Origin of the sequence: Faecalicatena orotica (assembly GCF_003149245.1) — a bacterium.
GTDB classification, from domain to species: domain Bacteria; phylum Bacillota; class Clostridia; order Lachnospirales; family Lachnospiraceae; genus Faecalicatena_A; species Faecalicatena_A orotica.
In genome coordinates this window covers 1-115,343 of sequence record NZ_QGDL01000014.1, presented here as the reverse complement: position 1 = coordinate 115,343, position 115,343 = coordinate 1, and the positions used below count along the sequence as shown (strand labels likewise).

The 115,343-nt window shown below is 43.9% G+C and carries 102 protein-coding genes, 2 tRNA genes, 1 rRNA gene and 1 CRISPR repeat array (1 of these 106 running past the window's edge); of the genes, 17 read left to right on the top strand and 88 right to left on the bottom strand.

Annotated features, from left to right (window positions below; translation table 11 throughout):
• The 15 genes from A8806_RS20315 to A8806_RS20245 all read right to left on the bottom strand — a co-directional run.
• Positions 1–956 carry the 5' portion of an ATP-binding cassette domain-containing protein gene (locus A8806_RS20315; protein WP_330405419.1) on the bottom strand. The gene continues 10 nt to the left of window position 1, outside the view, so 956 of the gene's 966 nt are visible here — the first part of the coding sequence; its start codon is at positions 954–956; its stop codon lies beyond the left edge, outside the window.
• Between the two features lie 63 nt (positions 957–1,019).
• Complete coding sequence (locus tag A8806_RS20310; RefSeq protein ID WP_109732996.1) at positions 1,020–1,682, bottom strand: response regulator transcription factor; 663 nt, start codon at positions 1,680–1,682, stop codon at positions 1,020–1,022.
• 124 nt (positions 1,683–1,806) lie between these two features.
• The gene (locus tag A8806_RS20305; protein ID WP_109732995.1) at positions 1,807–2,676 is read right to left on the bottom strand and encodes a helicase associated domain-containing protein; all 870 of its coding nucleotides are present in this window, start codon (positions 2,674–2,676) and stop codon (positions 1,807–1,809) included.
• Between the two features lie 306 nt (positions 2,677–2,982).
• Complete coding sequence (locus tag A8806_RS20300; protein ID WP_109732994.1) at positions 2,983–3,816, bottom strand: tyrosine-type recombinase/integrase; 834 nt, start codon at positions 3,814–3,816, stop codon at positions 2,983–2,985.
• A gap of 170 nt (positions 3,817–3,986) precedes the next feature.
• Positions 3,987–4,784 (bottom strand): ABC transporter permease subunit, encoded by a 798-nt coding sequence (locus tag A8806_RS20295; RefSeq protein WP_109732993.1) that lies wholly within the window; start codon positions 4,782–4,784, stop codon positions 3,987–3,989.
• Positions 4,784–5,680 carry an ABC transporter ATP-binding protein gene (locus A8806_RS20290; RefSeq protein ID WP_109732992.1) on the bottom strand — a complete coding sequence of 299 codons (897 nt, stop codon included), beginning with the start codon at positions 5,678–5,680 and terminating at the stop codon, positions 4,784–4,786. The genes A8806_RS20295 and A8806_RS20290 overlap by 1 nt, the downstream gene beginning before the upstream one ends.
• Positions 5,677–6,300 carry a TetR/AcrR family transcriptional regulator gene (locus A8806_RS20285; RefSeq protein ID WP_109732991.1) on the bottom strand — a complete coding sequence of 208 codons (624 nt, stop codon included), beginning with the start codon at positions 6,298–6,300 and terminating at the stop codon, positions 5,677–5,679. The genes A8806_RS20290 and A8806_RS20285 overlap by 4 nt, the downstream gene beginning before the upstream one ends.
• A gap of 212 nt (positions 6,301–6,512) precedes the next feature.
• The gene (locus A8806_RS20280) at positions 6,513–7,706 is read right to left on the bottom strand and encodes a MalY/PatB family protein (protein ID WP_109732990.1); all 1,194 of its coding nucleotides are present in this window, start codon (positions 7,704–7,706) and stop codon (positions 6,513–6,515) included.
• A 1-nt stretch (position 7,707) separates the two neighbouring features.
• Positions 7,708–9,501, bottom strand: coding sequence for an aminopeptidase P family protein (locus A8806_RS20275; RefSeq protein WP_109732989.1), 1,794 nt, complete (start codon positions 9,499–9,501; stop codon positions 7,708–7,710).
• A 39-nt stretch (positions 9,502–9,540) separates the two neighbouring features.
• Positions 9,541–10,749 (bottom strand): amidohydrolase family protein, encoded by a 1,209-nt coding sequence (locus tag A8806_RS20270; protein WP_242996206.1) that lies wholly within the window; start codon positions 10,747–10,749, stop codon positions 9,541–9,543.
• A gap of 218 nt (positions 10,750–10,967) precedes the next feature.
• A complete protein-coding gene (locus A8806_RS20265; RefSeq protein ID WP_109732988.1) occupies positions 10,968–12,065 on the bottom strand; it encodes a hypothetical protein in 1,098 nt (365 codons plus the stop codon).
• 45 nt (positions 12,066–12,110) lie between these two features.
• Positions 12,111–12,752: an ATP-binding cassette domain-containing protein gene (locus tag A8806_RS20260; protein ID WP_109733054.1), complete on the bottom strand. Its 642-nt coding sequence runs from the start codon at positions 12,750–12,752 to the stop codon at positions 12,111–12,113.
• Entirely contained in the window at positions 12,745–13,620 is an 876-nt protein-coding gene (locus A8806_RS20255) for a hypothetical protein (RefSeq protein ID WP_109732987.1), read from the bottom strand. Before A8806_RS20255 ends, A8806_RS20260 begins: the two co-directional genes overlap by 8 nt.
• On the bottom strand, positions 13,604–14,416 hold the full coding sequence (locus A8806_RS20250) for a hypothetical protein (protein ID WP_109732986.1): 813 nt from the start codon (positions 14,414–14,416) through the stop codon (positions 13,604–13,606). Before A8806_RS20250 ends, A8806_RS20255 begins: the two co-directional genes overlap by 17 nt.
• Positions 14,417–14,779: 363 nt before the next feature.
• The gene (locus tag A8806_RS20245) at positions 14,780–15,961 is read right to left on the bottom strand and encodes a DUF4317 domain-containing protein (protein WP_109732985.1); all 1,182 of its coding nucleotides are present in this window, start codon (positions 15,959–15,961) and stop codon (positions 14,780–14,782) included.
• Positions 15,962–16,313: 352 nt separating this feature from the next.
• Here A8806_RS20245 and A8806_RS20240 point away from each other — a divergent pair, with 352 nt between their 5' ends.
• Positions 16,314–17,618, top strand: a complete 1,305-nt coding sequence (locus A8806_RS20240) for an MATE family efflux transporter (RefSeq protein ID WP_109732984.1) — start codon at positions 16,314–16,316, stop codon at positions 17,616–17,618.
• Positions 17,619–17,667: 49 nt separating this feature from the next.
• Here A8806_RS20240 and A8806_RS20235 read toward each other — a convergent pair whose 3' ends face one another.
• The 13 genes from A8806_RS20235 to A8806_RS20175 all read right to left on the bottom strand — a co-directional run bounded on the left by A8806_RS20235 (position 17,668) and on the right by A8806_RS20175 (position 32,322).
• The gene (locus A8806_RS20235; protein ID WP_109732983.1) at positions 17,668–18,945 is read right to left on the bottom strand and encodes an HD domain-containing phosphohydrolase; all 1,278 of its coding nucleotides are present in this window, start codon (positions 18,943–18,945) and stop codon (positions 17,668–17,670) included.
• Positions 18,946–19,008: 63 nt separating this feature from the next.
• A complete protein-coding gene (locus A8806_RS20230; RefSeq protein ID WP_109732982.1) occupies positions 19,009–19,386 on the bottom strand; it encodes a MerR family transcriptional regulator in 378 nt (125 codons plus the stop codon).
• Positions 19,386–20,219 carry an ATP-dependent sacrificial sulfur transferase LarE gene (gene larE / locus A8806_RS20225; RefSeq protein WP_109732981.1) on the bottom strand — a complete coding sequence of 278 codons (834 nt, stop codon included), beginning with the start codon at positions 20,217–20,219 and terminating at the stop codon, positions 19,386–19,388. Before larE ends, A8806_RS20230 begins: the two co-directional genes overlap by 1 nt.
• Complete coding sequence (gene larC / locus A8806_RS20220; RefSeq protein WP_109732980.1) at positions 20,203–21,525, bottom strand: nickel pincer cofactor biosynthesis protein LarC; 1,323 nt, start codon at positions 21,523–21,525, stop codon at positions 20,203–20,205. Before larC ends, larE begins: the two co-directional genes overlap by 17 nt.
• Positions 21,522–22,268: a nickel pincer cofactor biosynthesis protein LarB gene (larB, locus tag A8806_RS20215; protein WP_109732979.1), complete on the bottom strand. Its 747-nt coding sequence runs from the start codon at positions 22,266–22,268 to the stop codon at positions 21,522–21,524. Before larB ends, larC begins: the two co-directional genes overlap by 4 nt.
• A 105-nt stretch (positions 22,269–22,373) precedes the next feature.
• Complete coding sequence (locus A8806_RS20210) at positions 22,374–23,543, bottom strand: iron-containing alcohol dehydrogenase (protein WP_109732978.1); 1,170 nt, start codon at positions 23,541–23,543, stop codon at positions 22,374–22,376.
• A gap of 285 nt (positions 23,544–23,828) precedes the next feature.
• Positions 23,829–25,736, bottom strand: a complete 1,908-nt coding sequence (locus A8806_RS20205; RefSeq protein ID WP_109732977.1) for an FtsX-like permease family protein — start codon at positions 25,734–25,736, stop codon at positions 23,829–23,831.
• Positions 25,733–26,488 (bottom strand): ABC transporter ATP-binding protein, encoded by a 756-nt coding sequence (locus tag A8806_RS20200; protein ID WP_109732976.1) that lies wholly within the window; start codon positions 26,486–26,488, stop codon positions 25,733–25,735. Before A8806_RS20200 ends, A8806_RS20205 begins: the two co-directional genes overlap by 4 nt.
• A 105-nt stretch (positions 26,489–26,593) precedes the next feature.
• Positions 26,594–27,589 (bottom strand): sensor histidine kinase, encoded by a 996-nt coding sequence (locus tag A8806_RS20195; protein ID WP_109732975.1) that lies wholly within the window; start codon positions 27,587–27,589, stop codon positions 26,594–26,596.
• Entirely contained in the window at positions 27,586–28,251 is a 666-nt protein-coding gene (locus A8806_RS20190) for a response regulator transcription factor (RefSeq protein WP_109732974.1), read from the bottom strand. The genes A8806_RS20195 and A8806_RS20190 overlap by 4 nt, the downstream gene beginning before the upstream one ends.
• A gap of 504 nt (positions 28,252–28,755) precedes the next feature.
• On the bottom strand, positions 28,756–29,565 hold the full coding sequence (locus A8806_RS20185; RefSeq protein ID WP_109732973.1) for an Rpn family recombination-promoting nuclease/putative transposase: 810 nt from the start codon (positions 29,563–29,565) through the stop codon (positions 28,756–28,758).
• Positions 29,566–29,955: 390 nt separating this feature from the next.
• On the bottom strand, positions 29,956–30,861 hold the full coding sequence (locus tag A8806_RS20180) for a tocopherol cyclase family protein (RefSeq protein ID WP_109732972.1): 906 nt from the start codon (positions 30,859–30,861) through the stop codon (positions 29,956–29,958).
• Entirely contained in the window at positions 30,862–32,322 is a 1,461-nt protein-coding gene (locus A8806_RS20175) for an FAD-dependent oxidoreductase (RefSeq protein ID WP_109732971.1), read from the bottom strand.
• A gap of 261 nt (positions 32,323–32,583) precedes the next feature.
• Between A8806_RS20175 and A8806_RS20170 the strand changes: the two genes are divergently transcribed.
• Positions 32,584–33,201, top strand: a complete 618-nt coding sequence (locus tag A8806_RS20170) for an MBL fold metallo-hydrolase (RefSeq protein WP_109732970.1) — start codon at positions 32,584–32,586, stop codon at positions 33,199–33,201.
• 95 nt (positions 33,202–33,296) lie between these two features.
• On the opposite strand, the gene pflA is transcribed toward A8806_RS20170, so the two are convergent.
• From pflA to A8806_RS20155, 3 genes are all read right to left on the bottom strand, one after another.
• Entirely contained in the window at positions 33,297–34,043 is a 747-nt protein-coding gene (gene pflA, locus A8806_RS20165) for a pyruvate formate-lyase-activating protein (protein ID WP_109732969.1), read from the bottom strand.
• A 36-nt stretch (positions 34,044–34,079) separates the two neighbouring features.
• Positions 34,080–36,332, bottom strand: coding sequence for a formate C-acetyltransferase (gene pflB / locus A8806_RS20160; RefSeq protein ID WP_109732968.1), 2,253 nt, complete (start codon positions 36,330–36,332; stop codon positions 34,080–34,082).
• A 199-nt stretch (positions 36,333–36,531) separates the two neighbouring features.
• The gene (locus A8806_RS20155) at positions 36,532–37,929 is read right to left on the bottom strand and encodes a L,D-transpeptidase family protein (RefSeq protein ID WP_109732967.1); all 1,398 of its coding nucleotides are present in this window, start codon (positions 37,927–37,929) and stop codon (positions 36,532–36,534) included.
• Positions 37,930–38,262: 333 nt separating this feature from the next.
• Between A8806_RS20155 and A8806_RS20150 the strand changes: the two genes are divergently transcribed.
• Positions 38,263–38,751 carry a GNAT family N-acetyltransferase gene (locus A8806_RS20150; protein WP_109732966.1) on the top strand — a complete coding sequence of 163 codons (489 nt, stop codon included), beginning with the start codon at positions 38,263–38,265 and terminating at the stop codon, positions 38,749–38,751.
• Positions 38,752–38,846: 95 nt separating this feature from the next.
• Here the strand turns inward: A8806_RS20150 and A8806_RS20145 are convergent, their stop codons facing one another.
• From A8806_RS20145 to A8806_RS20030, 25 genes are all read right to left on the bottom strand, one after another.
• The gene (locus tag A8806_RS20145; protein ID WP_109732965.1) at positions 38,847–41,129 is read right to left on the bottom strand and encodes a xanthine dehydrogenase family protein molybdopterin-binding subunit; all 2,283 of its coding nucleotides are present in this window, start codon (positions 41,127–41,129) and stop codon (positions 38,847–38,849) included.
• Complete coding sequence (locus A8806_RS20140; protein WP_109732964.1) at positions 41,126–41,590, bottom strand: (2Fe-2S)-binding protein; 465 nt, start codon at positions 41,588–41,590, stop codon at positions 41,126–41,128. Before A8806_RS20140 ends, A8806_RS20145 begins: the two co-directional genes overlap by 4 nt.
• Positions 41,591–42,394, bottom strand: coding sequence for an FAD binding domain-containing protein (locus tag A8806_RS20135; protein WP_109732963.1), 804 nt, complete (start codon positions 42,392–42,394; stop codon positions 41,591–41,593).
• A 107-nt stretch (positions 42,395–42,501) separates the two neighbouring features.
• Positions 42,502–42,819, bottom strand: coding sequence for a hypothetical protein (locus A8806_RS20130; RefSeq protein WP_109732962.1), 318 nt, complete (start codon positions 42,817–42,819; stop codon positions 42,502–42,504).
• Positions 42,820–42,847: 28 nt separating this feature from the next.
• Positions 42,848–43,183 (bottom strand): PD-(D/E)XK nuclease family transposase, encoded by a 336-nt coding sequence (locus A8806_RS20125; protein ID WP_109732961.1) that lies wholly within the window; start codon positions 43,181–43,183, stop codon positions 42,848–42,850.
• A gap of 380 nt (positions 43,184–43,563) precedes the next feature.
• Positions 43,564–44,298 (bottom strand): Crp/Fnr family transcriptional regulator, encoded by a 735-nt coding sequence (locus A8806_RS20120; protein ID WP_109732960.1) that lies wholly within the window; start codon positions 44,296–44,298, stop codon positions 43,564–43,566.
• Positions 44,261–45,568: a M20 metallopeptidase family protein gene (locus tag A8806_RS20115; RefSeq protein ID WP_109732959.1), complete on the bottom strand. Its 1,308-nt coding sequence runs from the start codon at positions 45,566–45,568 to the stop codon at positions 44,261–44,263. Before A8806_RS20115 ends, A8806_RS20120 begins: the two co-directional genes overlap by 38 nt.
• Before the next feature lie 42 nt (positions 45,569–45,610).
• Complete coding sequence (locus A8806_RS20110) at positions 45,611–46,792, bottom strand: hypothetical protein (RefSeq protein ID WP_109732958.1); 1,182 nt, start codon at positions 46,790–46,792, stop codon at positions 45,611–45,613.
• A gap of 269 nt (positions 46,793–47,061) precedes the next feature.
• Positions 47,062–48,468 carry an MFS transporter gene (locus A8806_RS20105; RefSeq protein WP_278321134.1) on the bottom strand — a complete coding sequence of 469 codons (1,407 nt, stop codon included), beginning with the start codon at positions 48,466–48,468 and terminating at the stop codon, positions 47,062–47,064.
• Positions 48,469–48,578: 110 nt separating this feature from the next.
• Positions 48,579–49,604, bottom strand: coding sequence for a zinc-dependent alcohol dehydrogenase (locus A8806_RS20100; RefSeq protein ID WP_109732957.1), 1,026 nt, complete (start codon positions 49,602–49,604; stop codon positions 48,579–48,581).
• A gap of 365 nt (positions 49,605–49,969) precedes the next feature.
• On the bottom strand, positions 49,970–52,669 hold the full coding sequence (locus A8806_RS20095; protein ID WP_109732956.1) for a translation factor GTPase family protein: 2,700 nt from the start codon (positions 52,667–52,669) through the stop codon (positions 49,970–49,972).
• 175 nt (positions 52,670–52,844) lie between these two features.
• On the bottom strand, positions 52,845–54,080 hold the full coding sequence (locus A8806_RS20090) for an ABC transporter permease (protein ID WP_181368806.1): 1,236 nt from the start codon (positions 54,078–54,080) through the stop codon (positions 52,845–52,847).
• A 1-nt stretch (position 54,081) separates the two neighbouring features.
• Positions 54,082–54,954: an ATP-binding cassette domain-containing protein gene (locus A8806_RS20085; RefSeq protein WP_109732954.1), complete on the bottom strand. Its 873-nt coding sequence runs from the start codon at positions 54,952–54,954 to the stop codon at positions 54,082–54,084.
• Positions 54,926–55,687, bottom strand: coding sequence for a hypothetical protein (locus A8806_RS20080; protein ID WP_109732953.1), 762 nt, complete (start codon positions 55,685–55,687; stop codon positions 54,926–54,928). The genes A8806_RS20085 and A8806_RS20080 overlap by 29 nt, the downstream gene beginning before the upstream one ends.
• A complete protein-coding gene (locus A8806_RS20075) occupies positions 55,684–56,199 on the bottom strand; it encodes an RNA polymerase sigma factor (RefSeq protein WP_109732952.1) in 516 nt (171 codons plus the stop codon). The genes A8806_RS20080 and A8806_RS20075 overlap by 4 nt, the downstream gene beginning before the upstream one ends.
• Before the next feature lie 276 nt (positions 56,200–56,475).
• Positions 56,476–57,594: an ROK family transcriptional regulator gene (locus A8806_RS20070; RefSeq protein ID WP_109733052.1), complete on the bottom strand. Its 1,119-nt coding sequence runs from the start codon at positions 57,592–57,594 to the stop codon at positions 56,476–56,478.
• Positions 57,595–57,647: 53 nt separating this feature from the next.
• Positions 57,648–59,147 (bottom strand): response regulator transcription factor, encoded by a 1,500-nt coding sequence (locus tag A8806_RS20065; protein ID WP_181368805.1) that lies wholly within the window; start codon positions 59,145–59,147, stop codon positions 57,648–57,650.
• Positions 59,148–59,216: 69 nt separating this feature from the next.
• The gene (locus A8806_RS20060) at positions 59,217–60,962 is read right to left on the bottom strand and encodes a sensor histidine kinase (protein WP_109732950.1); all 1,746 of its coding nucleotides are present in this window, start codon (positions 60,960–60,962) and stop codon (positions 59,217–59,219) included.
• Between the two features lie 99 nt (positions 60,963–61,061).
• Positions 61,062–61,892: a carbohydrate ABC transporter permease gene (locus tag A8806_RS20055; RefSeq protein ID WP_109732949.1), complete on the bottom strand. Its 831-nt coding sequence runs from the start codon at positions 61,890–61,892 to the stop codon at positions 61,062–61,064.
• Positions 61,893–61,894: 2 nt separating this feature from the next.
• Positions 61,895–62,752 carry a carbohydrate ABC transporter permease gene (locus A8806_RS20050; RefSeq protein ID WP_109732948.1) on the bottom strand — a complete coding sequence of 286 codons (858 nt, stop codon included), beginning with the start codon at positions 62,750–62,752 and terminating at the stop codon, positions 61,895–61,897.
• Positions 62,753–62,817: 65 nt separating this feature from the next.
• Positions 62,818–63,126, bottom strand: coding sequence for a hypothetical protein (locus tag A8806_RS26675; RefSeq protein WP_242996205.1), 309 nt, complete (start codon positions 63,124–63,126; stop codon positions 62,818–62,820).
• A gap of 60 nt (positions 63,127–63,186) precedes the next feature.
• The gene (locus A8806_RS20045) at positions 63,187–64,119 is read right to left on the bottom strand and encodes an ABC transporter substrate-binding protein (protein ID WP_242996203.1); all 933 of its coding nucleotides are present in this window, start codon (positions 64,117–64,119) and stop codon (positions 63,187–63,189) included.
• A 105-nt stretch (positions 64,120–64,224) separates the two neighbouring features.
• Complete coding sequence (locus tag A8806_RS20040) at positions 64,225–66,894, bottom strand: alpha-L-rhamnosidase (RefSeq protein ID WP_109732947.1); 2,670 nt, start codon at positions 66,892–66,894, stop codon at positions 64,225–64,227.
• A 184-nt stretch (positions 66,895–67,078) separates the two neighbouring features.
• Positions 67,079–68,083 carry an HAAS signaling domain-containing protein gene (locus A8806_RS20035; RefSeq protein ID WP_109732946.1) on the bottom strand — a complete coding sequence of 335 codons (1,005 nt, stop codon included), beginning with the start codon at positions 68,081–68,083 and terminating at the stop codon, positions 67,079–67,081.
• Entirely contained in the window at positions 68,080–68,424 is a 345-nt protein-coding gene (locus A8806_RS20030; protein ID WP_109732945.1) for a PadR family transcriptional regulator, read from the bottom strand. The genes A8806_RS20035 and A8806_RS20030 overlap by 4 nt, the downstream gene beginning before the upstream one ends.
• Positions 68,425–68,678: 254 nt before the next feature.
• Here A8806_RS20030 and A8806_RS20025 point away from each other — a divergent pair, with 254 nt between their 5' ends.
• The 3 genes from A8806_RS20025 (at position 68,679) to A8806_RS20015 (ending at position 71,042) form a co-directional block, all read left to right on the top strand.
• A complete protein-coding gene (locus tag A8806_RS20025) occupies positions 68,679–69,335 on the top strand; it encodes a DUF305 domain-containing protein (RefSeq protein WP_109732944.1) in 657 nt (218 codons plus the stop codon).
• A gap of 171 nt (positions 69,336–69,506) precedes the next feature.
• On the top strand, positions 69,507–70,874 hold the full coding sequence (locus tag A8806_RS20020; protein ID WP_109732943.1) for an MATE family efflux transporter: 1,368 nt from the start codon (positions 69,507–69,509) through the stop codon (positions 70,872–70,874).
• Between the two features lie 82 nt (positions 70,875–70,956).
• A tRNA-Ser gene (locus tag A8806_RS20015) sits at positions 70,957–71,042 on the top strand.
• A 45-nt stretch (positions 71,043–71,087) separates the two neighbouring features.
• Here A8806_RS20015 and A8806_RS20010 read toward each other — a convergent pair.
• The 8 genes from A8806_RS20010 to A8806_RS19975 all read right to left on the bottom strand — a co-directional run bounded on the left by A8806_RS20010 (position 71,088) and on the right by A8806_RS19975 (position 79,901).
• Positions 71,088–72,374 (bottom strand): metallophosphoesterase family protein, encoded by a 1,287-nt coding sequence (locus tag A8806_RS20010; protein WP_181368804.1) that lies wholly within the window; start codon positions 72,372–72,374, stop codon positions 71,088–71,090.
• Positions 72,375–72,481: 107 nt separating this feature from the next.
• Positions 72,482–73,024 (bottom strand): beta-class carbonic anhydrase, encoded by a 543-nt coding sequence (locus tag A8806_RS20005; RefSeq protein WP_109733051.1) that lies wholly within the window; start codon positions 73,022–73,024, stop codon positions 72,482–72,484.
• A gap of 82 nt (positions 73,025–73,106) precedes the next feature.
• Positions 73,107–75,203 carry an ABC transporter permease gene (locus A8806_RS20000; RefSeq protein WP_181368803.1) on the bottom strand — a complete coding sequence of 699 codons (2,097 nt, stop codon included), beginning with the start codon at positions 75,201–75,203 and terminating at the stop codon, positions 73,107–73,109.
• A complete protein-coding gene (locus tag A8806_RS19995; RefSeq protein WP_109733050.1) occupies positions 75,193–75,960 on the bottom strand; it encodes an ABC transporter ATP-binding protein in 768 nt (255 codons plus the stop codon). The genes A8806_RS20000 and A8806_RS19995 overlap by 11 nt, the downstream gene beginning before the upstream one ends.
• An 81-nt stretch (positions 75,961–76,041) precedes the next feature.
• The gene (locus tag A8806_RS19990; protein WP_109732940.1) at positions 76,042–77,073 is read right to left on the bottom strand and encodes a sensor histidine kinase; all 1,032 of its coding nucleotides are present in this window, start codon (positions 77,071–77,073) and stop codon (positions 76,042–76,044) included.
• Complete coding sequence (locus A8806_RS19985) at positions 77,070–77,735, bottom strand: response regulator transcription factor (protein WP_109732939.1); 666 nt, start codon at positions 77,733–77,735, stop codon at positions 77,070–77,072. The genes A8806_RS19990 and A8806_RS19985 overlap by 4 nt, the downstream gene beginning before the upstream one ends.
• 151 nt (positions 77,736–77,886) lie before the next feature.
• Entirely contained in the window at positions 77,887–78,681 is a 795-nt protein-coding gene (locus A8806_RS19980) for an SseB family protein (protein ID WP_109732938.1), read from the bottom strand.
• Positions 78,682–78,821: 140 nt separating this feature from the next.
• Positions 78,822–79,901 carry a hypothetical protein gene (locus tag A8806_RS19975; protein ID WP_109732937.1) on the bottom strand — a complete coding sequence of 360 codons (1,080 nt, stop codon included), beginning with the start codon at positions 79,899–79,901 and terminating at the stop codon, positions 78,822–78,824.
• Positions 79,902–80,168: 267 nt separating this feature from the next.
• On the opposite strand from A8806_RS19975, the gene A8806_RS19970 reads away from it, so the two are divergent.
• Positions 80,169–81,113 (top strand): cation diffusion facilitator family transporter, encoded by a 945-nt coding sequence (locus A8806_RS19970; RefSeq protein WP_109732936.1) that lies wholly within the window; start codon positions 80,169–80,171, stop codon positions 81,111–81,113.
• 25 nt (positions 81,114–81,138) lie between these two features.
• Positions 81,139–81,828: a tRNA (N6-threonylcarbamoyladenosine(37)-N6)-methyltransferase TrmO gene (tsaA, locus tag A8806_RS19965; protein ID WP_109732935.1), complete on the top strand. Its 690-nt coding sequence runs from the start codon at positions 81,139–81,141 to the stop codon at positions 81,826–81,828.
• A gap of 54 nt (positions 81,829–81,882) precedes the next feature.
• Here tsaA and A8806_RS19960 read toward each other — a convergent pair whose 3' ends face one another.
• From A8806_RS19960 to A8806_RS19935, 6 genes are all read right to left on the bottom strand, one after another.
• On the bottom strand, positions 81,883–82,725 hold the full coding sequence (locus tag A8806_RS19960) for a MurR/RpiR family transcriptional regulator (RefSeq protein ID WP_109732934.1): 843 nt from the start codon (positions 82,723–82,725) through the stop codon (positions 81,883–81,885).
• 13 nt (positions 82,726–82,738) lie between these two features.
• Positions 82,739–83,653 carry an ROK family protein gene (locus A8806_RS19955; protein WP_109733049.1) on the bottom strand — a complete coding sequence of 305 codons (915 nt, stop codon included), beginning with the start codon at positions 83,651–83,653 and terminating at the stop codon, positions 82,739–82,741.
• Positions 83,654–83,762: 109 nt separating this feature from the next.
• A complete protein-coding gene (locus A8806_RS19950) occupies positions 83,763–84,215 on the bottom strand; it encodes a NanQ anomerase/TabA/YiaL family protein (RefSeq protein WP_109732933.1) in 453 nt (150 codons plus the stop codon).
• Between the two features lie 33 nt (positions 84,216–84,248).
• A complete protein-coding gene (locus A8806_RS19945) occupies positions 84,249–85,754 on the bottom strand; it encodes a sodium:solute symporter family protein (RefSeq protein WP_109732932.1) in 1,506 nt (501 codons plus the stop codon).
• Between the two features lie 12 nt (positions 85,755–85,766).
• Positions 85,767–86,681: a dihydrodipicolinate synthase family protein gene (locus A8806_RS19940; RefSeq protein ID WP_109732931.1), complete on the bottom strand. Its 915-nt coding sequence runs from the start codon at positions 86,679–86,681 to the stop codon at positions 85,767–85,769.
• 128 nt (positions 86,682–86,809) lie between these two features.
• Complete coding sequence (locus A8806_RS19935) at positions 86,810–87,496, bottom strand: N-acetylmannosamine-6-phosphate 2-epimerase (protein ID WP_109732930.1); 687 nt, start codon at positions 87,494–87,496, stop codon at positions 86,810–86,812.
• Positions 87,497–87,855: 359 nt separating this feature from the next.
• On the opposite strand from A8806_RS19935, the gene A8806_RS19930 reads away from it, so the two are divergent.
• Complete coding sequence (locus A8806_RS19930) at positions 87,856–88,515, top strand: hypothetical protein (protein ID WP_109732929.1); 660 nt, start codon at positions 87,856–87,858, stop codon at positions 88,513–88,515.
• A gap of 64 nt (positions 88,516–88,579) precedes the next feature.
• Here A8806_RS19930 and A8806_RS19925 read toward each other — a convergent pair whose 3' ends face one another.
• A complete protein-coding gene (locus tag A8806_RS19925; RefSeq protein ID WP_109732928.1) occupies positions 88,580–89,401 on the bottom strand; it encodes a MerR family transcriptional regulator in 822 nt (273 codons plus the stop codon).
• A 109-nt stretch (positions 89,402–89,510) separates the two neighbouring features.
• Here A8806_RS19925 and A8806_RS19920 point away from each other — a divergent pair, with 109 nt between their 5' ends.
• Both A8806_RS19920 and A8806_RS19915 read left to right on the top strand, forming a co-directional pair.
• Positions 89,511–90,887: an MATE family efflux transporter gene (locus A8806_RS19920; protein ID WP_109732927.1), complete on the top strand. Its 1,377-nt coding sequence runs from the start codon at positions 89,511–89,513 to the stop codon at positions 90,885–90,887.
• Between the two features lie 155 nt (positions 90,888–91,042).
• Positions 91,043–91,113 (top strand) — tRNA-Trp (locus A8806_RS19915).
• Between the two features lie 137 nt (positions 91,114–91,250).
• On the opposite strand, the gene A8806_RS19910 is transcribed toward A8806_RS19915, so the two are convergent.
• The 6 genes from A8806_RS19910 to A8806_RS19885 all read right to left on the bottom strand — a co-directional run bounded on the left by A8806_RS19910 (position 91,251) and on the right by A8806_RS19885 (position 95,846).
• Positions 91,251–91,451: a hypothetical protein gene (locus A8806_RS19910; RefSeq protein WP_109732926.1), complete on the bottom strand. Its 201-nt coding sequence runs from the start codon at positions 91,449–91,451 to the stop codon at positions 91,251–91,253.
• A gap of 474 nt (positions 91,452–91,925) precedes the next feature.
• Positions 91,926–92,321, bottom strand: a complete 396-nt coding sequence (locus A8806_RS19905; protein ID WP_109732925.1) for a HEPN domain-containing protein — start codon at positions 92,319–92,321, stop codon at positions 91,926–91,928.
• On the bottom strand, positions 92,314–92,649 hold the full coding sequence (locus A8806_RS19900; RefSeq protein ID WP_109732924.1) for a nucleotidyltransferase domain-containing protein: 336 nt from the start codon (positions 92,647–92,649) through the stop codon (positions 92,314–92,316). Before A8806_RS19900 ends, A8806_RS19905 begins: the two co-directional genes overlap by 8 nt.
• 209 nt (positions 92,650–92,858) lie before the next feature.
• The gene (locus A8806_RS19895) at positions 92,859–93,521 is read right to left on the bottom strand and encodes a hypothetical protein (protein ID WP_109732923.1); all 663 of its coding nucleotides are present in this window, start codon (positions 93,519–93,521) and stop codon (positions 92,859–92,861) included.
• Between the two features lie 178 nt (positions 93,522–93,699).
• Positions 93,700–94,566: a DNA-binding domain-containing protein gene (locus tag A8806_RS19890; protein WP_109732922.1), complete on the bottom strand. Its 867-nt coding sequence runs from the start codon at positions 94,564–94,566 to the stop codon at positions 93,700–93,702.
• 35 nt (positions 94,567–94,601) lie between these two features.
• Positions 94,602–95,846, bottom strand: coding sequence for a sensor histidine kinase (locus tag A8806_RS19885; protein ID WP_181368802.1), 1,245 nt, complete (start codon positions 95,844–95,846; stop codon positions 94,602–94,604).
• Positions 95,847–96,041: 195 nt separating this feature from the next.
• Here A8806_RS19885 and A8806_RS19880 point away from each other — a divergent pair, with 195 nt between their 5' ends.
• Positions 96,042–97,340, top strand: coding sequence for a dicarboxylate/amino acid:cation symporter (locus A8806_RS19880; RefSeq protein WP_278321133.1), 1,299 nt, complete (start codon positions 96,042–96,044; stop codon positions 97,338–97,340).
• 86 nt (positions 97,341–97,426) lie between these two features.
• Here A8806_RS19880 and A8806_RS19875 read toward each other — a convergent pair whose 3' ends face one another.
• The gene (locus tag A8806_RS19875; protein WP_109732920.1) at positions 97,427–97,939 is read right to left on the bottom strand and encodes a P-loop NTPase family protein; all 513 of its coding nucleotides are present in this window, start codon (positions 97,937–97,939) and stop codon (positions 97,427–97,429) included.
• Positions 97,940–97,959: 20 nt separating this feature from the next.
• Positions 97,960–98,787: an undecaprenyl-diphosphate phosphatase gene (locus A8806_RS19870; RefSeq protein WP_109732919.1), complete on the bottom strand. Its 828-nt coding sequence runs from the start codon at positions 98,785–98,787 to the stop codon at positions 97,960–97,962.
• A 222-nt stretch (positions 98,788–99,009) separates the two neighbouring features.
• Here A8806_RS19870 and A8806_RS19865 point away from each other — a divergent pair, with 222 nt between their 5' ends.
• Entirely contained in the window at positions 99,010–99,294 is a 285-nt protein-coding gene (locus tag A8806_RS19865) for a helix-turn-helix domain-containing protein (protein ID WP_109732918.1), read from the top strand.
• 65 nt (positions 99,295–99,359) lie between these two features.
• Here the strand turns inward: A8806_RS19865 and A8806_RS19860 are convergent, their stop codons facing one another.
• The 3 genes from A8806_RS19860 to A8806_RS19850 form a co-directional block, all read right to left on the bottom strand.
• Entirely contained in the window at positions 99,360–100,526 is a 1,167-nt protein-coding gene (locus tag A8806_RS19860; protein ID WP_109732917.1) for an SAM-dependent methyltransferase, read from the bottom strand.
• A 348-nt stretch (positions 100,527–100,874) separates the two neighbouring features.
• Entirely contained in the window at positions 100,875–101,351 is a 477-nt protein-coding gene (locus tag A8806_RS19855; RefSeq protein WP_109732916.1) for a GNAT family N-acetyltransferase, read from the bottom strand.
• A gap of 393 nt (positions 101,352–101,744) precedes the next feature.
• Positions 101,745–102,305: a CRISPR direct-repeat array (repeat unit 32 nt; unit sequence ATTTCAATCCACGTCCCCACAAGGGGAACGAC).
• Positions 102,306–102,795: 490 nt separating this feature from the next.
• Positions 102,796–104,811 (bottom strand): beta-galactosidase, encoded by a 2,016-nt coding sequence (locus A8806_RS19850; protein WP_109732915.1) that lies wholly within the window; start codon positions 104,809–104,811, stop codon positions 102,796–102,798.
• 114 nt (positions 104,812–104,925) lie between these two features.
• Here A8806_RS19850 and A8806_RS19845 point away from each other — a divergent pair, with 114 nt between their 5' ends.
• Positions 104,926–105,732 carry an AraC family transcriptional regulator gene (locus tag A8806_RS19845; protein ID WP_109732914.1) on the top strand — a complete coding sequence of 269 codons (807 nt, stop codon included), beginning with the start codon at positions 104,926–104,928 and terminating at the stop codon, positions 105,730–105,732.
• 16 nt (positions 105,733–105,748) lie between these two features.
• Here A8806_RS19845 and A8806_RS19840 read toward each other — a convergent pair whose 3' ends face one another.
• Both A8806_RS19840 and A8806_RS19835 read right to left on the bottom strand, forming a co-directional pair.
• Positions 105,749–106,744 carry an SPL family radical SAM protein gene (locus tag A8806_RS19840; protein ID WP_109733048.1) on the bottom strand — a complete coding sequence of 332 codons (996 nt, stop codon included), beginning with the start codon at positions 106,742–106,744 and terminating at the stop codon, positions 105,749–105,751.
• 96 nt (positions 106,745–106,840) lie between these two features.
• On the bottom strand, positions 106,841–107,722 hold the full coding sequence (locus tag A8806_RS19835; protein WP_109732913.1) for an aldose 1-epimerase family protein: 882 nt from the start codon (positions 107,720–107,722) through the stop codon (positions 106,841–106,843).
• Between the two features lie 263 nt (positions 107,723–107,985).
• On the opposite strand from A8806_RS19835, the gene A8806_RS19830 reads away from it, so the two are divergent.
• The 3 genes from A8806_RS19830 to A8806_RS19820 all read left to right on the top strand — a co-directional run bounded on the left by A8806_RS19830 (position 107,986) and on the right by A8806_RS19820 (position 110,659).
• Entirely contained in the window at positions 107,986–108,798 is an 813-nt protein-coding gene (locus A8806_RS19830; RefSeq protein WP_109732912.1) for a LytR/AlgR family response regulator transcription factor, read from the top strand.
• 111 nt (positions 108,799–108,909) lie between these two features.
• Positions 108,910–109,356, top strand: a complete 447-nt coding sequence (locus tag A8806_RS19825) for a MarR family winged helix-turn-helix transcriptional regulator (RefSeq protein ID WP_109732911.1) — start codon at positions 108,910–108,912, stop codon at positions 109,354–109,356.
• The gene (locus A8806_RS19820; RefSeq protein ID WP_109732910.1) at positions 109,343–110,659 is read left to right on the top strand and encodes an MATE family efflux transporter; all 1,317 of its coding nucleotides are present in this window, start codon (positions 109,343–109,345) and stop codon (positions 110,657–110,659) included. Before A8806_RS19825 ends, A8806_RS19820 begins: the two co-directional genes overlap by 14 nt.
• 140 nt (positions 110,660–110,799) lie before the next feature.
• On the opposite strand, the gene A8806_RS19815 is transcribed toward A8806_RS19820, so the two are convergent.
• From A8806_RS19815 to A8806_RS19800, 4 genes are all read right to left on the bottom strand, one after another.
• Positions 110,800–112,926 carry an InlB B-repeat-containing protein gene (locus tag A8806_RS19815; protein WP_109732909.1) on the bottom strand — a complete coding sequence of 709 codons (2,127 nt, stop codon included), beginning with the start codon at positions 112,924–112,926 and terminating at the stop codon, positions 110,800–110,802.
• 243 nt (positions 112,927–113,169) lie between these two features.
• Positions 113,170–113,484, bottom strand: coding sequence for a PadR family transcriptional regulator (locus A8806_RS19810; RefSeq protein WP_109732908.1), 315 nt, complete (start codon positions 113,482–113,484; stop codon positions 113,170–113,172).
• A 32-nt stretch (positions 113,485–113,516) separates the two neighbouring features.
• A complete protein-coding gene (locus A8806_RS19805; RefSeq protein WP_109732907.1) occupies positions 113,517–114,812 on the bottom strand; it encodes a DUF2812 domain-containing protein in 1,296 nt (431 codons plus the stop codon).
• 268 nt (positions 114,813–115,080) lie between these two features.
• Positions 115,081–115,343, bottom strand: a 23S ribosomal RNA gene (locus A8806_RS19800); the annotation flags it as partial.

Below are 115,343 nucleotides of genomic sequence, written 5' to 3'. Positions count from 1 at the left end.
TGCGCACCCCCTTCCATCAGTTCCAGAAAATACTGTTCCAAATCCATCCTGTGAAGGCTGCACGAATGAACAAGAATCCCGTTCTGTACAAGCATTGCCGTAAGCAGGCCCGATTCGGTGAAATCAAAAACCTGAAGCTGGTTTCTGCCGGATACTTCATAATGTATCTTTGGATAATGCTCTGACAAAAGCGCCGCGGTTCTATCCGCATTGTCCACTTGAAGCTCCAGATAATCTTTACACTTCTCTTCTAATTTCTCTCTGGAAATCTGCTGGATCAGCTCCCCCTCCTTGATAATCCCGTAACAGGTTGCAAGTTTACTGAGTTCTCCCAGGATATGCGAACTAATCAGGATCGTCTTCCCCGCTTCTTCATTCAGCCTGATGAGACTTTCCCTGACTTCCCTGATCCCCTCCGGGTCCAGACCGTTGATCGGCTCGTCAAGAATCAGAAGGTCTGGATTACCGAGAAGGGCCATCGCGATTCCCTGCCTCTGTTTCATTCCCATTGAAAACTGCCGGATCTTCTTTTTTCCTGTATGAGACAGATTCATAAGCTCCAGAATCTTATCTACACTCTTTTCATCCGTGAGCCCCAGGCACTTTGCCTTCAGGATCATGTTATCTCTGGCCGTCATATGGGGATACAGGCCCGCATCCTCTATAAGCATTCCGACTCTGCGCCGTGCTGTCTGGTTCTTTACAGGCAAACCATAAAGAGAGATTTCCCCCTCCGTGGGATGGACGAGCCCGCAGCACATTTTCAGTGTGGTAGACTTGCCGGAACCATTACGTCCGATAAACCCGTAGATATCTCCCGCTCTTACCTCCATATTGAGATGGCTCACGGCTGCTTTCGCGCCGTATATCTTACTTAAATTTTTCGTTCTGACTGCATATTCTGTATTCATGGCAGCTCCTTTCTTTGCTTCAGAGCGCATTCCTTCTCGAAACACACTCTCATCCTTTGATGTAATTATAGTGTAGCCCCACAAAATTCAAAAAGCGCAAAGAAAAGTTTAAGAAAGTTTAAAGCCCATCCCCCATACAGTCTGGATATAAGTTTCCGTCCCAGTTGGTTTCAGTTTTGAACGGATATTACTGATGTGTACATTGATCGTCTTATCTTCTATAAAATACTCGTCACCCCATGCATATTCATAGATTACCTGTTTGGTAAATACTTTTTTCGGATGCTTGCATAATAATTCCAGTATTTTAAATTCATGTTTTGTAAAATCTATATTCTTTCCTGCAACGGTCATCTCCTGAGTATCCGGGCTGAGCGTCCATTCCTTATAATGAAGGATACTCCCTGAATCAAACGACTGCGAACTGCGAAGCTGTACCTGAATGCGCACAAGAAGTTCACGAAGATCAAAGGGTTTACAGATATAGTCATTAGCTCCCGACGAGAGCAGTTCTACTTTACTGTCCAGCTCATTTTTTGCAGAAAGCACAATGACCGGAACTTTACCAGCAAACGTATGAATCAGCTCTTCCCCCGTCTGCCCTGGGAGCATCAGGTCCAGCAGAATCAGGTCATAAGTCTCCATCGAAAAACGCAGTGCACCTTCACTGCCTGAAAACGCCTGGGTACACGTGTAATTGTTCTCCTGTAGATATTCAGCAACCATGTTATTGATATTGGGATCATCTTCTATAATTAATATTGACTGCATAGCCTTTTCCTCTTTATAATTCTAACCTAATAATCAAATCGTCATTATGGGTATGATACCACAAACAGGCTCCGGGATACAACTTATAAATCACCGGATACACTTTCATCAGGACGCTGATTGCTCAGATTTCCAGAGTCTCCAGCTGCTTTGCTTTAGCCACAGACATCTTCCCCTGCTTCAGAGCCTTTCTTTGCACAGATATCCAGTTTCCCATACTTCGCCCGTCCGGAGCCTTCAATTCTCTTCCCAGAGGCAGACGGCCATATTCTCTTTTATATTCACTTACCCACTGATACATGGCCGTCCACTTTTCCTCCCGCACATTATCAAGTTCCCAGACCATCAAAATCCTCTCTAGTGCCTGAATCTGTTCCTTGTTAAGAGGCTTGCGCCCTCCTTTCTGGCTGTACCTTTCCCGCTGGACAAAAATCCATATTCCCAGCCGTTCCCCTCCCTTAGTCCTATAATTCAACGGAATCAGCAGATTCCCGTTTTCCAGAAAATATTCTTCTGCCATAGAATACCAGTTATTCCAGCTCCTTCTTTCATAGCAGCTCCAGATCATTTTGTACCGGTCCAAATCTCTAATCTGCTTTTCCGTCAATTTCCCGGATTTCCGCTTTTTCCTCTGTTCCCTAAGCCAATATCCGAGCCGGTACCCATCTGCTACATATTCGGTATTAACTTCCAGATTTCCATATTGCCGATAATACCCTTCTGCCAGAGAAATCCATTTGTCCCATTCAAGTCTGTCCTCCAGCTTCCAGACCATCCCGATACTTTCCAGGGCAATTTGTTCATCATGATAGATTGGGCTGGCAAGAAGCCCGTTAAACCGCGCCCGCTGCCGCTCAATCCAACGTCCCAGACGGTAGCCGTCCGCTGTTATATAATTGGAGGGCACAAGCAGATCCCCATGTTCTTCAAAATAATCTTTCGCACACAGATACCATTCATCCCAGGTTTGTTTCCTGTATATTCTTGACTCCATTTTATCCTCCCGCACCGGAAGACATAATGTCAATTATGTCTTCATATCAGTATGGTCAGATTACTAAAGATTGAATGCCGCCAATAAAATTGCAAAAAGAGGCGCAAAAATGAAGCCACCGCTTTTCAAGGTCCGCTTGATGGCTTCATTTTTGCGCCCATTTCAGTGAAACGAAATATTACACATATGTAAATCTTATTATTTTCTTTCATTTTCTCTGTCCAAAGTTGAGCTGACAGTCCGTCAATGCTATAATAATCAAAGATATTTACTATATAAATGACATACTGGATGACATAATTGACATTATGTCATCAGACACATTTGTACACGATCCAAACAATCCATATGCTGTTCACCTGTTTCTATCGTATACACCCGGGTCGTGTTAATGCTGCTGTGTCCCAGCAGATCAGCCAGCCTCACGATATCTTTCTCAACAGAGTAAAATGTTCTCGCAAATAAATGGCGGAGATTATGTGGAAAAACCTTATTCTCAGCCACTTTCGCTTTTAAACACAATGCTTTCATATCCCTCCAGATATTTTTCCGGCCGAGAGGTTTCCCACTTCTACTCACAAATACAGGTCCGGTTTTGTGACCGGTTTTTTTTATGAACTTAAATAATATTTTTTGTACCATTGCCGGTATGAAGATGACCCTTGTTTTGCTTTTACACCGGACAGTGGCCTTACCGGCCCTGACAGCTTCTGCCGTGATATATTCCAGTTCACTTACCCTGATCCCCGTACCGCAGATAGTCCTGATAATATATGACATCCGTGTATCCCCGGCCGCTTTTACAAGACGCTGGTACTCCTGCCTGTTCAGTTCTTTATCTTCCGTGGCAAAGATCTGCCTCTGGACCTTCAATAATTTCACACAGAATTCCTGTTTACCGGCATAACGCAGAAAACAATTAAGTGATACCAGCATGGAATTCACACTAGAGGGAGCATATCTTTCTAACAGGTACTTTTTATATGCAATCGTCTGCTCTTTGCTGATGTCCCCATCCTGTAGGAAACGTCTAAAGCAACGGATATCCCTCAAATATTTTTCAGTGGTTGCCTTACTTTTTTCTTCTTCAGTCAAATGTTTTTCAAATGAAAGAAGATCTTCCGGACTCAATCTGTACATACTTTTCCTCCTGAGAATTATATTTGTTCATATCATTCCCATTATACGGAATCGTAAACGGTCCTATCTTTTTTACAATCTTAAAAAGCACGACCGAAGTGCTCCCGGTCATGCCTTTCTTCATACTTTCTGTATTCTTTTACTGTGTCCTTATTTCCTGTCCCCCCGGGTCAAAGCGGCAGGTCCCTCTTACTAAACCGCACGATCCCAATTCCAATGAGAATGATCCCGGCCGCATACAATATGCAGCATACTGCCCACGCCTGACTGTCTCCTGCCCCTAGTCCATCAACATCAAACAAAGTCAGAGGCGTGGCATACTTCAGATTTTCAAATTTATCCCCAACTCTCGAAATCATCTGCGCCAGAAGAGAATACACTAAAACTGTCGTGCTGACTGCCGATGAGTATTTCGTTTCGTTGCAAAAACAGGATGCACAGAACCCTATGCCGCCTAAAAACACCAACAGCCCCAACAGACCGATATTCACCCGCAGAAAAGCCTTGACTTCCATTTCCCCCGGAAACATACCTTCACAAAACGCAAGTATCAGTGCTGTCACAAATCCAACCATAATCACAAGGCATAATAACATGAAAACTGCCTGTGTCAGCATAATCTTCCAGCGCTTTACCGGCGCGGCCAGCAGATATGCCATTGATCCATTGTCCACATATTTTGATGCCAGCCTGTTTGTCAGAATGATGATAAACACCCCGGGGAAACCAATAAAAAGCCAGCCGTACAAATAACTTGAAACAAACTGCAGCAATGTTGTTCCGGGATTATTCATGCCAAAGGCCGCGAACATCTGCGGCATACTTTCTGCCATCAGCTTTAAGCTGTCCCCCATTTTCGGGTCAAACATAATTGTAATCATGCTCCCGTACACACTAAGCACCGCCAGAAAAATAACAAGCAGCAGCCAGTTCGATTTGATTTCTTTTTTAAACAGTGTTGTATTCATTACTTGTCTGCCCCCTCTCCGTAAAAATGCATAAAGAACTCTTCCAGGCTCTGGGTCCGCACATTAAAGTCCGTCACCGTATATTCTCCGGCCTTTTTGATAAATGCATCCAGATTCTTTCCAACCTTGACTGTCACAATTTTGCCCCCCGGCTGATAAACAGCTCTCGGGAAGGCCGCCGCGAATTCTTCCGCCATCGGGGATTCTTTAAACGTAACTTCAATCACCTTCTGACGGCCTTCTTTCAGCTTCTCAATCTCTTCCACAGCAGCCAGCCGTCCACTCCTGATAATCGCAGCGCGGTCACATGTGCGTTCAATCTCCTCAAACATGTGTGAAGACATCAATATCGTTTTCCCCTGTTTCTTTTCTGAAAGGATCAGCTCTACGAAACGGTTCTGCATGAGAGGATCCAAACCAGATGTTGGCTCGTCCAGAATCATGATATCAGCCTCCGGGTCCATAAATGCACAGACAATTCCTATCTTCTGTTTCATTCCTTTTGACATTTTTTTGAGTCTCCCGGACGCATTGAGTTCGAACATCTCCATGAGTTCTTCAGCCCGCCCCAGCCCTTTCATCTTCTTCATCTTAGCCACGAAACGTATAAACTCCATTCCATTCATAGAATCTATAAAGGCAATTTCGCCCGGCAGATACCCAACAGATTTCTGTATTTTCTCTGTATTTTTAAAGCAGTCCATCCCCATAATGGACAGCTTTCCGCTGTCCGGTTTCATAAATCCCATCAACTGGCGGATGGTTGTTGTCTTCCCCGCACCGTTGGGCCCCAGAAACCCCAGCACTTCACCCTGATTTACTGAAAAGCTCACATCAAAAACGCCCCGGCCTTTCCCATAGTCTTTCGTAATATGGCTGATCTCAATTACACTCATATCTGATACTCCTCCTTATACACAAGCCTTTTCATCATGTCCATCCACTCATTGAATTCTTTCAGCAGCTCATTGATATTGAATCCCCTCCCTGACATCTGTATATCGTGGATATAGCCGTCGCCCATCCAGCGCAGCATCTTAAACACCTTAAATGGATCGATCCCATCTTTAAACTTATAAGTTTCTATATGTCCAAAGTATGTCTGGTACATGATCTCTTCCTGCTTCGTATTTACAGATTTTAAATCATCCGAAACACATTCTTTTTCAGAATAGAACGCCCTCATTGTAAAGTCCATAATATATGGATTCTTGTCGAGAATCCATACCTTCCCCGTCGCAGCATATTCTAAAAGTTCAAAGAAATCAGTTAACTCCAGAAACTTCTTATCTGCAACCTGTTCCTTCATAATTTCAATCAGGTAATTATAAATAAACATATATAATTCTTTCTTATTATGAAAATAATAAAATAATAACCCTTTTGAAATTCCGGCCTTTGCCGCAATCAAATCGGTGGAAGCTTTCTTGTATTCATTTTTTCCGAATACTTCCATAGCTGCATTTATAATCTTCAGCTGTTTTTCTTCCTCAAGCAAATAAAATTTGTCGTTCATGTGGCCCCTCCCTGCCTGTCCGCCCTGCTTAAAGCTGCGGTACTTAGAACTGACTTTATTGGTCAATCCTTATAAACAGAATAAACCATTGACTATTTTTTGCAACCCCCTGCTATATAAAAATAAAAAAAGAATGAAATACTTTATCTACAGGCAAAAAAAGAGAGAAGGGAACTCCCCTCCTCTCAAATTATAAATACCGATATTAAATATTAGAACACATACTTGTCAAGCCGGTCGAAGGCCTCCTTCACCAATACATGTGGCAGGGCCAGATTCACCCGTATACTGTATTTTCCGTGGAACGCTCTGCCGTCCTGCCAGATTACGCCGACTTCAACGCCCGCCCTCAGCAGTTCATCCAGAGACTTCTGATGTTCCTTCAGCCATTCTTCACAATCCAGAAACAACATGTAAGTGCCCTGTGGTTTTGCCAGTCTGACGCCTTTGAAATGGCTGTTGATGAACCCATAAGCATACTCAACATTGTCTGCAAGCACCTGCCGCAGTTCATCCACCCATTCCATTCCTTCCCGGCTGTATGCCCCTGTCAGGGCATGCATTGACAGCACGTTGCAGGAATTGTAATGTGAGGCCGCGGAAACCTTTCCGATGCGGTCTCTCAGGTAAGAATTGTATATGACATGGTAGGAACCGATCAGACCTGCCAGATTAAAGGTCTTTGACGGGGCATAAACACTGATTGTCCGGTTCTTTGCATCCTCGGAAATTGTCTGCAGCGGGATATGCGTATGTCCGGGGAGTGTCAGGTCCGCCCATATTTCATCAGAAATAACAACACAGTCATATTTCTGATACAGCTCCATTGCCCGCTCAAGTTCCTCCCGCTCCCAGACTCTTCCTGTAGGATTATGCGGGGAACAGAACACAGCACAGTGGATCTTGTTTTCCTTGAGCTTTTTCTCCATGTCTTCATAGTCCATCCGCCAGACATTGTTTTCATCCAGCTTCAGGTCACTCAGTATAATATTTCTCCCGATATTTTCAATCGTTTTCGTGAAACCGATGTAGGTGGGGGAATGCAAAAGTACTGCATCCCCCGGCGCTGTAAATGCCTGAATCGAGGCTGATACACAGCCCAGTACACCGTTTTCATAGCCGATATCTTCCCGGGTCATGCCTGTCACGCCGAATCTCTCTTTATGCCAGTTCATAATCCCGTTAAAATAAGCATCCGATAAATTGAAATAGCCGAAATGATGGTGCTTAAGTCTCTCCTCCATTGCATCCAGAATGGATGGCAGCGTTGGGAAATTCATGTCTGCAACCCACATCGGGAGTCTCGAGAAACCATCCTTTACCCTCGCACCCGGAATCGGAATATCATCCACTGCGATGGCGTCATGACCTGCCCTGTCCATAATTGTTGTAAAATCATACTTCATATTAAACTTCCCTTGTATACTCTTTCAGCCAGTCACGTTCTTCCTCTGTCAGGTGCGGTCCGATCACATCATAAACCTGTTTGTGATAAGCATTCAGATAATCTCTCTCACGTTTTGTCAGAAGTTCCGGATTAATTCCATCCAGATCGATCGGTGACATTGTGATATTTTCGAATTCCATGAACTGTCCATTTTCATTTTTCTCTGCTTTCTTTACGATCAGCTGGTTTTCCGTTCTGATACCGTGGGAACCTTCGATATAGATTCCCGGCTCATTCGTGATAATCATTCCTTCTTCAAACGGGTGGGTCTCATGCTTCTCAGGCACGATATACCAGCGAAATCCGGTAGGTCCTTCATGAACGCTTAATATATAGCCTACGCCATGTCCTGTTCCGCATTTAAAATCAAGGCCCAGATCCCATACAGGCTGTCTTGCCAGAATGTCCAGATTGTATCCGCGGCATCCGTAAAGGAATTTTGCCAGAGACAAATCGATCATGGAACGTAAGACTGTTGTATAATGTGTCTTTAATTCGTCGCTGAGTTCTCCTAAAACATAGGTTCTCGTAATATCTGTTGTTCCTTCATAATAGTGTCCGCCTGAATCTACCAGAAGCATGCCCTCCGGTTTCAGTTCATATTCCGTCTCAGGTGTAGCCGCATAGTGCATCATAGCTGCATGTTCCTTGTATCCGGCAATCGTTTCGAAGCTTAAGTCAATAAAGCCTTCCTGCTCTCTTCTTAACCGCTCCAGCTCGTCGGCCGCGCTGATCTCAGTGATCTTCATCTTGCCGATGTTCGTTTTCAGCCAGTACATGAACTTCGTGCAGGCGATACCGTCTTTGATATAAGCATTTCTTGTATTGGCAATCTCTACTTCATTCTTCATGCCCTTCATCAGAACTGCCGGATTCTCTGCTTCAACCTTTGACACCTCTGCCGGTATGCTCTTATAAAGCTTGTAGTTCATCCTTTCCGGATCGATCATTACGATTTCCTCCGGAGACAGATTCTTCACATAATCATAGACATCATTATACGGGCGGATCTCTACTGTTACTTTTCCAAAGGACTCTTTGATCTCATCATTGAGTTTTCTTTCATCCATAAACAAGTATACTTTATCTAGTGTAACAGCTGCATATCCAAGAATAACCGGAGTGTATACAACATCATTCCCACGGATGTTAAACAGCCATGCCACTTCATCCAAAGTAGCGATTACATGGACATTTGCGCCATTTTCACGCATTGTTTTGCGGATTCTTTCCAGTTTGGATTCAAAAGACTCTCCTGCATATTTCACATCAAGAAGGAATGCTTTCTCCTCAGACATGGCCGGGCGGTCTTCCCAGATTAAATCAATCAGGTCTTCGCCGTCATGCATCTTAATATTCTTCTTTGCAAACGCTTCCTCAAGAGCTTTTCCCTCCACAACCGGGATGACACGTCCGTCAAATCCGACTGTACCGCCTTCCGGAACAACATCCGCAAGATATTCCTCTACGGTAGGATATCCTGGTTCATTTATTTTAAACAAACGGATTGGGCTTCCCTTTAGCTGTGTCTCCGCCTGAATAAAATATCTTCCGTCTGTCCACAGTCCGCCGTCGTCCTGTGTTATGACTACAGTTCCTGCGGAACCTGTAAATCCGGATATGTATCTTCTTGCTTTAAAATATTCCCCAACATATTCACTCTGATGAAAATCAGCAGATGGAACCATGTAAGCATCGATCCCTTTTTCCGCCATTACTTTTCTAAGTGCAGCTACACGTTCTGTTACATTCATGATTAAGTCCTCTCTTTCTTTACCAGAATAAAATGAACCTTATTTACTTTCGTATACCAGTTCCCCGCTCATGTATACATCTACAAGATTATTCACAGCTTTGATGTCCTCAGCAACATTTCCCTTTACAACAATCATGTCCGCCTCAAGGCCCGGTTTCAGCTGTCCCATAACATCCTCCAGATCCAGTACTTTTGCCGGGTTGGAAGTTGCGGTCTCGATTGCCTGGATCGGTGTAATTCCATATTCTACCATCAGTTCAAGTTCACGATTAATCGGGAGCGGAGGAGCCTCATAAAGTACCATATCACTTCCCGTACAAACCGTAACGCCAGTGTCATAGAATTTTTTGAAGTTATCTTTATATGCATTGTAAGCCGGTTCAAAGAATGCCATATCTTTAATTGCTTTTGCAGCGATTCTGTCGCCTGAGTCAAATCCTGCCTCAATTTTTTCTTTGCAGAACTCATAAAGTACGGTATAGGCTGTCATCGTAGGTACCCATGCCTGTCCGTTTGCAGCCATCTGTTTTACCTGATCGTATGTAAGGAAGGTTCCATGCTCTATCGTATCGAACCCGGCATCGATTGACATCTGCAGTGCCGGCTGGAGTCCAGCATGTACTGCGCACTTTTTGCCTACACGGTGTGATTCATCCACTGCCGCATCCAGTTCAGCCTGTGTAAATTCCGGAATACTTGTACGGTTGCTTGTCAGGATCTTTACCCAGTCAGCGCCGTCACGGATCTGCTTTCTGATCTCTTTGCGGATTTCCCATTCTCCGTCTACTTCCTCGATCCCGTCATCATGTCCGTGTCCGCCTGTCATGCACATGCCTGCATCTGAGTGGATAATCCTTGGGACCCTGCAGTATCCCTTTTCCCCTGCCAGTCTGAGCTGCTTGCACAAATTGTGAGGTGAAGAAAGGTCACGCACAGTCGTGATGCCAAGGCTTAATGCGGTCTTTGCCTGCTCCTGCGCATAATAAGCGATCATGTAATCGTCATAGTTATACTGATCCGGCTGGCTGTAGTAATAGCCAAAATGAACATGCATATCGCACAGTCCCGGCAGAAGTGTCACATCACCGTAATCTTTCACTTCTTCATCAGGATATTTCTGTACCATATCTGCTTTTGTCCCTACGTCCTGAATCTTACCTGCTTCATTTACAACCACCGCTGCGTCTGTCAGATGTGTCTTGCCGTCTCCTGTTAGTAAATGCTTACCACAATAAATCATACCCATATACCTTCCTTTCCCGGACAACACTGCTTTTTGACATTCCCCATGCCACAAGGCTATATCCTCATACATTTTTGCCTCTCATTGTCCATATTTTAACAATACCACATTTTATATAAGATTTCAATCATAGTTAGGGTCTTAGTCTATACTTTTTTCACAACTAACATTTAACTAATCGTGCATTTTTTACTATTATTCACCAAATATTGTTTTCAATACTAATATATCCGCTCTCCCGTTACAGCATTATATAAAACATTCCCTTCCATAACTCCTGTTTCATCTGTAAACCTTACACTAAACTCCCATATAGGTGCACAAATATATTCCCACGACCTGATGCCTTCTCCTTGTGTAGAATTCATTTTAGTGCATGCATATATCATATTCAAGTCATAAATTTCTACTTTCTTGGTCAATATGATATTTTCATACATTGTTATAATATTATCAAGTACATACTGGGGATCCTTAATTTGCTTTTTTTCTTGTTCCTTAACTTTTAATTTTGAAGGTATGAAGGCTGAGATAATCTTGTTGTCACATACTAGAAACTGCGCATAATCCACAAAAATACTGTTCCCACAAATTTTGTCCCCATTTACTTCTGTGGGAAAACAAAACACATAGAAACCATCTGACTTAAGCCAGTCTCCTGTTTTATCCAACTCTGCATTAAATATATCGGGATTCGCTTCTCTGTACTTCCTCATAGCCTCAGACGTAATTGTAAAACCTTCTATTCCCGGCTCAAAATATGAAAAACCGGAATCAGATAAAACACTCGTACAAAGTTCCTGAGCTTCCTGATAACTCATTTTCGTCAAGTCACTCTGATCATAATACTTGGCAGCATCCTCTTTAAAGTAAGGGTACAGACCAAAAGCATCTTCAAAATAGACCCGGGCTTCATTATCAAAGTTTTTATCTGTATAGAAAGTAATAGAATCTAATTTCGCTAAAAAATAATATTCATCTCCTGATATATCAAAACATAAATCTCCAAAACTTTCCTCATATTCTTTATTTCTATTCAGTTTAACGCTGCCGTCTATATGAAAATATTTATCTGCCAATCCCTGTGCCCATTTCTCAGTTAATGGATAAGGCTCAACTGATAGTACTGCCTGATTTTTCACTTCCTTTTCTGAAAACGCTTTACTAATTTTAACCTTCAAATTCTCATTAATCTTTTCATCAACTTGAATGTCAAACTCTTCTGAATTTTTTTGCATTTCTTCTTTCTTTGTACAATTTACTGTAAAAATCATCATAATAAGGATTACAAAAATAACCTTTAAATATTTTCCCACCATTATAATCCTCCCCCTGAAGAGTTTCCTTTAGTCTTCATGTCCTCATTATTTTTTAATCAATCTTCCAGCATTCATCTCGAATACCTCATCACATAGTGATTCTATATCCTCTCTATTGTGAGACGCTAACAATATTAAATTTCCTTCTTCACGCAGTTTCATAAATAATTTTCTCATGTCATCCACGCCTTGATTATCTAATCCATTCATTGGTTCATCTAATATTAAAATATTAGAATATTCCATTATCGCCTGCGCAATTCCAAGACGCTGTTTCATGCCCATTGAGTATTTCGAAACTTTTTTTCTGGATGAAGGATCAAGTCCAACTAATTTTATACAGTCTATGATATGATTAAGGTCACATCTTCCCCTGATTGAGGATAACAATTGCAAGTTTTTAACAGCGGAATAATTAGGCAAAAAACCCGGTGCTTCTATAATTATACCGAAATCATTAAGTAGATGAGCATTCTCTGACATTTTTTGACCATCTATTAGTATTTCTCCTGATGATGGCAATAGGAATCCACAAATACATTTCATTAAAACAGTTTTCCCCGATCCGTTTCTGCCAATAAGTCCATATATCTTTCCCTTTTCCAACTCCATAGAAACACGGTCTAACACTACATTATTATCAAAGTTCTTACTCAGGTTTTTCACTTTAACTCTAACATCAGCCATGATAATCACCCTTAATCTCCATTCGTGCGGTATGTTTATTAAGTATTATTAAGATTACTGTCAGCATAAGCATAAACATTCCCGCCGCATAAAACACCGACGGATAATCTGAATCCAAAACAGGAGTTAAACAGCCGATACTAACCCATGTCATTGGTGATACCCAATACAATGCAGATATCCTATAATAAATCACAATTGGACTAATCAATATTAAAATACACGCAATAGCTATTCCAAGCGCTTTATTATTAGAGATAACATTGACAACATAGACAAGCATCCCCAACATCCAACACCCTAAAACCAGTAATGTGAACGATAGTAAAGTAGCTTCAACCGGATTATAGATATCAATTATTCTGCTATTTATCACAAAAACTGAAGCATATTGCACAGAGGCATCAGTATAAGCCAAAGTGCTAATGATTTTTCCCCAGCCCAACTGAAATTCCAAATTCGGTAAAAAACATATGATACTAAACAAATAAATTATTGCTGCATAAATAACAGAAACTGCTCCTATAAATAATGCATCGCCAAATACACCTGCTTTGTACCCTGTACGTATAATAAAATAATATTTTTCCTGATACATCTTAGAAACGTTGCAAATAACAGCCACAAAACCAAGTAATATTAAAATTTTCATTACCCCTGAAGCAACCACATAGTCGCTCAAAAAAAATGTGAAAAAATAGGGTGTAATAGGAACCCCTGTCATTTTTATCATAATACGTATGTCCTTGGTATACTCAAAAATAACAATAAAAATAATAACAATTATAATCCAGAAATGTTGGTTATATAATATATTGTTCATTTTTATTTTAAAATAGTTCCAGGATTTTTTAAAGCACTCCTTCATAGCCTTTTCTCCTCAATTTCAAATAAGAGAGAGCCGTAAACAATACAATCCCAGCAATATTTACCAGTATCTTATAAAAATAATTTACCCACATATCTCCATTTAGTAATAACACATTATTTCCATAGGCTGGTATATATAATATTTCCGGGAACAGGAATGTCACACTCGCTAAAGCAAAATATAAAATAGTTGGCATACATATAGCTGCCAGTGAATCGGTTAAAAAGATAGAAATATAGAATCCGGCCACGCAAAATATCAGAACAGATAAAATAAACAAGACTGATGTCAGCGTAAGCCACAGCCATGCGTGTTCATGCGGTGGCAGCTCTTCAAATGAAGCAAATGCTTCTTGTGGGAAAATAGGGTTTTCTAGTTCTGTCAGCGGCATTTTAGATGCCAAAATTATGAAATAAACTGTAACTCCTCCAATATAAGCAATGATCCCTGAAATACAAATAGCAATGATTCTGGATATAATATATATTTTCAAACCACTTCGGACAATAATATATTTTAAATAGTGACAATTAAAATCAACACAAAAACTGTCTGTATAAATTGAAGCAATAATGACAAGTAAAACAATTTTAAACCGATCGAAATGTATAATGAAATTATATACTCCAATAATGTCATACCCCTCAAGCGATCTTCCATAATATAGATCTCTTAATACATCCACCTGACTCATCAGGCATACAGCGGCAATGAGAATAATCTTAACCACATATGATTTTCTATACATGCTTCGATACAAATCATATCTAATATTTTCTAATATTTTTTTCAATCAAACTCTCCCCCACAATGGCTAATTATATCTCATTTAATTATTCTGTATTCTATAAATTTATTATAACAATTATCTAATTTTTTTCAATTAAATATCCCTTAACAGTATCATTCCTGTCCCCCAATTAATAATTCTGAATACTTTCAAGCATCACTAAGTCTGTCGGAAAAGAAATGCAATGGACCTGTAAATAAAGTTTACTAAATATTTATGAATTCAAAAAAGACGGGCAGGGAGTTGTCCCAGGCCCGTCTACGGCTCATAACTGCTAAATTTTATTTTCTAGCAACGCTAAATTTTCATTCATAATTTTATTGGGTAGTGACCCCAGGGGATTAACCGCAGCCACTTTCACTTATTTTACTGCTCTATATCTTCAGTTTCCTCATTCCCGGCAACAGTAATACTCCCCGGAGCTTTCACGGTGCGGACATTGACCCCGTTCACCTCAATATGGTCGTCCACCGCAATCACAAGGCACTGCCTTCCGTCAATAATCCTCGTCTCTACGAGGTCCATGCGCTCCGGATTTACCTTGATCACAACGTCCGGCGTCTCGATATTGAACTTACGTGTCTCCGCGATATTGGCTGCCAGAAGGGAAGCCTTTTCTCCTGCTGTCTCCTCAAAATTCTCTTCAAACGTTTCCATCTTCTCATTCGGTACACCGCTCTTTTCAAAGATTTTTTTAACATCCGTCTTGTCAAGAGCAAGCGGCTCGGGCTCTTCCTTATGCTCCTCAATCAGTTCGTTCAGGGTCTCATGGATATTACGGACAGTCTCGTAATCCCCGTCCTCTCCAAGTGTATCCTCGATCAGCATCTGGAATGTCTCTTTCTGTGTATCTGCGGACATCGGCATCTTGGCACCTAACACATGGTCGATAAATTCTTCCTGCAGATCCTCAGACTTTTTCGTATAGTATAAAACACCGTGGATATCCATATTACGGTCTGTAAATGCAGGAAACAAAAATCCTTTATCCGGCACATCTACGATCCAGTCACGAATTCTGTCCTGTATCCTATTATCCTCCGCATTGTAGCAGAGCCCCGGCTTGGAAAGGCTGACCGGGCAGATACTGCAGAGCAGGTACTCATATACATTATCAGACGCATCGAACATCTCGATATTATCCGAGGATTTACCGGGGATATCGTACATTGCATGTATAAGGACGATATAATAGTTTTCTTCATATATGTAGCTTTCGATTACTTTATCATAAAATTCTTCCAGAAGCATATCGTCTTCCAGCTTACTGTTCCGAAGCTTCATTAGGAATTCCTGTGTTCCGCCCGGCATCTCCGCGTCCAGCGGGAACTCCATGTTCAGCATATTGCGCCCCATTGTGCCTGACATTGTCTTTTTGAAAATATCAAAGTACTTAAATGCCTCTTCTTCCGGAAGGGAAAGGAATGCATCTCTCGATTCCATTTTCTTATTCTTTTCATGGTCTACATAGCATCCACAGATGCGGGTGATGGCACAGTTGGCTGGTGTAAATTGTTTTCTTATCTCCAGTACTTCTTTCTTATTCATTTATCTTCCCTCTTTCTTCTATGACTTAATATCTGCACAAAACCTGCTTTACTGTTTACAGGGCTGCCTGTGAACAACAGCGTAATGCTATTTTACACCGAAAACCGATTTCAGAAAAGCATTGATTTCTTATTTAATCTATGATAGTATAAATTTCACAAATACAACATTGAAATGCATTCGGAAGCGAAAAGTATTTTCCCTCCGATGAAAGATGCTTGTCCCTGCCGCCGGGTAGGGAAACTAAAAGCATTCGTGCCCCATACCGGCAGGCCTTAGAAGGTATGGGGGAGCGAATGCTTTTATTTTGTCCGAAAGAATCCATATCATATGAAAACAGGAGAATAATAAAATGAACCAGACGAACTCTATTTTACGAACCTTTATCAAATACGTCTCCGCAAATATACTGGGAATGGTCGGCCTTTCCTGCTATATTCTGGCGGATACCTTTTTTATTGCAAGAGGCGTCGGAGCCGACGGGCTGACCGCGCTCAACCTTGCAATCCCGGCCTACAGCTTTGTGAATGGACTGGGGCTGATGATCGGGATCGGCGGCGCAACCCGTTACTCCATCGCCGGAGGAAGAGGCGATAAAACTGTAAGGAAGACCATCTTTACCCAGGCTTTTTGTTTTATGCTTTGTCTTGCAGCAGTATTTTTTCTGATCGGCCTGTTTCTGCCCTATCAGCTGGCCGGCCTTTTGGGCGCTGATTCCACGATCCTTTCACTGACCGGTGTTTATCTGCGCATCCTGCTCTTATTCGCACCGATGTTCATGATGAATAATCTGCTAATTGCTTTTGTCCGCAACGACGGCAGGCCGCAGCTCTCTATGACAGCCATGCTGCTTGGAAGCTTTGCCAATATTGTGCTGGATTACATTCTCATATTTCCGCTTCAGCTGGGAATGGCAGGTGCCGCCCTGGCAACTGGAATCGCCCCTGTTATCAGTATGCTTGTCCTTTCGCGGCATTTTATCAGGAAAGAAAACAACTTTTCTTTCTGCCGTACCGGAATACATTTCAAAAGTATCAGGGATATTTGTTCTCTCGGAGTTTCCTCTCTGATTGTAGAGGTTTCCTCCGGGGTAGTTATGATCATTTTCAATATGCTGATCCTGAAAGACAGCGGTAATCTGGGCGTTGCCGCGTATGGCATTCTCGCGAATATCGCACTTGTACTGATTTCTATTTTCACCGGTATCTCACAGGGCATCCAGCCGGTCTTAAGCAGCTGCTTCGGGAAAAAGGAACATGGAAATATCAAAAAGGTGCTTCGCTATGCCCTGGTTACATCTGGTCTGTTTGCGCTGTTTTCTTATGGATGCATGTTTTTCTTTTCCGATCCAATCGTGGAGCTTTTTAATAAAGATAAAGATGTGGCTCTCCATGCAATTGCAGTGCAGGGAATGCATATTTACTTTACGGCCTTCCTGTTCATCGGAATTAATATCATTACTGCCGCCTATTTCAGTTCCATCGACAGGCCGGGAAATGCATTCCTTATTTCATGCCTAAGGGGATTTTTACTGGTTATTCCACTTGCTTTTATCCTGTCAGCCCTCTTCGGGCTCACCGGAATCTGGCTGACAGTGCCTGCCGCTGAAGCATTGGTAACTATGGTAGTTTTGTTCCTGCTTTGCCGTTCAAGATAAAACAACAGCCGGAGCACAAATGCCCCGGCTGCTTTAGACTTCTTTACTTTTAAGAAAGATATTTGACCAGCAGTCTACGGTATTCCGACTGGATCCCATAATAATTCTGAAGTGCGGTTGCACAGTTTTCTGCCACTTCGTCTATGATCGCATTGAAATTTTTCTTCATCGTACCGACAACTTCGGGATTTAACTTTCCTTCATCAGACATCTCCTGAATAATAGACAATGTACGGTCCTTGGAAAAAGCAGATTTGTAACTCCGCGTTCCTATCAGCGCACTGACAATATCTGAAACCGCCACGATCTCCTCGTCCAGAGTCATATCCTCCCCCGTAAGCCCGCGGGGATAACCGCTCCCGTCAATTTTCTCATGGTGTCTCAGGGCGATCCTCGTGACATCTTCCGCCGCTGCTTTATTCAGTATCCGCTCTGTGATGTCCACGTGTGTCCTCATGATATTCATCGCCTGTGCACTAAGCTTTCCCGGATATTCCAGTATCTCCACCGGGATTCCGATTTTACCGAGGTCGTGCAGCATCGCCCCATACCTTATCCGTTCGATCCGATCCGCTGAAATCCCCATATAGCGGGCACAGCTGCTGCTGATGCTGGTTGTCGTAATTGTATGCGTTACTGTATGCTGACTGCGGAAATCTATGGCATATGTCATCATCCTGAGATACTTCATACATTCGTCCTCAGTTAGAGTCACACCCGGGTAAACCTCATAGAAATCAATGCTCTCCTCTTTTAACTTGTCATAAATGGAAAATTCATTCTGAGCCTGTAAAAAAGACGCTGTAACTTCATCCGAAAACTGGCCCGGACGCCTCTTGTCCAGATATTCTACTGCTGCCTCCCACATCTTGGCGTTTGTTCCTTCCTGCCTGGCATTTCTGCTGAAAATCTCCATCCGGTCGGCTAGGCTTATCATCTGCGCTACCTTCTTTATTTCCTGCCTTGTATGGGGAATCCTTTCATAGGGCACATGGTGGTACAGGACCGCCTCGGCCCATTCATCCAGTGGAGAAAGATAACGCAGGAACAGATAACCATATATGGAGTGCTCCCATACGTCTCCCGTTTCGAACTGCACCAGACGGTCTATCTCTTCCGTCTTGTAGGCCCCTATATCATGCAGTACAGAAAGGATGCAGATATCCTGCATCTCTTTATCCGTAAATCCGCCATCCACTTTCAACATTCCAGATACCAGATATGCCACCCGCACACCATGCTCTACAAGCCGGGTATCGACCTCATTCAAGGTTCGCTGGATTACCCCGATAATATCCTCACTTTTAATTATGGAACCTGTTATCATCTCTTTTCCTCCACTGCGAGTCTTCCTGCCTTTCAGCTCTAGCGCGCAGAAATCCATATCATTTTATTTATTAAGCAATTTTTCAGTTTTCATAAGTCCATTTTCATATCTTTCAATCTTATCATCGAGTCTCTCCAGAGATGCCCTCATATCTTCCATCCTGTCCACAAGCTGGCTGCGTTGTTCAACCAGAATTGCTTTTCTTGCATCAAGCGTAGAATCACCCTGCTTATATAATGCCACATATTCGATCAGTGCCTCAATCTGTACACCCGCTTTACGCAGGCATTTCATCATTTCGATCCAGCGGCAGGAATCTTCATCGTAATTCCTCACGCCCCCCTTTGTTCTGGGAACCGGCGGGATCAGGCCTATTCTTTCATAATAGCGGAGTGTATCGGCGGTGATATCATACTTTTTACTAACTTCTGTTATCGTCATCATATGCCCCCTTTTCCTCCGAGTTCCAGATCCATGCTGCCTGACCTGAATCCGTCCAGATCAAGCGTCACATATCTGTATCCTAGCCTCTTTAAGTAGTCTGTGATTTCTTTTTTATATTTCAGCACCTGCTCCAGCCGGTCCCGGTCAACTTCTATGCGTACGAGTTCATCCTGGACCCGCAGCCTCACATTATAAAAGCCAAGCGTCTTAATGTATGCTTCCCCCGTAGCTGCCGCCAACATCTTTTCTTTAGTCAGCCTTGTCCCGTATGGGAATCTGGTTGCCATACACGGGGCCGCCGGGCGTTCCGCTACTGAAATTCCATATTCGGCTGCCATCTGCCGTACTTCCTGTTTCGTAAATCCCGCATCCTTAAGAGGGCTTACGATCCCCAGTTCCTCAACTGCCTTGATTCCCGGGCGGTACGCCTTCAAATCATCTGCATTGGTCCCCTCCAAAATCATGTCGATTCCAAGCTGGCAAACCCTCTCACGCAGTCTGGAAAACAAAAGTCTTTTACAGAGATAACAGCGATTAACCGGATTCATCTCAATTCCCGCTTCCTCCAGTTCATTTATACGGAGAACGATATGATATGCCCCCGTTTCCTCCGCTACTTTTTCAGCCGTTTTTAAATCCTCCATCGTATGAAGTTCGGTCTGCATCGTAACTGCATATACCCTGCTTCCATATGCTTCTGCCTCCTCACAGGCAGCTTTCAGAATCAGGCTACTGTCTGCCCCTCCTGAAAATGCCACTGCAACATCGTGTTTCGTATATTCCCCCATGGCATTCAGGAAGGCCTTTCGCTTCTTACTGTACTCTGTCATGGGCTTCCCTCCCAACTAATTCATATACTTCCTGCCAGGACAGCCCTGTTTTTCTGCTTAACTGCGCTACACTCTCATATTCCGGATAAATGCGTGTTCCTGATGGAAGTCCGCATATCTTTATGACAGCTTTTCCAAGAGAAGTCTCAATTTCCTTAGTTTCTCTCTTTAAAACACTCCGCTCCATCTTCTGTCTGCGTATACCGATCGTTGTAGTCTCCATGAAAATGATTTCTTCCATCTTTTCAACATCTTTTTCACTACAGATAACATTCAGCTGATATGCGGGACGGTTTTTCTTCATAAAGACGGGCATATAATGGACATCCCTCGCACCGGCTTCAAGCAGTCTTTGCATCACATAACCGAGGGCCTCGCCTGTACAGTCATCAATATTCGTTTCCAGTTTATAAATACAATCTTCTTCAATCTCTCTGGATTCAATCAGCATCGCACGGAGCAGGCTTGGCCTTTCATAGCTTCTCTTTCCGGCTCCGGTCCCAGTTCTTTGAATGGTAAACTTATCCGGCAGCTTTTCCGACGTCCGGACCGCTGCTGCAATGGCAGCCCCAGTCGGTGTTACAAGTTCTCCCTCTATCCCCGTCATATGAAGTGTCAGGGCGTATGCCTGTACTATGGCAGACACCGCGGGTACCGGGACAGGAATCATCCCGTGCTGGCATCGGATATATCCTGACCCCTCATTCAAAACGGGGATAATCACCTCTTCGATTCCCAGATTATCCAGACAGACTGCTGCCGCCGCAATATCGATGATAGAGTCAACAGCCCCCACCTCATGGAAATGTACTTCTTCCACAGGCACACCATGTGCTTTTGCTTCCGCCTGTGCCAGAATTTCAAAAATATGTACCGCACACTTCTTTGCAGCCTCTGTCATGGCCGAATCCTTTATAATAGAAAGAATATCCGCCAAATTCCGGTGTTCGTGAGTATGGCTGTGAGCTGCTGTTTCCCCGTGGTTATGCTCATTGTCATGTCCATGAGTGTGTTCATGGCTATGGTTATGACCGTGCACCGGCTCATGTATGCCGTCCCCGTGTCCGTGAAGATACGCCATGTCGTGGTCATGATTTTCATGCTCCTCATCCAGAATCACGCGAAAATCGCAGGCGTCCAGTCCATTTTTTGAGACCCTGCTGATCTCGATCCGGTGGCCGGAAACATGCAGGCTGTCCAGTGTGTCCCGTAAAACCTTCTCATCCGCACCAAGGTCCAGAAGCGCCGCGACTACCATGTCTCCACTGATTCCCGAGCCACACTCCATGTATAATGTTCTGCTCATTGTCTCTCCCCCAGTCTGTTAATCTGTGTCGCAATATACCCTGCCCCGTAGCCATTGTCAATATTAACTACCGCGATCCCGTTGGCACAGGAATTAATCATCGTAAGCAGTGCTGAAAGGCCGTGGAAATTGGCTCCATAACCGACTGATGTGGGCACCGCAATAACAGGCTTATCTACAAGCCCCCCAAGCACACTGGCCAGAGCCCCCTCCATACCTGCCGCCGCAACTACACAGTTGGCGCTCTGGATAACATCCAGACGGGACATCAGGCGATGTATGCCGCTGACACCAACATCATATATCCGCTCCACATAGCTCCCAAAATATTCTGCCGTCTGGGCCGCTTCCTCCGCAACCGGAATATCCGCTGTCCCTGCCGTGCAGACAGCAATTTTCCCGATATGCTCTTTTTCTTTCTTTTCGATCTTAAGTATTTTGGAAAGAGGGTCGTATTCTGCCTCCGGCAGTTCCTTCTTCAGGAAATCATACTGTTCTTTTGATGCCCTTGTCCCGAATACCTCGCCTTCCTCCTCATACAGCTTTTTATAAATATCAAGTAAATGCTCATCCGTCTTCCCGCTGCAAAAGACCACCTCCGGAAAACCGGACCTTAACTTTCTATGGGTATCCAGCTTTGCATACCCCATCTCCTCAAAAGGCTCCCTCCGGAAATACTGTTCCGCTTCCTCAACGGACATCTCGCCTTTTCTGACTTTTTCCAGCACCTCATGTGTTTCCATCTATTGTCACCTCATTCTTCGTGGTCATCTTCTTATTATATCTGTTCTTCACTCCGTTGTCACGCAGCCTGCTGCATTTTTTTAAGTTGATAGACAGAGTCGGTTCTATTTCAGACACATCTTAAATATTTCTTCAATATCCTTTTGCTTAAGAGACTTGAATCCCTCCAGTGTCTCTCCCATACATGCCTTTTTTGCCATGATTTCAAAATTACTGTCATCAATCCCTACTTCTTCAAAGCTGCTTTTCAGTCCCAGTATACCATATAAAAATTCCTTCAGCATCTCAATACTCTTCTTAGCGGCCTCCATTTCAGGAAGGGAAGCATCAATCCCAAATACATTTACCCCAAATTGATAGTATTTAGAAGCAGTTGTCTCATCCAGACAGTATTCCATCCATCTCGGTGTCAGAATTGCCAGGCCCAGGCCATGTGTGATGTCATAGATTGCCGAAACCTCATGCTCCATCGGATGGCAGCTCCATTCCTGCTGCTTTCCTCCATTCACAAATCCATTGATTGCCCAGCTCGATGCCCACATCAGATTGGCGCGTGCCTCATAATTATCTGGCTCCTTCATGGCTGCAGGCGCAAACTTTATGATTGTCTTCATCAAACCTTCCATAAAGCAATCAAGCATATATAAATCCTGCTCCATGTTAAAATAAACTTCCATAATATGTGACATCATATCGGCTGCCCCGCATGCCGTCTGGTACTCACTGACAGAATACGTCAGTGTCGGGTCAAGGAAAGAAACCTTTGGAAGGAGCTGCGGTGCCAGCCTTCCGATCTTATCTTTTGTCTCAGGATTACTGATCACTCCGCCCGGGTCCATCTCAGACCCCGTCGCAGAGAGCGTCAGTACGGTAACAATGGGAAGTGCTTTTTCTATCGGTGCCCACTTACTGAAAAACTCCCACGGATCATGGTCCACGCAGGCTCCTGCTGCCATATACTTAGTCGCATCAATCGTAGATCCTCCACCGACAGCCAAAAGAACATCGATCTTCTCATCCTTACAAATCTGAGCCCCTTTTCGCACAGAATCGATACGCGGATTTGGCTCAATCCCTGACAGTTCAAACAATTCGAGTCCTGCCTTCCTGATTTCATCAGTAACACTGTCATACAGGCCTGATTTTTTGATAGAGCCCCCGCCGTAAGTAAGCAGTACCCTGTTTCCGAATTTCTTTAACTCCGCCCCGAGATTTCCAAGCTGGTTCTCGCCAAAATATACCTTTACAGGGATATCATATACAAAACCGTTCATAAAAAATGCCTCCTTCTTTTTATACAATCGTATAAAATCTAAGTTAACCTTGTTCCGGCATTTCTGCCTGATAGTAGCATACGCCTTGAAGTTAACTCCAAGTCAAGACTTTTTTCTATATTGAAGCCGTTACTATTCATCCGTATAAAAATATCGGAAACGAATCTGTAATGCTGCACATGATTCTTTTCAATCCCTGATAAAAATAAAATATGCCCTAAGTGCTTCACTAACCATGAAAAGACCATGATTAAGAAGTCACTTAGAGCATATAACACCTTTAACTTAATCCAACACCTTTCTTCTGAACACCCTCACCGAAACCAGATAAATCCCCGTAAATACCGCCAGTATAGAAACCGCACTGTAGATATTTACCTTGAACAAATCTTCCTTCATGACGTTTCCCAGTGCCTTTATGGCAAACCATGAGGTTACCGTCATCAACAGGAACGGGCAGTAATAAGTAAAACGGATTTCCTGCCTGATAGATTTTCCTAATGTTTCCCTGTCGATTCCCAGTTTCATAAGCACACCGTAGCGCTCTCTGTCCTCACAGGCATCATTGTTCAGTTTAATAAAGATAATACTGCCGCCCGCGAGGATCAGTGTCACGAACATAAAGATGCACAGGGAATACATGACACGGATCCATGCTTCGTCCTTCCCTTCCGGACTGTTAAAATTTACACCAACATTCCAAAGACCGTCCTCCCCCTGTTCTGCGAGTGACTTTAGGTAAGGTCTGGATGCATCCAGATTTGCAGGATCTTCAAGCTTATAATTATACATATGGGCTACAATTCCCAATGGTTCCAGCTTTTTATAAACCTCGTCATTCACCACATAAATGCTCATCGCCCCCTGCATTTCCCCGAGATACGGTGTATCGTCTTCCGCCAGAATACGGAACTTATCATCCCCGATCTGAACCTCCTTTGGACCGTTATACCCTACAAAACTCATTAATATAACATGCGACAGTTCAATCACTTCATCCTGCTTTAATTCGGAATACCCGAACTTAAGATGTGCCTGCCCGGCTGCATTTTTGACCTGGGAATATGGGATAATCCCATAATTAGAGTTTGTATACTCTGTATGGAAATAACTTGGATCCAGCATCAGGTAAGATACTTCGGCACTGTATTCCACCTTGTTTTCCTGTTCAATCCCTTTTTCTATTTCATCTTTATCCATTTCTTCCTGTGCGACTACCTGAATCGTAAACGTATCTCTGAAATGCGTCATTTTATCATAGCGCTGCTTCATAGCAATGGACGTACCAAGTACAGAAACTGAACAGATCATCAGAATCGTCACCATAGCGTAAGTGCGGTAATTCCGCTGGATTCTATAGGACAGATTATTGATCCACAGCGTTCTTTGTTTCTGATATAAAAAATCCTTCCTTCCGGTCAGTTTTCTGATAAAGAACGGGATTGCCCCGCCAAACAGAAGGTATGTTCCGGCAATCACCAGCACGACAGCTGCAAAAGCGTATGTCAGAGTATCTATTTCCCCAGTCCTTACTGCACATATATAGCCTGCCGCCAGTATTAGGATGCCTGTGATTACCTTTATGAGAGTTAACCATGTTTTTTCCGGTTTCATTTCCTCCTGTTTTGCTCCGGAAAGCATACTCAGTACACTGCTCCTTGTAATCGAAACATAGCCTTTCAGAATCATGAGCCCATATATGATAAAAAATACAGCTGCAGTGACCAGAACTGGTTTTAAAGTAAAAGAAAAACGGATATCCACACTGATCTCAGAAAGTTTCAACAGCAGCATTTGAAACAGCTTCGAAAATCCCGCCCCCGTGGCCAGGCCGATAACCAGCGAGAACAAACCGATAAAAAATGCCTCCAGCGCATACATCTTTCCAATCCTTATATTATCCAGCCCCATAAACGTATAGATTCCGATTTCTTTTTTCCTCTGTTTCAAAAATACATTTGTCGCATACCAGATGAAGAAAAACAGAAATACACCAAATACTACAGAGGCCGCATTTACGACCACATCAATATACTCTTTCTTCATACTGTTCAGGACATCCATCGAATCCGAGTACACAATATTCTGAAAGTTAAAAAAGATAAAAATAGAGAATGACAGCGATATGATCAGCGCCGCATATTCTCGTAAGCTTCTCTTGAAATTAGAAAATGCCAGCTGTATCAGACTCATTCCCTGTCACCTCCCATTGAAGCAAGCAGGTCCAGAATCTCCTCGTAAAACTCTTTCCGGCTGCCTTTATTATAAACCCTGCACTGTATCTGCCCGTCAGCAAGCATATAGACCTGTTTTGCATAGCTTGCCGTATATGCATCATGGGTCACCATCAGGATTGTTGCCCTCCCGGAATCATTTGCAGCCTTTAAGCTCATCAGCAGATCCCTGCTGGACTTTGAATCCAGCGCCCCGGTCGGCTCATCTGCAAATATAATCTCAGGTTCCGTAATGAGCGCCCTTGCACTGGCCCCTCTCTGCTTCTGGCCTCCTGAAAGCTGGTACGGATGCTTTGCAAGGTGTTCCTCCAGCCCAAAAAGCTTCGCCATGTTCTTCACACGTTCTCGGACTTCTTTACTCTTCACGCCATTTAAAGAGAGCGGCAGTGCAATGTTATCCTCAAGGCTCATATTGTCCAGCAGATTATACTCCTGAAAGATGAACCCGATCTTATCCCTGCGGATAACTGACAGACGCTTGTTGTCAGCCTTTGTCACATCCTCGCCGTCCAGAAAAATCTGCCCTCTGGTTGGTTTATCCAACGTTGAGAGCATATTCAGCAAAGTAGACTTTCCTGCTCCACTGGGCCCCATGATGGCGATAAAATCCCCCTCTTGGATATCCAGATTAATCCCCTTGAGAACACGTGTCTCATATTCTTTTTTCCCAAAACTTTTCACAAGATTTCTGATTTCAACTATCTTTTTCATTTCTATAGCCTCCTTTGTTTACTAAAAGTGTAACAAAAAGGCGGCCTTAAATCCTTTCATCCGTATAACAGTGCCTCCCCTTTTCTAACAGTTCTGCAAGGTTCCTTACAAAATAAGATACGAATCGTTATTTTGAAAATGCAGTTCAAATGTTGTTCCCGCTCCATGTTCTGAATATACCTTTATCTGAATGCCCAGATGTCCTGCCGTTTCCCGCACAAAATATAGCCCCATTCCGGTAGAGCGATAATCTCCTGCACGCAGATTGCTCCCGATATACCCACGCTCAAAAATGTAAGGAATCTCTCCGTTTTTAATCCCGATTCCATTGTCCCGGACATTCAGCACCACACCGTCTGCCGACTCCCGCATTGCACTGAAATGAAGTTCCGGTGCCTCCTGCCTGTATTTCACAGCATTCCCGACCAGCTGGTCCAGGATATAGACAAGCCACCTCCTGTCTGTATACACTGCAGTATCCCCGCAGTTCTTCCCGATCTGAAAATGATTCTGAATCAGGAAATAGGACTGGTTCCGTAGTGCTTCGCTCACACACTCATCCAGAGAAACACGCTCGAACTTGACGTCATTTTCCATGTTTTTGAGCTTATTGCTCATCATCATTATATTTAAAAGCTGCTGGATTCTTTCAATGCAGTCCTGCATCTCCGTATTCAGCTCCCGGTCCTGATTCCTCTCATTCATCAGTCCAAGGGCTGACAGCGGAAGTTTGACCTCATGCGTCCATTTTGTTATATAGTCCGTCAGCATATCCATATCTTCACAGAGGGAGCGGATTTCTTCCTCGTGGTCACCTTCCATCGTAAAAAGCAGATCTGTCATTCGTTTTCCCAGGAGCCGCTCAAGCTCACTCCTGTGCCGCCTGATATCGTCCCTGAAAATGTGCGGAATCTTTTTCCACCTTCTGTAATCCAGACAAACTGCCGCTGCGGCAGCCGCAATAAGAACTGCATCGAGATAGAACAGATCCTGAACATAAAGTCTGCTTGCACAGAGGACTAAAAAATACAGATTAATAAAACCGAGGATCAGTACACCTGTCAAAATCTGTTTTTCCCGTTCGCGGAAATAATTTTTCATTCGATATAATACCCCATTCCCTTTTTCGTAACGACCACATCCTGTCCTCCGGTAATCTCATTCAGTTTCGTTCGTAACCGGGAAACCAGCACCGTAAGCGATGCGTCCGTGACAAATTCATCCGTGTTCCAAAGCTGCTGCATCAGTTTCTCCCTGCTGACGATGCTCCCCCGTTTCGACAGCAGGGTGGACATAATCTTACTCTCGGATCTGGTCAGTTCCACCGATTTTCCGTCACAGAAAAACATACCGTTCTCATAATACATGCTGTCATTTAAATAGTCCCTGTCATTGGCCGTATACTCGTAAGCCCTGCGCAGCATTGCCCGGATCTTCAACAGAAGCAGTTCGGGGTCAAATGGTTTTTCCACATAATCATCCCCGCCGGACGCCATTGCCATCACCTTATCCGCATTCTGGTCCCGGCTGGATAAAAACAGCACGGGCACATTAGAAATCTTACGGATCTGCTCACACCAGTAAAACCCGTCATAATATGGCAGATTAATATCCATCAGTATAAAATCCGGCTGGCACTGAATATATTCCTGCGTAATTTCCCGAAACCCTTTGGCGCAGACGGCCTCAAATCCCCACCGCCTGCACAGCAGAGCCAGCTCATTGGCCAGCGTCATATCATCTTCTACAATCAGAATCTTCATCGTCATCTCTCCCTAAACTCAAATGTATGCTAGAGGTGTTTGAAGTTCTTGTACAATGAATCCTCAAACACGCCCCAAATTCCCCCACCAAGTGTTCAGGTATACCTTTACACTAAGCCCAGCAAGACCTTTCTAAATGTAAATAGTATACCATGAACACTAGATTCGAAAGCACCTCACCAAGTATTCAGGTATGCATTTTCACTAAGCTCGATAAAACCTCGCTAAGTGTAAATAGTATACCATGAACACTAGATTCGAAAGCACCTCACCAAGTGTTCAGGTATGCATTTTCACTAAGCTCGATAAAACCTCGCTAAGTGTAAATAGTATACCACATGAATTACGGAAAAAAAGATACCTTGCAAAACTGTAATAAAAGAAAGAGTGCGCACGTTACAGTTCTGTCCCATTCATCCCCAGCGGCAAAATGTACAAAAATACCGGTGAAATAATCACCGGCATTCGCTTCTGCCTCTATTACATTATAAAAAAATGTCCCTTTTACATTTCACCGCTAATTCTTTTCACATCCTCCTCTGAAAGCATTTCCATCATAGATACAATTTTTTCAATCGGCATGCCTTCTTCCAAGAGCCTTTTAGACAATTTCTCTTCTGCCTGTCTGACCGCAATCCGACTCTGTTTTTCTGCATATTCCTTTGCGTATTCCTTTGCGTATTCTTCTACTATATCACACATCATCTCCACCCCTTCCCTGCTTTTTTTGAGTTGTGCTTTTCTTATGGATGTGTTCGGAAATTGTTCGTAATTATATGCCTCTGCATTCGTATAGATTCTCATTAATTCAGCAAGATCACTTCCATCCTCTACCTTTGTATTTACATAAATTTCTTCCATGCCATTGTATACTCTGGTATTCATTTCCCGAACCGTTCTATCCACATGATATATAATTTTATTTCCTTTAAACATATCAAACTGGGATATGTAAATTACGATTAGATCGGGAATCTTTTCAAACTTTGTTCCCGGATCCATAACATTTGCCGTAATACATGATGCATTATATCTGACCCGTTTCTGATGATTATCATTATCACTCTTTTGTACCTCAACATTTATAAATGTGCCATCCTGTTTTTCACACAAAGCGTCAACAATTACCGAACGTCCCTGCAGATTCTTAATAGAATTCTGTGGTACTACTTGAACAACCTTAATATTCTCTTCCAAAATTGTCGAAAACATTTCTTCGCAGAAACCAATATCTTCTGACATTTTTTGAAAAAGAGTATCGTCAATTATATTTAACCGCTTTACCCTTTCTCGCACTTCATTAAAATCTTTCACTCACCTTCTCCTTCCCTTTTGTGTTAATTCATTTTTATTCGGGAAGATTATTGAGCCTCATCAGATATTTCCGTTTCTTTTTTATTTTAGCATAATTAGCGGAATTTGTCATTGACCGGGTTCTGTTCCCTAATAAAAATCTTCTTGTTTTTCATCAAACTGTAATCTGGCTGAAAATGCCTGAATTCAGATACAAACAGCATATGGCTGTTGAAAAGACAGTTATAATATTCGAAATGAATCTGTCTTGATTTTTGATGTAGTGCTATTCTACCATAATATATCAGTTAAAGCAATATTGGAATTTTCACAAAATACTTTCCACAATACTTTGGACATCGACAGGAATAGAGCGTGTACAATGATTCCTTGACACGCTCTAAACTTATTCTAGTCCATTACTTCCTCTGTTTCTGACTCAAACGACGCCCGGTCCGAGGTAACATCAAAGACCAGTTTCTTCCCCCTCCAGAACTGGTAGCGCACAAGGCAGGCAGGACTTTCTTTTATCATCCTCTTCATACTCCCCATCTGCGGTGCATGAAGTCCCAGTGCATGTTCGCTTAGTTTTGTGATTCTCACTTTCATCTTCCCCTGTGTGAGTGTGACAGTGTCGGGTCCATAATCAGTCACCCGTGCACCATAGTAGGTTCCTAGCCTGTACTCTCGTCCCTTGTAATGAATCGCGCAGATACAGCCCAAAAGGCTGACTCCGAACACTGGGACATCTGCCACGGAAACCATGATACTGTTTTTTTCCTGCATTCCAAATCCGCACTGTGTCCAGAGATATGTCTTTGGGAAGGAAGATCCCCAGTCCGTCTCAATGTATCCGCGCCCTCCTGTAAACACGACCCGCTCGCCATTAATCTTCAGACTCCCGGCCAGGTCATGGGCCATACTGATCACGCCGTGATGGCACTGCAGACAGGGAATCCATCGAAAAAATCCCATAATGTCGCCCTTGATCTTCCTGAATTTCGAATACATAATCTGCCCTTCAACCGAAACCCGGGAATCGTGTATTTTAATCCGGATTCCCTTTTCCGAAAATACATTTTCTCCTATTTTTACACAAAACTTTTTTCTACTGATCCTGCAGCTTTCAACCGGGTAAGTGAAGTACCATGCACCGTCATCCAGCACGACCTGTATGGAGGCTGACCAGCCTCCTTTTTTATCTGCGTGCAGTGCTGGAATAAATGCAATCGTCTTCCCCATGTTCTGATGTTTTAAATACCAGCCTTCAAAATAGGGATAGCGCCTGCCGATCCCGTGAAAGTATTGTTCTTTCATCTAGTCCTCCTCCCATATATAACATTCGGTATCTTCCTGCGCGGGCTCATCAAGCTTTCTCCCCTGATAGTCAAACCGTGAACCGTGGCATGGGCAGTCCCAGCTTTTTTCCTGTGCATTCCATTCCAGCTGGCAGCCAAGGTGGGGACATTTGACAGATACCGCATACTTTTTTCCTGTTTCGGATTTATATACCCCGTATTTCTGGCCGTCATGTTCTATCACGGCACCCTCGCCAGGCCGTATTTCCTCCAGTTTTTCTTTCGGTATGCCCGCTGCGCGTTTCAGAAGTCCGGCTGCCGCGTGCCCGCTGTCTTTGATAAAATTTGCTGCCGATGCCTGAATGTTATACCTCTGGGGGGAAAATACATCCGCATAAGGGCACTCTCTTTTCAGAATCAGGTCTGTCAGTATCATTGCAGATACCATAGAGCTTGTCATACCCCATTTTCCAAAACCAGTGGCTACATACCAGTCCGGACAGGAGCGGCTGAATAGCCCGATATAGGGAATGTTGTCTAAAGTCATACAGTCCTGTGCCGACCATCTGGCAGTTTCTTTACATCCGGGCCAGTATTTTTCCGCCATATGCGCCAGATAGTCATAAGAGTTCCCCGCCGTCTTCTTTCCTGTACGGTGTCCGCCCCCGCCGATCAAGATTTCTTCGCCCGCGCTTCTGAATGACAATGCATCTTCATCGATTCCATAATACATACCGTTAAAACTGCATGTCTGTTTTACGGAAACAACATAACTTCTCTCCTGATGCATCCTCATAAAGTAATATCCCGGAACATTCTGAAATGGATAGTGACATGCAAACACGATGTTCTTAGCTGTTACCTGCCCCAGATCCGACGTTACAGTGTGTCCCTCCACATGCTTTACTTTTGTATTTTCATAGATCTTCAGATCCCCCGCAATGCTGTACAAGAATTTCAATGGGTGGAATCTTCCCTGATTTTCGAATTTCAGGGCTAGTTTTACCGGAAACGGAAGCTCGGTCTTTTCCGTCAGTTCCCCCGGAATCCCGAGTCTTTTTGCCGCTTCATATTCCTGTCGCAGCCTTTTTGAATCGACAGAAGTATACAGATAAGCCGGGCAGTCCCCCCACTGACAATCCATCTGGTACTTCTCTGCAAGAATCCGATACCGGTGTATTGCCTCCTGATTTGCGGCTGCATACTGCCTGGCTTTCTCCTTCCCCACGCTCTGGAGCAGCCGGTCATAGATCAGACCGTGCTGTGCTGTTACTTTTGCGGTCGTATTTTTCGTCTGCCCGCTGCCGATTCTGTTCTCTTCCAGTATCACACATTCCACACCCGCCTGCTCCAGAAAATGAGCCGTCAGGACTCCCGCCATTCCGCCTCCAATGATGACAGTATCTGTACTGATATTTCCCGACAACGGATCTCTTTTTCCGGCAGATGCCGATATACTCCATATTGATTTTTTCACCATTTACGTTCACCTCATCAATAGGATTGACCGGACTGGAAATTATATACATGGCAGTTCCCAGACTTACAAAACATGTTCCTGAACGTTTTTTTATTTTCTGGATAAAATTGTAATTTTTTTCACAATCCCATTGTCTTTATTGTATTAATGTGCTAAATTATTAGGGTAGATTTATTGTTTTTTTCGTACATTCGTTTTCTATGCAGTCAGTCAACAGCAGTACCTGCCAAACACAGGTCCACATTCTGAGAGGATTTGAATATGAAGATTTCAACATTTACCGGATCACTGTCATCAGGCCACTTACCTGACAACCCAACATGGTATATAGACACCTGCAAAAGAAAGCTGCTTTTTATCTCTTCCAATGCAGATGCCTTGCGCAGCAACATTCAATTTATCAGACCACATCTTAAAAATGTTGACACAATCATTCTCTCTGCAGGCTGTACAGACGTGTCCAGAGAGCTTCAATATTTTCTTGCAGCCTGCCCCTGTGCAGACTTTTATCTCCCCCGGGTCCCCTCAGAAAAATATGTTCTGGATATTAATAAGAAACTAAACGGATACTGTCAGGCGGAACTGAAGGACAGTATCTTGTGCCGCACACATTTTACGGATGACATGTACAGCATCGGGCAGCATTTTCTCATATTTGGAAATGACACCCGGCATTTAGCTGCAAAAGAACACAGACAGAGTCTGCTAGTCCAAAAAAGCAGCCATGCCGTGCTGTTTTCCAACACTGACAGGACTGCTTCTTCAGACAGAAATATCCTCACCTCTGCCCAGAAATTAACCCGGGCACAGATCAAATATATTTATGACTGCGAGGGTGGACATCTGGTACAGACAAATTATTCAAATTTTTGTTCATGATTAAGAAACAATTTCTCGACAGGCGGTGAAAGTCCGCCTGTTTTTACGTCTATATCCAGAATATTCTGAATACGGACCGCAAAAGGGTCTGACCCCTATGAAGATACATGCAGTATTCTTTCTGCATTCTCGATCCGCTCTTTTGAAGGCGGTTCTACTCCTTCCAGTGGATATGAAAGTCCAAGTTCTTTCCACTTGAAGGTGCCCAGTGTGTGATAAGGCAGTACTTCTACCTTTTCCACGTTTCCCAGTGTCTGGACAAATGTATCCAGCCTTTCCAGATATTCGTCCTGATCGCTTCTTCCGGGTACAAGGACGTGTCTGATCCAGACCGGTTTTTTAGTCTCTGATAGATATTCCGCCAGATCTAGTATATTCCGGTTGGTACATCCGGTCAGAATCTGGTGCTGTTCTTCATCGATATGCTTGATATCCAGCATAATCAGGTCTGTATATTTCATCAGTTCCTGCATTTTGCTGAAAAATGGTTCTTCTCTTGTAAATGGATTGCCGCTTGTGTCCAGTGTCGTGTGAATTCCTTCTTCCTTTGCCTTCCGGAATAGTTCTGTCAGGAATTCAATCTGGAGGAGGGGTTCTCCCCCGCTTACTGTAATACCGCCCTTACTTCCCCAGTAAGAGCGGTATTTCTTTGCCTGCTTCAGCAATTCGTCCGTCGTGTACGGCGTACCTGACTGCATATTCCACGTGTCCGGATTGTGGCAGAACTGGCAGCGCATTGCGCACCCGCTCATAAAGATCACATACCGGACACCCGGTCCATCTACAGAGCCAAAACTTTCAAGGGAATGAATATACCCTTTTTTCTCTGTCTGCTCTGTCATTTTTTCACCTCTGACTAAATATTAGTACTTATAAAACTACATCTCTGCGTGGCATGTTCTGGAGATTACATCCATCTGCTGCTCACGTGTCAGGTCGATAAACTTCACTGCATATCCGGATACACGGATGGTGAAGTTTGCATATTCTTCCTTCTCCGGATGCTCCATTGCGTCGATCAGCTTTTCTTTTCCAAAGACATTTACGTTCAGATGGTGTGCACCCTGCTCGAAATATCCGTCCAGCACGTGTGTCAGATTGTCGATTCTCTCCTGGTCATCGTGTCCGAGTGCTCCCGGATTGATCGTCTGTGTATTGGAAATACCGTCCAGCGCCTCTTCATATGGAAGCTTTGCAACTGAATTCAGGGATGCAAGCAGACCGTTCTGCTCTGCACCATAGGACGGGTTGGCTCCCGGTGCCAGCGGCTCTCCTGCTTTTCTTCCATCCGGAAGAGATCCTGTTGCCTTGCCATATACGACATTTGATGTAATGGTAAGGATTGATGTGGTCGGCTCTGAATTTCTGTAGGTGTGGCATTTTTTCAATTTACCCATGAATGTCTTCAGAAGCCAGATCGCGATGTCGTCTGCCCGGTCATCATCATTTCCGTATCTCGGGAAGTCTCCCTCTGTCTCGTAGTCTACAGCCATTCCGGTCTCATCGCGGATTACTTTCACCTTGGCATATTTGATCGCGCTTAAAGAGTCAACCACATGTGAAAACCCAGCGATACCTGTTGCAAATGTACGTCTTACGTCTGTGTCGATCAGTGCCATCTCTGCCGCTTCATAATAGTATTTATCATGCATGTAGTGGATCATATTCAGTGTATCGACATACAGCTTGGACAGCCAGTCCATCATCTTGTCATATTTATCCATGACCTCATCGTAATCCAGATACTCTGCAGTCACTGGTTTGTACGCAGGCGCCACCTGCTCTCTTGTCTTCACATCCACACCGCCGTTGATTGCGTACAGCAGGCATTTTGCAAGGTTTGCACGTGCCCCGAAGAACTGGATTTCCTTGCCTGTCTGTGTTGCGGATACGCAGCAGCAGATAGAGTAATCATCTCCCCATACCGGGCGCATCACATCATCGTTCTCATACTGGATAGAACTTGTCGTAATAGAAATGTGTGCAGAATATTTCTTAAATGCCTCTGGCAGGCGTGAAGAATACAGTACTGTCAGGTTTGGCTCCGGTGACGGTCCCATGTTTTCCAGTGTGTGCAGGAAACGGTAGTCGTTCTTTGTAACCATAGAGCGTCCGTCCTGCCCGAGACCTGCCACTTCCAGCGTAGCCCATACCGGGTCCCCGGAAAACAGTTCATTATAAGAAGGAATTCTGGCGAACTTCACCATTCTGAACTTCATAACCATATGATCGATCAGTTCCTGTGCCTCTTCTTCTGTCAGGATTCCCTTCTCCATATCCCTCTGGATATAGACATCCAGAAATGTTGAGATTCTTCCGACACTCATTGCAGCCCCGTTCTGTGTCTTGATCGCTGCAAGATATCCAAAATACAGCCACTGAACTGCTTCTCTCGCATCTCTGGCCGGCTTTGAAATATCGTATCCGTAAACAGCCGCCATGTCTTTCATCTCTTTCAGGGCCTTTAACTGATCGGCAACCTCTTCCCTGAGACGGAAGTCCGTCCCCTTCATACCATGTCTCTCTGTCTCATTGAAATCGTCCATCTTCTTCTCAAGCAGAAGGTCGATTCCATAAAGAGCCACACGGCGGTAATCACCAACAATACGTCCTCTTCCGTAAGTGTCCGGAAGCCCTGTAATGATCTTATTGTGACGTGCTCTCTTCATTTCAGGTGTATAAATATCGAATACCCCCTGATTGTGTGTCTTGTGGTATTTTGTGAAAATCTCATGCAGCTTTTCACTCGGCTGGTATCCGTATGTGGTGCAGGCCTTCTCTGCCATATTAATACCGCCGTACGGCATAAAAGCTCTCTTAAGAGGCTTGTCTGTCTGGAGTCCCACAACTGTTTCCAGCTCCTTCATCTCTTCATCAATATATCCCGGCCCATAAGCTGTCAGCCCTGAAACGACCTCTGTCTCCATATCCAGAACGCCGCCTTTTGCACGTTCTTCCTTCTGTAATTCCTGAAGTTTTCCCCAGAGTTTATTCGTTGCCTCTGTAGGTCCCGCAAGGAAACTTTCGTCCCCGTCATAAGGTGTGTAGTTGTGCTGGATAAAATCGCGTACATTAATGTCGTCTTTCCAGAGTCTCCCCTGAAATCCGTCCCACTGCTCAAAATGTGTCATATTCGAAAATCCTCCTTTAATAAATAAGGTTTATCTTTTTTCCTCGCCTAGTATAACATCACGTTAAATAAAAGACAAGAGTTTAAGTGATAATCGTTATCATTTGATGCATTGTACGCAATTTTATACAATATCTAGTGTCAAATCCTGTTCTCACCCACTACTTTCAGTGACCGTAGAAGATGTAAATGTACCAATCCTAATAGTGCATGACGACCGGGGTCCCGGTGGATATCATGCTGTATAATGTCCCCGCCGCATCCAGGGGCATATTGATGCACCCATGCGATCCGATGCTCCAGTACAGGTCACCGCCGAATGCCGGCTGCCATGTCGCATCATGGAAACCAACACCGCCCCATGTCACCTGCATCCAATAATCCACAGGCGTGCGGTATTCCGGTTCCCCGGTTTCGGGCACAATATTTCCTACCAGTGTCGTATTCAAAGACATCAATAAAATGTCATACACTCCCGACGGCGTAGAATGATCATACGGTTTACCTGTCACGACCGCACTCTCAAATGCCACATTTCCATCCACGATATACCACATGTACTGCGCGCTCAGATCCACCTCGATAAACGTTTTTCCCCAGTCCTGCGCCTCGTGGGTTGCCGCCCTCTGCTCATAGACAGGTTCCTTTGTTACCGTTTCACCGGCCTTGATACTTGCAAGCAATGCCTGTGTCTCCGAAGCTTCGTCAATCGCCCAGCCATAGGTCCCTCCACTGACTTCCGTCGCTTTTCCCCAAGGTGTTGTCAAGGGTCTGGAAGCATACAGCGTTTCATACTTTGCGGCAAAATTATTCATATACTCGCCCACCTTGTCTTCATGGAAGGTTACATTCATATTGTCATCCCATGTCAGCCATTGGGCAATCAGCTTACCGTCCACGACTTCTTTTGCCGGCGCCATGTCGTAAGTGATGCTTGCCTTACAGTACTGGTTGAGAGTGTCGCAGGCCACTGCCACTTCTTTTGAATCAGAAGTATATTTTGGCTTCTGGTAGCAGTCTTCTTTTTCCAGACTGATTTCTTCGTACAGGCCAAATACCGCATCCGTGATTGCTTTTTTCGTCTTTTCCTGATCCACCTTTGTACCGAGTACTTCTTCTTTTACTACAAACTTCTCCCCGTTGAATTCCGGTTTCGCACTCTGGGGATCAGTCTTGCCTTCATTCTGCCAGCAGCTAAGCCCCTCAATCTTTTCTTCCAGCTTCTTCTCATCAAGAGTAAATCCCAAGTCAGCCTTGATACTGCTGTCCCCGAAAAACATGGACGGCCACAAAAAGGCATTCTGTTCCTCTAATGTCTGCTTTAACTTTTTATTCTTAACATATTTCATCGAAATATCTGCACCGGCCACTTCTTCCTTCTCCCCCTCCTTCGGGATGATGGTAAGTGTATAGACCGCTATCTGTTTTTGCAGGTATTTATCCGCATCTTCTGCGGTTTTCATGGAAAAATCGGCCCCATTGATATGAGTGCCGGAATAGAAATGACTCATGAAATAGAAAGAAAAACCTAAATAAATACAAACAATAACCGCTGCCAAAATTCCCAATACAAGTAATAATTTTTTTCTGCTGCCCATCTGCTGTGCCCTCCTCATGTGTATACCTTATTCTGCAGCCTGCGCTGCAGACCCGCCCGCAGGGCATGAGTTACGGTATGCCCTTTAGGGTGAACCTTATTCTGCAGCCTGTGCTGCGGACCCGCCCGAAGGGCATATGTTACGGGGTGCCCTTCGGGTATACTACTATCTTTACATTAAATAGACGGATTTTCAAGGCAAAAGGTTGCATATTTCAGTATTTTTTCTAATTGCTTAATTTTTGAATCCGTTTTACAATAATATTACATGCCAGAAGATGCTGGACAGGTTCTGATTGCATGTCAGTATTATTACGAGAGGTTAATTTTTATTATGGAAATTAGAAAATCGCAGCTGGCAGACCTTGATATTCTTATGAAAATGTATGAAGGCGCACGTTCTTTCATGACGAGTCACGGAAATCCCTCACAATGGGGCAATTCCTATCCGCCGAAGCCTCTGCTCGCCAGAGATATTGAGGAAGGCAATAGTTATGTATGTGAAGAACAGGGGAAAGTTGTTGCCACCTTCTACTATAAACTGGGAAAAGATGACACTTATGCCAAAATTTATGAAGGACAATGGCTGGATGACAGTCCCTACGGTGTCGTCCACAGGATCACCTCGAACGGTACAGTCAGGGGGGCCGCCACGTTCTGTCTGAACTGGGCACTTAAACAATGCGGGAACCTGAAGATCGATACGCACAGAGATAACATGGTAATGCAGCACATGCTGGACAAAAACGGATTTACATACTGCGGGATTATTTATTCCGAGGACGGGACTGAACGGCTTGCCTATCAGAAAAAGATTGGATAAGGCTGTATTGGAATCCTGATTACTTTTTTACGATAAAAGGACAACTCTGTTAAATTTCAGAGTCGTCCTTTTTTTCATACTAACTTTAATTTCATTTACAGGTTCTGCCCACGCATCCCCCAATAGATTTTTTCAGATGTGACTGGTAATTCCCGGATCATGACGCCTGTTGCATTCTGGACGGCGTTTACAATTGCGGGAGGCGGTGTGTTGATGACAATCTCACCGATTGATTTCGCCCCGAACGGCCCGGTCGGCTCATAACTGCTTTCAAATTCAACACGGATCTCTCCCACGTCCAGACGGCTTGGAATCTTATACTGCATGAAGGAATTGCTGTAATTTTTCCCTTTGTCGCTGTATACAACATCCTCATATAACGCCATGCCAATTCCCTGCGCGATACCGCCCTCTGTCTGTACCCTCGCAAGATTCGGGTTGACCACGGTACCACAGTCCACGACTGCCACATAATCTATAAGTTCAAGCTGTCCTGTCGCCTTGTCAATCTCCACCTCGGCCATGCCGACCATGAAAGGCGGCGGTGAAATTGGGGAGCTGAAGGCCTCACTCGCATACAATGCATCTTCGTTGCTGCACATGACACGGTTTCCGATCTCTGCCCTTGAGATGCTCTCACCTGTTTTTAAATTCACGACCTGATTCCCGTCAAATTCGATATCCCCGACAGGACAGTTCAGGTACGCTGCCCCCTTTGCACAAATCTTGTCTCTTAACGCTTCACATGTTCTGACGACCGCCATACCTGTAACATAAGTGGTACTGGAGGCATAGGACCCGCAGTCATAAGGTGACGAATCCGTATCGACCCCATGCACGATGATATCTTCCATCTCACAGTCCAGACACTCTGCAGCCATCTGTGCCAGTATGGTATCACAGCCCGTACCCATGTCTGTCGCACCGATCATCAGGCTGTAGAAACCATCGTCATTTACCTTGATCCCGACAGATGCAGTATCCAGTGCGGAAATTCCGGACCCCTGCATTGCCATTGCCACACCGACACTTCTGACCTTATCGTTTCCCATGTCCCGGCACGGATATTTGCTGTCCCAGTCTATCATTTCTTTCGCACGCTGTAGGCAGCGGTCCAGTGCACAGCTGTTTGCCGTTTCCCCATAATATGCGGGCATAACCTGACCTTCTCTGACAATATTTTTCTCCCGGAGTACGACCGGGTCCATCCCCATCTTACCCGCAAGTTCATTAACCGCGGATTCGACTGCAAAGATCCCCTGCGTCGCACCATATCCTCTGTACGCGCCGGCAGACATGACATTTGTGTAAACAACATCGTAAACAAAACGGAATGCTTCCGCCTTTCCATACAGTGGGATCGATTTATGTCCTGAAAGGCCGACCGTCGTCGGGCCATGCTCACCAAATGCACCGGTATTGGACAGCGTATATACGTCGATTCCCTTGATGATGCCGTCCTTATCTGCCCCCACACGTACATGGACTTCCATCTCATGTCTCGGGGAGGAGGCAATAAACGATTCTTCTCTCGTGTAAATGATCTTTGCAGGTTTTCCCGTCTTCCAGGTTACCAGTGCCGGATAAACCTCCGTAACCACGGTCTGTTTTGCCCCGAAGCCACCGCCTATCCTTGGCTTGATTACGCGGACCTTTGACTTCGGGATATCCAGTGCATTAGCAAGAATCCGGCGGACATGGAACGGTACCTGTGTGGAAGAAACAATATTCAGCCTGCCATATGCATCCAGATATGTGTATGTACGGAACGTCTCCATCATGGCCTGCTGGTTTGCCTTTGTATGGTAAACCCTGTCCACAACATATTCGCATGAGTCCAGAACCGAATCGATATCGCCTGCCGAGTCTTCCTCATGTGCACAGAGATTTCTTTTATTATCTGCCCCCACCGGACAGAGGCTCTGCCAGTTGTCTTCGGGATGCACAAGAACCGGGTTGTCCTTTGCCTTTCGAAAGTCAAGGAGAGGTTCCAAAACCTCATACTTCACCTTGATCAGCTTCATAGCCTTGTTCACAGCCTCTTTGCTGTTCCCGGCAATCACTGCCACTGCATCTCCCACGAAGCGGACACGCTGGTCAAGAATCAGCCTGTCATAAGGGCTCGGCTCCGGATAGCTCTGTCCTGCCATTGTAAATCGTTTATCCGGGCAGTCTTCATAGGTCAGGATACATTCAATCCCCGGTACTGCCAGAGCCCTTGTCAAGTTAATATCTTTGATCAGGGCATGTGCATGAGGACTCCTTAATACCTTTACGATCAGGCAGTCGGACGGCGCTAAATCATCTGTATATACTCCCTGTCCCGTTACAAGCGCCTTCGCATCTACTTTCGGAACCGGCTGATTCACGATTCTCATGAACACACCTCCTCTTTGCTCTGTAAATACTTCTGGATTGCACGCAGCTGTCCCATATAGCCGGTACATCTGCACAGATTTCCTGATAAGTATTCCTTGATCCCTTCTATATCCGGATTGTGGAGTTCCTTAACCATCGCCAGAACATTCATGATGAATCCGGGAGAACAGAATCCGCACTGTTCTGCTCCTTCATTTGCCAGAAAACGGCCAAATTCCTCTGCGTCTTCCTTTACCCCTTCCAGCGTTGTAATCTCATGCCCTTCCATAGCCGCTGCCAGAACCGAACATGACAGGCGTGATCTGCCGTCAATCCAGACTGTGCAAAGCCCGCAGTTGGTCGTCTCACACCCGCATTTTACACTGTGGCAGCCCAGAGAGCGCAGAACATCCAGAAGTATCGTATCCGCACCGACTTCTGCTGCCGTCTGTTTTCCATTTAATATAAACTTCACTTCCATCTATCTGCCCTCCTCTAAAATAGAACGCATGGAACGCAGGATCAGTACTTCCGCCAGATGCTGGCGGTACTTCGCGCTGCCTCTCATATTCGTACCATAGGTAAACTGTGATGCCGCCTCTTTTGCATAAATTTCCAGCTGCTCGTCAGAAATATCCTTCGGGATCTCCCACTCCTTTTCCAGAACAGCCGCCTTCATCGGACGTGCCCCCACTGAAAAATACCATGTTTCTTTCCCATGTACCGGCCCGGTTACAACCGCACACGCCAGAACCGGGAAGTCTGTCTTCGTCTGTCGGATGGAATCGTAACGAAGCTTCCGGTTACTTTTTCTGATAATAATAGAAACTAAAATATCTTTATCACTCTTGTGGTTCACAAATTCAGACAGGCGGATTGTTCCGCCGTTATATAATTCTACAAATGTATCAAGAGCCAGCAGACATGTCAGCACATCGGAAAATCCGAACCGTCCGTAGATGCTCCCCCCTACAGTCGCCTGGTTTCTGAACTGGACCCCTACGATATGATGCAGTGCCTTTGCGATAGCGTCCCCGTACATCTCCCTCAGCCCCTCGTGCTGCTCCAGCTGTCTGAGTGTACACATCGCGCCGATCTTGAAAACATGGTCGTTCTCCTCGATCTGGTCCAGCCCCAGATCCGACAAATCTATAATCGTCTGTACTTTCGCGTTCCCCAGCCGCATCCACATCATACCGCCCATCACACGGGCGTTCCTTGCCTGATTCAGCTCATAGGCCTCCTCCAGGGATTTCGCTTTCACATAATTGTTAATCGTAAGCAAAATAGCTCTCCTTTCTTTCGTACAATCATGACATTCCCATACTAAAATATCATATACTAAAATGCGGGGGAATTCAACAAACCTTTTTCAGGTTCATATACTGTTAGTTACTGCTCTCTACTGATCTTCTCAACATCCTCTATTGTAAGCATTTCCATCATGGATACGACTTTTTCAATCGTCATCCCTTCTCTTAAAAGCTTTCCTGCCAATTTTTCCTCCGTCTGCCTAACTGCAATCTTGCTCTGCTTTTCTGCATATTCTTCTACTATGTCACACATCATTTTCACCCCTTCTTTGCTCTTTTTTAAATCGGCTTTTCTTTTGGATGTATTCGGAAATCTTTCATAATTATAAGCATCTAGATTTGTATAGATTCTCATTAGTTCAGCAAGGGCACTTCCGTCTTTTGCCTCCGCATTCACATAGATTTCCTCCATTCCATTATGTACTTTAGTATTTTATTCCCGGTTCTGTGATATTTGCTGTAATACAGGAAGCATTATATCTAACTCTTTTCTGATGATTATCATTATCGCTTTTTTGTACCTCTACATTTATAAATGTACCATCCTGTTTTTCGCACAAAGCATCCACAATAACTGAACAGCCCTGCAGATTCTTAATAGTATCTTGTGGAATTACCTGCATGACTTTTACACTCTCATTCATAACTGTTGAAATCATCTCTTCGCAGAAACCAATATCCTCTGCCATCTTTTGAAAAAGAGTATCATCAATAATGTTTAACCGTTCTACCCTTTCACGTATTTCATTGAAATCTTTCAATCATCTTCTCCTTCCTTTTGTGTGCACTCATTTTTATCAGGAAGTTTTTGTCAGATCTCATTAAATTTCCGTTTCTTCTTATTATTTTAGCATAACTGACGGAAAATGTCATGGACCGAGTATTACTGCCCGATAAAATGATTATCTACTTATAGTTCATCAAACTGTATTCTGGCAGAAAATGCCTGAGTTCAGATACAAACAGCACTAGGCTGTTGAAAAGACAGTAATAATATTCGAAATGAATCTGTCTTTGATGTATTGTTATTTTAGCATGACATATTATTATGAAGCAATATCGGAATTTTTCACAAAAAGCATCTTAATAAAATATAGAGGGAAGCCGGAGTTCTTCTGTCAGCTCCGTGCTTCCCCCTCTTTTATTTCATTTCATTGAGAACGATTGTATTTAGGATTGCATCCTGATTCAATATAATAATCTTGTTCCGCCGCGTCATGATCCAGTTTTCCTGTTTCCAATGTGTCAGCACACGCGCAACAGACTGTCTCGACAAGCCCGAGGCCATTGCCAGATTCTTCTGGCTGACTGTGATATACATCCCTTCTTCACACTTTTGGGCACTAACCATCAGCCTGGCAATCGAATAGGCCAGTTTTCCGTCCGCCTCCATGTAAATCGTATTGATCAGTTTCCTGCTCGACTGGTTGATCCGTCCTATTAAATCCTGAAACAGGGCAGAGACCACATTATGGTTTTTCTTCAAAAATTCGCAAAACGCCAGTTTCGGAATCAGTACGGCTATGGTGTCCTCCTGTGCAATAACATTGCAGGGCTGCGGCTGATTTCCAAGAACCCCCATCTCACCGATGTAATCTCCTCTGCGCCTGATCTTAACCAGCATCTCTTCTGTCCCTTCAAATCCGATGTAAACCAGTGCACAGCCGGAATAAATGATTACCATATACGGCACATCCCTGTCACGCCTGTAGATATACCCGCCACGCTTGATAAAAAAACTGAAGCAGGCCCCGGCCAGTTCAGCCAGTTGTTTTTCAGGTACGTCTCTGAAAATTGAGGCCTCCTTCAGACATCCGGTTATCTGTTTTTCCTTTAAGTCAACTTTTTCCCACGAATCTTTTTCCTTCCGGCTCATAATCCTGCTCCTTTGTACTCAGCAGATAATCCGCTGCCAGCTTGCTGTAGGCTGCAGTCCCCTCGATCAGCGCATCCTCATTTATATCATAGTATGGGTTATGGAGAGGTTTCGTATGTTCTGCATCCCCTGAACCCATGAAAAAATACATACCGGGAAGCTGCTGCTGATAAAATGCAAAATCCTCTGCAGCCGCAGTCTTCATTCGGTCACTTACCTGTTCTTTTCCGGCCAGCGATTCTAATACCTGCCGTGTAAAATCTGCCAGCACCGGATCATTATAAACAGGTACGCAGACATTATGATATTCGATCCCGACCTCCACACGGTAGGCTGCTCCTATGTTTCTAAGGACTCTGTAAAATGAGTGTTCAAATACCTCGCACAGCTCTGTTTTCCTGTAGCGGATAGTTCCCCCGAATTCTACTTCTTCTGTAATAATATTGCACCTGCTTGTGGAACTGTTGATATAACCGACTGTTACAACCGCCATCTCCTCCGGGTCAGTCTCACGGCTTACCAGTGTCTGGAGCGACTGGATCATAGCGGAAGCCGCTACCACAGGATCTACGGACAGCTGCGGCTGTGAGCCGTGCCCGCCGCCCCCGCTCACCTTGACTTTAAAGATTACATTTGCCGCGGTAAAATCTTTCTCATCCATAAAAAAACTTCCCGTTGGATATTCTGCTGACTGGTGAAGTCCAAAGATCGCACTACAGTCATCAAGTACCCCCGCCCTTAGCATTATCAGTGCACCTGCGCCTATTTCTTCTGCCTGCTGGAAAATCAGTTTTACATTTCCACATAGTTTTTCCCTGTGCCCGGACAGAATCTTTGCCGCCCCCAGAAGCATTGCCATATGGGCATCATGACCACAGGCATGCATACAGCCGTCATTTTTTGATTTATAGGGCGGATTCCCGAGCTCCTGGATCGGCAGGGCATCCATATCGGCCCGAAGCGCAGCCGTCCTGCCCGGCATTTCCCCCTCTATGATACCGACAACTCCATATGGCGGTATGATCGTGTATGGAATCTGAAGTTTTTCCAGTTCCTCACAGATCTTTTCTGATGTTCCCCGTTCTTCCATTACCTGTTCAGGGTTATTATGGAAATAACGCCTGAGTTCCCTGACATATGTAAACACATACTCAGCTTGTTTCCGATACCAGTTTCCGTCTGATATCACTGCATTGAGAATCTTAGAATGCGCTGGCCTTACCTCTGTGGCCGGAAACACCGGATACTCGTCTTCCTGTTTTAATCCCATTGTACCATCCTCCAATCAATTTCGCCATTTTTATTTACAGGATTATAAGAAACTAAGCATCAGTCCGGCAACGATTACGGACACCAGTGTAACTGAGATCAGTGATGCAACAATCATCGTCGGCATCAGGTCATCCTCAAGCAGTTTCTGCTGCTCCTTATCATCTGTCATAGATGTGACTGCCTCCCTGCACAGCATAAAGTTGTAAGGGAACCCTACATAACAGTTCAGTGCAATTGCAATCCCTCTGTATTTAGACATTTTGAATATCTTTGATCCAATGATCCCGATGATAAACATAACCAGTGTAGACACTGCAAAAACAATAACCAGAGGCTTGATCATCGCCAGAAGTTCCGGTGCCCCAACCATAGCAAAACTATTTGCCATACTGGCAATCAGCCCGAGAAACAGCATCCCCATTGAATTAGATTTGCTGAGAGGGTCTTTTTCAAGGATACCGAAATGACTGAGTACGATACCCAAAATAATTGCCGTCACATTCGTGTTAATTTTAAACTGCCCCAGAAATGCCTTGTTGACTGCAATATTCAATACAGCAAATATCAATAATGTGGACCAGTAGTACGCCGTGGATTTATAGGACTGGGGAACTTTGTCGCAAAGTTTCTTCTTATGGTTCTCCTGTGTCTGCTGTACAGTACTTTTGACATAACCATTCTTATCTATAAGCATCTTTTTATGCTGGAGTTCCTTACGCATAGCCCAGCCGCACAGCGGAAATCCAATCAGTCCCTGAAGCATAAAAATCAGCCAGGGATAAGATGCCAATTGTGGCTTGATCCCTCCAATTGCTGCCGCTACCATTGCCGCTGCCGCACCTCCGCCTGCGATTGGTCCCGGTGACATAATCGCCAGCTCTCTTCCGATGATCGGGCGCAATGCAAATCCTACTATGAGAATCAGACTGAGTGATACCGCCAGACAGACTAAAACCGTCTTCCACTCTTTTTTAATCTGCATAATGTCAAAGGTTGTCCCCATATTGATAATCAACATAGTCAGCGTAATTCTTCCGACCAGTTCCATATAGGAGCTGTCTATAAAATCGGAAGGGATGATCTTTCCGACAAATAAAACCATAAAGATGGCACCCACCAGAAACACAGATGGAATTCTTGCTGAAGTTTTCTTTGAAATCACCTCGGCTATCAAAACGATCACACAGAAAAGCATCAAATTAAATTCAAACGACCATAACATATTTCTTACCTCCTCATGTTCTTTGTAATTTTGTAACTGTTCAAAGCCATGAACAGTTACGTAATTTTACTTTTACTTCTTCACTTTCGTTCTCTTCCTTTTGTAATTTCATTATATAAGAATGCAAGTGATTTTTCTGTATCACGTGAGTCATAAATGCAATTATTTTATAAATTATGTTTTTACAACAAAAAGACTGTAATATATACTATTTTACAGATATATTACAGTCTTTTCACCTGTCATTATATTTCATATTTTTTCTAATTTTACTGCTCTTTCCGGATCTTTATTTCCCCGACAATCTCATTATACCGTTTCTTATTCAGCCTGTAGAAGAACAGAACAATCCCCGTCACCACCCAGAATACTCCGGGGATCGTCGTAAAGGAGTGCTTCATAACAGCAATCACCGTTTCATTCTGCTGCTGGTTCGCCACATAGCCTGCTACTCCAAGGACCAGGGCCAGCAGGGAAGTTCCAAGAGCCATACCGATCTTATTGCCAAGGGATACAAATGCATACTGGAACCCATCGTTGCGCAGGCCTGTTTTCCATTCCCCGTATTCCACACAGTCCGGGATAATCGCATAGATCGCAGTATTAAATCCAGAAAAGAAGAACTGTGTCAGTCCTGATATCCCATAAAAAAGTATTGGGGATGTACGAACGCTGAACAGGTACAGGCTTAGCATACTGATCCCTGTCAGGAATGCAAAAATGGATGCAGCACGCCCCTTATTATTTGTCCACTTAAAAAGCAGTGGGAAACATGCGGCGCCTATGATAGAGGGAATGATAATACACATGGAGTAGGTTGTGAAGAAGGCTTTATTCCCTTCCACATATGTAAAGTAATAAAGTGCATCAGCATTTCTGCCATATAAGGTAAAACCAAAGAGCAGTTGTCCTGCCAAAGCAAGTATATACGGTTTGTTTACGGATACTGCCTTTAACTGTTCTTTAATAGAAACCTTCTGTTTTTCAGGAATTGTCACAACCTCTTTCGTCTTGGAAAAGCAGAAAATGTGACATGCCGCGAAGATACATCCATATATAACTGCAATCAGCAGATATCCTCTTTTATCATTTCCTGCCCCCAGTTTCGAGATCAGAGGAACCGTAATAATATTAATAATACCAATCGCAATCATAGCCGCTACGGACCGGAATGTATTGATCTGCGCCCGCTCCTCAATATTCTGGGTCATGGCACCACACAATGTACCATATGGAATATTGACACAAGTATACCCCAGCACAAGGATGCAGTATGTTACGGCCATATATACGATCTTGGAAGTATTCGGCCAGTCCGGGTGCGCCCAGAAGGTCAGCATCAGGACGATTGCCGTAATAGGTGCTGCAATCAGCAGCCAGGGCCTGTACCGTCCCCATCTCGACTTCGTCTTATCCGTCAGGCTCCCGATCACAGGATCATTGACTGCATCCCAGAAACGGGAAAACAGCATTAATCCTGCCACTGCACTCATACTGATTCCAAATACATCCGTATAGAATATCATCAGAAAGTTTCCTACAAACATCCAGCTAAAATTACATCCAACATCCCCCATGCCGTATGCAACCTTACTAATAAGCGGAATCCTGACATTGGTATCTGTCCTCTTCTTCACATTCACAGGTATCTCTGCACGCAATGCTCTACTACTCATTCATAAATCTCCTTTTCATAAAATCCCCCGTTTACAGTCATAAATAATCATAAACCACAAAGGGGTCAGACCCTTTTGCAGAGGGGTCTGACCCCTTTGCGGTTTTATGACTACTCCTGTACGTTTATGATTACTTTCATGGTTGTCTCCCTGTTTTCGTCTATATACTGGTAAGCCTTGTCATAATCTCTGAATGAGAATGTCTTTGAGATCAGTGGACGCAGATGGACTTTACTCTCGTTTACTAAACGGATCGCATCTATGTAATCTTCGTTTCTGTACATCATGGTTGTGTTCAGGTCCAGCTCGTGGTCATTCAGTACTGCCAGGTCAATCTCTGCCTTTCCGGCAAAGACGGCTACCAGGATGATCGTGCTGCCCTTCCTTGCATATTGGATCGCCTGCCCCATCGTCACATTGTTTCCGGCACAGTCATAAATGACATCCGCCTTGTCCGGCCCGAATACTCTGAGCATGGCATCACCGAAATCTTCATTCCGTGTATTGGCTGTATGTTCTATTCCGCACTCATGTGCTTTTTCCAGACGAAGGTCACTGATGTCTGTGATCAGGACAGACTCTGCACCCATGCCAAGTGCCGTCTGTGCCACCAGATTCCCAATAGGGCCGGCCCCGAGAACGGCGACCTTCATTCCTTTGACATCCTGGGCCTGTCTTACTGCATGGACGGCAACCGCCAACGGTTCGATCATAGCGCCTTCTTCATAACTCATTTCTTCCGGAAGAGGCGTCACCTTTGCCGCATCTACGGCAAAATACTCCGAGGCCACTCCTGTCGTCTGGAATCCCATGACCTTCAGTTCCTCACAAAGGTTATATTTTCCATGCCGGCACGGATAACATTCCCCGCAGACCACCTGTGGCTGGATTGTAACCTTTTCACCTTCGTGAAAGCCTTCTACGCCTTCCCCCAGCTTTACGATCTCTGCGGATACCTCATGTCCCTGGGTAACCGGATAGGATGTAAATGGGTGCTGTCCGTGATAAACGTGGATGTCTGAACCGCAGATTCCAATGTTCATTACTTTAACCAAAATCTCCCCCTGCTCTGGCTCTGGTGCCGGCACCTCCCTGAATGTGATTACTTTCGGTTCTGTCATGACTTGCTGCAGCATAATTGTTTCCTCCTTTAAATTTTGTTTGATATTATCTTTTATTAAATGTTTTATTAAAGTAATTACATTATTGTTCCAGATCCAAAAAATGTCAAGAAATATTATGAAAGTTTTTTCATTTCAGCTAAATCCACAAAAACACCAATTCATATTTATACATTTTTACCTAATCCGGTTCGCAAACGAAACTCGCACCTGTGGCAGTCACATCGCGGCATCTGCCGCTTACACCGCAGTACGCATCCGCCGGAAAGGCTTTTTGTTTCATAGAACGTACTTTCCCTGTATGTAACAAAAAACAGGATTCTTAATAACAGCTCCTGTCATCAAAAATCCTGTTTATACATATCTCTATGCTTATAGCTTTATTCTTTTGTCCGGTCCCCGAGACGGACCGCCTCCATCTCATCCGATAGCTCTTTGCTCAAATAGTCAAAAAGATAGTTTCTCTCCTCTGGCCCCCTGCCTAAAAATTCCCGCCGTATCTCCTGAAGCATCAGTTCCACTTCTTCCTTCAGCCCTGCTGCAGAGAGCCTCTGTGCCCCCTGCCCCAAGATAATCACCTGTTCCAGAGCATCCGACGTTGCTACCGTAACCGCATATTTCCGCCCCATTTTTCGTACTGTCTTCTCGATATACTGGTCCGCGGTCTCCGCTTCTTTTGTGTAGACGACATAGATATTATGATACTTTATTACTTCACCGGGATTGCCCTCTACTTTATAGGCATCAAAGACAAGAATCAGTGTACATTTCTTATACCCCTGATAATTACATAAAATATCCATTAACTTGTCCCTGGCACCCTCGATATTGACCTCTGCCAGTTCCTTTAGTTCATCCCACGCAAAGATAATATTATAGCCATCCACAAGCAGATATTCTTCCTGTTTCTGTTTCTCATTCTGACGTTCTTCCCATTTTGGGTCCGGGGCACCTTTTTCCTTTGCCCGGATCGTAACCGGAGACGTGTTCCATTTTTTTCTCACCGGGTCCGGTGTCTTTCTATAGATTGCATCCAGTTCTTCCTGTGTCAGTTCAATCCTTGATACAGACCTGTTTTCTCTTGATACGTTGACCGGATCATTTACTTCTGTGTCTGATTTCCAGCCGCTTTCAACATGCATATATTCCTCTACCTGATCCCACTTGACAATAAAGCCCGCCCCATGCGCACAAAAAACAGATCCCGTCGGGTTATCAGGATCAGATTCTGAATCATATGCGGCCGCCTCGATCACCTCATCTGCATTATGACATGCTTCATATCCCTTCAGGCTGCAGAACATCCGTCCCTGTCCGCCTGTATAGGACAAAAGCTCTGTCTGATATCCGCGCATCTCGGATACCGGGGCCGTTCCCGTTAATATGGACAGTTCCCCCTCCGTCCCGGGATGTTCAAACCGTCCCTGCATCCTCTGGATATCCGCCATCGCACGCCCGATACATGACTGAGGTACTTCCAGCCGGAACTCATACCAGGGTTCCAAAAGGATGCTTTTCGCCTTCTTCAGTCCCTGACGGACCGCCCGGTAAGTCGCCTGCCGGAAATCTCCTCCCTCTGTATGCTTCAAATGTGCCCTTCCGGTAATCAGGGTGATCTTCATATCTGTAACAGGGGCACCGGTCAGTACCCCCTTATGTTCCTTTTCCTCCAAATGCGTCAGGATCAGTCTCTGCCAATTCCTGTCCAGAATATCTTCACTGCATTCCGCCGCAAACTGCAGTCCTGTCCCCCGCTCTCCCGGCTCCAGTAACAGATGCACCTCCGCATAATGGCGCAGCGGCTCAAAGTGTCCGACTCCTTCAACAGGAAACTCTATCGTTTCCTTGTAAACAATATTTCCCGTTCCGAATTCAACATCCACACCGAACCGCTCTCTGATGATGCTTTTCAGTATCTCAATCTGAACCTCACCCATCAGTTGTGCATGAATCTCCCCCAGCTGTTCTTCCCATACAATATGGAGCTGTGGTTCCTCTTCCTCCAGCTGTCTTAAGTTCTTTAGCATTTTGTGTACGTCGCACCCCTGAGGAAGCTGGATCTGGTACGTCAGGACGGGCTCCAGAACAAACATATCCGTTGCCCGTTCTGCTCCAATCCCCTGCCCCGGGTAAGTTGTTCCCAATCCTGTCACTGCACAGACCCCTCCGGCGGCTACTTCCTGTACTGCCTCGTATTTTGCCCCGGAGTAAATACGGATCTGGTTCACTTTTTCTTCCATTCCCGGAAGCACGTCCTTCACCCGGAGAACACCGCCCGTCACTTTTAAATATGTCAGCCTGCTGCCCTGCTCATCTCTGGCTATCTTATACACTTTTGCCCCGAATTCCTCCGGGTAATCCGCGCAGACCGTAAATCTGCGCAGCCCTTCCATAAGCCCTTCCACCCCTTCCAGACGAAGCGCAGAACCAAAATAACAGGGAAATACTTTTCTGCCGGCCACTGCCCTGATAACAGTGGATGGTGCTGCGCCCCCTGTCTCCAGATATTCCTCCAGCATGTCCTCATCACAGACAGCCAGATTTTCAAGCCACGCATCATCTGCCGATCCCAGATCATCCAGCGACGTAAAATCAACGCATCCATCACTTAAACGTTTCTTTAATTCTTTTAATATTGACTCACGATCTGTTCCTTCCTGATCCATCTTATTAATAAAGAGAAAGACAGGAATCCGGTATTGCTTCAATAAACGCCAGAGTGTCATGGTATGTCCCTGCACGCCGTCTGCACCGCTGATCACAAGAATTGCATAATTCAGAACCTGCAGCGTACGTTCCATCTCCGCCGAAAAGTCTACGTGTCCCGGAGTATCCAGCAATGTAATATCCAGATCCTTCCACGAGATAACAGCCTGTTTCGAGAAAATCGTAATCCCCCTTTCACGCTCAAGTTCATATGTATCCAGAAAGGCATCCTGATGGTCCACCCGCCCAAGCTTTCTGATATTGCCCCCTGTATACAGCATACTCTCCGACAAAGTTGTTTTTCCTGCATCGACATGGGCCAGAATCCCTAAACAGATATGCTTTTTTACTCTTTTTGGCTGTTGTTCGCCCATGAAAACACCTCCTCTTGTGACAACATATTTTAAAGTATATCACAAGGGGAGGTGTTAGTCGAGACACTATGCTCTGCGAACAGGTTAATCTTATAACCTGTTATTTCAAGCATCACTTTTCAGTACTGTTTGAAAAAATATAAAGGTTTGTGTTATTTTGAAGAGGAACATCCGTTTATTTGTTAACTTCATGGTTCTTAAACTTGCGGTAAGACATTCCAATAAACAGAACACACAGAACCACATAGCTCATAATCATCATCCGGGAACGATCTAAGACTATGTTCCCCGCGGAATATGTTATATAGTCATCAAACTTAAACTCTGTTATTTTCGATGGAAGTAAAATCAAAATATGCTGCCATACATATCCTCCCATATTTGAATATAAAAATGATGGTACTGCAATTAACAAGAAATCTAAAATTATAACCGTATACGAACTTTTAAAAACAGATGACATTAACAGGGTTGCACTCACCATCAAGACTACCGCTGCGTACATTAGTAGTAACAAAATAATTACACCTTGTTTTATAGTTAAGTTATAGCTTATTGGGTACGATGTATTTATTAATTGTATTGGTAAATCACCTCCATCAAATCCAAGCAAAAAGAGGTATGTCAATGAATAACTCAATACAATTGCCCAATATACCAGAGTGGCGTAAAATAATGAAGAAATAAGTTTTGCTTTTATAAGTTTATTTTTCCCATATTTTAAAGTTAATAACAACGAATCGGATTTTGTTTGGTACTCCCCTGCAAAAATTGGTGCTGTACCTATACAAACCACAATCATAATCATAATCAGCCAGCTGGCACTATCTAAAATACTGTTCCACCCCTTATAATATCCATATTTATATGTCTGAATTTGTGAATCTTTTTCTAACCAATATGTTTTCTCTACATTTCTCAAAAGCCCTTGGTTCTCTTTTATCTGAAGCCATTCATTAACTCTCTCGTTCCTGGCAAAATCAAAATCCACATTGAGGTTGTTTTCAAAAGTTTCTTTCAAACTATAATTTTGACCTAACGGCGTATAAACCGATGCAATCAAAGTGAGTAATTCTCTATTTGGTAAATAATATTTCAAATACATCTCTTCCGTTAAATATTGAAATTTTTCTAAATCTGATGCAGTGTCCTTGTCTGATGTATATGCTAAATATTCTGCCATGATTTCTTTGACTCTGCTTTCATGCAAAACTTGCTCCGGTCTGGTTTCTTTTAATACCTTTGCACCTTGCAAACCTGAATGTGTCATACCGTTTAAATCAGTCGCACTGATTTGTGATATACTAGAATAAACGCAAAAGGCAATAAATATGCAGCAGCCAACTATAGACAGCTTAATTAATTTTCCCATCCATATGCGCTGCCACTCGTAATAAATCAATCTTTTCATTTTAGCTAATCTCCCTTGAACTGAATATGTTAATATAAACATCTTCCAATGTTGGTTCTACACTTTTGAAAACTGGTGACGGAATATTATCAGAAATAAATCGTATATAAATTTTTTCGTTAGCATAATGTGAGTTTACTAAATTATATTTTCCCCCATATTCTGCAGCATCTTTTTCTAATATATATCCTTCCCAAACTCTTCCCCTTAAGGTTTTCGTTAATTCTCCTACGCTTCCGCGCAATTCAATCATTCCACTATTCATAAAAATAATTTCATCCGCAATATATTCAACATCTGAGACAATGTGGGTCGAAAAGATCACGATTTTATCTTTAGATAAGTCTGATATCATTCCTCTGAAATAGGCTCTTTCTTTTGGATCTAATCCTGCAGTTGGTTCATCTAAGATTAATACTTTCGGATTGTTTAATAAAGCCTGCGCAATTCCTAACCTTCTTTTCATACCTCCCGAATATGTCTTTATTTTTTTATCTTTATTTTCTAATAGATTTACTTCACCTAATAATTTATGAGTAAGTTTTCGAGCGTATCGTGGTTGTAATCCCTTTACAGCTGCAATATACAACATAAATTTTTGAGCTGTAAACTCTGGAAAATACCCAAAATCCTGAGGCACATATCCCAAAATATCTCTGTAATCTTCTCCTAGATCAATGATATTTTTCCCATTAAACTTTATTTCTCCCGCCGTGGGAGATAATATCCCACATAGCATTTGAATCAATGTCGTTTTCCCAACACCATTGGCCCCTAAAAGTCCATAAACACCTTCCTGTAACGCCATTGTCAAATTGCTGACTGCTAATTTGTTTTTAAACTGCTTAGATAAATTGCTGACCACTAATTCCATCCTCTTGTAATCCTCCTAACATATTTCTGATTTCTGATGCTTCCTTCCAAATACTCAATAAAATAATGATTAACAATAGGACATTTAGCTTGTCAATTATTACTTCATCAAAAATGCTTTTTATAACCAAGTTCATAATAGTCAATGCACCACCCCATGCAGAACATATGAAAATCACATCTTTTTCTTTTGTATGGTTAATTATATATATACATCCTCCACACATTAAGTTGTAAAGTGCAATAACATAAAGTAAATCCGTTCCCCCAAAATAGAGTTTTAATAAAAAAGCACTTGTAATACTGAATGCCAAAATCAAAAAATCAATTATCCCAAATAACATTAGCCTGATCAAAAGAACTTTTCTTATCGAATAACGGGCAGTCATCAATAACCCTTTTAAGTTCGGCTGTAAAATACTGCATATTTCATTTGTGCCTGCCAAGCATAACAATGGGATAATTATTGACATTATCGTCCAGAAGCTCCCTGTCCCATTTCTACTCTCGGATAGTATCCCTATATTTAAAAAAGCAGCTATAATGATTTTTATTATCCATACTTTTAAAGGGATAAATTTTACTTGTGTTAATACACTTTGTATCTCTGTCATTCTGTACGTTTCTGCTCCAAATTCCATTTTCTTTGCTAATAATAATGTCTTTTCAAACGCTTCCACATCATATGGAGGGACGTCAAATTCCAATTTCTTCTTTATTCTATGATTTTTCACCGATATTCGCCTCCTAACTTATTACCAATCTTTTTTTCTACTTTTTTCAATGAGTATCTAACCGTAGACACTGGCATGTCTAATATTTTAGAAATATCTGCAAAAGTCATATCCTCGTAATATCGTAAAATTATTAATTCCCTTTCATCTGTGTCAAGAAAATCTAAAACATGTTTTATCTCTATTTCTAGCATTGTATTTTCTATGTCGTAAATTTCTGTTTCTAGCCCCACATTTATCGGATATATTCCATCAGGCTTTTTTAAATAATCCTTAATAATATTTTTGGCTATAATATATAGATAATTTTTTAATTTCCCTATATGTTTATATGAATCTATGTTTTTCAAAAAGCGCAAAAAAGTTTCTTGAGTAATATCTTGAGCCACGTTTTTATTAAACAAGTGGCGATAACAATACGCATACACATCGCCGTAATACATTTGAATCAGAGTATCTACGGACTCCTTTTCGCCTGTTATTATATTCTTTATCATTTTTCTTCCATCCACTATGATTCCTCCGTATATAATATATAACGAATGTTCTTCGAAAAAAAACAACTTTTTCTTAATCTTTTTATTTTAGTTATTCAACACAGTCACAGGATATCTCGACACCCGTTTGGATTTTACAAACTTCATCACAGCATAGTTATATACTTCGCATAGTCTGTCTATTGATTCTGGTGTCTTCAATGCCTGTACCGGACTTAAAAAAATCAACCCCATCTTAGTCATTTTGCTCAAAATGACTAAGATGGGGTTGATTGTGATAAAGATAGGCTCCTATTCCAGCGATTCAAAATACTGCTCCACAAAACTCATGGCAATCCCCACGGCCGAAACTTCTTTTTTGAAGCTGCATGTTTTCAGATAAGTGGTATCATTTTCAAAACCATTATATTTTACAACCTTTTTACTCAGTTCCGCCATATATTTACCTATATATCCGCCCACATATCCTCCCAGGATGATGTCACAGTCGTAAGCCATGCGGAGATTGGTCACAGTAATTGCGAGATACTCAAGATACTCATCCCAGATCTTTTGAAAATCTGTATCGCCCTTATCCAGCCTTTCAAAAAACTGTTCGAGATTTCCGTTTGTGTGCCCGGCCAGTACCTGCGCAGAACAATAGGCATCGACACACCCTTGTTTTCCACAGTAGCAGGTGCGGCCGCCCGGAACGATGACCATATGGCCGAACTCGGAACTTCTGTAGTCGTCGCCTTCATATATCCCGTTGTGGACATAGAATGATCCGCCTACAGAATTGCTCAGGGACAGGTACACTGCATTTTTTTCCAGTCTGTACATCTCTGCCATCGCGGCACTGTTTGCATCATTTTCATACCGCACGTCATATTCAAAGAGCTGGCTTAAGTTTCTCAGGCTTAAATTCTGTACCCGCAGAATGTGGGAAATAAGCAGTGTCTCATACTGCTTATCTATGATTCCCGGAAATGATATCCCGACCCCCAGAAGCTTATCGTGCGCAATCCCTGACTGGCCTGCAAATTCCCTGAAATGGCGGTATACGGTTTCATTATATTCCAGTGAATTTTCAAATTTCTCACGGACCCTTACCTTTGCCGTAAGTTCCCCTGTCAGGTCGATCATGACATAGCTGATATGGTTGTTCGTAATATCGATACCGGCGGCATACTTTAAGCCTGCATTGACAGAAAGTGCCTTTGCCTTCCTGCCGCCTGTAGACTCATATTCCCCGCTCTCAATGATAATCCCGCGCTGGATAAGCTCTTTTACATTCTGCAGGACGGTTGGCATGCTTAAACCTAATGTTGCCGCGATCTCGGGTTTAGAGGTCACACGCCTGTGCAGGATGAACCTGGCCACCCTGATTAAATTTGCTTTCTTCTTATCCGTGCCGCTGTCCTTATGCATATCCCCTGTTCCTTCCATAAATCGTTTTATAAAAGAATTTTACCCCTTCTGAACTAAATTTGCAACATTGCTTTTTCCATATATTCCTTAGGGCAGACCCCCGTCACTGACCGGAAGATGCGGCTGAAGTAAAACTGATCTGTATATCCCACCCGCTCGGCAATGTCCTTGATATAGGCCTCCGGGTCCTGCTCCATCATCTGCATTGCTTTTTTCATCCGGATACTGGTCAGGTAATTGCTGAAAGAAGTCTCCTCATATGTACGGAACATCCTGCTTAAGGATGTCTGGGATACACCAAACTGCCTGCAGATACTGCCCAGCGTCATTGCCTCATCCATATGTCCCTTCATGTAAGAACAGATAGAATGGAAAAGCTGTTCTTTATTATCAATCTTTTCCTTCCCCATATCCGGGATGCACTGTCTGATGACCGTCAGTATATTCTCCTTCAGTTCATCCATATCGGACGCATAGTAAAAGGCATCGTCTATCATAAACTCCAGATCGACAAATTCCCTCTCTATTGGATAAAGGTTGCGTACCAGCTGAAAAATATATTTCACTGCAGATTCCACATAAATCTGACTACTTTTCTGTTTCCTAAATATATCAAATAATTTCTTCAATTCTGTTGGAAACTTCTTATCCTCTTTATATCGGATGCAGTATTCTACCTGTTCAAGCTGCTTTTTGGCCGTCTCCTCCTCCCCCGGATTCCGGCATTCCTGGCTGTCGCCGTTCAGGTACAACACCTGGTTTTCTCCGATTACCACCGATTCATCCAGCCTCCTGTACAGCTTTTTCACGATTTCGGGAAGTGCCTCCAAAGGGAATGATTCGTTGTACACAACTGCCGTCTGATATGTATAACCACTTTTTTCCCTCTCAAAAATGCGCTCCGCCATTCCCTTGAAGTCTCCTGAAAACAGTAGTTCCTCGGGGAAAAGATACAGTGCCTCCATTTCGTCACGCCCATAGATATACACTTTTTCCTCTTCCATAGAAAATATTTCGACGCCTGTTCTTCTGGAAAATCTTTTGGGAAGGCCGTTTTTCCGGTATATGGCCGCATAGTAATTTCCTGCTGGGAAATAGCGGTAAAGCCGGTCTGCATCCTCCGCCTGTTTCCCATTGCAGAGTGATCTTAACAGCCTGTTTCGTTTTTCATAATATAACGTATTCAGCTTCGGCTCCAGCCGGTCCATCAGCTTCTTCATATCCGATGGAGCCAGCGGTTTTAAGAGATAATCACATACCCCTGACTGGAGGGCACCCTTGGCATATTCAAATTCAGAATAGCCGCTGACGATTACTGAAAGCACCTCCGGGAACTCTTCCTTCACCTTTGCAACAAGCTGTATTCCGTCCATCACGGGCATTTTTACATCAGAGATCAGGATGTCCGGCTGTTCTTCCCGGATCAACCTGAGTGCTTCACTGCCGTTTTCCGCCGTCCCCATAATCTCATACTGTGGACATTTCTTTTTCAGAATCATGCATACATGGTTCAGCGCCGTAGGCTCATCTTCTACTACCATAATTTTATACATTTTTATCATTCCTCTGTTCTATACTCAGATCTTCTGCACTTTGCCTTCTTTTTTCCCTGCATCCGATGATCACATCCGTCCCCTTTTCTTTTCCCGGGCGGATCTCAAATATGAGATCATCGTTGTACAAAAGATACAGGCGTGCATAAGTATTAACAGTCCCATTCCACCTATTTCAAGTTCTACACCGCTGCGGTCATTTGTCAGTTTATTCCTTATGGAAGAAATATTATTATTTATTTCGTCCAGTTTCTCTTTCGTTATTCCATTTCCATCGTCATGTACCTTCAAGAACCAGCCATCCTCTGTCAGTGCCCCGGCAACCTCCACCCTGATGATATCAGAACTTGACCCGTACCCGTGATTAACCGCATTTTCCACGATCTGCTGCAGGACAATTTTCGGGAGCGGCTTGTTATAAAGTGCCTCATCTATCCGGATCTCATAGGAGAGCTTATAGTCATAACGGTGTTTCAGCAGGCCGAGATAGAGTTCCAGATATTCGATCTCTTGTTTCACCGATGCGTACTTATCCTTCGTGTTTGTCGAGTAGCGCAGCATCCCCGCCAGTTCACTGCATATATCACAGATCACCTCATCATCCGACACCATGCCCCGGTTGGAAATTACGTTCAGTACATTATAGATAAAATGCGGGTTCACCTGTGCCTGAAGGAGGTCGAACTGTGCCTGGAGCGAAAGCAGTGACATACGCTTTTCTTTTAGCATAGATGTGTTCAGGCGGTTCAGCACGTCTTTGTAGGAGACATACAGGGATTCAATCTCATCATTTGAAATCTTTTCCGGAATCTCAGCCTCCATATTATCCAGCCGGGTCGTCTCCATAAAATGCTGCAGCTGCTGGATCGGCCGGGTCAGCTGCCGTGAAGTCAGGTAAATATACCCAAGTGAGAGGGCAAGAGCCACGAACAACAGAAGCAAAGATACCGGGAGCACCTCCATAGCTGCGCTTTGGCTGATGTCCATGCGTGCGACTGTCATAAGGACAATATCATCTGTATCCGACTCCTGCATCAGGCACAATGCCTTCTCACCATCCGCGGTCTCAATCTCCTCGATATCCTTATCACGGCCCTGCATCAGGTTCCAATAATACTCTGCCTTGACCTGACGTGCATCCGAATACAGGAATTCCCCTTCTTTCGTCATGAAAATATAGGTTATGTTTTCATCTGTATTCGCGATCATTTTATCTAGTGAAGCCTTGTCCTTCTGCACCTCCAGATATCCCATCTCCATCCCTTGTATCTCTTTCACGACAGAGATCACCTGCGGTTTGGAACGGCTGCCCCAGTCATCCTCATGGAGTCCTATGAGCACATTCCTGCCGCCCTTCCCGCTCACCCTTTCCACCCACGGGTAGGTCTGATAGGAGGCATCTGTATTCAGGGCGGTGTTTGTATAGTTATTATTTGCAATGGTCCTCCCGTTCTTATTGAAAAAGACCATGCGGTAAAATTCTTCCATTAAATAGTAGGAGTTAATTTTTGCACGGACAGTGGCAGTGGAGTCGCTGAAATACATGTCCGCATAGGAGTCTGTTTTCAGTGTGGCAAGCTTTTTCAGGGCATCCAGCACCTCAATATCCGACAGGACATATGTAATGGCAGATTCCATGCTCTCAAGCGTATCCTCCATCTGCTGGAGCTTCACATTCGAGACAGTCCGGATATTCCCGTATTCCCGCTCCTTGTACTGCCTGACATTCAAAGTATAGTATGCCGCCCCGAAGATTCCTGTGATCAGGACAGAAAAAATTGTATAGACAAGAATGATTTTCTTCTGGAACTTCATGCCGTCCCCCCTCTCCAAGTAAATGCATTATATCACAAAAAGACTGGCAGCAGAACCGTATCTGTCACGGTTCTGCATCCGGTCTTATAGTTTTCTTATTTATCCTTTGACTGCTCCTGCAACCATTCCTTCTACAATCCTCTTGTTGAAGAATATGAAAAGTATGAGCATCGGAATTGTTATCAGTATTACATCGGCAAAAAGCATATTGTAAGAACTGGAGTACTGCCCCATAAAGTTATAAAGTGTAAGCTGTACGGTTGCGTTCTCTGCCCCCGGAAGGAAGTACAGAGGATTGGTAAAGTCATTAAAGATAGTAACTGCATTCAGGATAATCACAGTGGATGTAACCGGCTTGAGCAAGGGAAAAATAATAGCGGAAAAGATCTTCCATTTTGAACATCCGTCCATATACCCTGCCTCTTCCAGTTCTATCGGGATGGAACTCATAAATCCTCTGAAAAGCATGATCGTAAATGGAATCTGAAGGGCCACTTCTATCAGGATCATTCCCCATATTGTTTTATAAAGGTGAATTCTCTGCAATACCCAGATCGTAGGCAGTATTGCGGCCGGAACCATCAGCCCTGCCATGATCAGTGAATTCATGATACCCATCACACGGTCTTTTCTTCTCTGGAGAACATAGCCTCCCATAGAACCGACGATAATGAGAATCAGGACAGAACCGACCACGATCAGTCCGCTGTTTTTAAAAGCCGTAAGTATCTGGTAATTATTCGCCTTAAACACCTCGGCAAAGTTTTCCCAGTGGAATTCTGTCGGCAGTGCGATACTCAGGAGATTGGCTTCCCTGCGTTCTTTGAGTGCATTTACCAGCATAAAAGCGAATGGTACAATAAATATGATAAATGCAGCCGCAACTCCTAATACATCACCCAGAAGATATAATCTTTTTTTCTTTTTCATGGTTATTCTGCCTCCTTGCTGAGCAGGAATTTCTGAAGCGGGAATGCCAGAAGTGCTATGACAGCAAACATAATTACATTTCCTGCCGTGGACAATCCATAGAATCCTGCTGCATACTGCTTATAAACGGTGGATGCCATGACCTCTGTCGCATACCCCGGTCCGCCGCCTGTCATCGCCCATATCAGGTCAAATGTACGCATACCGCCGATGAATGCCAGTATTATAACGGAATTCATGGCTGGCCGGCTGAGCGGCACTGTGATTGCCTTCAGCTGTTCCCATGCAGTAGCGCCGTCAATCGAAGCTGCCTCATAATAAGTCTTGTCAATCGACTGCATGCCCGCAATGAAAATAACGGTTGCAACACCGACGCCCTTCCAGACATCCGTAAGAATGACTGCATATAAAGCTGTCTTTGTATTGCCGAGCCAGTCCATCCCTGTCCCACCGAGCATAGTAATCACCTGGTTGATCAGACCCTTGGACGGATGCATTAAAGCGCAGAATGTAATACCTACTGCAATGGTACTGATCAGGTTTGGAAAGAATACTACAGATCTCAAGAAATTTTTCGTTTTAATCTTACTTGTCAGAAATACCGCCAGGAAAAATGCAATGATAAGTTTCAGCCCGCATGTGAGTATTGCATAAATCAGAGTGTTGATAACAGAGCTGTACAAAGACGAATCTGAGAAGAATGTCTTAAAATTATCAAATCCGCAAAACGTAAAACTGTTGAAATCCCATACCGTCATACTGAAGAAAAACGATATGACCATCGGCAGGAGGAAGAATACTGTGAAAATCACCATCGCCGGTACGATAAACCAATTCGAATATATTTTTTTCTTGTCCATTTCCACCCTCCAATTTTCGAAAGGTTCAAAGGGGTCTGACCCCTTTGAGCCTGCTTGTTAAATTTTTACCAGTCTAATCCAAGCTGCGTTGCCTGTTTTGCACAGTCTTTGTCGTATTTTTCAGCAGCTTCTTTTGCTGTTGTCTGCCCTGAGCCAAGCTCCTGACAGATTGCCGGACAGTCAGCACCTTTTACCTGGCTGATGTATTCCAGCGCCGGTGCATTTTTTCCGGATTCAAAGTATGCCTGAATATCGTTTGCTACCGGGTCGTACGCGTTATCTGGCATCTCGTAATCTTTTACACAGTATGGGCCGTCCGGAAGAACTGCTTCTGAATATGCGTCAAGTGCCTCATCTGAAATATAGAATTCCATGAATTTCAGGATCGCATCTGTCTTGTCGCTGTTCTTGTTGCCATAAAGAGCTGCCGGGTATCAGAGTGTGATTCCGTTATCTTCTGCACTGTCTCCCGGTACTGCAAATACGCCGAGGTCATTAACCTGATCCTGATACAGCTCATAAATATTGGATAATGCCTGGGATAAGATAAACCAGTGGCCGGCTTCGCCATTAGCCATGATATCGCAGCCGTCATCATATGTCGTTGCAAGGTAATCGCTGTTATAGTATTCTGTTGTATCGGCCAGTTTTTCAAAGCTTCTTAAGGCTGCAGGTGTAGTTGCCCATTTTGCCTCTCCCGCATCAAATTTTTCTGCGAACTCCGGATCACTCTGTTCCAGATTGTAGGCGTCTCCTAAGAATGGGACCTGTGCTGTCCATGAATCTGCATATGTACCTAAGATGGCTGTCTCGCCGTTTTCCTTTAACACATCACAATTAGCCAGGAACTCGTCCCATGTCTTCGGGATTTCCAGATTATATTTTTCGTACATCGGTTTGCTGTAAACGATTCCTTCCGCCTGTGCGGACTGATATGGGACACCGAATACCTTATCCCCGACGGAAACTGCTGATTTGTAGTTGTCATCGATCCTTGATACGAAATCTTCCCCTGAGATATCGATAAAGTATTCCGCCGGATTCAGTGCGTTTAACAGGGCCCCTGAGTTGTAAAGGCAAAGGTCTGCCATGTCGCCCGATGCAAGCCTTGTCTTCACAATGTTGTCTCCGTCTGCCCCGCCCGGCCTTGTTTCAATATTCACCTTAATCCCGAGCTTTTCTTCTGCCTTTTTCGCAACTGCTTCAAATCCTGCCGTAGTAACATCCGTGTCGATCAAAAGTGTCAGCTCTGTCATATCCTTTCCGTCTGATGATGTGCCTGATCCTTTGTCAGAAGATCCGCATCCTGCCGCCATCCCCGCGATCATGGTGGCACATAAAAGCACTGCAACTATTTTCTTTTTCATTTCTTAATTTCCTCCTTGCTTTTGATAAATTTATGTTAACATGATTCTTTTTCGCTTAACATGGATAATCTTACAAACCGATATTGAAAATCCAGTCAAATGTTTTTATTCCATAAGATAGGTAATCTCGTAGATTCCGGAACCTGCCTCTGCCCGGTATCCCTCTCTTGTTTCCTCAAAAGCCAGCCCGCATGAGTCCAGTATCTCTGTCGCATTGTAAGGGCAGATCGATGCGGTTGTATTACATGGAACTTCTACGTGGAGTGTCACCCTATTTCCATCCACATTCCAGTCAGATACGATTTTTCCATATACACTTTCATAGGAAGCTTTCACGTAATCCAGCCCGCCTCCCGGATGAGGGGCAATGATGCTGTGCTTGTAGCCCGGATGCTTCTCGTCGCATTCAATTCCTGCCGCCGCCCGGTACAGCCACTCGCCGATGGCCCCGTAAGCATAGTGGTTGAAGGAATTCATATCCGGACTCCACATCGTCCCGTCCGGCTTCATGCCGTCCCAGTGCTCCCAGATTGTCGTCGCACCCATTCTGACCTGATACAGCCATGACGGGAAATCATCTTTCAGAAGCAGTTCGTAAGCCTCTTTTGTATGCCCGTTCTGGCTGAGTGCATGGCAGAAATAAGGAGTGCCGACGAATCCCGTCACCAGATGTCCGTTTTCTTTATCCAGAAGCCTTAACAGATCATCCACCACATTCTGTCTGAACGCCTCCGGCACAAGGTCAAAGTACAGAGAAACGATCTGTGCGGTCTGTGTCTGCACATTCATGTGTCCCGTCTCATCAAAGAATGTCTTCTGATAGGTATCCACAATCTCATTGTACAGCTTCCTGTATTCTTCTGCATCCTCCGTGCGTCCGATGATCTCTGCCATTTTCACAAACAGCCTTGTGGAATACGCATAATATGCGGTACAGGTCAGGTCATTCGGCGTTGCGCCGAAGTAACTGCCCTCTTCGGCATCCAGAGCCACCCAGTCGCCAAACTGAAGCTTATAATTCCAGATGTTTCCTACGGAATGTTCCTGCATGAATCCGATCCATGCTTTCATACTGTCATACTGCCTTTCGATAACGGTTGTGTCCCCGTAAGTCAGATAAAGTGTCCAGGGCATAATAATCGCCACATCGGCCCACGCCGCCGCAGAATGGTCCCCGTCCTTCATCAGCCGGTCGGCAGAAGACTTCCCGATCAGAATATCCGGTACGACATGGGGCACCCCGCCCTCATCTGTCTGGTCTGCCTCCACATCCCGGAGCCATTTGCTGTAAAAGGTATAGGTATCCTTTAAAAATGTAGCCGTACGGCAGAAAATCTGTGCGTCCCCCGTCCAGCCCAGACGTTCATCCCTCTGCGGGCAGTCGGTCGGCACATCGAGGAAATTGCCTTTCATCCCCCATATAATATTGTGCTGCAGCTGATTGATATCCGGATTAGAACACTCAAACTCTCCCGTAACAGCCATGTCCGAATGCAGTGCATACGCCGTAAAATTCTCCTCTTTCAACTCTCCCGGATATACGGAAACTTTCACAAACTGGAATCCCTGAAATGAGAAGTGAGGGTGGAATGTTACTTCTTCGCTGCCTTTACATGTATAGATAATCGTTTCCTTCGCCGAACGCAGATTATCAAGATAAACATTCCCTTCTGCATCCAGCACTTCAAAGCAGTTCAGTTCTACCCTGTCGCCTGATCTGCCCTTGACCTTAAACTCGATCCAGCCCGTCATATTCTGTCCAAAATCAATGACCGTGTCCCCCTGCGGTGTCTGAAAGATTCTTTTCGCCGGAACCTCTGTAATCTGTTTCACCTTACAGCCACTCTGCGCTGACAGTACATCGGCCCCGAAAGGTACTGCCGCCACGTCCGCCCAGTTTTCCGTATTCAGCCCCGCCTCATTCCAGCCGGGAATCTCTCTGCGCGCATCATAAATCTCTCCGTCATATATTTCTGAAAACAGCACCGGGCTGTATGTTCCCTTCCAGGATGTATCCGTCAAAAATGTTTCCCGTGACCCGTCCACATACTCCACTGCAATCTGGCAGGCAAAGGCCGCTCTTGTCCCATAATGATTCCGCATGCGCACGAATCCAACCGTACCTTTATACCAGCCGGCCCCGATATGGCCCGCTACTGCATTTACACTGCCCTCTTCCCATGTTTCATCAAACAGATAATCCGTGACGTCATAGGTCTGATATAGCAAGTGCTTATTATAAGAAGTCCATCCGGGTGTAAACTCATCATCACCGACCTTTTTCCCATTGATATACAATTGGTACAGACCAAGTGCGGTCACATGCGCATATGCAGCCTTTACCCTTTTTCCGATTACAATCTCGTTCCTCACATAAGACCCTCTGCTGTCATCCTTATCCGCCTCTGTCTCAATCGTGATAAACTTTGCCTTCCAATCTTCCTCGGATAGCAGCGCTGTCACAAAGAAGCCTGTCTTCCATTCACTTGGCCCCCCATCTTTTGCAGAGATCCTTACCCTGATGAAATACTTCGTGGATGACTGGAGTTTCAGAGATTCATTGTCGATTACAACATGGGCCGATTCCCCGCTCTCTGTTACACCACTGTCATAAACCAGCTCTCCAAACTCCTCGTCCCTGCTGATCTGCAGTTCATAATTCTTCTGTATCACATGTTTCTGATCCGACACAATCACCCAGCCAACCTGTTCAATTTTTTCAATCCCGACAGGATTCTCCTGATAATTAATTAGAATTCTGGATAAACCTAACATCACTCGTTCCTCCTACATACTTGATAAGATAAAGTTAACATAATTTATCTGAAAATAGGATAGAGTATCTAGTCAACATGCATGGAGAATCCAAAAAGTTCAAAAGGGTCAGACCCCTCTGCAGAGGGGTCTGACCCTTTTGAACTTCATTGGCAGGCTATTCTGTCTATTTAGCCATATACTGTCACATATCGCGGCCATACCGCATTGTTTTATATACTGTTGTTGCAACTTCAATTACACACGCAAATACAATAATTGCCAGAATAACATTGGAAAGCGTCTGACCGTCCCATCCCAATACCATCTTCTTCTGCCAGAATACTTTCAACTTAAAATCATTATCAAACTGTGCTACTTCCCGGACAAAATCAGTATTCCAAAACGGAAGCACTTTCAGCACAATCACGGATAAAATAAGTCCCACTGCGTTTGTTATAATACTGCTCAGCATTACAAGCCTGCAGTAACATCCCGTCACAAGCTTTATGATCTCATCCACAAAACTAACCAGCATACTAAACAGGAACACCGGCAGGATGATATCCCACTTCGCCAGATTAAGCAGCGGAACATTCACCACTTTATCCCCTTTCACCGAGTATGCACCGAACAGCTGTGGTGCAAAAATGAGCAGACAGCTGAACAGGATCAGGAATACGATGGATGCGATACAGTCTCCCCGGCTGATCCTTGCTTTTTTGTCCGGTATGGGGTTCAGCATATCCGGTGTCCATGCCTTCTCCCTCTTCAGGTCGATCCTGACCTTCTGCCGCTCCATAAATGTAAAAATCAGTGTCACTGCCCCGAATACTGTCAGCCCTGCTATGATGATGTCATTTAAGAAGCGGACGATGATATAAAAAATACTACTATAGTCAATGATGCACTTCACAACTGCAGATATAAAAAGTCCCCCGGCCGTACATATAAGTACAATCTTCATCACCCACATATAATTGTCATAGTACTCCGGACTGATCATATAGTTCTTATCTTCCCTGTACTTCTTTGCAAACACGGCCGGATCCCCCAGCTTTGCAAATACTTGTTCCAGCGTCAGCCCTTCCAGCATATCATCTATAAGTTCCTTAAGCTCCAGCTCGATCTCTTCCCGCTGTGCCTTCGGAACACGTTTCGTCACTTCATATATATACCGGTTAACCAACTCCCGCTCTCTGTCTGTCATATCGATTCCTCCCGCAAAATCTGCTCCATATTATCCGATAATCTCTCCCACTGTTCCTTCAGTTCTCTGAAAATGTCATCTCCCAGAAGTGTCCTTCTGTAATACTTCCTTGGCTTCGCCTCTCCTACATCCCACTGGCTGCTTAACAGTCCCTGCTTCTCAAGTCTCCGCAGCAGCGGATAGAGAGTATTGGGGTCTATCTCCACACCTTTCAGCTCCAGGCTTTGTACAAGTGCGTATCCGTACTTTGCTTCCCCTAACTGGCTCAGTACACTTAAAATCAGGGTTCCCCTCCTGAGTTCAGAGACCAGGTTCCCCATCAGATCTTTTTCTTCTCCCATAGCACCGCCTCCTTGTGTTTTTATTATACTGTGTGTCACACACTATTGTCAATAATATATTATATTTATTTTAACAATACTTTTATTTGCCTAATACCTCAGGCACACTTGCTTCAAGGTAAGGTGCCTATCTTAACTGGTTTTAAAATCAATCCGTATAACCCCGGACGAATGCGGCATTCTAAGTACTAACAGTCTGCACCGGAATATACAGACTGTAATATATAATCACCCTATCTCATATGGAGGTCATCATGAACAAAAAAGCAATTTACTGGACAGGCGGAATAGCCGCAGCCGTCCTAATCGTACTGCTTTTCTGGGCCCTCTTCGGAAGAAATACCGATGCCGGCTCTTCCGCCCAGGAAAATCTCAGCAGCTATATAAATGATGAAAATGAACTCATGGATCAAATGATGCAGGATATGGAAAATATTTCCCCGGCCGGTAACGCCGCCCTGGACTTCCTGACTGGAATGATCCCCCATCATCAGGCAGCCGTCTCCATGTCAGAAAGCTATCTGAAATACGGCGGTTCCGATGATGAACTGCGCCAGCTGGCCGAAAGTATCATACAGGTCCAGAAGCAGGAAATCCAACAGATGCAGACAATGATCGACGATATAAAAAAACAGGGCACCCAGAACGCCGGGCAGGAGCAGACATATTTGAATGCCTATGAAAAAATGCTTTCCGCACACCATATGGACCACGCCTCCCACAAGTCCCCTAAAAACGTAGATGATGCCTTCGCACAAGGGATGATCATGCACCACCAGATGGCAGTGGACATGGCCCGGGCCATCTTAGGAAACACAGATGAAGAGCAGGTAGCAGCGCTCGCACAAAATATCATCGAATCACAGAATGCAGAGATTGGCCAGATGCAGGCCATTTTGAAAAGATCTTAATAAGTTCTCCCCAAAATAGGCTGACATTTTCTTCACTCCCCGATAAAATATACTTGCTCATCGGAGGGCGGATACTCACTAAGAAGTGATTTGCCGGATAAGATGGCAGGCTGAAACACCTGCTTTCTTGTCCTTTTTTATTTTATCATTTTTATGGGGGACTTTTACACTATGAAGAAAAATACTGACTTAACACAAGGGAAAATACTGGGACCGCTGATGCGCTTTACCCTGCCCATCATGGCTGCCCTGATCCTGCAGACACTTTATGGGGCGGTTGACCTACTCGTTGTCGGGCAGTTTGCATCGCCTGCGTCCGTTTCTGCCGTAGCTACAGGAAGCCAGGTGCTCTATTCACTGACCGTCATCATCACAGGACTGGCTATGGGTGTGACCATCATCATAGGCCAGCAGTTCGGGCAGCGCAGGGAACATGAGATCGGCAATACCGTAGGCGCCGGAATCTGCTTGTTTGCTGCACTCAGCCTGACACTGACCGCTGTCATGATGTTCATGACCCCTGTATTCGTCAGACTCCTCCATGCACCTCCTGAAGCTTTTGAATATACGGTACAATATGTCATGATCTGTTCCGCCGGAATCCTGTTCATCGCCGCCTATAATACCCTGGGGAGTATCTTCCGGGGAATGGGCGATGCGCGAACGCCCCTGATCGCTGTCATGATTGCCTGTGCAGCGAACATTCTTCTCGACCTTTTGTTTGTCGCGACATTCAGGCTGGGGGCTTCCGGGGCAGCTCTGGCAACTGTTTTCTCACAGGCCATCAGCGTTGTTTTATCACTTATCATTATCAAAAAACGCGGACTGGCTTTTCCGTTTTCCAGAAAACAGATTCAGTTTGACAGGAAAATCATCCTGCGGATCGTAAAAATGGGCGCCCCCTGTGCTTTGCAGGACCTGCTTGTCAGCATCTCATTTCTGGCTATTACAGCTATCGTCAACCAGCTTGGTGTGATCGCGTCTGCCGGGGTAGGCGTTGCAGAAAAGCTGTGTGGTTTTATCATGCTTGTGCCCTCCGCCTACACGCAGTCCATGTCCGCTTATGTCGCACAGAACATAGGCGCCGGACAGCCGAAACGGGCAATAAAAGGCTTGTATTACGGAATGCTTACTTCCTTTTGCTTTGGCATTATCATGAGCTATTTCGCATTCTTCCACGGCGATCTCCTCTCCAGAGTCTTCGCGAAAGACAGTGCTGTCCTCCTTGCCTCCGCCGAGTATCTGAAAGGTTATGCCATTGATACACTGCTCGTGTCCTTTTTATTCTGCTTCATCGGATATTTTAACGGATGCGGCTGCACAACCTTCGTTATGATACAGGGCCTCATCGGCGCTTTCGGTGTCCGGATACCGGTATCCTATCTTATGAGCAGGGCCGCAGATGCTTCGCTGTTCCACATAGCCCTCGCAACGCCCTGCTCCACCGTTATACAGATCGTCTTCTGCTTCTGGTTTTTCAAATGGGGGTCCCCCTATTTCCAGAAAAAACAGGGCATGAGACAGAAGATAATAAGATAAAACTTTTTTGAAAAAATACTGGAGTTTCCTGCCGAAATTTGTTACAATATTTGAGGCACAGTTATATAACTGTGCCCCATATGCAGCAGTGGTCGAGTTGGCTGATGGCATCTGCCTCGAAAGCAGAAGAGCGGCAACGCTCCGGGGGTTCAAATCCCTCCTGCTGCGTTTTTATAATGACTGTTCACAGATGATTCTGTAAACAGTCATTTTTCATTTCCTTATTTCGCAGAAATCTATTTCCTCGTTACTATCCATATCAAAAGTCCGTATTGTCATCGTCTTTCCGTCCACATTCACAGACGTAACCACTGGAATCTTATCTTCCAGAAAAAATACATCATACCCGACTTCTTTTTTCGTCTTCTTATAGAATTTGTTTCCTGTGGATGAACCGCCAGTCAGATAAAGGACTTCTCCTCTTTCCTTCTTCCCGCCATCCTTTCCCGTTGAATTCAATCCGTTCATATAATAAGTCCTCATATAGCTGTGGTCATGCCCTGCCAGCACAAGGTCCACATTGCACTCCGAAAAAACAGGTGCAAAATACTCCCTCTGCCGGATAATGTCATGATCATATGCATGAGAGCCTGCACTGAAGAGGGAATAATGCATCGTCACCACAATCCAGTCCGCCGGATATGTTTCCACCGTGTTTCTAAAAAACTCTATCTGTTGTACGGGTTCCGTGGACATCGAATCCAGTGCGATAAACAACACATTTTTATATAGGAAGCTATATTCCATCCCCTGCTGCCCTTCCCTCTGGAACTGTTTTTCATACAGGTCATTCCCCGCCTCATGGTTCCCCCGGTTGACTGCTGCCGGAAGCTCCTTTAACACATCAGGACTCCGAAACCCAAGATACTGCTTATTTGCTTTCTTCTTGTCAGAGCTGTCTGTCTGATCGCCTGCCGTAATAATAAAAGAAGCCTCCGGCACAAGGGACACACTCTTCTTTAAAGTTTCATCCCATTTTTTACTGTCTTCCTCCGTTCCCTCCGCCCCGATCTGCGGATCGCCCGCGAACAAAAAGGTGAACATCTCTTCTACTTGTGCAGTCCGGTAAATATAATCCCGGGACATTTCCCCACTGCCAGTTTCCAGAATCCGGTATACATACCTGCTGTCCGCCTCAAGTGCCGTCATATTGGCTGTATAGCGGAAGGTGCCCCCGACACCGCCTTTTCGTCTGCTAAGCGGTACAGACACATAGTTGTCAGGTTCTCCATCCCCGGACGGAATCCCATACTGAAGTTCAAAATCAGACTTTTCATTCGAATACCAATTTACCCGTACACTCCTCTCATCCTCACCTACCTCCAAAATCAGCCCGGAAGTATCAAGCCGTGCTGCCTCTTGTATCATGCCTTCCCTATTTTCTCCCTGCTTTTGGTCCTGCACAGAAAAAGCGATAAAAAAAGCTGCAAAAAGCAGGAGAATCCCCCCGATAATTGCAGCTATTTGGGCCCGGTCAGACTTGATAGAATTCTTATTCATAATTGCCTCACTGTCCTTTATCTTGCTGGAATCTGCCGTACCAGTCAATTTTATACTGTACATTTTATGCATGAGATAACCACATAATACATATTGGCTTAATTTCACTATCTTACCTCTGCCAGCTCTCCTGTCACCGAATCCATCACAAAACCACATATCACAACATCCTTCGGTATCAACGGATGCTCTTTCAAGCAGGCAACCGACTCCCGGACAGACTCTTCCGGGCTAGAAAAACCACGCAGCCAGCTGCTATAGTCCACCCCATCACGGTGCAGCCCCTCCAACGTCTCCTCCGAAACGCCCCGTACCTTTAGTTCCGCCAGCATGCGGCTGCTGTCCATCTGCTGCACACCACAGTCTGTATGTGCAATTACCATCACCGTATCCACACCCAGCTCCAGTATTGCAACCAGAAGGCTCCTGACCACACTGCCATATGGATGACTGATAACCCCTCCTGCATTCTTAATGATCTTGGCATCCCCGTTCCTGATCCCGAGAGCCGCCGGAAGAAGCTCAATCAGTCTCGTGTCCATACACGTCAGAATCGCAAGCTTCTTATCCGGGTATTTAGTTGTTTTGTAAGCCTCATACTTCTTTTCTTCTACAAAGTTCTTATTATAATCCAGAATTTCTTCTATAATATTCATTTTCTGCCCCTGCCTTTCTTCTCATGATAACTCTTGAACCTCTATAAATCAAGGGCAGAAGATTTTTGAAGACTCTTTATTTCAACTGCAGGATTCTCTTACTTCCCAGATATGTCGTAATATAATATACAATATATACGCCAAAAACAATCAAACCCCCGGCACCGATAATCGTCAGCTTCGATTTGGCATCAAAGCCTTCAAACTCGCTAAATACGACACCTACAATAACGCTTGTATGAATGACCGCCAGCAGCAGAGGCATGCCAAAGTAAACCCTTAACTGTTTTGTCACTGTCTGTTTCATATTCCTCTTTGATGCCCCCAGCTTCTTCAGAAGGTTATAGCGTTTTATATTATCTGCTGAATGGGCCATCTGCTGGATCGCCAGAACCGCACCGGCTGTAATCAGGAATGTCATACCCAGATACAGCCCCAGATATGTGGTCAATAGATTATCCGCTGTGAGGGAAACCATTGTTTCCTGCCTCGTCCACAATTGGAAACCTGTCACGTCTGCATTGAACCAGCCATCGTAAACCTTATCGCCAAAAGATTCATCCTGACTCAGATAGTTAAGATCTACGAACCACTGGTCCCGTGTCAGTTCCTGAACCATGCTCTGCGGCACAATGATTGTTCCATTCTCAGACAAAATGTTCTGGTTCTTCCAGCCGGCACGGTAAATCCCCTTTGGTGCCAGAGATAAGGATGTATCACCTATGGTCAGTGTTTTCGGATTCCTCTGAAACTCTTCCAGCTTCTTTTCCATCACAGGGAATGCATATGACACTGCATATTCCCCTTCTTTCAGTTGTACCGGTTCTTGATTCTGGGAGGCTAAGATTCGATTATAGTCCTCCAGCCCCAGAATCGTAAGCAGGGACATCTGCTGCTCATATGCTGCATACTCTGCTTCGTCATATCCTTCGAATCCGCCAGCCTCATGACTTATTTCTACCTTATGATTCGTTTCGCTTTTCTCGTATTCCACCTTCTCTCCCGAAAGGAAATCCGAGGTAAGGGAAGGTGCCGTGTAAGTCCAGAACGCCTCGTAAGAATTGGAATACTTCTGCAGGTCAAATCCTGCTGACTTCAACAACTCCATCGGATCCTCTACATCTTTACCTTCCACCGATGAATAATAAATGGAAGCATCATACGGTGTCGAATACCCAATCCCATTCGTCGCGTATTTCCCCATTCCAGGCCCCAGAATGATTAAAGATAACGATAAAAACAACAGAACAGAGGTCATTGCAATTGAAGTACTTTCTGACTTCAGCCTGGAGGAGAACTGGCTTGTCGTGAATAGGTTCAGGTTCTTAAAGTAATATCGTTTGTTCATCTTTTCCAGTCTGGTCGAAATTCTAAGGACAGACTTGATAAAAAACAATGTCCCCAGCATGAGCAGTACCACGCCCTGCCCCAGAGCCCTTGCAATATCCTCCTTGGCCACAGTGATGAGTATATAATATCCACCTGCGGTTAAGGCGATTGACAGCACTGCAAACAGCCATCCTGCACCTATGCCTGCCGCTGCCACAGTTTCATTCTTCCGGTCTGAATACAGCATATCCAAAAGGCTCATTTTCTTTAATTCTTTTGTATTAAAAAAGTGTACGAAAATAAATAAAATTCCGAAAAACAGCACGCTCAGCCCTATTGATTTAAAAGAAACCATAAAACGATAGGACTCCAGGCTGATCCCTGCCAGCTTTGCAGTCAGCAAAGACAATATCTGTGCCGCAAAGATTCCCATGACCAGACCTGCGACCAGTGAAAATGCGCCTATACGCAGCGTTTCTCTCATAAGAATTCCGTTCAGTTCCTTACGCTCCATTCCAAGCGTCGCATAGATTCCCATTTCCTTTTTTCTCCGCTTCAGCAGAAAGCGGTTTGCATATACGACCAGCGCGCCCATGATAATGCAGACAATCACAGAAAATCCGTTCAGCATGCCGGACGAAAAAGCAAGATAATTCAGCTTATCCTCGATTCCCAATGAAGTGAACTGGGTACTGATGGAGTTAAAGCTATAAAATAAGCATACAGAAAGAGCCAGAGTAAAAAAATAGATAAAATAATCTTTCGCACTTTTCCTTACATTCTTTCTGGCAAGTTCATCGAAAAGCCCTGATGTGGACCTGCTTTTTATTTTCTTAAAGGGCATGGCTCTTCTCACCTCCCAGAAAAGAAACGACCTGCATGATTTCATCAAAAAATTCTTTCCGGCTCTTTATGCCCCTGACCAGTTCATTGAAGATTCTTCCGTCCTTTATGAACAGAATACGCTTACAATGGCTTGCAGTAAATGCGTCATGAGTGACCATCAGTATCGTCGCCCTCTTCTCCTCATTCATGATTCTAAGACTTTCCAGCAGCATGCCCGCTGATTTAGAATCCAGCGCCCCTGTCGGTTCATCCGCAAGGATCAGGGCTGGATTCGTCACAATCGCCCGGGCACAGGCAATACGCTGCTGCTGTCCCCCGGACATCTCATATGGATATTTATCGAGAATAGACTCTACATCTAAATCGGATGCTGCCTGCCCGACTATTTGGGGGATCTTCGAAGGTTTCACCCCGTTGATTGCCAGTGCCAGAGCAATGTTATCTCTACCGCTCAATGTGTCTAGAAGATTGAAGCTTTGAAATATAAACCCCAGTGCTTCCCTTCTAAACCTTGCCAGTTGATTCTCGTTCAGATTGGTCACATCCCGCCCACTAATCAATATCTTTCCGGCCGTCGGACGGTCTATCGTGGAAATACAATTCAAAAGTGTCGTCTTTCCGCTCCCGGATGCCCCCATGATTCCGATATATTCTCCTCGTTCTACCTCAAAGCTGATATGGTTAATCGCTTTCGTAACGGTACCTTTTGTTTTATAAAATTTCTGCAGGTTTTCAACCTTTAAAACAGGATTCATAATCATACTCCTTTTCCTTTTTAATGGGATCATTTTATCACAGGGAAAAGGGCGCTGCTACTTCATTACATAACAGCAAGATTACATTTTTGTAATATTTTTCATCCCTTCCTCACCAGCCGTCAGGAATTCAAGGGAAACAACCGTGCCTTCCCCCTTCACTGAGGTAAGTGACAGTTTTGTCCCAAGTTTCCTGCATAAGATATCGCACAAATAAAGCCCAATACCGGTCGACTTTGTATATTCCCGCCCATTGCTTCCGGTAAAACCTTTGCGGAATACCCGCTCCACATCTTCCGGTGGCATTCCGATCCCGTTATCCGAAATAGACAGGCATACCTTTCGCCCTACTCTGACAGCCGAAAAAACAAGCTGCGGTTTCCGCTCCTTGGAATGATACTTCACCCCGTTGGAAATGATCTGTCCCAATACAAACCTCATCCACTTCAAATCCGTAAGTACCATGATATCGAGCCCCTCGAATTTTGGCGTTACTTTCTCGGCAATCATATCTGCCGCATGTTCCTTCACACTGCTCATCACCAATTCCTTCAGAGACACGGCACGTATCATATAGTCATCCTGCAGGCTGCTGCTTTTACTATAATACAACATCTGGTCAATAAACTTTTCTATCCGGTTCATCTCGCCGGAAAGGCTCCGCGTCACCTCATCCCGGTGGTTCTCCATGATCAGTCTGGACACTGCAATGGGGGTTTTAATCTCATGCACCCACATCTCTACATAATCCTTATACTCCTGAAGTTCCGCTTCCTGACTCGCAGCCCTGTCATTCATATATTTCTCATCTTTCTGCAAAATATAATACAAAATTTGTCCTTCCTGAAAAGAAGGTTCCGTTATCAGTTCCGAGAGATATGCAATCTCATTCACATCCTCTGCATATTCTAAAAGCTTATCATAGAACTCTTTTCTGGAAAAAAAGTCATGCAGGAACAAAAGCAAAAGACCTGCCAGATAGAATCCCTCTATCACACAGGTCACTGCAATGGGTGTCTCTATCAACAGAAGCAGCCCCCATCCGGCAAACAAAATCACGGCAAATATAAAGATTGATACCCATTTATCCTGACAATAGCGTGAAAATTTCATATAATATACCCCTGTCCCCGTTTTGTTTTCAGATAGTCATTCAATCCCATGTCTGCAAGCTTCTTTCGAAGACGGTTGATGTTGACATTCAATGTGCCCTCCTCCACAAATTCTTCCATCTCCCACAATTCTCTGATCAATTCATCACGGCTGACAATCGTCCCTTTATGATCCATCAAATTCTTCAGTATCCCCAGTTCATTTTTTGTAAGCTCCACATAATTTCCTTTATAGGATGCCCGGCTCTTTCCAATATCCAGTGTCAGCCCCAGATGTGACAATGTCAGGCTGTTCTTATGTCCATTTGTCCGAAGCAGCACCGCGGATATATGGGCCAGAAGAATATGGATATTATATGGCTTCGTGATAAAATCATCTGCCCCCTGGTTCAGGCTCATCAGTTCATCCATGTCGCTGTTCGAGCTTGTAACAACAATAATTGGTATATTAGAAGCCTCTCTGATACGCCTGCAGATATAAAACCCATCATGAACCGGAAGGCTCAGATCCAGCAGTACCAGATCCGGCGCCTCCCGCAGAATATCCTCTGCCACCCGGTCAAACTCTTTTGCTGCAATGCACTCATACCCATTCTTTTCCAGCACGCTGCAAAGTTCATCCCTGAGGCGTGCTTCGTCTTCTACTATATAAATACGTTCCATGACCTGACCTCCCCATTTGGTAAAAAGAGCTTCACCTGCGAAACCACCGCATGTGAAGCTCCCCTATGAACGAAATTAACTTGAAACTCTAGAGCGTATTTGATAAATCATGTATACGGCTGATTGTCCCAAATGAATTATCAAACACGCTCTAACCTTTTGAGAACCTGTTCAGCAGATTCGGAATGATGTTCTTGGCGATCACAGTGTTCATCCCCTGCGGATTTACAACAATCCCTTCTACATTATTTCCCAGAACCTTCTGAATATTTACAAAGTCCACCATATTAGCCTTAAACTTTCCTTCCGTATTAAACTTCTGGAATTCATTATAGTCTGTGAAAATCGGCTGGAACATCTTACCTTCCTTATTCTTCACACATGGGAGCTTGATGTTGGAGCCATCTTTATCCGGCTTTTCCCCCTGTACCTCGATCGCCATAAAGAATCTGGAACGGATCAGGTTCACGACCATCTCCTCTTCCAGCTCCGGCAGTTTCGGCTTCTCATTATTCGGCTTTGCCCGAAGCAGCTCCTGCATAAAATACAGGCCTGTCAGATGCATCTGCGGGTTTACTAACGGCTGCTTTTCCTTTGGCAGCTTAGAATAATCAGGCTGTACAACCAGCTTGTCCAGCGGAATCTTCGTCGTCATCTCCTCTTCCACAAATACAATCTCGTTAACCCCAACCAGATACAGTCCGCTGTAAAAACCTAGCAGCTGCTTATTCTCCAGACGCACAATCATCAGCAGGTCCTTCTCCTCATCCCTGCGTTTCTCGCCAAACTCTTTTGCCTTATCCTCCGTAGTAAAAATCCACACCTGGTCATTAAAAGTTTCCTCATCGCAGGTAATGAACGGCATTCTCGTCCCCTGACTGAATGCGACATATGTAGTTTCAAGCTTCTGCAGCTTCTTCACTTGAATTTGAAAATTATTGTCCATGATAAACCTCGATTCATTTTCCTTATATTAGCGGTTCCCAAAGTCATCCAATTGCATACATTGTATAACCCTTTGAGCCTGATATTTTAAATTATACTATAGTATTCTTATGGACGCAAATAATTTTCAGGAATCTTAGTTTAGCTTTTTATCCCTTCCGGGACGTAAGTATACCAGTACATCTCCGGTTTTACCGGGGTTTTCAAATCCTCTGTATTATTTTTATAAGTAACAATTGACAGTTCATGGTCTCCTGATGAGGAAATCTCCATCAGGACCATCTCTTCTTCCGCAAATCTGTGATTCTTTCCATATAGCACTTCTTTAAATTCAGCGTCAGCAAAATCATACTGATACAGTGCATCTGCATTTATATAATATAGAAGGCCATTGGCCGAATCACATATCATTTTGTCAATATACCCCTGTTTTCCTGTCATTCTGCTGCCCTTAAGCAAAACCGGGTCCAGAGATCCTCGTAGTTTTTCATCAGCATCCACAGGCTCACCTGTCAGTGCATCGAAAATTTCAATATGATCAATCCCTTCTACGAATATTTTGTCATTCATAACACAGAACCCATTAATCTGTCCGCCTATTTTATCAAACGATTCCTTTAGTGCTCCTGTTTCCCCATCAAACACGAAAATCCCCTCCCTCTGGTTTGTCCCGTAAATCAGGGAATCATAGTACTGCAAAAATCTTATATCGTGATCAGGCATATCCGGTGAAAGCTCCATAAAGTCTCCCTGCAAATTCACCTTGTAGTATTTCTTCTGAATATTTGCAGGATCCGCCCCTTCTTTCAGCAAATCTACCTGCACACCGCATATCAGGATGTTATCATCCAGAAATAATGCCTCTGATACCAAACTGTACTGAAGTGTCTCTGGTAAATCCAGCCCCCTCTCCCAAGTCTTACCTTTGTCATCCGACCTCCAGATAAGAGAACTTTTTTGCCTTCCTTCACTGGATGCAATTAAAATGGTATCCCCACTTTTTCTGACATCCATGATATTCACAGCTCCATCGGGTAGAGAAACCTTTTCTTCCATAAAGTATTCCGGTCCGGTTTTGATCTCCGCTATCTGTTCCCTATCCTGTTCTTCCACTTTCTCTTCCCCTGTCTTATTTTCTTCCTGCGGAGGGGTTTTCTTCGCACAACCGATTGTTCCCACTACACAAAGACAAATAACCAAAAACTTTACTAATCTTTTCATCCTGCTCCCTCCTTAATTAAATTTTATATAACATCGTCACTATTTTTATTATTAATTATACCATTGCTTTCTTTGAACATGGTTCCATTTTTTGAATTCTTGTCTTTTTCAATAACATTTTCTGTTTATTTATTGATACATTTTACACTGACAGATTTTTCAAAGTACAGACGGCTTGTAAACTACGTACATTTGTCGTAAAATAATGGTTAAAAGGCCGGAACTCTCCCCACAGGACAACCACCGGCCCATTAGGAGGTTTTATTTATGCACGTGGGCAACAAGGCTCAGAAAAAGGAAAAATCGGCTATGACTGTTTCGCTGTATGGTAACATGCTTTTTGTCATTCTGGAACTTATCATGGCAGTTTATACAAGTTCTCAGGCGGTTCTGCTGGATGCAGTCTACGACGGCGTGGAGTTCGTCATGCTGCTGCCATCCATCTTTCTGATACCGCTCCTCTACAAACCTTCCAATGAAAAGCATCCTTTCGGCTATATGCAGATAGAGTCTATGTTTGTCGTTGTCAAAGGTGTGACTATGGCGGCCGTAACGATCGGACTGATCTTTAATAACATTGATATCATGCTGCACGGCGGGCGGACTGTTTCCTTCGGGACGATCGCGTGGTTTGAACTGGCTGCCTGTGTCTTAGGTGTTGCAGTATCAGTGTATCTGCACAGGAAAAATGAAGTCATGAATTCCCACTTAGTCGAGATGGAGATGCACGGCTGGCAGCTTGACAGCGTGGCCTCCCTCGGCATGGCGGTTGCATTCTTTCTTCCGGTTGTCATTCCCTTCGGACCTTTAAAAGGCATTATCCCTTATCTCGACCAGATCATTACTGTAGTTCTGTCCATCTGCATGATTCCGACTCCGGTCAAAGCGGTCATTACCGGGTTGAGAGACTTATTCCTGCTGCCCCCGGAAGCGGAAACAGTAGATGAAATCAAAGAAACCGTAGAGCCTATTCTGGAAGCCTACGGTTATGAAAAGCTATATTATGATATTGTCCGTACCGGACGCAAACTGTGGATCAGCGTCTATATTACCTTTGACCGGGATGAAGTCTCTATCCGCAGATTCAAGATCGTACAAAATTTCTGCATACAGGCGCTAGCGAAAAAGTTTTCGGACTTCTACTTCGAGCTGCTGCCTGATATAGAATTTACACTGGAGGATGAGAAGCCTCCCGCGTCTGAAGATGTCTAAAAAAACAGAAAGTGAGTAATAGAAAATGGAATCACCCTTTACCCTGAAAACGATTGCCCATATCCGTAGTGACTTTCCTGAAAAATTCGGGATTCCGCGACAGAGCGGGCTGATAGAAGAGCTAAAAGCCGACATCCTGTTCGAGCCGGACTACCGCACCCCTGACGCCTTAAGGGGCCTTGAGGAATATTCCCATATATGGCTCATCTGGGGGTTTTCAGAATCGGTCCGTGATGGCTGGTCACCCACCGTGCGCCCTCCCAGACTGGGCGGCAACCAGCGCATGGGTGTATTCGCGACCCGTTCTCCGTTTCGTCCCAATCCACTTGGACTCTCCTGTGTCCGCCTCACCGGAATGGAACATACCAGTGACCGGGGCGTCATTCTCCATATTACAGGAGCCGACCTGCTGGACGGCACACCCATCTACGACATCAAGCCTTATCTTCCTTATGTTGACAGCCACCCGGATGCCCTGGGGGGATTCGGCAGTCTGCATAAGGATTACCGGCTTGAGGTGGACTGTCCTCCCCGCTGTCTTAAGGAGATTCCTGCACAGCACCTCGACTCCTTGCTGGCAGTTCTTGCCCAGGACCCGCGTCCATCCTATCAAAGCGATCCAGACCGCATCTATGGGATGAAATACGCCGGCATGAACGTGAGGTTCTATGTAGACGGAGATATCCTGCATATCTGTAAGATCGAAAAACTGTAGTATTACCGGTAAGTACGCCGTTCTGGACAGATAGATACCCGGACGGCGTTTTCCTCACTCTCCCAGATACCGTTCTTTTTCTTCCCGCTCCCGCAGCGCCCGCAGTGTATTATCATGCAGGGTTTCCTTCTCATACTTATTCTGTTCCAGAAAGTAGGAATAAATAATATCCAGCATAATAAGCACCGGAAACTGCGGAGAGATGACATTCCCGTGATTCAGATGACGAAGCGATGGCAGAAGCAGCACTTCATCACAGAACTCTTCCAGCATTTCCTTATTCCTGGCAGTCACCATCACGGTACGTGCCTTTCTCTTATGTGCCTCTTTTAGCAGATAAAGCACTTCCTCCTTCTCACCGCTGATACTGATCCCGAACACCAGGCATGTCTGGTTCTGAAACACGGCCTGCATACGCATCAGGTCACTGTCCTGTATGGAATCAATATCCACTCCGATCCTCATAAACCTCAGTTTCATTTCCCTTGCCGCCAGACCGGAACTGCCCATCCCACATACGAACACTCTTGCGGCCTGATTCAGATAGCGGCTGATTCTGGCGATCTGTCCCTCATCCACAAGGCTGTATGTCTTATTCAGAAGTTCCTGATAGACATTGAGCACCATCCTCGTATTCCCGGTAATAGACTCCGGTTTCTCAACAAAAGTTTCTTCATACTGGTAAACAAATTCGCGGTAGCCCCTGTAACCACATTTCTTCGCAAAACGGGACAGCGACGCCTCCGAGACAAAGAGCTGCTCCGCAACAGCCTTTGCCGAAAAATCCATCTTCTTCCTGTTCTGAATGAAAAAATCGGCGATGTTTTTTTCTACAGTTGTAAAATTATCATAATTTGATTCAATAATCGGTACTACGGACTTTACATAATATTCCATCACTCACCGGTCCTCATCTTCTCCTGTATTTACCATGCTTCTCCATAAAATGGTAGAATGCCCCAAGCATTCCCGCATCATTTCTATGCTTTGCAAACGTGATCGTTGTACAGCGTGCTATGCTCGGAACAAGATAGCCCGCGACTGCCCCCTGAATCTTTCCTTTCAGATATTCTTCCTGGGCCATGATCCCGCCGCCGAGCACTACAGTCTGCGGATTCAGTACATAACAGATATTTGCGATGCCCCTCCCAAGGATGTCCACCATCTCCGCGATCGCCTGAATGCATGTCTCATCTCCTGCTTTTGCTTCTTCGAATATATGGTAACCACTCCACTTTTGCAGTGGTTCGCCTTTTCGTTCGGCTACTTTGTTTGACAAAATGCTGGCCGCCCCGAGAGTCTGGAAGTCACTGTCAAACATATGCATATATCCCACTTCGCACGCACTGTTGCTAAAACCGTGGAAAACTTTGTTATCCAGTACAATACAGCCTCCTATCCCGGTCCCTATCGTCAGCATCAGTGTGCTTGAGCTGTTCCTGGCTGAACCGGACATGCTCTCTGCAAGTCCTGCACAGTTCACATCATTTTCCACTTCACACGGAATCCCGAATTTCTTCTCCATCACTGCCTTAAACTTTGTGCCCGCATAGTTGGGGATCAGCGGTGCAGCATAGAAGATCTCGCCTTTTTCTGTATCAACCATTCCCGCCGTAGAAATACAGATTCCACTGATTTCACCTGCTTCCTGCGCGTCACGTCCTTTTAGTTCATTTACGATACCGACCGCCTTTTCCAGAATAGCCGGGCCGCCCTTTTCCGCCTCTGTCCGCATTTCCCTGCGTTCCAATATCCGACCGTTTTCATTTATAATTCCGTATTTTATAGCTGTGCCGCCGATATCTATGCTTATATATTTCTCCACCGCAGTTTCTTTGTCTGCTTTCTGCAATGCCATGTCCGAAACTCCCTTCGTACCTGAACAGGCCAGACACCCGCTGAACAGGTGCCTGACCTTTTTTACTATTTTACAATTACTGGATCTTTACTTTAAAGATCGCCTTCTTAGTTAACTTGGGCTCATCCACCTTCACAGCCGTGCGGTGTGCGTCATGTGGATAACAGACCAGAAAATCCCCTGCATCCAGCACAACATGGCCGTTTGCCCCGCCCTGAAGAGGAAGGAAATCCTTTTCTGGCTGGAACTCTTCTTCCTTCATATTTTCAATGAAGTTCACATCGATCTGTTCAGGCCCGTCCAGCATGACATGGATGTCCAGATACTCTCTGTGTGCCTCCCAGAAACGATCTTCCGGCGTCGTTGTCGTATATTCCACGATATTTACAAACAATCTGTCTCCGTCTATTTCATGAGATCCTTTTTCAAATGAAATCAGATCATGTTCCTTTGCATAGGCAAAGCATTCCTGAATCTGGCTGTCCAGAAAGCTGTACTCGCTTAAATTACGGATGTTTCCAAAAATCATAATTCTGCTCCCTTCTTTTTATTTTACAATAGATTAATTTTTAAAGATAGTTGTATTTGGAGCCGGTACAGAAGTATCACCCTTTACTTTCCTCCAGATCAGGCTCGCAGGAATTCCTACAACAAGAGATACTGCAATTGAGATCAGTGAGTATGACCAGATCGTAACGCTTCCGGCCGGTGCAAAGTACTTAATTCCGATCATAACAGCAGATGCCGCGATGAATGCCAGCGTTGCACCGAAGGTATTTGCAATTTTTGTAAATGCACCGAGTATAAATGTTCCGACAAGGATACCGAGTACGAGACCCATGAATCCGTTGAACCACTCATATGCCGATTTTACTCCACCGTTTGCGAGTACCATTGCGATCACGATTGCGAAAATACCTACAATCAGAGATACGTACTGCCCTATCTTTGTCTGCTTTTCAAAACTCAGTTCCTTTTTGGTCAGGCGGGACTGGATATCCAGTGTCCAGCTGGATGCTACCGAGTTCAGACCTGTTGACAGTGTAGACTGCGACGCCGCGTAGATAGCTGCCAGTAAAAGTCCTGTAACACCTACTGGAAGCTCAAAAGCAATGTAGGATGCAAAGATCTGGTCCTGGGCCGCTGCCGGCGGAAGTGCGTTCTGCTGGTAAAACACATACAGTCCGGTACCAATCAGGTAGAAGACAGTTGCAATAAAGATAGATAATGCTCCGTTTGTCAGCATCATTTTATTCAGTTTCTTTGTATCCGTTGTTGTTGTAAAACGCTGTACAATATCCTGGCTTGATACATAGGAGCCCATTGTATTGAATCCGGCTCCCACAATCAGGATAAATACGCTGTCTTTTAAGATATTGATATCAAATACCGGCTGGTCTACTGCAAGGAATTTATGGTCTGCGGCAAAGGCGCCGAAGATTGCCCCGATCCCGCCATCGATATGTGCAAGAAGGAAGATCAGCGCGAACGATACACCGATCAGCAGCACGGAACCCTGTATGAAGTCTGTCCAGAGCACGGACTTCAAACCGCCTGTATATGAATATATAATTGCAATAATTCCCATGATGATGATCAGGATATTTACATTAATGCCCATCAGGTTTGAAAGTACCATACACGGCAGATACATGATAATTGACATACGTCCCACCTGATAGATGATAAACATCACCGCACCAAGTACACGCAGTCCCTTGCTCCCGAAACGCAGCTCCAGATAATGGTAAGCCGTGTCGATATCCAATTTGCTATAAATGGGAAGGAAAAATTTAATTGTCAGAGGGATAGCAAGAAGCATACCTAACTGTGCAAACCACATAATCCATGTCCCTGCATAGGAGTTCCCTGCCAGTGACAGAAATGAAATCGGGCTCAATAATGTGGCAAATATAGATACGGAAGTTACCCACCACGGCACCGTCCCGTCGCCCTTAAAGAATTCTTTTCCCTTCATATCCTTTTTCGCGAAATGAAGTCCGGCAAATAATACTGCTGCCAGATATACAATCAGTATTACAAGATCAATGACTGTAAAGCCCTGCATATTTTCTTCCTCCTAATATTTTGCTTTTGCATCTGTGATCATCTTTGCAGCTTCTTCCACAACTGCCATGTCTGATTCAGTAAGGCCCGGAAGCGGCTTGCGCACTCCGCCCAGTTCAAGTCCTTCATTGATCTTTAAGATTGCTTTAATCACACCGTACATATTGCCGTGTGCAGAACACATTTTATAAATGATCGCATTGACTGCATACTGCAGTTCTCTTGCCTCTTCCATTTTTCCTGCTCTTACGAAAGCATCCAGTTTCAGGAATAATTCCGGCATCGCGCCATAAGTTCCGCCGATCGCTCCCTCGGCCCCTATCACGCGTCCACTCATGAACTGCTCGTCCGGCCCGTTAAAGATCACATAATCCTCTCCGCCTGCATCCTTGAACATCTGGATATCCTGCACCGGCATGGAAGAGTTCTTTACGCCGATCACCCTCGGGTTCTTTCTCATCTCTGCAAACAGATTCATAGTCAGTGCAACACCTGCGAGCTGGGGAATGTTATAGATCACAAAGTCTGTGTTCGGTGCTGCCGAGCTGATGTCGTTCCAGTACTCTGCAATCGCATACTCAGGCAGATGGAAGTAGATCGGTGGGATTGCCGCGATAGCATCCACGCCAAGACTTTCTGCGTGAGCCGCCAGCACTTTGCTGTCCGCGGTGTTATTACAGGCAACGTGTGCGATTACAGTCAATTTCCCTTTTGCCTCTTTCATCACATTTTCCAGAACGATCTTTTTATCCTCGACGCTCTGATAGATACATTCCCCTGAAGACCCGTTCACATACACGCCTTTTACCCCTTTGTCAATAAAATAGCGTGTCAGCGCCTGTACTCCATTCGGGCTTATATTCCCCTCTTTGTCATAGCATGCGTAGAACGCCGGGATAACTCCTTTGTACTTGTCCAGATTTCTCATGATAAATTCTCCTTTTCTTTTATATAGAATATGCGGCCATATAGTTACCCTTTTTATATGCACCTGTCTCCTTGCACCGTCCCGTTGTGTGATGCATCCTTCTGCTTACATTCTTGTGAAAATGTCAGTTATTTTAACGCATCCGCAAATGGCTTCGTAATCAGCTGCGGTCTGGTAATGATTGAACCTACTACCACGGAAAATGCCCCCAGTTCAATCACCCGTTTTGCCTTTTCCGGTGTATTGATATTGCCTTCCGCAATGACCGGATGCTTTACATTGGCTACGATTTTGCGAAGTATTTCGAAATCATTTTTTTCTATCTTATAGTCCCTGCTTTGGTCCGTATAACCAACCATCGTTGTGCCGATAAAATCAAATCCAAGCTCATCCGCGTGAAGCGCCTCTTCCACAGTGGAGCAGTCCGCCATAAAAAGTTGTTCCGGATATTTTTCCTTTACCTGTACAAAAAATTCATCCAGACTCACCCCTCCGGGGCGTTTATCAATCGTCGCATCCATAGCAATGATCTCAGGTTTCACTTCCATGAGCTCATCAATCTCTTTCATTGTCGGTGTAATATACACTTTACAGTCTTCGTAATCCCTTTTTACAATTCCGATAATCGGAAGGTCTACCTGCGTCTGTATCTCGGCGATGTCTTCTTTTGTATTCGCCCTGATTCCGGATGCCCCGCCTTCCTTTGCCGCCAGTGCCATTCTTCCCATAATAAAGGAAGAGTGGAGGGGCTCATGAGGAAGTGCCTGACAGGATACGATTAATTTTCCTCTCAGCTGTTCTACTCGTTCGTTCATATTTCTCATCCTCCTTGCTCGATCTGTTACCAGTATAGGCCTGCTTGTTTTTAATTTCAATAGACCTGATTTCATCTGAAAGTGCTTTCATTCTTTTTTCTTTACTATGGCATTTAGTACATTTTTCTATTCACTATTTTGTTAATTTTGCACAACCAATCGTGCCTGCTTTCGTTATTGTCCAAGCAATACACCTCTGTTAGACGGAGGTTGTAACCTTCTGCGTTAAAAATTTCCCCGTGTCAATTAATTAACTATCTTTGTCTGCATAGGGATGGTATAATACCATTAACAGGTTTATATTCCTGCCGGCACTATAATCCGGCAAACCTGGCATACGAAATGAGGAGGGAAATTGAATGAACAAGAAAAGAGGAATTGTGTCCATTCTGATTTTGTCAATGGCAGTTATGATGCTGAGTGGATGCGCAAGAAAATTTGATGCCAGTGGATATACGAAAGCAGTACTGGATGTATGCTACAAAGGCGAGACTGAGCAGTATATGAAGCTTACCAATTCATCAAAAGAAGAGGCTGAAGCTGTATTCTCAGATAATATGGAGCAAATCATGGAGGAGTTTGCAGCGTTAAATCTTTCCGAAGAACTGCAGGCTAGTTACAAAGAATTCTTTGAAGATCTTGCCAAAAATGTGAAGTATACTGTCGGAGAGGCTGTCCCGGATAAAAAAGGCAACTTTACAGTAGATGTTTCTGTCGAACCAATTACCAATCTGCAGGATACCTACGAAGAATTCATGACAAAAACGGAAGAATATACTACTCAGGTTAGTAATGATATAATAAACGGAGGCGAAACACCTTCCGAACAAGAAATGCAAAATAAAGTATTTGAGATTTACTATAATATTTTAAGGACTTCTATAGATGCAGGTATTAATTACGGGGAAGCACAAACCGTAACTATGCATGTTAACAAAGGAAATAATAATGTTTACGAGATTCCTGAGGCAGACCTTACTGCACTGGATGAACTGACAATTGCTGCTGATATCTTTTAGACTGCCATATAATCACCAGCAGCCCGGCATTTCCGCTCATGCGGAACAGCCGGGCTGTTTTGCTTCAGGCCTGTCTTATAATGCGTGCTGCAATACGCATCAGATAATTGTCACATCCCACTGTAGTCAATTCATCCAGGAGGTTATCCTCATAATAATAGTCATCAAGCTCCAGATTATTCTCCTCTGCGAAGTCCATGAGCCTTACGTAAGCTGAACCGATGTCCTCCCAGTGCCCCCTGAAATATGCGAACAGATATGTCCCTGCCGGTTTGATCTGATATACCGCTTTTTTAGGCGGTGTATCAAACAACATATAGAATGTATGATAATCGTTGTAAATCCCCTGGGAAATATTTTCACGTTTCTGGATGTAGCCCAGACTGTACGGGCTCTTTATCCCGAGGTCATCGCAATAATTCACAAGTTCACTGATACGAACGGCGAACTCTTTTCCATCATTCAATTCACAAAAAGCTTCTATATAATACTGCTCTGGAACTTCGGCTTTTTCAATAACATCCACATCTTTCTGTATCGCTTCTCTGGTAAGTGCGGATTTCGTGCGCAGCCATCTCCTTGTTTCTTTCAACTTTCTGATCTTCTGTTCAATACTTTTTTCTTCGTGTTCCAGAAGGTCTGCAAATGCCTGTGGGCTTCTAGCCGCGAGATACTCTTTTATTGCCGCTAAGGGCATGTCGAGTTCTTTTAATGTCCAGATTACATCAAAAACCTCCAGCTGGCCGACCGAATAGTAACGATATCCGTTATCCTGCTTTATCTCCGGCGAAAACAGGCCGATGTCGTCATAATGAAAAAGTGTGTGTTTGGTCACTCCCGTTATTCTTGCAAATTCTCCTGTCGTAAAGTACATATTATTATTCATATGGCAAATCTCCTCTTGACTATCGGGTTACCCTATACCTTATCATATCCTTTGGGAAATGTATACCCGCAGCTTGACAAGCTGGTAAACAAAGTTTTGAGGTGATATTATGAGTCAATCAATCGGACAGGATTTTAAACTGTTTTCTTTATTAAAATTTGCACTGCCATCCATGATTATGATGGTGTTTATGTCGCTTTATACTATTATAGACGGCGTATTTATATCAAGGCTGCTAGGAAGCAACGCGCTGTCCGCATCCAATATTGTCTATCCCGCCATTAATATACTGATCGCTGTCGGGATTATGCTGGCCACGGGAGGAAGTGCGGTTGTTGCTAAAAAAATGGGCGAAGGTAAAAGTAAAGAGGCAAAACAAAGCTTCACGCTCCTCGTCATAACAGGCGTCCTCTTTGGGGCCGCAGTATTGATATTCGGCAATGTCTGGATTACGCCGCTTGTGGAATTACTCGGCGCAACCCCAAAAATCATGGCCGACAGTGTTACTTACCTCAGTATCCTGCTCTATTTTGCTCCGGTCTGTATGCTCCAGATGCTGTTCCAGACCTTTTTCGTAACAGCGGGCAAGCCACAGATCGGGCTTGTGATAACAATCTTAGGCGGTATCGCAAATGCCATTCTGGATTATGTATTGATGGGGCCCCTTCAGATGGGGATCGCAGGTGCTGCCATTGCAACCGGCATGGGACAGATGATTCCCGGAGTCATCGGAGTCCTTTACTTTTTGATTACCCGGAATGATTTATATTTCGTCAAACCCACATTCAATATGAAGGTTCTTCTGAACAGCTGCCTGAACGGTTCCTCTGAAATGGTTACCAATCTTTCCACTGCAATCGTGACATACCTGTTCAATATCATCATGTTGAAGATGCTGGGCGAAGAAGGTGTCGCTGCTATCACAATCGTGCTATACGGCCAATTCCTTTTCAACGCCCTGTATATGGGATTCTCAATGGGTGTGGCGCCGGTTATCAGCTTTAATTACGGCAGTGGCAACACCAAGAGGCTGCGCAGGATTTTCAAAATATGTATGCTGTTTATCGCTGTCTCCTCCGTAGTCATCATGGCCTGCGCACTGGCTGGCTCTGACCTGATCGTCGAAATATTTACTCCACGAACAAGCAGAACCTTTGAAATCGCTGCCACAGGCTTCTTCCTGTTCTCTTTCAATTATCTGTTTGCAGGAATAAACATCTTTGCATCTGCGATGTTCACTGCACTCTCAGACGGGAAGGTATCGGCAGCCATCTCTTTTATGAGAACATTTGGTTTCCTTGTAGTCAGTATCCTTCTGCTGCCCCGCCTGATCGGTGTTAACGGCGTCTGGCTATCTGTTCCGGCCGCGGAATTTTTAACCGTATTTGTATCAGCAGGATTCATCTGGTGCAAGAAGGGCGTTTACCATTACGCCGGGACACATAAAAAACAGCCGGCAGCCAGACTCTCTGGAGACAACATTTAGTGCATAAAAGCAGGGTATCGTGCTGTACCCTGCTTCTGCATAAGTGTGATGATATAGGCCGGAGAAAAATTTAAAAAAGTTTTTAATTTTTCTTGACAAATATATGTCCTATGAGTATAATAATCAAGTGACTGGTAATTGAGTCACAAACAAATAGGGGATTGGTCAAGTGGTATGATAGGGGTCTCCAAAACCTTTGGTGGGAGTTCGATTCTCTCATCCCCTGTATTACAAAGTGCCGGAAGCCTTGAATTTTCAAGGAGTCCGGCATTTTTCATTTTCCGAAAAATTCCTATGTAGTCAAGGATATAGTCAACTAGGAATCACTCCTAAAATGAGATAGCATTTTCAATCCTAAGGGAATTACTCAATATGATTTATATACCTGACCATGTATTTTATAATTTTAATCTCCATTGCCTTACTATTCTGGTCAAGCATATGCGAAATTGTAGAATAAGGTATACAAAGTGCTTCCGACGCACTTAATAATGAATCATAATTCATGTTAAATAGACTAACCTGAATATTGTTTAAACCCAATATTGACTTAAATATATCCATATCTATCCCTCCCGTAGTTTAAATATTTCTTGATAATATCATCTCACCCAAAATACATAAATCACTTAATCGTGTATTTCTTTACTAAAATTCATATAGTTCATCAAAAGATGAGTTATCTCTTCTGTTCTATATAGATATTTTTATAATTTTGTTCTTTATATCTATATAAAATGACAGAATCAAATTATCATACATATTTTTCTTTATTTATCTTTCCATTACTAACAATAATAAAACTCGTAGATTGTCGCATTTATTATCTTAAAATAACTTGTTTAACCCAGTTTATTAACCTCTCCTATTTTCTCTTATTACTAATTAATGAACAAATGCTGTCCATAAAACAAAAATTTTGTAATTAGATGGGTAATCTCTCTTTTCTATAAAATTATTTTTAGGAAATTTAGAACTGAAGCCAGACGAAATTAGGCCATACTTATAAGTCCAAATGTTCAACAGCCTCTAAATAACTTATTGTTTTTCTAACAGATAATTTTTCACGTAATTATGTACCATTTCTGCTGTTTGATATTGTTCCTCTGCTTTTTCTTTGGAAGCTATATAGAAATCATCATAGTCACTTTTCTCACGTAGCTGTTTTAATGTTCCTAAGCGTCTGCCTAGTTCTCGTGGAAAAATTTCTGTTGCAATATAATTTTTATTAAAATATGCTATTACATCTTTGTGACGTTTAAAGTCAATAGTCCCTATTGCCAGTACCGCCTTTATAGAATAAAAAGTAGCATAATAAGAGCGGTTAATAGAATCTTTAAAAAGTCCTTCTTTCAAGCAATGCCCCGCAACCTTTAAACTGTCTTCTGATTCTTTAAGGCGATATTTACTTAACTCCATCTGCCTGCTATTCATCTAAAACTACTCCTTCCTTCTGCACATTATTATAAAATGGTACCGCCCCGAGCCAATAATTGAAATGATCTTCATTCTTAATAACTACGCTAATATCTATCCCATAGTCCATCTGAAAATCAAATGCCAAATCAAATACACGAGTTTCTACCTTTTCAATTTCTTCATCCGTAAGAGTAGTCAAAACCATGATATCAATATCTGAATTTTCCCTAAAGTCTCCACGCGCGTATGAGCCATATAAAATCGCTTTAGTCAGCCTGTTTCCAAGTATAGACTTTATCCCACGTGTAAACTCAAGTAAAATATCATGCGTGTTTTTCTGCATTAGCCTGCTCCTTTCCCAATAGTTGATGTTTCTAATTCACAATAAGATTATAACATTTATGCTCTGGTTATTCAAATCATCACCCATTCATGATACTTTTTTTATAGTATTAGAATGAAAAAATGCTGCCAATTACATTCCTTAACTGGCAGCAGACTTAATTAAATGCATTTTTTAATTTTTTATGCTATGGTCATTCTTTTTATCCACTACTGCAGCACTGTCTGTGACAGCATCGCTTCATCCAGCGCCGTCATATCCTCCTGCGGAATCTCATAGATGTCCCCTTCCCCCCGGTTCACATGCACGGTTATGACCTCAGTCTCCCCATACTGGAGCCCTTTCTCCAGATCCTGATTCAGAATTTCATAATATAACTCGTAGATATGATTCTGCATCTCTTCGTCAGAAGGCATGGTGGCCCCGTTCATTACATCATTGCTGACCTGGGTTGCATATTCCTTTGCCTGATTCTGAAAGTCTGTATATGTATCGTCAAAAATAGTCAGCGGCTCAATCGACACATCGACTGTAAAGTTCCCATTGTCATCTTCCTTGGCCTCGCTCACTGTATATTTTACATTTCTGATCAAATCCCCGAACAGCTGACGGTATTTGTTTTCCAGCTCGTCCGGCAGATTCAGGTTTTCAAATTCCTCCATCGTGGCATCCAGATTTTTTTCAAATATCTTGTCCGCCGCATCCTTTGTGGAGCCTGTCAGCTCGATATACTGCTGTGCGTCGTTCTTATAAGTAACATCCAAAAGTGACTTCGTGTATCCGCCTGCATCGAATTTCCCGACACATCCAACTAACAGAGCGAGCATAAATGCTGCAAGCAGTACCGCTATGATCCGTTTCTTCCTATACATATAATCTTCCTCCTAAATTAAGCTTGTCAGGGCCGTCTGGTCCTTGTCCGGAAGATTATAGCATTATCCCTTTGTTGAAAAAGATAAAAGTCTGTCAGCCGTCTTCATATTCTTTTATATCTTGTATTTATACTTCAACACATAACTATTTCTGCTGCTGAAGCCCAGCATTTTCCATCTAGGCCGTCATTCTGAGAAGAATCCCTTCGATAAATTTCTTGGAACTGATCCGCCCCGGCTCTGAAGAGGAGTCTTTTAAGTGCCTCATCCCTGCCCTTACCTGCCCGAAATCAAACAGCAGGTTCGCATAATCTGCAAACACAGGGTCATAATAGTCCTCTGCCCCCATCTGTGCAATATTGTCCAGAGCCTTCAGCATGATTCTCCTGATTCTCTGTTCCAGTGCTTTCTTATTGGAAGCAAGCTGGTCTGTTCCATATAGTTCACCAGCTACTTTTTCATATATTTCCTTCATCTGGTAAGACTTTTCCACCTTCTGGTATTCCAGTATGGTGAAAATAATCTTTTTCAGTTCATCAATCCCTTTCATCCCCCAGATTCCGATATCAGAGCATATCTTTTGATATCTTTCATTCAGCACATTTCTACTAACCGACGGTGCGGACTGAATGCCCATAAGTGCACCTTGAATCGTATCCATAGATTTCTGGAGGTTTACCAGTTTAGCCACATTCGAGATTACACTGATGACCTCGATGGCATTGAGCGGTTTGTTAATATAGAACATAATCCCTCTCTCGTAGGCTTTTTCCATCATCACGGGGTCATCAACCTGTGAGATCATGATTACTTTTCCTTTGAAACCGCCCTGAATGATTTCCTCCAGAACGTGGATCCCATCCTTTCCCGGGAGAAGCAGGTCCAGAAGTACGATGTCCGGCTGTGCAAACAGGATTTCTTCCGCCGCATCCTCCCCAGAGTCCTGAATCCCGGTAATTCTTCCCAGATCCTCCCTGCGGATAAAAAGTTCCAGCATTTTCTGTATATTTTTGTCATCATCTACTATAAATATAGAAGGTTTCATCTTCTACCCCTCCGTCTTATGCCCCATATTTACCATTACAATTCCTTAAGTGGAAGCAGCACCGTGAATTTTGTGCCCTTTCCCGGCGCACTCTCTACTTCTACCGATCCATCCAGATGCCTGATTACATTTGCCACATGGCACAATCCGATCCCTGTGGACATCTGCCCTGTTTCTTTATCATATTTCGTAGAAAACCCGGCTCCCCAGATATATTCTTTCGTATCCTCATCCATCCCGCATCCGTCATCTGCGACCTCCAGTTTCAACATCTGGTCCTGTTCCTGAACAGTAAGGCTGATATGTCCGTTCTCTTCGCAGGCATCCATACTGTTTACAAGCAGATTATTTAAAATCGTAAATATATCATAATAATGTTGTATCTGCATCTCAGACTGATTCCTCAGCTTAAATGACAACATCCTGCCCCGCTCATTTATCTGACGTTTCGTATTGTCTTCAATTATCCGCAAAATATAAGAAAGCTTCATGCTTTTCTCTTCATGCTCGTGTACAAGTGATGAGATTCCTTCCACAATCCTCTGGTAATCCTTACGGATCTCGTGCGCCTCTCTTGCAATATCAAGCGCCGGCTGTCCATCCTGCCCTTCCACCTCCAGATTCTCATAAAGCTGGTGGCTCTTTCTGGTCAGTTCATTCAAATCTTCCATCGATTTCCTCAGGTAAAAGGATTCTGCATAGATATCTGTCACGATCTGGTTCAACTGTGCATAATGGCTCTGATGTTCTTTTTTCCTCAGATACAGGTGTTCCCATTCATACATCCAGTACAGCATCCAGACAAGCACACCGCGTATCACTGCTACAAGCGCAGAATCTACAACCGCCGCACCGTCAACATGTCCCATAAGCACGAGCTGCACTGCATTCGCGGCAAAATCGCAGAAAATCATTCCTGCCATAAGCTTCGACTTCCCACGCTCCCTGAAAAGCCTGACACAAATACACAGGATCAGGCTGTACACACCATAATAAAAAACAGCCGGGATAAACATATCTGAAAATGTAGTTTTTCCGGTTGCTGCACCGATTACACCCCGCAGCAGGCACGCCGTCACTGTCATGGAAAATGTCAGCGGTATCACGCAAATGGATGGATAAAATAAAAGCAGTGCCGTTAAAACCGGCGTCCCCAGAGAGACAACATAACTCGAATAGGCAAATGGCGCAATGTAAATCTGACAGACAAGTCCCAGCAGAATTCCATAGCAAACTGCCCTGATCCGCTTATTTTTTAAAATCCCCGGTATTGAAGTCATGCCTCCACCTCCCATTGGTCTACCTTTAAGTATACAGACGTGGCCGTGCTGCCGCAAGTGTTAAATTATTATCGCATTGTGCAATTTTATATTTTCCAGAAATATTTTTGTAGTTTTTTGTAGGTTATTACTAATATATAACGTAGAGAGACGAACGGATTAAAAAGAGATTTGCAATTGAAAGGAGATTCTAATATGAAAAAGAAATTTAAAGTGTCACTGCCATTCCTGATTATGCTGGGTATGGTACTCGGTATTCTGGGAGGAATCCCATTCCAGAAGAATCCCGAGTTCGCAGTCGAGTATATCAAACCATTTGGTACACTGTTTCTGAATCTGATTAAAATGATTGTTGTCCCTGTTGTATTATGTTCCATTATCAGCGGAGTTATTTCCATGAAGGATATAAAAAAAGTCGGTTCTGTCGGACTTAAAAGTGTATCCTTCTATCTGGTGACCACGGCAGTTGCAGTTACACTTGGTATGGTTTTCGCCAATGTGAGCAAGGTTGGAACAGGCTTCAACCTTGCAACAGAAGCACTCACATTTGAGAGCGTTGAAACACCGAGCTTTATGGATACCCTGCTCAATATATTCCCCTCAAACGCAGTAGAACCACTTGTTTCAGCTACCATGCTTCAAGTAATCGTACTGGCGCTCTTCTTCGGATTTGGAATCATTCTCGCCGGGGAAAAAGGAGAACCTCTGGGACGGCTGATCGACAGCATGACAGATGTCTGTCTTCAGATTATGGGGATCATCATCAAACTATCTCCGGTTGGTGTATTTGCCCTTTTGCTTCCTGTAGTTGCAGAAAACGGCCCATCCGTCCTGCTTCCATTATTAAAACTAATTATCGTTATCTACCTTGCGTATATTTTCCATATGGCTGTTGTATTCTCTTTCACAACAAAGACAATGGCCAGAATGTCACCACTGGCATTTTTCAAAGGAATGCTGCCCGCTATGACTATGGCATTCTCCTCATCCAGTTCAGTGGGCGCACTGCCGCTGAACATCGAATGCAGCCAGAAACTGGGAGCCAAAAAAGAGATTACCAGCTTCGTACTTCCTTTAGGCGCTACGATTAACATGAACGGAACCTCCATCTATCAGGGCGTATGTGCAATCTTCATCGCAAATGTATTCGGCATCCACCTGACACTGACACAGCAGATCATGGTTGTGCTCACAGCCACACTGGCCTCTGTAGGTACAGCAGGTGTTCCCGGCTCCGGAGTTATCATGCTCTCTATGGTACTTCAGAGTGCCGGCCTTCCGTTGGAAGGAATCGCACTGATTGCCGGAATTGACCGTATCCTTGATATGGGACGTACCGTTGTCAACATTACCGGTGACGCAAACTGTGCCATCTGTATCTCAAAGGCAGAAGACCGCAAAGCAGCACGGAAAGCCGCCAAGGCCGCTGCGGGCGGTACGGTACACGGAATGGAATTCCCGGAAGTCCCAATCGCCGAAGTTCCTGCTGAATAAATCCAAAGGGGTCAGACCCCTTTGAAAAAAGAAACAAAAAAGATACCCGGACAATTTTCAATCTACTGTCCGGGTATCTTTTAGTTCTAAATTGTCTCTCGCCGCATATATGCCGTGAGCTGTCTCTGATTCCTGATAACAATCGTTTTATCTCTGTACTTCTCCCTGACTTGTCTGTAATTGTTCCTTTGCCTCCGATCGCGGCCTTTACCTAATATCCAGATCAGAAACTCCAGATCCAGCTTTTCCGGACAGCCGGGCGTCATAGATTCCCTTGTTTTCCCACGGTATCTGTATAATCTTTTCATTACACGGAACAGGCAGGCAAAACGGTTAAAACACATCATGATAATCCTGTCTGCTTCTTCCAGTCTTCTGTCGTACAACAGACCGGTATAATTTCCCTCAATAATCCATGAGCTATTCCGGTTCATAAATTGGCAGACAATGTTTGCCTCCTCTTCATGCCTTCTCTCCTGCCATTCAGGAAGCCAGTGTACGCAGTCCAGATGCAGAACCTCTGTGTGGTGCTTCTCTCCAAGAAATCGTGCCAGTGTGGACTTTCCACATCCGCTGTATCCTATAACCGCCGTCTTCATTTCGATTTCCTCCGTCAGTATTAACCGATAAATCCAAAATAAATGATGATAATGATACCAAGTAATATTCTGTAAACACCAAATATCTTAAAGTCATGCTTGCGGATATAGCTCAGAAGCATTCGGATTGCAAATACAGATACTACGAAGGAAACTACTGTGCCTATAATTAAGAGCACCCACTCTGTACCACTGAACATCCCCACCTTCAGGAAATATTTGATCAGCTTCAGCCCGCTTGCACCTGCCATAACAGGTATTGCAAGGAAGAAGGAAAACTCACTGGCCACATAGCGTGAACATCCAAGCAGTACCGCACCGAGTATCGTTGCACCACTGCGGGAGGTCCCGGGAATAGCCGCCAGTACCTGAAAACACCCTATAAAAAAGGCCGTCTTAAATGTCAGTTCCCCCAGAGACCGCATAGAAGGACGTCTCTTCATATTCTCGATCACAATAAATGCGATACCGTATATAATCAGGGTCGCAGCGATTATATAGACACTGGACAAATAATCCTCCAGAACCATGTCTAGTGGCATCCCGACAATAATGATCGGTACACAGCCAACGGCTACTTTCTTCCACAGGTCAAAAGTTTCTTTCTTTTCCCGCCTGCTCTTATGTGCTGAAAACGGATTGAGCTTATGAAAAAATAACACCAGAACCGCCAGAATAGAGCCGAACTGGATGACGACCTTGAATACTTCAAAAAACTCCGGTGTCGAGGTCATGGGCCATATGTTGTCAAATAGAATCAAATGCCCTGTACTGCTGATAGGAAGCCATTCAGTAATCCCCTGGATTATCCCAAGAATGACCGCCTTCAAAATTTCAATAAAGTCCATGTTTAACTTCTCCTTTCCACATCGGTCTATTGTAATCTAGTTTTCAGGAAAATGCAACAGGGAGTCCCTTTCAGTCATGAAACCTTCAAAATATTCTTTTTCTCCTCCATTTTTCTGCATCTCAATTATATGCATATTGATGCTTTTATCAACTAAATAAAGTTTTAATCAACCAATTAAATGCACATAATATAGTACACTTATAGTGTAAGGAGAGTTGTTATGGTAGAATTTGGAGAAAATTTAAGAAATCTAAGATTGCGAGATAAATTAACACAGGCACAGCTGGCACAAAAGCTGGAAATGACAAAGTCTGTCATCAGTGCCTATGAGACCGGACTTCGTTTTCCATCGTATGATGTCTTAATTCACATAGCGAAGATTTTTAAGGTATCTACAGATTATCTCCTTGGTGTTGAAAACAGACAGGAAGTTGATTTATCCGGACTATCCAGTGAAGAAATCATTGCATTGAGAAATTTAATAAAAGCTATGAAAAAGAAATAATGTCGTTACAGTACGTTCCTTATCGGTTATGCACTGTAACGACTTTAGTGATGCACATATTTTCCTTATGAATACCATCTGACTGCAGGCAGCTGGTTATTAATCCCTTTCGTCACCAATATCTGATGCAGGTCAATCACTCCATTTCTGAATGTCGCCGCACATGAAGATAAATATAAATCCCACATCCTTGCAAACCTGTCATCAAACATTTTCCGGACCTCCGGGATATGTTTCTTATAATTTTCTTCCCAACAGAGCAGTGTCTTATTATAGTGAAGTCTCAGATTTTCTATATCGAGAGTATGAAAATTATCCTCCGCCATATCAGAGAGCATTTCCCGCAGACTCGGTATCATGCCGCCGGGAAAAATATATTTTTTAATCCAAGGGTCACCCGGGTGTTCTTTTAACGCACTGATAAAATGCAGGAGGAACAGCCCGCCCGGTTCCATAACCTGATTTACACAGTCCAGAAACAGCTGGTGATTGTCACGTCCAACATGTTCTACCATCCCCACGCTCACAACCCGGTCAAACTTTTTTCCTGTCTTCGGCAGATCACGGTAATCCATCAACTCTACCGACAACAGGTCTTCCAGTCCTTCCTCCTGAATGCGGTGCCTAAATTCTCTGTACTGCTCTTCACTTAATGTGATCCCAGTGCCATGCACCTGATACTTCTTAGCCGCTTCAATCAGAAGAAATCCCCATCCGCATCCGATATCCAGCAGGTTCATTCCTTCCTTTAAATACAGTTTCTCCAGAATATGATCCACTTTATTGACCTGAGCCTGATAAAGCGTATCGTCTTCCCGCCGGAAATATCCGCAGGAATAACTCAATGTTTCGTCCAGCCATAACTTGTAAAAATCATCTCCTATATCATAATGGCTGCGCACTTCCTTCTCCTGATTCTTCTTTGCCGGAGAAGAGAAAATCAGCTTCTTCAGCGCTTTCTGGTCCGTAGAGAATTTATCCATCTGCCCTAAGAAATGATTCAGCGCCTCATAAAGGTTTCCCTCGATCTCCAGATTTCCGTCCATATAGGCTTCCCCCAATGCGAGGGACGTACTTGTCACCAAGTCTTTGATGGGGATCATCTTATGGATCTTCACCGTAAAGGTGGGTTTCCCCTCCCCGATTAAGTATTCTTTGCCATTCATTTTCACGAGAAACGGCTGCTCGTCAAATTTCCTCAAAAATGATACTAACACGTTTTCTTCCAGCATTGTTCTGCCTCCTTTCAAAAGGAGTATTGCCATTTTATGGGAGGATGATGCACATGGAAGCATAAAAAGGGATCAAACCTTATTTGAACGTTGTGCAGATCATCACGGTTAGAAATCTACTTATCAGCATCTCGCCATCTAACCTCCTTTATCATATACTTTGTATTTTTCTACTTATCTTCTTTTTATAATTAACCATGTGTAGCGTTCATCTATATCTATATGAATCTTCATACTTAAGAAAACACAACGTCCACTGTTTATATCTTTGTAGTATAGAGTAAAGGATTTACTTTGTTCTTTTAAAAAATAAAACGACTGATGTAATTCAGCCGTTTCATCTTTATCTCACATAAAAATATATTCCATTATAAATTCCTCCGCATTTTCATCAATGATCTGAAAACCGGCTTTCTTATACATACTCAAAGCATAATTGTCCTTCTGCACCGCGAGAGAAACTTTTCTATAACATTTACTCCTCAATAGCTGTAGCATTTTATGCATTAACTCACTCCCGATACCGTATCCACGATATTCTTTATATAGAGAAATGGCAAATTCAGGCGTCCCATCATCGACACTGCCATACCCGGCAATGTTCCTTACCCACACAGCACCGACTAACCTGTTATCAATTTCAGTACACAGGCAGTAATCATCTGGCAGCATGCCAAAATCTTTAATATAGACCTGTAATTTCGGATTAAGAATTATTTCTCTGGGGACAGGATCATCTCCCTCTCTCTGGAAAATTGCTTCGTATAGAAAATCATCAAGATATTGATACTCATCTTTTCTCATTTCCCTTATTTTATAGTTCATTATTCCTCCACATTTTCATGTTATTAACTACAGGCCACAATACTGGAGAATCTTGCTTATCTTCTCGAGCGTGTTTGATAAATCATGTATACGGCTGATTGTCCCAATTCGCGAGATATTTGAGCCGAATTTTTGAGGCGTAGTGGTTCTACGTTGATAAAATTTGGCTCAAATAGGGCGTGAAGTGGGGCGGTCAGACGTGTACAATGAATTATCTAACGCGCTCTAGTCTTTTGGTACGCGGCAAGAGACACCATATACAAAATCAGACTCAATCCGGCAATTGGATGATATATCCCCGTTATTAAAAAAGCAATACCAGAAATCATTAAAACTAACAGTGAAACTATTGTTAAGCTGAGAAATAAACGGTTCATAAGGCACCTCCATCTAAATTCGATCCACGTCCCCACGAGGGGAACGACTGTACTTGTTGATGATATTATTAAGTACATACATAATTTCAATCCACGTCCCCACAAGGGGAACGACGGTGTACGGTTCCGGTACAATGCAGTTGGTGATGTATTTCAATCCACGTCCCCACAAGGGGAACGACGGAATCTTTGTATAGGTTTGTACGCAAAGGGGAAATTTCAATCCACGTCCCCACAAGGGGAACGACTTAACCTGTATAATCATATGATCCCTCAACTCCATTTCAATCCACGTCCCCACAAGGGGAACGACCAGAAGATCAAGACATCTGTCTGGCGGTCCGAAAATTTCAATCCACGTCCCCACAAGGGGAACGACTAAAATCATGGGGCATGCCGGAAAAGATATTAACATTTCAATCCACGTCCCCACAAGGGGAACGACTCTGATCCCGTCATTCATTAATGAGCTGATATCGATTTCAATCCACGTCCCCACAAGGGGAACGACAGGAGCGAATGATTATGATAGGATATAATATAAGATTTCAATCCACGTCCCCACAAGGGGAACGACTGCAAAATAGACAATTTCTTCTCCAAATATTTAGTCATTTTCACCTAAACATCTGATTAACTTATCTACTTTACGCTCATTTTCTCTTCATTTTATTTACAGGCACACTCAATTTGTGCATTTTTTCTGGTGCGAATCCCCCAGTGTTTTTATGTTCACTTCTGGTTCGCACCACATAATTAATATCTGGTCAACTGCAATTCTCCTAATTACAATCCACAATTCCTCTATAGAAAAATCTACCTTCTCCTTAAATTTTATCCCTTTTCCATCTCCAATACAACCTTAAATTACAATATCCACTCGTAAACCTGTCTTCCCGGTTACTGTGCACATCCTTCTGGTGTGACAGTAACCGCATCAGTTCATTAAAAGCCACCTGTGGCAAGGGTACTATGTACCAGCGGCTCATGTTCATCAAGGAGCATCGACCCTATGCTAAGCCCATAGCTGTATCCCCTCGACTGTTAAATATATATTCTGTTATTCCTTATACCCTTTCCTCAACGCAAATCATTTTCACATCATATTTGGAAAGTATCTCACCCCCGCGAATTGTTTCCCCTGACAGCATGTCTTTGCATCCTGCAAAACAATCGGGCATTTCTATTTCATCATCTTTGAAGTTGATTACAAAGTAATACTTATGTCCACCCTTCTTCCTGCATGTGATTTCCAGTCCGGTTTCGATTTCAACAGCAGGCTTCACCTTTGCATCACCTGCTGCCATCTCCATCACTTTTCCAAGGCCATCTTCATTCATATTGGTTCCTATGTAATATACGATTCCATTTCCATACTGATTTCTTGTAACAGCCGGGCTTCCTGCATAAAAATCAGATCCGTAATTTCCGACAGATTCTGCGCCCCTCAAATGGATGATATCGCAGACCAGCCTGCCTGCAGCCTCCTCTCCATCATTGAAGACCACTGAATTTGTCTGCTCCGGCGCCAAAGCGTCAATTTCCTCAACCCAGATGCCTGCCATCCTGCCCAGAGGTCCCGGATAGCCACCCAGATGAACATTGTCAGACTGGTCCACAATACCACTCATGTATGTCGTAACAAGTATCCCGCCTTTTTCCACAAAAGCTTCCAGAGCTTCCTGCATCCCTTCTTTCACCATATAGAGTACAGGCGCCACCACTACTTTGTATTTACTGAAATCTGCGTCATAAGGAATCATATTTACCGCGATATTATGTTCATAGAAATACTTGTAATATTGATGAATCTGTTCGACATACTTAAGATCCACCGTAGGACCGCTTGTATATTCAAGAGCCCAGTAATTATCCCAGTCAAAAATGATCCCGACCTCTGCCTCATTGACCGCTCCAAGCGTTGTGTCCGCCAGTTTTTCCAGTTCCGCTCCAAGCTGTTTCACTTCCCGGAATACCCTTGTATCTTCATTTCCTACATGTGCGATCACTGCACCGTGGAATTTTTCACAGCCTCCCACACTACGGCGGAGCTGGAAAAATTGAATTGTATCGGCACCATGCGCTATCGTCTGATAGCTCTGGGCACGCATCTGCCCCGGTTTTTTCAGTGAATTATACGGCTGCCAGTTCTGCTGGCTGGGTGTCTGTTCCATCAGCATAAATGGCTGGTCTTTTAATCCACGCATTAAATCGTGGCGCATCGCCGTCTGGCTCCACGGTGTATCATAACTCGGATAATTATCCCAGGATACAATATCCATCTCTTTTGCCCATTTAAAATAATCGAGCCCCTTAAATGTTCCCATCAGGTTTGTCGTAATCGGTGTCTCTTTGTCATACTCACGGACTGCATCGCGCTCCATAACATAATTGCCAAGAAGGCTGTCAGAATTGAATCTGCGGTAATCAATCGAAATACCGGCAAATGCTGTCTTATCATTCTCCAGACCTTCACTCAGTGCATTCGGCAGTACAACTTCATCCCAGTCATATATGGTATGCCCCCAGAATTCGAGATTCCACGCTTTATTCAGCGCTTCCAGCGTCTGATACTTTTTCCTCAGCCAGACACGGAACGCTTTTTCGCATTTTTCGCAGTAGCACTCCCCGCCGTACTCATTGTTAATATGCCAGCATGCAATATGCTTATTGCTTCCGTAGCGTTTTGCCAGCTCTGCTGCAAGTGCTTTTGCATATTTTTGGTAAACAGGTGAATTCGGACACGCATTATGCCGCTGGCCAAACTTATGGTGACGGCCTTCATAGTCCGTCCTTGCTACTTCTGGATACCGCTTTACCATCCAGGCCGGCAGAGCCGCCGTCGACGTCGCAAGCACAATATCATAGTTCTCCCTGCCCAGCATTTCAACAATTTCATCCAGTTCCTGAAAATCATAAACTTCTTCTGCCGGCTGAATCCTGGCCCAGGAAAATACATTAATTGTTGCACTGTTAATGCGTGCATCTTTAAATATCCTCATATCCTCATCCCAAACATCTTTTGGCCATTGATTCGGATTGTAGTCCCCGCCATATAAAATTCTTTTAAACTTGTTCTCCATACCATCCATCTCCTTATAAATCTTATCAATCTAATGCGATTATATTATGGATAGACAAAGTATTGTGTAATATGTTAAGCTAAATAATATAAGATATCGAAACAGGAGATAATCATGGCAATCTATTTTAGAAACATCCCGGTCACGGAACCATTTACTTTTGACTCGGTAGGCAGCCACTGGGTGCAGGAAAGTACCTCCCGTCCAAAAGGATACCCCCTTTACCATTACCTCCAGTCCGAAAAAGGCACCGGGAGAATCTTCATCCAGGGCAAAAAGTTTTTTCTTCATGAAGGAGAAGGTGTCTTAATTGCGCCTTTTATCCGCCATTCCTATGCAAAAGAAACGAATGAATGGCATACTTTATTTGCTACTTTTACGGGTACAATTGAGAGCAGCATCTCCAGACTGCTTGGAAACAGGCAATATATCTTCATAGAAAAAGAACAGGGCGCACAGATTGAGGCCCTGATCTCTGATGTTGTAAAAAAATATGAAAATCCGCCGCTGGATGTCATAGCCCTGTCATCGGACTGTTACCGCCTGCTGATGTATTTTGCAGACGGCGTCTATACCCGCAGCTTAATGGACGACCCTCTATATCAAAGGTATGTCGCCCCTGCAATACAGGATATTGAAACAAACTATCCCACTGAACTCACCGTGCAGGAGCTCAGCCGCAGGGTTTACGTCACCCCGCAGTATCTGTCCCGGCTGTTCCAACGATTTCTTGGATGTTCTACTTATGAATACCTTACCATTTACAGGATCAACAAAGCGAAAGAACTCCTTCTCACAAACCCGCGCATGGAAGTTCAGGATATTGCACAAAATGTAGGTTTTACCGATTCGAGTCACTTCATCTCCATCTTCCGGAAAATGGCGGGAATGACGCCTCTTGGATTCCGGAAACTGAACTGATACAGAATGTCCTTAGCTAACTTATATAAAGGATCTGTACATCCCCCAGTATCCGCCTGATTTCAGATCTGAGAAAAAGCTCCGCCTCCTCTCTTGCCTCATTTCTGTAACAATAGCGCCCTCTTCCCCGGCCGGTCATCAATTCTTTATCATATAAATCGACCGCTCCGGGAAATGCATCACCATTGATGGCACGGTGGACATATGAGTAAGTCATCAGAATAATTTCCAGAAACATTTGTTTCTTTACTTTACTGCTAAGTCCGCTTTTTAGTTCTTCAAGTAGTCCTGTATACATCGTCCTCCAGCCATCCATCAATATAACCGGCGCAATCAGTAGTCCGCAGGGATAGCCTGCCTCACACATCTCGTTTACGGCATCTATCCGTTGCTTCAGATTCGAAGTACCCAGCTCAATCCGTTCGATAACTGGCTGCGGATTTACACTCATGCGGAAGATTACCTTCCCCCTGTGTGAAAGGCCAAGCAGCGGCTCTACCATATGGAATTTTGTCGGAAACGTAATCTTCCCGGTCCCTTCTTCCGCAAATCTTGGTATTGTATACAACAGGTTATTTGTAATTGTATTTTCCAAAACAAGGTCGCTGTTACTGCCAATTTCAAATGTCAGTTCTCTTTCACTCTTTTTCCCCTGCCTGACCAGGCGGTCCATCATCTGTTCCCTGTTAACGAACAGACGCAGATACGCACATTTGTTATAATTGCAAACTAAATAGCAGTACAGGCACATGGCGGTGCAGCCGGAGGAGGTATAAGGTACCAGATAATCCGACACCTTATGGTTCTCCACATATTTATGCGTTTTCCGGGTTCCGATAATCAGATTCCGCTTCATACGCCCAAACTCAGAATTCGGTTTCTCCTGCATTTCTTTTATGGAATTATGGCTCTCTATCGGAATCCACGGCAGAGCTGCAAATTGTTCCTTCAATTGTTTCCCCAGAGGATATGTTAAACTGCCGGGTTCAAAATAAACTGCGTCAAACTTCATATTCAGGTCCATACCTTTCCGGTGAAGGAAACGTAATTTTCATCCTTCACTTTTTTCTTTATTATGTACCTTTTCCATGAAATTTACAGATGGACTTCAGAAAATTTTGATATCAAACTTATACGCCTTACATTTGCCCGCCTCAACCAACTGAACGTTTCTTTTTTCTTCAAACACGTCACCTTCATCACTGCAGGTAGAGAGTCCTGTCCAGGGTTCCAGTGCCACGAACGGCCCCTTATTTGCCGTGGACCATAATACGAGATATGGAAAATCAGCAAATGCCAGCTCCACCCCTTTTTCATGCTTTTTTGAGCAAAGCTTTACATTTCTGGACTTCAGTTCATCCAGAATCACTGCATCCCGTGAAAACAGATCATGGTTTAACTGCAGTTCCTGCTGGTGATTCAGGAAACCGGCCCTGCGCCCCATATCAATCAGACCTGTCTCCGTTACAGGATACGGCACACTGCACGTCTCCTTCTCTGAAAAAACAAGACGGTAATCATCATAGTTTTCCCCCGGACAGAGAGGGCAGTTAAATCCCGGATGTCCGCCGATAAAGAACGGCATGACTTCGGACCCTCTATTTTCCACACAATATTCTGTTATCACTCTGTTTTTCAACAATGTATATCGGATTCCAAGCTTAAAATGATAGGGATACTGCTGCAGCATTTCTTCATCGCTTTCAATGCTGAACAAAACACTGTCTTTTTCCTTCTTCTCACAGATAAATTCTCTCTTTCTGACAATCCCATGTCTTGGCATCTTTGTTATCTGATTCTTACCTATCCTTGCAGAATCATTCCTTAAACTCCCACATATCGGGAATAAGACAGGCGCCTGCCCACTCCAATAGTTTCTGTCCCCCTGCCACAGGTATTCCAGTCCATCCTTCGTCTTTATAGACGAAAGCGCTCCACCCAATGACTGAATCTTAACGGTTAACTCTTCATTTTCTAAAATAAATTCCATTATCTGATCCCTACCTTATACTTTTATTTACTGTTATATTAGCACCTCTCTTGTAAAAAAAACAGTTTAACATTCTTCACACAGTTTGCAAATAATTAATTTGGTTCTTTCGCCTAAACGGGATTTAAACATTTCACTTTATATTTCTTTAAAGCCGACATTTATCCATACAAACTAACTGAAATTTTTGACATATATTTACATATTACCTGAAAATACTGTATAATATAAACTATATTATAATCAAAAGGGAGGAAACCGCTATGAAATATCATCATTTTACAGAGCAGGAAGTACTCGATAAGTCACGTGAACTGTCGTACGCACTCGTAGGCCGCCGGATACCGGAATTTATCGACCTTTTAGATGAGAACTTTGTCTGGATCGGGGATTACAATGTACAGTATACGAAAGGAATCCAGGAATTTTTAAAGCAGGTGGAATCAGAATGTGCCCTCTCGGCCATTGAAATTTCACATGAGGAATACAGCATGCTGATCCATGAACGTCAGACCTGGATCACCTATGGCAGATTCACTGCTTCCGCATCAATGCCTGACAGTTCTCTTCTGGCCGTTAAAATGCACTTTACCTTTGTATGGAACCAGCACAAGGATTTTCTGAAGCTGATTCACGCTCATGCCACCCACGCAGCTGATGCAACATTCCTGTCCAGTGCGTTCGAGGCTGCTCACGCCAATACACCGCAGGCTTTGTTCTTCGACCGTATGCATATTGAAGAACTGACAGGAGGTGATCTTACAAAGATCCGGATAAAGGATCTGGATGGGAATGTCCGTTTTCTGTTCCCTGCAGAAATTTTGTATATCAAATCGAACGATAAATTATGCACCATTTATACAGAAAGTGGGGCATTTGTTGCACGGACATCTCTTAAAAATATGGAACATCCCCAGTTTCTGCATATCCACCGCAGTTATCTGGCCAACCTGAGGTATATCCAGTCTATACGGCGGTATAAGGCAACACTGACAGATGGTACACAGCTGCCAATCGGAAAGGAACGATATGTAGAGATACAAATCCAACTTACGGGTGAACGGAATAGGGCCTGACCAAGGCTCTATTTTTTTACAAACGGCGGATTTTTCTTTTCTATTGACATCTTGTAAATTTCTGTGCTAATATTAGTCCGTAAACAGACTATTATTTATGGAGGGCTTCTTATGAAGACATCTTTAGAACAAATCAAATTATATACCACACTATGGCGTGAAACGACAAGCCTGTATGAAGACTGGGCAAAACGGCATGGCCTGTCTTACTATGAACTTCTGGTCATACTCTCACTCTCCGAATCGGAAGGAATCTGTAAACAAAAAGACATCTGCCGGGAATGGGTACTCCCCAAGCAGACTGTCAATACCATCCTGAAGCATTTCATGGAACGTTCCTGGGTCACACTTGTGCCTTCTGAAGAGGACCGCCGCAATAAGGATATCCTCCTGACAGATGCGGGTAATGAATTTGTCCAGATTGCAGTCAATGAACTGCAGGCACATGAGTGTGCTGTCTGGAACTCACTCGGCCAGGAAAAATCCCGTGCCCTGATAGAAATTACTGCCCTTTATAACAAATTATTCAAGGAGGCTGATACTGATGAACCTACGTAAAGAATTTTTCCGCTGCGTTATTCCGTCTATGTTTGCATTTGCACTTTCTGGGGTATACGCAATTGCAGATGGCTTTTTCGTTGGAAACGCACTGGGGGACAGTGCTCTTGCCGCTATCAATGTCGCCTACCCTCTCACTGCTTTTTTGCAGGCCGCCGGCACCGGGCTTGGAATGGGCGGCGCAGTTGAATATGCTATAAGCCTCGGAACTAATGACCATACCCGGGGCAGACAGTATTTCGGCATGTCACTGATCATGCTTGTCCTGTCATCCATAATTCTGACACTGATATATCTGCCTGCCGCCCCGGCCATCTTACAGTTTTTCGGCGCTTCGGGTGATATTCAGGTGCTTGCTGAAGAATATGTTCTATATATTACCTATGGCGCAGTTTTCCAGATACTCGGCACCGGTATTGTACCATTCATAAGGAATATGGGCAGTTCCATCGCTGCAATGCTTGCAATGACTGCAGGTTTTTTTACTAATATCATTTTGGACTATCTGTTTGTGTGGAAATATCCTCTCGGAATGACGGGGGCTGCAGCAGCTACCGTCTGCGGTCAGGCAGTTACCTTCCTTGTATGTCTGATCTGCCTGTTTATAAAAAAAGAGGTCCCTCTGTTCCATTTTCAGGGACACAAGGTTTCATTCGTAAAAAACATACTTAAGGTTGGACTCTCCCCGTTTGGACTTACTTTTTCACCTAATATTACATTAATTCTGATCAATAAGAGTGCCGCACTAACCGGTGGGACACTGGCTGTAACATATTATGCACCGGTCAGCTATATTTCCTGTATCGTCCTATTACTGCTACAGGGAGTCAGCGACGGGTGCCAGCCTCTCTTAAGCCTTTCCTACGGGGAAGGTAATGTCCAAAAAACAAAGCAATTCCGGAATATGGCTTATCGTTTCGGGTTACTCACAGCATTATTCAGTTTTATTGTCTTATTTTTTGCAGGAAGGAATGTTGCGGAATTATTCGGTGCTTCCGGTACGATTGCCGGAAATGCCGCCCGCATACTGCCTGTCTTTCTCCTCGGTTATCTATTTGTCAGTATTTCGAGGATAACGACAGCTTACTTCTATGCAACCGGAAAAAATATGTGGGCATATATACTGATATATGGGGAAGTATTCTTCCTATTTGTACTGCTGCTTTTTCTTCCCAAAATAGCAGGCATCTCCGGAACCTGGTTCTCCGTCCCTGCCTCGCAACTGTTTGCGATGATGCTGAGCCTTCTAATTATCAACAGGCAGCCTGAACCATATAAACATGTCACGGCAAGGGCAGACTAAACCAATAGTTCACATCCTGCATGCTATCCGCTCAAAAGGGCATCATATATGACAAATTGTTTTAGCCATATATAATGCCCTTTGTGACTCTGGAATTATTTTCCGCATTTCATTTTCTAGCCATTATCATTTTTACTTTATTATAAGTGCTTTCTCTTTCTGTACACAAGCATAAGGATCAATACTGCTGAAATCGTAACAAGGCCGCCAAACAATGCCACCTGTGTTGTATCACCGGTCTTAGGTGTACGGTTGTCTTTCTCAAAGGTGACATAAATCTTATGATTACCCTGTACATTTGAGAACGTATAACGGTTATTGCTTACAGAAACTGCCTTGCCGTCTACGGTAACCTTTGACACGCGGTATCCTTTATCCGGAGTAAATTTGAACTCACAGTCTTTTCCTTTTTCCACGTCTACACTGCCTTTTGGTTCAATCTTACCATTTGCTCCTGCTTCTGCTGTAATTGTATAAATCACCTTTTTTGCAATAACCTTAAATTCCGTAGTAATCGTATTCGTCTCGCCCATAGATACCCAGCCGCCTGTGGTCCACTCTTCAAGCTGGAAAGCAACTCTTAACTTGTAATTACCAGGTGTTGTATACTTATAAGTGTATGAATACGGTTCCTTGTCCCAGTTCTTAAAAGATTTTCCATCCCAGCTCCAGGATTTCGGCGCCCATCTCGTATCACCGGCCAGAGGAGATGCATTCTCCATACCGACACCGGCCGCCGTAAATGTGAGTGTTGTTCCTTCCTCATATGAACCACCCGGAGTAATACCGGTTATCTTTGCACCTTCGAAACGAATAACCGTCTTAAAGGCTGCAGCTGCACTAGCTGCGCTTTCCATATCCATATCCGGATTATATTTCATCCGTGTAATAAACGAATATGCTGTATTCGGCTTTAATCCGTCAAACACTGCACTGTCCTGCCAGACTGCACTGCCATCTGCCATCAGTATTGCATACTGCTGCTGGTCAATAGCTTTTAAGGTAATGGATGTATCTGTCCTTTTCTGTAATTCCGGAGCTGCCGGAGCCGCTGCCGCACTTTGAAGTGTCGTAACCTTCAGTACATCACTGGATAATCCCTGCATCTGTTCCTTTTCATCAACTTTACGTCTGGTAACAAATTGATACTCTGTCCCCGGTGTAAGCTGATCAAACACTCCTGTTGAATTCCATGCAATATCTGTCGCAGAAGTCAGCCTTCCAAATTCAAGAGTTTCTGGCTCTTTTTCCCCGTCCGCTGCCTTCAAGGTAATTCCTGTATCTGTTTTTTCTGCCAATTTCGGCGGATATTGAGGCTTTTCAGGTGCAGCCTTCAATGTCTTCATGTTAGTAGGATCACTGTTTTCACTTGCAGGATAAACATTATTATCATAGGTGCCTGCCGCAATCCGAAGGTAAAACTTATATTCCGTATTCTCCGTCAAGCCTTTAAATACTGGATCTTTCTGGAATTTTATACCATCGATACTGTACTCATAATTATACTTTGTATCTGCATCTTCCGGCAGCTTCAGTGTGATTTCTACATCCTTTACTTCTGATACAACCGGAGCAGACGGTTTCGGTAACGTTTGGTTTGATGACAGCTTGTCTGGTACCTTCGTATTATTATCATTTACAGGGACATTACCTTCCGGCTGACCATCTGTCTGACTGATAACTTCGTCTGACTGATTCTTATTATCCTCTTCCTTAATCTTCTCCCCGCCTGTCGGCGTCTGGGCGGAACCAATCGGGTCTTGTACATTCGGTATATTTTCTTCCGGTACCTGAACAGGATCCTGCGTACTTCCAGATTGTTCCTGACTGTTGTCCGGTAAATTCGATGCCGGTGTATTCTGATTTTCCGGTATCTGGACATTCTCAGCCTTCTTTAATGTCTGCACTGTAATCTGGTTCACTGCCTCGGTACTTCCTGCCAGTCTGCAGCCAAACCGATACTGGGTCTCTGCCTGAAGGCCTTTAAATATAACAGTCTTATTCGTCCTGTCATACTGCCCGGCCTCCGCCCATTTCCAAGTCTTCACATTATCCTTTTCCGTCTCTATGGCATATTCGTAATTATCTTCTGCTTTTAATGTAATACTATCAGTTGTCTGAACGTTCACAGTTATTTTCTTTACGTCCTTACTTTCAGCACCGGCTCCTGTCTCTGCAGAAACCGGAATCACCGGCAACATACACGCCGCCCCCGTCAAAACAAAAGCCAATGCAAGCGCCAATCCACTTCTACACTTCCGTTTCATAAATCTCACCTCCTTCAGAGATTATATCTGAATACGAACATTACCATACAGACTCTTTCTTGATTATATTATAACAGAGATTACAAATAAAAAAAGCTGTATAGTTTAAGTTTTTCTTAATTTTTTCTGTATATTTGCTAATATAACCATTTTATTCTGAAAACGGAGTGTATAGGGGTCTGACCCTTCTGCACTCCGTTTTCAGAATCTTCTTAATATTTAAAGTATAAAAAATAATGATTTTTAGATATTTTCCATTAAACGTCTTCCATCTCCGGTCATTATCTTAAGGCGGTCATATTCCTTCTTAAGCATTTTCATCCCGCTCTCTGTTATGATATACGATTTCCTACGCCCCTCTTCTTCAGTAAGTCTTATGATTTTATTCTTCTCAAATTTCGACAGCATAGCATAAAGTGTTCCCGGCCCTACTTTCACTCGTCCTTTTGATATTTTTTCTACTTTATCCATAATATCAACGCCGCAGCATTCTTCCAGCAGGGCCAGTAAAATATAATACATCGGCTCTGTCAACGTCTGAAATTGTTCTCGTGCCATATTATACCTGCCTTCTATTTATTATATACAACTTACATGATCTCTCCTAATTTCAGTTTCATACGGATTATATCGATTTGTTCCTCATCAAGTGGATCATTTGAATATAAATACAGGAGCTTTTCCTGATAAAGTACAGTATAGATACTTCCCCGGCTCCCGCTGCATACAGCAGCTTCTGCCCGCCACTCCTGCGTACAGTCCCTCGCTCCATCTGTTTTATCCAAGTGCTGTTTCCATATTTTATTCAAAATCCATGAGTGGCTGCTCTCATAAACGTAGTACCATAAGCTGTCGCTGCTGTCCCCTACGGAATTTGTTGTCTCGTCATAGCGGACCAGAAAATAGGACATAGAACCTAAAACTCCCTGAAAATGTCCCTCATCTGTCAGATCAATTTTTCCTGTTATCTCTTTATAATCTGATTGTAATAAGGGGATCTCCTGCATCGATAGATTATTTATCTGTTGGTCTCCTGCTGTTATTGCTATAAAAACAATAACAGGAATTATCACCATTAACAGGCCAAGAACTCCTCCTATCTGAAATATCCAGTTATCAGCCCTGGAAGGCCTTCGTACAGCTATCACGGCTGTGATAAGAAAAATAATCGAAACAAACACAAGTACAATCACTGCTAAATAATAATATTTTTGAATACATGCAATCACAGAAGCAATTGTTATTACAAATACCCACATATAATTTCGAAAAAAACGTGCTGCCGCCTGAAACTTACCTCCATAATAGGGAATATTGCCTACTGCAATCTCTGCCTTTTTCTTATGTCCTTCCAGTATCATGACAAAACATTCCAGAATCTTCGTTATACTTCCAACAGTAACCGCAAGTATTAAGAAGAGCATAAGGTCAAAAAATATCCATCTTTCAAAATTGATTGTTAAAAACTCTAACCAAATGAGAATTGTGATAAAAAGCATGCCTATGGAATCTGACACCCATTTCCTCCATCCGGCTTTCTTTATATTTTGAAGACGTTCCTCTTGTGTTACAATTGGCAGTGCATCTTCTTGTTCCCGCCGAAACACACAAAACCTCTGCTTGCTGTCAATGAACTTCCATCCTGCTGCTTCACAATATTCCGCATATTCCTCCGTGTCCGGTTCAGGCCTTGTATCCATCTCACTTCCTTTTGGAAAAGCCTCAACATCATAGTAGTAATCCCTCGATTCTCCCCTCTCAAAAATCAATCCCAGCTTCCATTCCACAAAATGCCATCCTTCCGCAGACATATTGTGCAAATAATCACCAAAAGAATCACATTCCCAGTAATGAAACCCCTTTAAAACCCTTTTCCTATTTCTCATGAGAGCGCCTCCTCCCGTATTATCGAGTATCGATATTTCTATTTATATTATAATATCGATACTCGATAATGTCAAGTTGCAAAATTCTGACAATGAAGTACAAGGGGGTCAGACCCTTTTGCCCTCCGTTTTCAGAATTGTTTATCAATTTGGAGAAAAAATGCATAAAAAAACGATACCTACTGGTACCGTCTCCCTCATTCCATCTGTATATATACCTTCAAAACCGCATACAAAGAATCTTTCCATCCATTTCCTATCACCCTGTTTGGTTATGCCCTCGACCTATTAGTAACAGTCAGCTCCATGCGTTGCCGCACTTCCACCTCTGCCCTATCTACCTCGTCGTCTTCAAGGGGTCTTACTAACTTGACGTTATGGGATATCTCATCTTGAGGGGGGCTTCACGCTTAGATGCCTTCAGCGTTTATCCCTTCCCGGCTTGGCTACTCTGCTATGCTCCTGGCGGAACAACAGATACACCAGCGGCCAGTCCAACCCGGTCCTCTCGTACTAAGGTCAGCTCCTCTC

What these genes read in the sequence shown, in the direction of transcription:
- A8806_RS19945 (WP_109732932.1), bottom strand. Translation starts at nt 85,754, where the DNA reads ATGCAGGGCTTTACAGTCATTGATCTTGTAATACTGATTGTATATCTG.
- A8806_RS19865 (WP_109732918.1), top strand. Translation starts at nt 99,010, where the DNA reads ATGGTAGAATTTGGAGAAAATTTAAGAAATCTAAGATTGCGAGATAAA.
- A8806_RS19880 (WP_278321133.1), top strand. Translation starts at nt 96,042, where the DNA reads ATGAAAAAGAAATTTAAAGTGTCACTGCCATTCCTGATTATGCTGGGT.
- A8806_RS19810 (WP_109732908.1), bottom strand. Translation starts at nt 113,484, where the DNA reads ATGGCACGAGAACAATTTCAGACGTTGACAGAGCCGATGTATTATATT.
- A8806_RS19885 (WP_181368802.1), bottom strand. Translation starts at nt 95,846, where the DNA reads ATGACTTCAATACCGGGGATTTTAAAAAATAAGCGGATCAGGGCAGTT.
- A8806_RS19900 (WP_109732924.1), bottom strand. Translation starts at nt 92,649, where the DNA reads ATGCAGAAAAACACGCATGATATTTTACTTGAGTTTACACGTGGGATA.
- A8806_RS20045 (WP_242996203.1), bottom strand. Translation starts at nt 64,119, where the DNA reads ATGAAAAAGAAAATAGTTGCAGTGCTTTTATGTGCCACCATGATCGCG.
- A8806_RS19970 (WP_109732936.1), top strand. Translation starts at nt 80,169, where the DNA reads ATGCACGTGGGCAACAAGGCTCAGAAAAAGGAAAAATCGGCTATGACT.
- A8806_RS19950 (WP_109732933.1), bottom strand. Translation starts at nt 84,215, where the DNA reads ATGATTTTTGGAAACATCCGTAATTTAAGCGAGTACAGCTTTCTGGAC.
- A8806_RS19930 (WP_109732929.1), top strand. Translation starts at nt 87,856, where the DNA reads ATGAACAAGAAAAGAGGAATTGTGTCCATTCTGATTTTGTCAATGGCA.
- A8806_RS19825 (WP_109732911.1), top strand. Translation starts at nt 108,910, where the DNA reads ATGAAGACATCTTTAGAACAAATCAAATTATATACCACACTATGGCGT.
- A8806_RS19995 (WP_109733050.1), bottom strand. Translation starts at nt 75,960, where the DNA reads ATGAATCCTGTTTTAAAGGTTGAAAACCTGCAGAAATTTTATAAAACA.
- A8806_RS20065 (WP_181368805.1), bottom strand. Translation starts at nt 59,147, where the DNA reads ATGTATAAAATTATGGTAGTAGAAGATGAGCCTACGGCGCTGAACCAT.
- A8806_RS20105 (WP_278321134.1), bottom strand. Translation starts at nt 48,468, where the DNA reads ATGAGTAGTAGAGCATTGCGTGCAGAGATACCTGTGAATGTGAAGAAG.
- A8806_RS20260 (WP_109733054.1), bottom strand. Translation starts at nt 12,752, where the DNA reads ATGGCTGATGTTAGAGTTAAAGTGAAAAACCTGAGTAAGAACTTTGAT.
- A8806_RS19990 (WP_109732940.1), bottom strand. Translation starts at nt 77,073, where the DNA reads ATGAAATTTTCACGCTATTGTCAGGATAAATGGGTATCAATCTTTATA.
- A8806_RS20100 (WP_109732957.1), bottom strand. Translation starts at nt 49,604, where the DNA reads ATGCTGCAGCAAGTCATGACAGAACCGAAAGTAATCACATTCAGGGAG.
- A8806_RS19980 (WP_109732938.1), bottom strand. Translation starts at nt 78,681, where the DNA reads ATGGACAATAATTTTCAAATTCAAGTGAAGAAGCTGCAGAAGCTTGAA.
- A8806_RS19935 (WP_109732930.1), bottom strand. Translation starts at nt 87,496, where the DNA reads ATGAACGAACGAGTAGAACAGCTGAGAGGAAAATTAATCGTATCCTGT.
- A8806_RS19870 (WP_109732919.1), bottom strand. Translation starts at nt 98,787, where the DNA reads ATGGACTTTATTGAAATTTTGAAGGCGGTCATTCTTGGGATAATCCAG.
- A8806_RS19805 (WP_109732907.1), bottom strand. Translation starts at nt 114,812, where the DNA reads ATGAGAAATAGGAAAAGGGTTTTAAAGGGGTTTCATTACTGGGAATGT.
- A8806_RS20155 (WP_109732967.1), bottom strand. Translation starts at nt 37,929, where the DNA reads ATGGGCAGCAGAAAAAAATTATTACTTGTATTGGGAATTTTGGCAGCG.
- A8806_RS20070 (WP_109733052.1), bottom strand. Translation starts at nt 57,594, where the DNA reads ATGCATAAGGACAGCGGCACGGATAAGAAGAAAGCAAATTTAATCAGG.
- A8806_RS20295 (WP_109732993.1), bottom strand. Translation starts at nt 4,784, where the DNA reads ATGAATACAACACTGTTTAAAAAAGAAATCAAATCGAACTGGCTGCTG.
- A8806_RS20255 (WP_109732987.1), bottom strand. Translation starts at nt 13,620, where the DNA reads ATGAAGGAGTGCTTTAAAAAATCCTGGAACTATTTTAAAATAAAAATG.
- A8806_RS20200 (WP_109732976.1), bottom strand. Translation starts at nt 26,488, where the DNA reads ATGAAAAAGATAGTTGAAATCAGAAATCTTGTGAAAAGTTTTGGGAAA.
- A8806_RS19905 (WP_109732925.1), bottom strand. Translation starts at nt 92,321, where the DNA reads ATGAATAGCAGGCAGATGGAGTTAAGTAAATATCGCCTTAAAGAATCA.
- A8806_RS19860 (WP_109732917.1), bottom strand. Translation starts at nt 100,526, where the DNA reads ATGCTGGAAGAAAACGTGTTAGTATCATTTTTGAGGAAATTTGACGAG.
- A8806_RS20175 (WP_109732971.1), bottom strand. Translation starts at nt 32,322, where the DNA reads ATGGTGAAAAAATCAATATGGAGTATATCGGCATCTGCCGGAAAAAGA.
- A8806_RS19815 (WP_109732909.1), bottom strand. Translation starts at nt 112,926, where the DNA reads ATGAAACGGAAGTGTAGAAGTGGATTGGCGCTTGCATTGGCTTTTGTT.
- A8806_RS19975 (WP_109732937.1), bottom strand. Translation starts at nt 79,901, where the DNA reads ATGAAAAGATTAGTAAAGTTTTTGGTTATTTGTCTTTGTGTAGTGGGA.
- A8806_RS20150 (WP_109732966.1), top strand. Translation starts at nt 38,263, where the DNA reads ATGGAAATTAGAAAATCGCAGCTGGCAGACCTTGATATTCTTATGAAA.
- A8806_RS20170 (WP_109732970.1), top strand. Translation starts at nt 32,584, where the DNA reads ATGAAGATTTCAACATTTACCGGATCACTGTCATCAGGCCACTTACCT.
- A8806_RS20110 (WP_109732958.1), bottom strand. Translation starts at nt 46,792, where the DNA reads ATGTTATGGTCGTTTGAATTTAATTTGATGCTTTTCTGTGTGATCGTT.
- larB (WP_109732979.1), bottom strand. Translation starts at nt 22,268, where the DNA reads ATGGAAACACATGAGGTGCTGGAAAAAGTCAGAAAAGGCGAGATGTCC.
- A8806_RS20090 (WP_181368806.1), bottom strand. Translation starts at nt 54,080, where the DNA reads ATGAAAAGATTGATTTATTACGAGTGGCAGCGCATATGGATGGGAAAA.
- A8806_RS20060 (WP_109732950.1), bottom strand. Translation starts at nt 60,962, where the DNA reads ATGAAGTTCCAGAAGAAAATCATTCTTGTCTATACAATTTTTTCTGTC.
- tsaA (WP_109732935.1), top strand. Translation starts at nt 81,139, where the DNA reads ATGGAATCACCCTTTACCCTGAAAACGATTGCCCATATCCGTAGTGAC.
- A8806_RS20275 (WP_109732989.1), bottom strand. Translation starts at nt 9,501, where the DNA reads ATGAATGTAACAGAACGTGTAGCTGCACTTAGAAAAGTAATGGCGGAA.
- A8806_RS19895 (WP_109732923.1), bottom strand. Translation starts at nt 93,521, where the DNA reads ATGTATAGGAAGAAACGGATCATAGCGGTACTGCTTGCAGCATTTATG.
- A8806_RS20310 (WP_109732996.1), bottom strand. Translation starts at nt 1,682, where the DNA reads ATGCAGTCAATATTAATTATAGAAGATGATCCCAATATCAATAACATG.
- A8806_RS20285 (WP_109732991.1), bottom strand. Translation starts at nt 6,300, where the DNA reads ATGAACGACAAATTTTATTTGCTTGAGGAAGAAAAACAGCTGAAGATT.
- A8806_RS20265 (WP_109732988.1), bottom strand. Translation starts at nt 12,065, where the DNA reads ATGGTGGGAAAATATTTAAAGGTTATTTTTGTAATCCTTATTATGATG.
- A8806_RS20000 (WP_181368803.1), bottom strand. Translation starts at nt 75,203, where the DNA reads ATGCCCTTTAAGAAAATAAAAAGCAGGTCCACATCAGGGCTTTTCGAT.
- A8806_RS20050 (WP_109732948.1), bottom strand. Translation starts at nt 62,752, where the DNA reads ATGGACAAGAAAAAAATATATTCGAATTGGTTTATCGTACCGGCGATG.
- A8806_RS20245 (WP_109732985.1), bottom strand. Translation starts at nt 15,961, where the DNA reads ATGAATAAGAAAGAAGTACTGGAGATAAGAAAACAATTTACACCAGCC.
- A8806_RS20145 (WP_109732965.1), bottom strand. Translation starts at nt 41,129, where the DNA reads ATGAGAATCGTGAATCAGCCGGTTCCGAAAGTAGATGCGAAGGCGCTT.
- A8806_RS20240 (WP_109732984.1), top strand. Translation starts at nt 16,314, where the DNA reads ATGAACCAGACGAACTCTATTTTACGAACCTTTATCAAATACGTCTCC.
- A8806_RS20210 (WP_109732978.1), bottom strand. Translation starts at nt 23,543, where the DNA reads ATGAACGGTTTTGTATATGATATCCCTGTAAAGGTATATTTTGGCGAG.
- A8806_RS20280 (WP_109732990.1), bottom strand. Translation starts at nt 7,706, where the DNA reads ATGAAGTATGATTTTACAACAATTATGGACAGGGCAGGTCATGACGCC.
- A8806_RS19820 (WP_109732910.1), top strand. Translation starts at nt 109,343, where the DNA reads ATGAACCTACGTAAAGAATTTTTCCGCTGCGTTATTCCGTCTATGTTT.
- A8806_RS20290 (WP_109732992.1), bottom strand. Translation starts at nt 5,680, where the DNA reads ATGAGTGTAATTGAGATCAGCCATATTACGAAAGACTATGGGAAAGGC.
- A8806_RS20120 (WP_109732960.1), bottom strand. Translation starts at nt 44,298, where the DNA reads ATGAGCCGGAAGGAAAAAGATTCGTGGGAAAAAGTTGACTTAAAGGAA.
- A8806_RS20085 (WP_109732954.1), bottom strand. Translation starts at nt 54,954, where the DNA reads ATGGAATTAGTGGTCAGCAATTTATCTAAGCAGTTTAAAAACAAATTA.
- A8806_RS20205 (WP_109732977.1), bottom strand. Translation starts at nt 25,736, where the DNA reads ATGAGTCTGATACAGCTGGCATTTTCTAATTTCAAGAGAAGCTTACGA.
- A8806_RS19985 (WP_109732939.1), bottom strand. Translation starts at nt 77,735, where the DNA reads ATGGAACGTATTTATATAGTAGAAGACGAAGCACGCCTCAGGGATGAA.
- A8806_RS19875 (WP_109732920.1), bottom strand. Translation starts at nt 97,939, where the DNA reads ATGAAGACGGCGGTTATAGGATACAGCGGATGTGGAAAGTCCACACTG.
- A8806_RS19840 (WP_109733048.1), bottom strand. Translation starts at nt 106,744, where the DNA reads ATGAAGTTTGACGCAGTTTATTTTGAACCCGGCAGTTTAACATATCCT.
- A8806_RS19940 (WP_109732931.1), bottom strand. Translation starts at nt 86,681, where the DNA reads ATGAGAAATCTGGACAAGTACAAAGGAGTTATCCCGGCGTTCTACGCA.
- A8806_RS20010 (WP_181368804.1), bottom strand. Translation starts at nt 72,374, where the DNA reads ATGAATAAGAATTCTATCAAGTCTGACCGGGCCCAAATAGCTGCAATT.
- pflA (WP_109732969.1), bottom strand. Translation starts at nt 34,043, where the DNA reads ATGACAGAGCAGACAGAGAAAAAAGGGTATATTCATTCCCTTGAAAGT.
- A8806_RS20030 (WP_109732945.1), bottom strand. Translation starts at nt 68,424, where the DNA reads ATGGGAGAAGAAAAAGATCTGATGGGGAACCTGGTCTCTGAACTCAGG.
- A8806_RS26675 (WP_242996205.1), bottom strand. Translation starts at nt 63,126, where the DNA reads ATGGAATTCTATATTTCAGATGAGGCACTTGACGCATATTCAGAAGCA.
- A8806_RS20035 (WP_109732946.1), bottom strand. Translation starts at nt 68,083, where the DNA reads ATGACAGACAGAGAGCGGGAGTTGGTTAACCGGTATATATATGAAGTG.
- A8806_RS20300 (WP_109732994.1), bottom strand. Translation starts at nt 3,816, where the DNA reads ATGTACAGATTGAGTCCGGAAGATCTTCTTTCATTTGAAAAACATTTG.
- larE (WP_109732981.1), bottom strand. Translation starts at nt 20,219, where the DNA reads ATGACAGAGTACAGTAAGAAGCGAAAGGCCTTCCTGAATGCCATGGGG.
- A8806_RS20230 (WP_109732982.1), bottom strand. Translation starts at nt 19,386, where the DNA reads ATGACGATAACAGAAGTTAGTAAAAAGTATGATATCACCGCCGATACA.
- A8806_RS19890 (WP_109732922.1), bottom strand. Translation starts at nt 94,566, where the DNA reads ATGAAACCTTCTATATTTATAGTAGATGATGACAAAAATATACAGAAA.
- A8806_RS19855 (WP_109732916.1), bottom strand. Translation starts at nt 101,351, where the DNA reads ATGAACTATAAAATAAGGGAAATGAGAAAAGATGAGTATCAATATCTT.
- A8806_RS20095 (WP_109732956.1), bottom strand. Translation starts at nt 52,669, where the DNA reads ATGGGCGAACAACAGCCAAAAAGAGTAAAAAAGCATATCTGTTTAGGG.
- A8806_RS19850 (WP_109732915.1), bottom strand. Translation starts at nt 104,811, where the DNA reads ATGGAGAACAAGTTTAAAAGAATTTTATATGGCGGGGACTACAATCCG.
- A8806_RS20190 (WP_109732974.1), bottom strand. Translation starts at nt 28,251, where the DNA reads ATGAAGATTCTGATTGTAGAAGATGATATGACGCTGGCCAATGAGCTG.
- A8806_RS19830 (WP_109732912.1), top strand. Translation starts at nt 107,986, where the DNA reads ATGAAATATCATCATTTTACAGAGCAGGAAGTACTCGATAAGTCACGT.
- larC (WP_109732980.1), bottom strand. Translation starts at nt 21,525, where the DNA reads ATGAGCAGAACATTATACATGGAGTGTGGCTCGGGAATCAGTGGAGAC.
- A8806_RS19920 (WP_109732927.1), top strand. Translation starts at nt 89,511, where the DNA reads ATGAGTCAATCAATCGGACAGGATTTTAAACTGTTTTCTTTATTAAAA.
- A8806_RS20020 (WP_109732943.1), top strand. Translation starts at nt 69,507, where the DNA reads ATGAAGAAAAATACTGACTTAACACAAGGGAAAATACTGGGACCGCTG.
- A8806_RS20140 (WP_109732964.1), bottom strand. Translation starts at nt 41,590, where the DNA reads ATGGAAGTGAAGTTTATATTAAATGGAAAACAGACGGCAGCAGAAGTC.
- A8806_RS20305 (WP_109732995.1), bottom strand. Translation starts at nt 2,676, where the DNA reads ATGGAGTCAAGAATATACAGGAAACAAACCTGGGATGAATGGTATCTG.
- pflB (WP_109732968.1), bottom strand. Translation starts at nt 36,332, where the DNA reads ATGACACATTTTGAGCAGTGGGACGGATTTCAGGGGAGACTCTGGAAA.
- A8806_RS20055 (WP_109732949.1), bottom strand. Translation starts at nt 61,892, where the DNA reads ATGAAAAAGAAAAAAAGATTATATCTTCTGGGTGATGTATTAGGAGTT.
- A8806_RS20235 (WP_109732983.1), bottom strand. Translation starts at nt 18,945, where the DNA reads ATGATAACAGGTTCCATAATTAAAAGTGAGGATATTATCGGGGTAATC.
- A8806_RS19910 (WP_109732926.1), bottom strand. Translation starts at nt 91,451, where the DNA reads ATGGATATATTTAAGTCAATATTGGGTTTAAACAATATTCAGGTTAGT.
- A8806_RS19960 (WP_109732934.1), bottom strand. Translation starts at nt 82,725, where the DNA reads ATGGAATATTATGTAAAGTCCGTAGTACCGATTATTGAATCAAATTAT.
- A8806_RS20025 (WP_109732944.1), top strand. Translation starts at nt 68,679, where the DNA reads ATGAACAAAAAAGCAATTTACTGGACAGGCGGAATAGCCGCAGCCGTC.
- A8806_RS19835 (WP_109732913.1), bottom strand. Translation starts at nt 107,722, where the DNA reads ATGGAATTTATTTTAGAAAATGAAGAGTTAACCGTTAAGATTCAGTCA.
- A8806_RS19845 (WP_109732914.1), top strand. Translation starts at nt 104,926, where the DNA reads ATGGCAATCTATTTTAGAAACATCCCGGTCACGGAACCATTTACTTTT.
- A8806_RS20180 (WP_109732972.1), bottom strand. Translation starts at nt 30,861, where the DNA reads ATGAAAGAACAATACTTTCACGGGATCGGCAGGCGCTATCCCTATTTT.
- A8806_RS20115 (WP_109732959.1), bottom strand. Translation starts at nt 45,568, where the DNA reads ATGGGATTAAAACAGGAAGACGAGTATCCGGTGTTTCCGGCCACAGAG.
- A8806_RS19925 (WP_109732928.1), bottom strand. Translation starts at nt 89,401, where the DNA reads ATGAATAATAATATGTACTTTACGACAGGAGAATTTGCAAGAATAACG.
- A8806_RS20270 (WP_242996206.1), bottom strand. Translation starts at nt 10,749, where the DNA reads ATGGGTATGATTTATTGTGGTAAGCATTTACTAACAGGAGACGGCAAG.
- A8806_RS20040 (WP_109732947.1), bottom strand. Translation starts at nt 66,894, where the DNA reads ATGTTAGGTTTATCCAGAATTCTAATTAATTATCAGGAGAATCCTGTC.
- A8806_RS20195 (WP_109732975.1), bottom strand. Translation starts at nt 27,589, where the DNA reads ATGAAAAATTATTTCCGCGAACGGGAAAAACAGATTTTGACAGGTGTA.